The 115343-nt window shown below is 63.3% G+C and carries 95 protein-coding genes (1 of these 95 running past the window's edge); 43 read left to right on the forward strand and 52 right to left on the reverse strand.

Going from position 1 to position 115343, the window contains the following annotated elements:
- On the forward strand, positions 1-1180 hold a 1180-nt coding region (locus CDV44_RS15205; protein WP_141118746.1), incomplete at its 5' end, for a pseudouridine synthase.
- A gap of 95 nt (positions 1181-1275) precedes the next feature.
- Here CDV44_RS15205 and def read toward each other — a convergent pair.
- The 5 genes from def to CDV44_RS15230 all read right to left on the reverse strand — a co-directional run bounded on the left by def (position 1276) and on the right by CDV44_RS15230 (position 10424).
- Positions 1276-1809, reverse strand: a complete 534-nt coding sequence (gene def, locus CDV44_RS15210) for a peptide deformylase (RefSeq protein ID WP_058378984.1) — start codon at positions 1807-1809, stop codon at positions 1276-1278.
- 16 nt (positions 1810-1825) lie between these two features.
- Positions 1826-3949 (reverse strand): NAD-dependent DNA ligase LigA, encoded by a 2124-nt coding sequence (gene ligA, locus CDV44_RS15215; RefSeq protein ID WP_087688796.1) that lies wholly within the window; start codon positions 3947-3949, stop codon positions 1826-1828.
- A gap of 250 nt (positions 3950-4199) precedes the next feature.
- Complete coding sequence (locus CDV44_RS15220) at positions 4200-5726, reverse strand: cell division protein ZipA C-terminal FtsZ-binding domain-containing protein (protein ID WP_087688797.1); 1527 nt, start codon at positions 5724-5726, stop codon at positions 4200-4202.
- Between the two features lie 39 nt (positions 5727-5765).
- On the reverse strand, positions 5766-9281 hold the full coding sequence (gene smc, locus CDV44_RS15225; RefSeq protein WP_087688798.1) for a chromosome segregation protein SMC: 3516 nt from the start codon (positions 9279-9281) through the stop codon (positions 5766-5768).
- Between the two features lie 156 nt (positions 9282-9437).
- A complete protein-coding gene (locus CDV44_RS15230; protein WP_087688799.1) occupies positions 9438-10424 on the reverse strand; it encodes a DMT family transporter in 987 nt (328 codons plus the stop codon).
- 313 nt (positions 10425-10737) lie between these two features.
- Between CDV44_RS15230 and dapC the strand changes: the two genes are divergently transcribed.
- The 7 genes from dapC to CDV44_RS15265 all read left to right on the forward strand — a co-directional run bounded on the left by dapC (position 10738) and on the right by CDV44_RS15265 (position 18933).
- Positions 10738-11952 carry a succinyldiaminopimelate transaminase gene (dapC, locus tag CDV44_RS15235; RefSeq protein WP_087688800.1) on the forward strand — a complete coding sequence of 405 codons (1215 nt, stop codon included), beginning with the start codon at positions 10738-10740 and terminating at the stop codon, positions 11950-11952.
- A 24-nt stretch (positions 11953-11976) separates the two neighbouring features.
- Positions 11977-12804 carry a 2,3,4,5-tetrahydropyridine-2,6-dicarboxylate N-succinyltransferase gene (gene dapD, locus CDV44_RS15240; protein WP_039374306.1) on the forward strand — a complete coding sequence of 276 codons (828 nt, stop codon included), beginning with the start codon at positions 11977-11979 and terminating at the stop codon, positions 12802-12804.
- A gap of 46 nt (positions 12805-12850) precedes the next feature.
- Complete coding sequence (locus tag CDV44_RS15245; protein WP_087688801.1) at positions 12851-13198, forward strand: ArsC family reductase; 348 nt, start codon at positions 12851-12853, stop codon at positions 13196-13198.
- Positions 13199-13202: 4 nt separating this feature from the next.
- Positions 13203-14354, forward strand: coding sequence for a succinyl-diaminopimelate desuccinylase (gene dapE, locus CDV44_RS15250; protein WP_087688802.1), 1152 nt, complete (start codon positions 13203-13205; stop codon positions 14352-14354).
- Between the two features lie 7 nt (positions 14355-14361).
- Positions 14362-15273 (forward strand): 50S ribosomal protein L3 N(5)-glutamine methyltransferase, encoded by a 912-nt coding sequence (prmB, locus tag CDV44_RS15255; RefSeq protein WP_058378992.1) that lies wholly within the window; start codon positions 14362-14364, stop codon positions 15271-15273.
- Positions 15274-15388: 115 nt separating this feature from the next.
- The gene (gene cls, locus CDV44_RS15260) at positions 15389-16816 is read left to right on the forward strand and encodes a cardiolipin synthase (RefSeq protein WP_087688803.1); all 1428 of its coding nucleotides are present in this window, start codon (positions 15389-15391) and stop codon (positions 16814-16816) included.
- A gap of 194 nt (positions 16817-17010) precedes the next feature.
- Positions 17011-18933: an ATP-binding cassette domain-containing protein gene (locus tag CDV44_RS15265; RefSeq protein ID WP_087688804.1), complete on the forward strand. Its 1923-nt coding sequence runs from the start codon at positions 17011-17013 to the stop codon at positions 18931-18933.
- 144 nt (positions 18934-19077) lie between these two features.
- Here CDV44_RS15265 and radA read toward each other — a convergent pair whose 3' ends face one another.
- Together radA and alr are read right to left on the reverse strand one after the other, a co-directional pair.
- On the reverse strand, positions 19078-20454 hold the full coding sequence (gene radA / locus CDV44_RS15270) for a DNA repair protein RadA (protein WP_058380337.1): 1377 nt from the start codon (positions 20452-20454) through the stop codon (positions 19078-19080).
- 8 nt (positions 20455-20462) lie between these two features.
- Positions 20463-21533 carry an alanine racemase gene (gene alr / locus CDV44_RS15275; protein WP_087688805.1) on the reverse strand — a complete coding sequence of 357 codons (1071 nt, stop codon included), beginning with the start codon at positions 21531-21533 and terminating at the stop codon, positions 20463-20465.
- A gap of 492 nt (positions 21534-22025) precedes the next feature.
- Between alr and lplT the strand changes: the two genes are divergently transcribed.
- Both lplT and thiD read left to right on the forward strand, forming a co-directional pair.
- Positions 22026-23318 (forward strand): lysophospholipid transporter LplT, encoded by a 1293-nt coding sequence (gene lplT / locus CDV44_RS15280; protein ID WP_087688806.1) that lies wholly within the window; start codon positions 22026-22028, stop codon positions 23316-23318.
- A gap of 1 nt (position 23319) precedes the next feature.
- Positions 23320-24165 (forward strand): bifunctional hydroxymethylpyrimidine kinase/phosphomethylpyrimidine kinase, encoded by an 846-nt coding sequence (gene thiD, locus CDV44_RS15285; protein ID WP_087688807.1) that lies wholly within the window; start codon positions 23320-23322, stop codon positions 24163-24165.
- Positions 24166-24194: 29 nt separating this feature from the next.
- Here the strand turns inward: thiD and CDV44_RS15290 are convergent, their stop codons facing one another.
- From CDV44_RS15290 to tsaB, 4 genes are read right to left on the reverse strand one after another with little or no spacing between them, the layout of a single operon-like run.
- The gene (locus tag CDV44_RS15290) at positions 24195-25328 is read right to left on the reverse strand and encodes a DUF1853 family protein (protein ID WP_170936001.1); all 1134 of its coding nucleotides are present in this window, start codon (positions 25326-25328) and stop codon (positions 24195-24197) included.
- Positions 25289-26350 (reverse strand): uracil-DNA glycosylase family protein, encoded by a 1062-nt coding sequence (locus tag CDV44_RS15295; RefSeq protein WP_371328772.1) that lies wholly within the window; start codon positions 26348-26350, stop codon positions 25289-25291. Before CDV44_RS15295 ends, CDV44_RS15290 begins: the two co-directional genes overlap by 40 nt.
- Before the next feature lie 37 nt (positions 26351-26387).
- Entirely contained in the window at positions 26388-26867 is a 480-nt protein-coding gene (gene rimI, locus CDV44_RS15300) for a ribosomal protein S18-alanine N-acetyltransferase (RefSeq protein ID WP_087688810.1), read from the reverse strand.
- Positions 26867-27628 (reverse strand): tRNA (adenosine(37)-N6)-threonylcarbamoyltransferase complex dimerization subunit type 1 TsaB, encoded by a 762-nt coding sequence (gene tsaB / locus CDV44_RS15305; RefSeq protein ID WP_087688811.1) that lies wholly within the window; start codon positions 27626-27628, stop codon positions 26867-26869. Before tsaB ends, rimI begins: the two co-directional genes overlap by 1 nt.
- A 531-nt stretch (positions 27629-28159) precedes the next feature.
- Here tsaB and CDV44_RS15310 point away from each other — a divergent pair.
- Positions 28160-29950 carry a DEAD/DEAH box helicase gene (locus CDV44_RS15310; RefSeq protein ID WP_087688910.1) on the forward strand — a complete coding sequence of 597 codons (1791 nt, stop codon included), beginning with the start codon at positions 28160-28162 and terminating at the stop codon, positions 29948-29950.
- 138 nt (positions 29951-30088) lie between these two features.
- On the opposite strand, the gene CDV44_RS15315 is transcribed toward CDV44_RS15310, so the two are convergent.
- The 6 genes from CDV44_RS15315 to CDV44_RS15340 form a co-directional block, all read right to left on the reverse strand.
- A complete protein-coding gene (locus tag CDV44_RS15315) occupies positions 30089-31090 on the reverse strand; it encodes a hypothetical protein (protein WP_087688812.1) in 1002 nt (333 codons plus the stop codon).
- 66 nt (positions 31091-31156) lie between these two features.
- Positions 31157-32116, reverse strand: coding sequence for a hypothetical protein (locus tag CDV44_RS15320; protein WP_087688813.1), 960 nt, complete (start codon positions 32114-32116; stop codon positions 31157-31159).
- Between the two features lie 178 nt (positions 32117-32294).
- Positions 32295-33224, reverse strand: a complete 930-nt coding sequence (gene pip / locus CDV44_RS15325; protein WP_087688911.1) for a prolyl aminopeptidase — start codon at positions 33222-33224, stop codon at positions 32295-32297.
- A gap of 262 nt (positions 33225-33486) precedes the next feature.
- Positions 33487-34830 carry a hypothetical protein gene (locus tag CDV44_RS15330; protein ID WP_087688814.1) on the reverse strand — a complete coding sequence of 448 codons (1344 nt, stop codon included), beginning with the start codon at positions 34828-34830 and terminating at the stop codon, positions 33487-33489.
- A gap of 246 nt (positions 34831-35076) precedes the next feature.
- Positions 35077-36675, reverse strand: a complete 1599-nt coding sequence (aceB, locus tag CDV44_RS15335) for a malate synthase A (RefSeq protein WP_087688815.1) — start codon at positions 36673-36675, stop codon at positions 35077-35079.
- A 100-nt stretch (positions 36676-36775) separates the two neighbouring features.
- Positions 36776-37492 (reverse strand): haloacid dehalogenase type II, encoded by a 717-nt coding sequence (locus tag CDV44_RS15340; RefSeq protein WP_058379004.1) that lies wholly within the window; start codon positions 37490-37492, stop codon positions 36776-36778.
- A gap of 115 nt (positions 37493-37607) precedes the next feature.
- On the opposite strand from CDV44_RS15340, the gene CDV44_RS15345 reads away from it, so the two are divergent.
- Positions 37608-38531 (forward strand): LysR family transcriptional regulator, encoded by a 924-nt coding sequence (locus CDV44_RS15345; RefSeq protein ID WP_087688816.1) that lies wholly within the window; start codon positions 37608-37610, stop codon positions 38529-38531.
- A 274-nt stretch (positions 38532-38805) separates the two neighbouring features.
- Complete coding sequence (locus CDV44_RS15350) at positions 38806-39243, forward strand: universal stress protein (protein ID WP_058379006.1); 438 nt, start codon at positions 38806-38808, stop codon at positions 39241-39243.
- Positions 39244-39336: 93 nt separating this feature from the next.
- Here the strand turns inward: CDV44_RS15350 and CDV44_RS15355 are convergent, their stop codons facing one another.
- Positions 39337-39780 carry a DoxX family protein gene (locus tag CDV44_RS15355; protein WP_087688817.1) on the reverse strand — a complete coding sequence of 148 codons (444 nt, stop codon included), beginning with the start codon at positions 39778-39780 and terminating at the stop codon, positions 39337-39339.
- Positions 39781-39855: 75 nt separating this feature from the next.
- Positions 39856-40728 (reverse strand): pirin family protein, encoded by an 873-nt coding sequence (locus tag CDV44_RS15360; RefSeq protein WP_087688818.1) that lies wholly within the window; start codon positions 40726-40728, stop codon positions 39856-39858.
- Positions 40729-40828: 100 nt separating this feature from the next.
- On the opposite strand from CDV44_RS15360, the gene CDV44_RS15365 reads away from it, so the two are divergent.
- The 5 genes from CDV44_RS15365 to CDV44_RS15385 all read left to right on the forward strand — a co-directional run bounded on the left by CDV44_RS15365 (position 40829) and on the right by CDV44_RS15385 (position 44754).
- The gene (locus CDV44_RS15365) at positions 40829-41737 is read left to right on the forward strand and encodes a LysR family transcriptional regulator (protein ID WP_087688819.1); all 909 of its coding nucleotides are present in this window, start codon (positions 40829-40831) and stop codon (positions 41735-41737) included.
- A 167-nt stretch (positions 41738-41904) separates the two neighbouring features.
- The gene (wrbA, locus tag CDV44_RS15370) at positions 41905-42504 is read left to right on the forward strand and encodes an NAD(P)H:quinone oxidoreductase (RefSeq protein ID WP_087688820.1); all 600 of its coding nucleotides are present in this window, start codon (positions 41905-41907) and stop codon (positions 42502-42504) included.
- Between the two features lie 38 nt (positions 42505-42542).
- A complete protein-coding gene (locus tag CDV44_RS15375; protein WP_087688821.1) occupies positions 42543-42971 on the forward strand; it encodes an ester cyclase in 429 nt (142 codons plus the stop codon).
- A gap of 10 nt (positions 42972-42981) precedes the next feature.
- Positions 42982-43755 carry an SDR family NAD(P)-dependent oxidoreductase gene (locus CDV44_RS15380; protein ID WP_087688822.1) on the forward strand — a complete coding sequence of 258 codons (774 nt, stop codon included), beginning with the start codon at positions 42982-42984 and terminating at the stop codon, positions 43753-43755.
- Positions 43756-43800: 45 nt separating this feature from the next.
- Complete coding sequence (locus tag CDV44_RS15385; RefSeq protein ID WP_087688823.1) at positions 43801-44754, forward strand: quinone oxidoreductase; 954 nt, start codon at positions 43801-43803, stop codon at positions 44752-44754.
- Between the two features lie 50 nt (positions 44755-44804).
- Here CDV44_RS15385 and CDV44_RS15390 read toward each other — a convergent pair whose 3' ends face one another.
- The 3 genes from CDV44_RS15390 to CDV44_RS15400 form a co-directional block, all read right to left on the reverse strand.
- Positions 44805-46091 carry an NAD(P)/FAD-dependent oxidoreductase gene (locus CDV44_RS15390; RefSeq protein WP_087688824.1) on the reverse strand — a complete coding sequence of 429 codons (1287 nt, stop codon included), beginning with the start codon at positions 46089-46091 and terminating at the stop codon, positions 44805-44807.
- A gap of 269 nt (positions 46092-46360) precedes the next feature.
- The gene (aceA, locus tag CDV44_RS15395) at positions 46361-47683 is read right to left on the reverse strand and encodes an isocitrate lyase (protein WP_058379015.1); all 1323 of its coding nucleotides are present in this window, start codon (positions 47681-47683) and stop codon (positions 46361-46363) included.
- A 368-nt stretch (positions 47684-48051) separates the two neighbouring features.
- A complete protein-coding gene (locus tag CDV44_RS15400; protein WP_087688825.1) occupies positions 48052-48963 on the reverse strand; it encodes a DMT family transporter in 912 nt (303 codons plus the stop codon).
- Positions 48964-49147: 184 nt separating this feature from the next.
- Here CDV44_RS15400 and CDV44_RS15405 point away from each other — a divergent pair, with 184 nt between their 5' ends.
- The gene (locus tag CDV44_RS15405; protein WP_087688826.1) at positions 49148-50074 is read left to right on the forward strand and encodes an NADPH-dependent 7-cyano-7-deazaguanine reductase QueF; all 927 of its coding nucleotides are present in this window, start codon (positions 49148-49150) and stop codon (positions 50072-50074) included.
- 32 nt (positions 50075-50106) lie between these two features.
- Positions 50107-50904: a queuosine precursor transporter gene (locus CDV44_RS15410; RefSeq protein WP_170936002.1), complete on the forward strand. Its 798-nt coding sequence runs from the start codon at positions 50107-50109 to the stop codon at positions 50902-50904.
- 44 nt (positions 50905-50948) lie between these two features.
- Here the strand turns inward: CDV44_RS15410 and CDV44_RS15415 are convergent, their stop codons facing one another.
- A complete protein-coding gene (locus tag CDV44_RS15415; protein WP_087688912.1) occupies positions 50949-51368 on the reverse strand; it encodes a gamma-glutamylcyclotransferase in 420 nt (139 codons plus the stop codon).
- A 56-nt stretch (positions 51369-51424) separates the two neighbouring features.
- The gene (gene rraA / locus CDV44_RS15420) at positions 51425-51919 is read right to left on the reverse strand and encodes a ribonuclease E activity regulator RraA (protein WP_087688828.1); all 495 of its coding nucleotides are present in this window, start codon (positions 51917-51919) and stop codon (positions 51425-51427) included.
- A gap of 235 nt (positions 51920-52154) precedes the next feature.
- Between rraA and CDV44_RS15425 the strand changes: the two genes are divergently transcribed.
- Positions 52155-53129: a helix-turn-helix domain-containing protein gene (locus CDV44_RS15425; RefSeq protein ID WP_087688829.1), complete on the forward strand. Its 975-nt coding sequence runs from the start codon at positions 52155-52157 to the stop codon at positions 53127-53129.
- On the opposite strand, the gene CDV44_RS15430 is transcribed toward CDV44_RS15425, so the two are convergent.
- The 4 genes from CDV44_RS15430 to clpB form a co-directional block, all read right to left on the reverse strand.
- Positions 53092-53955: a LytTR family DNA-binding domain-containing protein gene (locus tag CDV44_RS15430; protein WP_087688830.1), complete on the reverse strand. Its 864-nt coding sequence runs from the start codon at positions 53953-53955 to the stop codon at positions 53092-53094. The two genes, CDV44_RS15425 and CDV44_RS15430, sit on opposite strands and share 38 nt — an antisense overlap.
- 28 nt (positions 53956-53983) lie before the next feature.
- Entirely contained in the window at positions 53984-55141 is a 1158-nt protein-coding gene (locus CDV44_RS15435; protein WP_170936003.1) for a sensor histidine kinase, read from the reverse strand.
- A gap of 8 nt (positions 55142-55149) precedes the next feature.
- On the reverse strand, positions 55150-55626 hold the full coding sequence (locus CDV44_RS15440) for a DUF2306 domain-containing protein (protein ID WP_087688832.1): 477 nt from the start codon (positions 55624-55626) through the stop codon (positions 55150-55152).
- Positions 55627-56033: 407 nt separating this feature from the next.
- The gene (gene clpB, locus CDV44_RS15450) at positions 56034-58661 is read right to left on the reverse strand and encodes an ATP-dependent chaperone ClpB (protein WP_087688834.1); all 2628 of its coding nucleotides are present in this window, start codon (positions 58659-58661) and stop codon (positions 56034-56036) included.
- Between the two features lie 219 nt (positions 58662-58880).
- Between clpB and CDV44_RS15455 the strand changes: the two genes are divergently transcribed.
- Positions 58881-59501 (forward strand): group III truncated hemoglobin, encoded by a 621-nt coding sequence (locus CDV44_RS15455; protein WP_249277575.1) that lies wholly within the window; start codon positions 58881-58883, stop codon positions 59499-59501.
- Between the two features lie 54 nt (positions 59502-59555).
- Here the strand turns inward: CDV44_RS15455 and moaE are convergent, their stop codons facing one another.
- The 6 genes from moaE to CDV44_RS15485 all read right to left on the reverse strand — a co-directional run bounded on the left by moaE (position 59556) and on the right by CDV44_RS15485 (position 65854).
- Positions 59556-60047 carry a molybdopterin synthase catalytic subunit MoaE gene (gene moaE / locus CDV44_RS15460; protein ID WP_087688835.1) on the reverse strand — a complete coding sequence of 164 codons (492 nt, stop codon included), beginning with the start codon at positions 60045-60047 and terminating at the stop codon, positions 59556-59558.
- A 53-nt stretch (positions 60048-60100) separates the two neighbouring features.
- Positions 60101-60358, reverse strand: coding sequence for a molybdopterin converting factor subunit 1 (gene moaD, locus CDV44_RS15465; RefSeq protein WP_058379026.1), 258 nt, complete (start codon positions 60356-60358; stop codon positions 60101-60103).
- Positions 60359-60398: 40 nt separating this feature from the next.
- The gene (gene glp, locus CDV44_RS15470) at positions 60399-61634 is read right to left on the reverse strand and encodes a gephyrin-like molybdotransferase Glp (RefSeq protein WP_087688836.1); all 1236 of its coding nucleotides are present in this window, start codon (positions 61632-61634) and stop codon (positions 60399-60401) included.
- Positions 61635-61763: 129 nt separating this feature from the next.
- On the reverse strand, positions 61764-63227 hold the full coding sequence (thrC, locus tag CDV44_RS15475) for a threonine synthase (protein WP_087688837.1): 1464 nt from the start codon (positions 63225-63227) through the stop codon (positions 61764-61766).
- A gap of 52 nt (positions 63228-63279) precedes the next feature.
- Positions 63280-64590: a homoserine dehydrogenase gene (locus CDV44_RS15480; protein ID WP_087688838.1), complete on the reverse strand. Its 1311-nt coding sequence runs from the start codon at positions 64588-64590 to the stop codon at positions 63280-63282.
- A gap of 37 nt (positions 64591-64627) precedes the next feature.
- A complete protein-coding gene (locus CDV44_RS15485; RefSeq protein WP_170936004.1) occupies positions 64628-65854 on the reverse strand; it encodes a pyridoxal phosphate-dependent aminotransferase in 1227 nt (408 codons plus the stop codon).
- 369 nt (positions 65855-66223) lie between these two features.
- On the opposite strand from CDV44_RS15485, the gene CDV44_RS15490 reads away from it, so the two are divergent.
- The 11 genes from CDV44_RS15490 to CDV44_RS15540 all read left to right on the forward strand — a co-directional run bounded on the left by CDV44_RS15490 (position 66224) and on the right by CDV44_RS15540 (position 78112).
- A complete protein-coding gene (locus tag CDV44_RS15490) occupies positions 66224-66610 on the forward strand; it encodes an Mth938-like domain-containing protein (protein ID WP_087688839.1) in 387 nt (128 codons plus the stop codon).
- 32 nt (positions 66611-66642) lie between these two features.
- On the forward strand, positions 66643-68364 hold the full coding sequence (locus tag CDV44_RS15495) for a glycosyltransferase family 39 protein (RefSeq protein WP_371328773.1): 1722 nt from the start codon (positions 66643-66645) through the stop codon (positions 68362-68364).
- 248 nt (positions 68365-68612) lie between these two features.
- Positions 68613-68984, forward strand: a complete 372-nt coding sequence (locus CDV44_RS15500; RefSeq protein ID WP_058379032.1) for an SMR family transporter — start codon at positions 68613-68615, stop codon at positions 68982-68984.
- 36 nt (positions 68985-69020) lie between these two features.
- Positions 69021-70187: a DegT/DnrJ/EryC1/StrS aminotransferase family protein gene (locus CDV44_RS15505; protein ID WP_087688841.1), complete on the forward strand. Its 1167-nt coding sequence runs from the start codon at positions 69021-69023 to the stop codon at positions 70185-70187.
- Positions 70184-71251, forward strand: a complete 1068-nt coding sequence (locus tag CDV44_RS15510; RefSeq protein ID WP_087688842.1) for a glycosyltransferase — start codon at positions 70184-70186, stop codon at positions 71249-71251. The genes CDV44_RS15505 and CDV44_RS15510 overlap by 4 nt, the downstream gene beginning before the upstream one ends.
- A 23-nt stretch (positions 71252-71274) precedes the next feature.
- Positions 71275-72180 (forward strand): formyltransferase, encoded by a 906-nt coding sequence (locus CDV44_RS15515; RefSeq protein ID WP_087688843.1) that lies wholly within the window; start codon positions 71275-71277, stop codon positions 72178-72180.
- Between the two features lie 7 nt (positions 72181-72187).
- Complete coding sequence (locus CDV44_RS15520; protein WP_058379035.1) at positions 72188-73231, forward strand: bifunctional UDP-4-keto-pentose/UDP-xylose synthase; 1044 nt, start codon at positions 72188-72190, stop codon at positions 73229-73231.
- 243 nt (positions 73232-73474) lie between these two features.
- Entirely contained in the window at positions 73475-74380 is a 906-nt protein-coding gene (locus CDV44_RS15525; protein WP_087688844.1) for a polysaccharide deacetylase family protein, read from the forward strand.
- A gap of 68 nt (positions 74381-74448) precedes the next feature.
- On the forward strand, positions 74449-74910 hold the full coding sequence (locus tag CDV44_RS15530) for a peroxiredoxin (RefSeq protein WP_058379037.1): 462 nt from the start codon (positions 74449-74451) through the stop codon (positions 74908-74910).
- Positions 74911-75276: 366 nt separating this feature from the next.
- Complete coding sequence (locus CDV44_RS15535; protein WP_087688845.1) at positions 75277-77016, forward strand: PhoH family protein; 1740 nt, start codon at positions 75277-75279, stop codon at positions 77014-77016.
- A gap of 241 nt (positions 77017-77257) precedes the next feature.
- On the forward strand, positions 77258-78112 hold the full coding sequence (locus CDV44_RS15540) for a C40 family peptidase (RefSeq protein WP_087688846.1): 855 nt from the start codon (positions 77258-77260) through the stop codon (positions 78110-78112).
- A 336-nt stretch (positions 78113-78448) separates the two neighbouring features.
- On the opposite strand, the gene CDV44_RS15545 is transcribed toward CDV44_RS15540, so the two are convergent.
- The 8 genes from CDV44_RS15545 to CDV44_RS15580 form a co-directional block, all read right to left on the reverse strand.
- Positions 78449-79459: an inorganic phosphate transporter gene (locus CDV44_RS15545; protein WP_058379039.1), complete on the reverse strand. Its 1011-nt coding sequence runs from the start codon at positions 79457-79459 to the stop codon at positions 78449-78451.
- 13 nt (positions 79460-79472) lie between these two features.
- Positions 79473-80099 carry a DUF47 domain-containing protein gene (locus CDV44_RS15550; protein WP_058379040.1) on the reverse strand — a complete coding sequence of 209 codons (627 nt, stop codon included), beginning with the start codon at positions 80097-80099 and terminating at the stop codon, positions 79473-79475.
- Between the two features lie 113 nt (positions 80100-80212).
- Positions 80213-81580 carry a replicative DNA helicase gene (locus tag CDV44_RS15555; protein ID WP_058380343.1) on the reverse strand — a complete coding sequence of 456 codons (1368 nt, stop codon included), beginning with the start codon at positions 81578-81580 and terminating at the stop codon, positions 80213-80215.
- A gap of 326 nt (positions 81581-81906) precedes the next feature.
- Positions 81907-82359, reverse strand: coding sequence for a 50S ribosomal protein L9 (rplI, locus tag CDV44_RS15560; RefSeq protein WP_087688847.1), 453 nt, complete (start codon positions 82357-82359; stop codon positions 81907-81909).
- Between the two features lie 27 nt (positions 82360-82386).
- Positions 82387-82668, reverse strand: coding sequence for a 30S ribosomal protein S18 (gene rpsR, locus CDV44_RS15565; RefSeq protein WP_010803800.1), 282 nt, complete (start codon positions 82666-82668; stop codon positions 82387-82389).
- A gap of 2 nt (positions 82669-82670) precedes the next feature.
- On the reverse strand, positions 82671-82973 hold the full coding sequence (priB, locus tag CDV44_RS15570; protein WP_087688848.1) for a primosomal replication protein N: 303 nt from the start codon (positions 82971-82973) through the stop codon (positions 82671-82673).
- 46 nt (positions 82974-83019) lie between these two features.
- Positions 83020-83397: a 30S ribosomal protein S6 gene (gene rpsF / locus CDV44_RS15575; RefSeq protein WP_087688849.1), complete on the reverse strand. Its 378-nt coding sequence runs from the start codon at positions 83395-83397 to the stop codon at positions 83020-83022.
- 185 nt (positions 83398-83582) lie between these two features.
- Positions 83583-88241 carry a hypothetical protein gene (locus CDV44_RS15580; protein ID WP_141118748.1) on the reverse strand — a complete coding sequence of 1553 codons (4659 nt, stop codon included), beginning with the start codon at positions 88239-88241 and terminating at the stop codon, positions 83583-83585.
- A 691-nt stretch (positions 88242-88932) separates the two neighbouring features.
- On the opposite strand from CDV44_RS15580, the gene CDV44_RS15585 reads away from it, so the two are divergent.
- A complete protein-coding gene (locus CDV44_RS15585; RefSeq protein ID WP_087688851.1) occupies positions 88933-93546 on the forward strand; it encodes a hypothetical protein in 4614 nt (1537 codons plus the stop codon).
- A gap of 72 nt (positions 93547-93618) precedes the next feature.
- Here the strand turns inward: CDV44_RS15585 and CDV44_RS15590 are convergent, their stop codons facing one another.
- Positions 93619-94530, reverse strand: coding sequence for a LysR family transcriptional regulator (locus tag CDV44_RS15590; RefSeq protein WP_058379046.1), 912 nt, complete (start codon positions 94528-94530; stop codon positions 93619-93621).
- A gap of 121 nt (positions 94531-94651) precedes the next feature.
- Between CDV44_RS15590 and gcl the strand changes: the two genes are divergently transcribed.
- From gcl to glxR, 3 genes are all read left to right on the forward strand, one after another.
- Positions 94652-96421, forward strand: coding sequence for a glyoxylate carboligase (gene gcl / locus CDV44_RS15595; protein WP_087688852.1), 1770 nt, complete (start codon positions 94652-94654; stop codon positions 96419-96421).
- A gap of 172 nt (positions 96422-96593) precedes the next feature.
- Positions 96594-97385, forward strand: a complete 792-nt coding sequence (gene hyi, locus CDV44_RS15600) for a hydroxypyruvate isomerase (protein ID WP_087688853.1) — start codon at positions 96594-96596, stop codon at positions 97383-97385.
- A gap of 206 nt (positions 97386-97591) precedes the next feature.
- Complete coding sequence (gene glxR, locus CDV44_RS15605; RefSeq protein ID WP_212677120.1) at positions 97592-98494, forward strand: 2-hydroxy-3-oxopropionate reductase; 903 nt, start codon at positions 97592-97594, stop codon at positions 98492-98494.
- A gap of 242 nt (positions 98495-98736) precedes the next feature.
- Here the strand turns inward: glxR and CDV44_RS15610 are convergent, their stop codons facing one another.
- From CDV44_RS15610 to CDV44_RS15635, 6 genes are all read right to left on the reverse strand, one after another.
- Positions 98737-99777 carry an asparaginase gene (locus tag CDV44_RS15610; RefSeq protein ID WP_087688855.1) on the reverse strand — a complete coding sequence of 347 codons (1041 nt, stop codon included), beginning with the start codon at positions 99775-99777 and terminating at the stop codon, positions 98737-98739.
- A gap of 102 nt (positions 99778-99879) precedes the next feature.
- Positions 99880-100818 (reverse strand): CysB family HTH-type transcriptional regulator, encoded by a 939-nt coding sequence (locus CDV44_RS15615; protein WP_058379051.1) that lies wholly within the window; start codon positions 100816-100818, stop codon positions 99880-99882.
- Positions 100819-100944: 126 nt separating this feature from the next.
- On the reverse strand, positions 100945-102021 hold the full coding sequence (locus CDV44_RS15620; protein WP_087688856.1) for a sulfate/molybdate ABC transporter ATP-binding protein: 1077 nt from the start codon (positions 102019-102021) through the stop codon (positions 100945-100947).
- Positions 102022-102121: 100 nt separating this feature from the next.
- A complete protein-coding gene (gene cysW / locus CDV44_RS15625; protein ID WP_087688915.1) occupies positions 102122-103027 on the reverse strand; it encodes a sulfate ABC transporter permease subunit CysW in 906 nt (301 codons plus the stop codon).
- A gap of 20 nt (positions 103028-103047) precedes the next feature.
- Complete coding sequence (gene cysT, locus CDV44_RS15630; protein WP_058379053.1) at positions 103048-103911, reverse strand: sulfate ABC transporter permease subunit CysT; 864 nt, start codon at positions 103909-103911, stop codon at positions 103048-103050.
- Positions 103912-103943: 32 nt separating this feature from the next.
- On the reverse strand, positions 103944-104975 hold the full coding sequence (locus CDV44_RS15635; RefSeq protein ID WP_087688857.1) for a sulfate ABC transporter substrate-binding protein: 1032 nt from the start codon (positions 104973-104975) through the stop codon (positions 103944-103946).
- A 258-nt stretch (positions 104976-105233) separates the two neighbouring features.
- Between CDV44_RS15635 and lexA the strand changes: the two genes are divergently transcribed.
- Both lexA and CDV44_RS15645 read left to right on the forward strand, forming a co-directional pair.
- Positions 105234-105887, forward strand: a complete 654-nt coding sequence (gene lexA, locus CDV44_RS15640; RefSeq protein ID WP_058379055.1) for a transcriptional repressor LexA — start codon at positions 105234-105236, stop codon at positions 105885-105887.
- A 173-nt stretch (positions 105888-106060) separates the two neighbouring features.
- Entirely contained in the window at positions 106061-106477 is a 417-nt protein-coding gene (locus tag CDV44_RS15645) for a hypothetical protein (RefSeq protein WP_087688858.1), read from the forward strand.
- A 32-nt stretch (positions 106478-106509) separates the two neighbouring features.
- On the opposite strand, the gene CDV44_RS15650 is transcribed toward CDV44_RS15645, so the two are convergent.
- Together CDV44_RS15650 and typA are read right to left on the reverse strand one after the other, a co-directional pair.
- Positions 106510-107631 carry an enoyl-CoA hydratase/isomerase family protein gene (locus CDV44_RS15650; RefSeq protein WP_087688859.1) on the reverse strand — a complete coding sequence of 374 codons (1122 nt, stop codon included), beginning with the start codon at positions 107629-107631 and terminating at the stop codon, positions 106510-106512.
- A gap of 189 nt (positions 107632-107820) precedes the next feature.
- Positions 107821-109641, reverse strand: coding sequence for a translational GTPase TypA (typA, locus tag CDV44_RS15655; protein ID WP_087688860.1), 1821 nt, complete (start codon positions 109639-109641; stop codon positions 107821-107823).
- Between the two features lie 274 nt (positions 109642-109915).
- Between typA and CDV44_RS15660 the strand changes: the two genes are divergently transcribed.
- The 4 genes from CDV44_RS15660 to CDV44_RS15675 all read left to right on the forward strand — a co-directional run bounded on the left by CDV44_RS15660 (position 109916) and on the right by CDV44_RS15675 (position 114971).
- A complete protein-coding gene (locus CDV44_RS15660; protein WP_087688861.1) occupies positions 109916-110428 on the forward strand; it encodes a MarR family winged helix-turn-helix transcriptional regulator in 513 nt (170 codons plus the stop codon).
- Between the two features lie 111 nt (positions 110429-110539).
- A complete protein-coding gene (locus CDV44_RS15665; protein ID WP_087688862.1) occupies positions 110540-112060 on the forward strand; it encodes an efflux transporter outer membrane subunit in 1521 nt (506 codons plus the stop codon).
- Between the two features lie 84 nt (positions 112061-112144).
- Positions 112145-113383 carry an HlyD family efflux transporter periplasmic adaptor subunit gene (locus CDV44_RS15670; RefSeq protein WP_087688916.1) on the forward strand — a complete coding sequence of 413 codons (1239 nt, stop codon included), beginning with the start codon at positions 112145-112147 and terminating at the stop codon, positions 113381-113383.
- Positions 113384-113420: 37 nt separating this feature from the next.
- On the forward strand, positions 113421-114971 hold the full coding sequence (locus CDV44_RS15675) for a DHA2 family efflux MFS transporter permease subunit (RefSeq protein WP_087688863.1): 1551 nt from the start codon (positions 113421-113423) through the stop codon (positions 114969-114971).
- 162 nt (positions 114972-115133) lie between these two features.
- Here the strand turns inward: CDV44_RS15675 and CDV44_RS27825 are convergent, their stop codons facing one another.
- Positions 115134-115343 carry the 3' portion of a hypothetical protein gene (locus tag CDV44_RS27825; RefSeq protein WP_141118749.1) on the reverse strand. It continues 723 nt past the right edge of the window, so only the last 210 of its 933 coding nucleotides appear in the window; the start codon falls outside the window, past its right edge — the gene reads right to left on this strand; it ends in the stop codon at positions 115134-115136.

The raw sequence follows: 115343 nt of genomic DNA on the forward strand, positions 1-115343 counted from the left end.
CGAGGACCGTCCGCGTCGCGCACCCGAAGGTGGCGCGCGAGGCGATCAGGCCCGCCCGTTCAATCGTGGCGCCGACGACCGCGCACCCCGTCGCTTCGACGATAACCGCCCGCGTCGTGCCCCTGAGGGTGGCGCTCGCGGCGAACAGGGCCGTCCGTTCAATCGTGGTGCCGACGACCGCGCACCGCGTCGCTTCGACGAAGACCGTCCGCGCCGCGCACCCGAAGGTGGCGCACGTGGCGATCAGGCCCGTCCGTTCAACCGGGGTGCCGACGACCGCGCACCGCGCCGTAGCCCGGAGGGTGCACCGCCGCGTGGCCGGTTTGGCAACGACGAGCGCGGCGCACGTCCGGCCCGCACCACGCGCCCGACGCGTGTCGAGCGCGATGACGACGACGATATCAAGGTGCACAACGACGCCGCGGGTTCGCTGCGTCTGTCCAAGCGCATGTCGGAACTCGGCCTGTGCTCGCGTCGCGAAGCCGATGAATGGATCGCCAAAGGCTGGGTCCGTGTCGACGGCAAGGTCGTGACCGAGCTCGGCACCCGGATTCTGCCCACGCAGGACATCACCGTCGTGCAGGCTGCCCGCAAGGAGCAGGCCAATCGCATGACGATCATCATCCACAAGCCGGTGGGCTATGTGTCGGGTCAGGCGGAAGACGGCTACGAGCCGGCGATCGTGCTGGTCACGCGTGAAAACCACTGGGCGGAAGACGATGCCGGCGTGCGCTTCTCGCCGACGCATCTGCGCAGTCTGGCTCCCGCCGGACGCCTCGACATCGACTCGACCGGCGTGCTGGTGCTTACGCAAGACGGCCGCGTCGCCAAGCAACTGATCGGCGAAGACTCGGACGTCGAAAAGGAATACCTCGTGCGCGTGTCGTACGACGGCCAAGAGCAGAACGTGCAGGCACTGTTCCCGGAAAGCCGTCTGGCGTTGCTGCGCCACGGGCTCGAACTCGACGACCAGCCGCTCAAGCCGGCCCAAGTCGAGTGGCAGAACCCGGAGCAACTGCGTTTCGTGCTGAAGGAAGGCAAGAAGCGCCAGATTCGCCGCATGTGCGAGCTCGTCGGCCTGCATGTGACGGGGCTCAAGCGCGTGCGCATGGGCCGCGTCACGCTTGGCAATCTGCCGGTGGGTGAATGGCGTTACCTGCGCCCCGGCGAAGAGTTCTGATCTCGCTGCACGCTAGATGACGCAAGACGTGAAAAAGCCCGCGAAAGCGGGCTTTTTTTACATCTGGCGATACGAATCAAAGGTGCATCAGCACATCAATCGTCGCTCGCCGGATCGAGTCCGGGGAACAGGATTTCGGTGAAACCGAACTTGCTGAAATCGGTGATGCGCATCGGATACAGCTTGCCGATCAGGTGATCGCACTCATGCTGCACCACGCGGGCGTGAAAGCCTTCGGCAATGCGGTCGATGCTCTTGCCATACTGATCGAAGCCTTCGTAGCGCAGCATCGAATAACGGCTGACCATGCCGCGCAGGCCGGGCACCGACAAGCACCCTTCCCAGCCCTCTTCCATATCCTGCGTGAGCGGCGTGATCACCGGGTTGATCAACACGGTCTCCGGCACCTCGGGCGCATCGGGATAACGGTCGTTATGCTCGAAGCCGAAGATCACCACCTGCAAGTCCACGCCGATCTGCGGCGCGGCGAGCCCCGCCCCATCGGCATGCCGCATGGTGTCGAACATATCGGCCACCAGCTCGTGCAACTCGGGCGTGTCGAAATGCTCGACCGACTTGGCGATGCGCAACAGCCGCGGATCGCCCATTTTCAGAATGTCGCGAATCATCGATTGGGTCCTCACATCAAAGCGCGGCCAACATGGTCCGCATAGCGTCCTCATCGAGCACGGGTACGCCCAGTGCCTCCGCCTTCGCCAGCTTGCTGCCGGCTTCCGCGCCGGCAACCAGATAGTCGGTCTTTGCCGATACCGAGCCTGCCACCTTCGCGCCCTTCTCTTCGAGCATCGCCTTCGCCTCGTCGCGCGAGAGCGTGGGCAAGGTGCCCGTGAGCACGAACGTCTTGCCCGCCAACGGCAGCGGGGCTACCGCCGCCGGTTCGGACTCCGGCCAGGTCACGCCTGCCGCGCGCAATTGTTCGATCACCTCGACATTATGCGGCTCGGCAAAAAAATTGGCGATGGACTGGGCCACAATGGGTCCGACGTCCGGCACGGCCAGCAGTTCCTCGGCCGTCGCCGCCATCACGTTATCCATCGTACCGAAATACCGCGCCAGATCCTTGGCCGTCGCCTCGCCCACGTGGCGAATGCCCAGCGCAAAGATAAAGCGGGCCAGCGTCGTGTGACGCGCCTTCTCAAGCGACGCCACCAGATTGGCCGCCGACTTGTCGGCCATCCGGTCGAGTGCCGCCAGCTTGGCCACGCCGAGCTTGAACAGATCGGCCGGCGTGCGAATGATTTGCTGGTCGACCAATTGCTCGACGAGCTTGTCGCCCAACCCTTCCACGTCAAGCGCGCGACGCTGCGCAAAATGCAGCAACGCCTGCTTGCGCTGCGCAGCGCAAATCAACCCGCCCGTGCAACGCGCGATGACTTCGTCGGGCAGCTTTTCGATGGCCGAGCCGCACACCGGACACTCGGTTGGCATGACAAACGCCCGCGCGTCGGCCGGACGGCGCTCAAGCACCGAACCCACGACTTCGGGAATCACATCGCCTGCACGGCGCACGATCACCGTGTCGCCGATCATCACGTCCTTGCGGCGGATTTCGCCTTCGTTATGCAGGGTGGCGTTGGTGACGGTGGCACCGCCGACGAACACCGGCGCCAGACGCGCCACCGGCGTGATTGCGCCGGTACGCCCGACCTGCACTTCGATGTCGAGCAGCGTCGTGAGGGCTTCCTGAGCCGGGAATTTGTGCGCGAGCGCGAAGCGCGGTGCCCGCGAGACGAAGCCCAGTCGGTCTTGCTCGTCGCGGCGATTGACCTTGTACACCACGCCGTCGATGTCGTACGGCAGCGAGTCGCGCGTCTCGCCGACCGCCTTGTAGAACGCGAGCAGCCCGGCCGCGCCGCGCACCACCTCGCGCCGCTCGTTCACCGGAATGCCGAGTCCGTCGTACCAGTCGAGCAGCGCCGAGTGCGTTTCGGGCATCGGCACGCCCACCAGTTCGCCGACGCCATACGCGAAGAACGACAGCGGACGTTTCGCCGTGATCTTCGAGTCGAGCTGTCGCAGGCTGCCAGCTGCCGCGTTGCGCGGATTGACGAACACCTTCTCGCCAGCCGCTTCCTGCGCGCGATTGAGCTTGTCGAAGTCAGCGCGGAACATCAGCACTTCACCTCGGACTTCCAAGACTTCGGGCGGATGATCGGTGTCCAGACTCAGCGGAATCTTCTTAACCGTGCGGATGTTGGCCGTGACGTCCTCACCGGTCGTGCCATCCCCGCGTGTGGCCGCCTGCACGAGCACGCCGTGTTCGTAGCGCAAGGCGATCGCCAGGCCATCGAACTTCAGTTCGGCGGCGTACTCCACCGGTTCAACGGCATCACCGAAGAGGTCGCCGGACGGTGCAGCGTTAGGGTCACGCAAGCCATCGGACACCCGGCGGTCGAAGGCTTCGATATCTTCATCGCTGAAACCGTTGTTCAGCGAGAGCATCGGCACACGGTGCACCACCGGCGCAAAGCCTTCTACGGCCTTGCCGCCGACGCGTTGCGTCGGCGAGTCGGCGCGCTGCAATTCGGGGAATGCGGCCTCCAGCCCGACAAGCTCGCCAAACAGGCGATCGTATTCGGCATCGGGCACGATCGGTGCATCGTCTTCGTAGTAGGCACGGTTCAGGCGTGCCAGTTCGATGCGCAGCGCAGCGGCACGCTCGGCGGCCTCGGCAGCGTCAGCGACATTCGCAACACTGGCGGCCGTAGGGGCGGTAGCGCTCGGGTCCGGAACGGGTGTTTGGGTCATGCGTGGGAACTCTGGATTCGCGGGATTCGCGGGGTCGCTAAATAAGTCAGAACATTATGCCTTCGACGCGCCCGCGTTGGCGCGCTCGGCGGTCCGACATCACAGGAAACCCGCGGCGGAATAAAAACGCCGCTCACCCGACGGTGAACGGCGTGCATCAAAGACAGTGCCGGACCGATGTTCGCAGGATGCCCGCAAACCCCGTGCCAGCCTGTCACGGCGGGCTGACCTGCCGTGTCTTCCGAATCATTTACTGGCTGAACAAGCGGCGCGTGACCGGTGAGCCCGCCGGCAAACCACGGGCTTCCAGACGCTCATAAAGCTTGAGCAACTGTTTGTCGACGTTTTGCAGTGCGGCATCCGAGAGCGGCCGGCGCTGATCGTCCACGACTCGCCCGCCGATACGCTGACCGATGGAGCGCGCGTAGTCGCACATCAGGCGGAACGGCAGCAGGTCTTCGTCGGCCACCGGCACGTCGAGCAGCATCGTGATCAGATCGCCGCCCTTGTAGGTCAGGTCGTCGCGCAGGAAGTTGGTGTCACCGAATTGCAGCATGAACACCGGGTTCTGGCGCGTGTCGAGCTTCACGAAGCGCATGCCGTCGCGCGACAGCAGCAAGCCGTCTTGCGTGGCGACCGCCTGAACGTAGTTGGCCGACCACGGCGCACCGTCCGAGAGGACGTTCACCGACAGTTGCGCGTCGCACTGGGCGGCAAAGCTGTCCAGTTCACGGCCGCGCGCGACCGTCTCCATCATGTCGGGCAGTTCCGGCAGCGCATCGACAGCATCAGCCAGCGTCTGCACGAGATTCGAGAACTCGGAGAATTCGACTTCGTTAAGCGCCCCCGCACGGTTGGCCAATTGCACGGCCATGCGCAGTTGGTGATAGCGGCCACCGCTGCGAATCGGCTCCCACGGCGAGTCTTCGTCCGCACGGCCTTCGATGTTGACCGGCTTGCCGCCCGCACGGCGCATGCGCACCGTCAGCGGCATCAGGCGCTCGGCGGCAACCACATTGGCCAGCGGCAGTTCGACGATGCAATCGATGCGCTCGTCGATCACCGGCGGCGGACCGCTCGGCACGGCAGGGCGCGTCGCGACCGCGACTTCAGCCGGTGCAGCCGCCACTGGCGGGGCTTCGGCGGCATGGGTCGCATGGGTCGTCGGCGCCACGGCGTCCGGTGCCCCTGCGGCAGCGGCAACCGAGGCAGCCGAAGAGGCGTCTACGGTGTCGTCCGCTGCCAGTTCGGCATCCACGCGTGCCACCATACTTGCCGTAGCCGCCTGTTGCGCGTCTTCGGCTTGCGCCGCTTCGGCAGCGGCCATTTCGGCCATTTCGGCCGTGACTTCCGTCGAGCCTTCGACGCCGGCGGAGGCAGCAGCGCCGCCAAAGCTCGGCTCTACGGGCGCGCCAGCCTGCTGGGCGGCTGCTTCCTGCGCGGCACGCTTACGTGCGGCGGGCGGGGCATCCCAGGCGTCTTCGTTGATGGCAAAGGCGTCCTGCACCGACGTGCTGGCCGCCGTTGCCGGGCCCAGCGTGGGTTCGCGACGCTCGCCCGACTGCGGCATGCGCGGCGGCGAGAGCGTCGGTTCGATGAACGGACGCTCGTCATCGGGATCGGGAATGCCGGCAGTGGCATCGATCCCTGCGCCGTCGACCGGCATGCGACGTGGAATGCGCTGGCGGGCCTTGCTGCCCTGCCATGCGTTATAAGCCACAACCCCCAGTAGTACCACTACCCCTGCGGCAATCAAGCTCAGCTGCAGTTCATTCATGCGCGGCGTTCCTCTCTCTTCTCCATCGTGGGCATGGGGTCAGGCAATTTCGGCCAGATTGATCGCGGATTCCATGTCCACCGCCACAATCCGCGACACCCCTTGTTCCTGCATGGTGACGCCGATGAGCTGATTGGCCATTTCCATCGCGATCTTGTTGTGTGAAATAAAGACGAACTGCGTGCGGTCCGACATGCGCGCAACCATCTTGGCGTAACGCTCGGTGTTGGCGTCGTCCAGCGGCGCGTCCACCTCATCGAGCAAACAGAAGGGTGCCGGGTTGAGCTGGAACATGCCGAACACGAGCGCGATGGCCGTGAGGGCCTTCTCTCCACCAGACAGCAAGTGAATCGTAGAGTTCTTCTTGCCCGGCGGTTGTGCCATCACCTGCACGCCGGCGTCGAGAATTTCGTCGCCGGTCATGATGAGTTTGGCCTGACCGCCACCGAACAGCATCGGGAACAGTTCGCCGAAATGCTTGTTCACTTCGTCGAACGTGCCTTGCAGCAGTACGCGCGTCTCTTCGTCGATCTTGCGGATCGCGCCTTCCAGCGTTTCGATGGCATCGTTCAGGTCGGCCGACTGCGCATCGAGGAAGACCTTGCGCTCGCGCGCCGTCTCCAGCTCTTCCAGCGCGGCCATGTTGACCGGGCCCAGCGAGTTGATCGCATTGTTGATGCGCGTGACTTCGCCTTGCAGGTACGACGCCTTCATGTCCGGCGTGAGCTTGGCCGACAGCGCCTCTTCGTCGACCTCGGCATTCGTGAGTTGCTCCACGAACTGCTCGCGGTTCAGGCGGGCGGCCTGCTCCTTCAACTGCAATTCGGTGATGCGATCGCGCAGCGGCTGCAAGCCACGTTCAGCGGCCAGCCGCTCTTCGTCGCTCTGGCGCAGCTTGTGCGTGAGCGCGTCGAGTTCGATACGGGCGGCGCCCAGAATCTCTTCCTTCTCGGCACGCAGTTCCAGCGCGTCCTGAAGGCCGTTCTCGGCGGTCTGTTCGGTGATCTGCGCCAGTTCGGCCTGCGCCTGTTCGATCGACACCACCAGACGGTCGGCTTGTTCAAGCGAGGTCTGAATGCTGCGGCGATGCTCGTCGATCTTGCTGGCGATGCCCTTCTGACCGAACGAGGCTTCCTGTGCCAGACGCTCCAGCTCGCGGGCGCGATTGCGGGCGTCGGAGAGCTTGCTGTCGAGCGATTCGAATTCGAGCTGACCGTCTTCGAAGGTAGCCTGCAATTCGGCCAGACGTCCGTCGTTCTGTTCGAAATTGGCTTCCGACTCGGCGCGCAGCGCTCGTTGCTCTTCAATCTGCGCCGCAATTTCACGCAGTTCTTCATCGATCTGCGTGCTGCGCGCGTTGAAGCGCTCGTAGGCTTGCGTGAGCTTGAGCACGTCGAGTTGCAAGGCGTGCACGCGCTGCGTCGCGCGCTCGGCACGGCCGCGCACATCCGTCAGCGCCTGCGCCGCCTGGCTGTAGGCGGCTTCCGTACGCACCGCTGCCGACTTGGCTTCGTCGGACAGCAGCACCTGCGCACGTAATTGCTTACCGAGATTCTCAATTTCCTGCTGACGGGCGAGCAGACCCGCCTGCTCCGAGTCGGCCGCGTAGAGCTGAACGCCCACACGCGTGACCTGATGGCCTGCCTTGACGACGAACGAAGCGCCTTCGGGCAACTGCGCACGCAGGGACATCGCCTGCGTGAGATCGTCCGCCACGAAGGTTTGGCCGAGCCATTCCTGCAACACCGCACGCAGGCCCGGATCGTCGATACGGAGCAGCGAAAGGAGCGGGCGCAGCGACGCCGGGGCATCCAGCGGACGCGCAGCCGGCGGCGGCGAATAGAACGCCAGCTTGGCCGGCGGGGCATCGCTCGCAAACGCCTTGACCCAGTCGAGATTACTGATCTCAAGGGCGGCCAGCCGCTCGCGCAACACCGATTCGAGCGCGCTTTCCCAGCCCGGCTCGATGTGCAATTTCTTCCACAGACGCGGCAATTGCGCCAGCTCGTGCTTGTCGAGCCACGGCTGCACCTTGCCTTCGGTCTGCACGCTTTCTTGCAGTTGCTTGAGCGCGACGAGGCGCGCTTCGAGCTGAGCGATCGTCGCAGCCTCGGACTGCACGCGCGCCTGCGCTTCGCTGCGCTCGGCTTCGAGACGCGGCAGACGCTCTTGCGCCTCGGCCAGTTCGGCCTGCGCGTCTTCGAGCATCGCCTGATGTTCGGCCAGATCGCCGCGCTGCATTTCGAGCTCGGCTTCGTCGGGCTTGTCGAGCCCGCGTGCCTCGCCTTGCAAACGCTCCTGACGCTGCTGCAACTGCTGCAAAGCCTGATCGGCGTTGCGCTGATGCGCCGCTTCCAGCTTCAGGCTCTGTTCTACTTGTGCGATTTCGCTGCGCTGCTCGTTGAGCAGGCTCTGCGCATCGCGCCAACCGGTTTCGAGCGCCGGCAGCGCATCGTTCTGATCCGCCGCCTGATCCTGCGCCGTCGCGGCGCGCTCTTCGGCAATGATGAGTTCTTCTTCGGCCAGCGCGAGCGCTTCTTCCGACTGCGAAGAACGGGCCTGCCACTGTTCACGCTGCGAGGTCAGTGCCGCCAGTTGCGCCTGCACGCGATTGCGCGACTCGACGACATAGCGAATCTCGGCCTCAAGCCGGCTCACCTCCGAGTTGGCTTCGTACATCGCGCCTTGCGCGGCTTGTACGGCGTCGGTGGCGGTGTAGTGCGCGGCGCGCAGCGTTTCAAGATCGGATTCCGACCCGCGCAGGCGTGCCATCTGCGCTTCGAGATCGACCTGAGCCGATTCGATGGCGCGCTGCTGGCGCTCTTGCTCGCCCTGCGCTTCGTTCTTGCGCAGCAGCCACAGCAGTTGCTGCTTTTCTTCGCCGTCGCGATGCAAGTCCTTGAAACGATTGGCAACGACCGCCTGCGATTCGAGCTTTTCGAGATTGGCACCGAGTTCGCGCAGAATGTCTTCCACACGCGTCAGATTCTCGCGGGTGTCCTGCAAGCGGTTTTCGGTCTCGCGGCGGCGTTCCTTGTACTTCGACACACCGGCGGCTTCTTCGAGGAACACGCGCAGCTCTTCGGGCTTGGCCTCGATGATGCGCGAGATCATCCCCTGCCCGATGATGGCGTAGGCGCGCGGCCCGAGGCCGGTACCGAGGAAGATGTCCTGAATGTCGCGGCGGCGTGCCGGCAGGTTGTTGATGTAGTAGCTGGAGGTGCCATCGCGCGTGAGCACGCGCTTGACGGCGATTTCCGCGTACTGGCTCCACTGCCCGGCGGCGCGCCCGGCGCTGTTGTCGAACACGAGTTCGACGCTGGCGCGGCTCGCCTGTTTGCGGGCGGTCGATCCGTTGAAGATCACGTCCTGCATCGATTCGCCGCGCAGCTCGGAGGCGCGCGATTCGCCGAGCACCCAGCGCACGGCATCGATGATGTTGGATTTGCCGCACCCGTTCGGGCCGACAATCCCGACCAACTGGCCGGGAACCGCGAAGTTCGTCGGGTCGACGAAGGATTTGAAGCCAGCGAGTTTGAGGGAAGTCAGACGCACGGCAGGTTCGCTTTATCGGTCATTGAATGATGGGAAAGACGCAGACGCGCTTAGCTGGTCCTGTCGGGCCTCGCGCACGCTGGCGTGCGCGGGCCGCTCATACTAGTAATGACATCGGTAACAGCACCGGTCACACCGGTATTACATGGGTACGCATCATACCATCGCATCCCCCGGCGTCGTGGATTTACAACGCTTGGATTCGGGCAAGATTCCGGACAGGATACCGGCCGCCACAATGCACAATCCACCGGCGATTTCGCGGGTTCCGAGCCCTTCGCTGGCCAGCCACCACGACGAGATCGCGGCGACCACGATTTCGAACAGCATGATGAGCGCCGCCTGATTGGCCGGCACCCGTGCCAGCCCGAACTGCACGATCACGTTCGAAAAGGCGATGGTGCAGCCCAAGGCAACCGCCACCACCGCCGTCGCCGGGCTCGACGTCAGCGCCGAGAGCGCTGCCCCGCCCGATTGCAGCCCGCCGTCGAACGGCAGCACCAGCAGGCCGCCGACCAGACAGCCCAGATACAGGGTCCAGCTCCGCATTTCCGGCTTGACGTCGGGTAGTTCGAGGCTCACCCGGCGCAGCAGCACGTTATTCAGCGCGAAAGCGGCACCGGCGATCATCCCGGCCCACTCACCGGGATTGTTCGGCACCGGCCAGCCCATTTCCGGCGACCACAGCATGAGCCCCGCCCCGCCGAGCGCCAGCGCGATCAGGCCCGCCCCGCGCAGCCCGACGCGCTCGCCGAGCAGCCAGTTCGCGAAGAGCGCCGTCCATACCGGGGTCAGATAGAAAAGCAGCAGCACCCGCATGACATGGCCGTGCGTGGTGCCCCAGACGAAGGCGACGTTGGTAATGCCGCCCGCAAAGGCCACGCCCGCCAGCAGCCATGACCAGCGCAGTGTGCCCAGCGAGCGCCGGTAGACCAGCGAGAGCAGCAGCAAGGCGATGGTGGCCGTGCAGGCTTGTGCCGGCACGGCGGCGACGCCCCACTGGGCGAGAACACGGTAAGGGAACCAGGCGAGACCCCACACGGAGGATCCGATGAGAATGGCCAAGGCGGGGGCCGCCCGGGCACGCAGCGTGGCGCCGGACAGGGAGTCCGGGCCTGGCGCGCCGTTGCCGGCTACGGTCATACTTGCTCCTGAAAAACCTGAGATACTCCGCAGACTTGCCCCACTGGCGCCTCGGAGTGTGCTGAATTACGCAGCGGTTCGCGCTTTGTGCGCGCCGTGACGGTATAATTTTCGCTTTACCGATCTTGCCATTCTTGGGCGCGTCCGGGAACCCCTTCGTGTGATGTGCCTTATACACGGCGCGCTACCCAACACCCGGCGCCCCATGTCAACATCCGGTATCCCGGCACGATTCCTGCACCGGAAGCGCCGCATCCTCGCGATAACGCCATAGCGCCTCGCGAGCCCTAGCCCTGAGTCTGTTTGAATTCTCGTGAACCCATTACTCGACAAGCTCCAGCCCTATCCCTTTGAACGCCTGAAAGCGCTCGTGGCCGATGTCACGCCCGCTGCCGCGTACAAGGCCATCAGCTTCGGTATCGGGGAGCCCAAGCACCCCACGCCGCAGTTCATTAAGGAAGCCCTGATCGAAGGGCTGGGCGGTCTCTCGAACTACCCGGCGACGGCCGGCGGCGAGCCGCTGCGCGCCTCAATCGCTGCGTGGCTGGAGCGCCGCTACGCGCTGCCCAACGTGAACCCGGCCACCGAAGTGCTGCCTGTCACTGGCTCGCGCGAAGCGCTGTTCTCGTTCGCCCAGGCAGTGGTCGACGGCAGCAAGCCCGGCGCGCGCGTGCTGTGCCCGAACCCGTTCTATCAAATCTATGAGGGTGCGACGCTGCTCGCCGGCGCCACGCCCTATTACGCGGACAGCGATCCGGCCCGCAACTTCGCCCCCGACTACGACGCCGTGCCGGCGGACGTGTGGCGCGACGTGCAGTTGGTCTTCCTGTGCTCGCCGGGCAATCCGACCGGTGCGGTGCTCAATCTGGCCGACTGGAAGCGTCTGTTCGAACTCTCGGACGAGTACGGTTTCGTGATCGCGTCCGACGAGTGCTATTCCGAGATCTATTTCGACGAAGAACGCGCACCGTTGGGCGGTCTGGCAGCGGCCCACCAGTTGGGTCGCGGTTTCGAGCGTCTGGTGGTGTTTTCCAGTCTGTCGAAGCGCTCGAACGTGCCGGGCATGCGCTCGGGGTTCGTGGCGGGCGATGCGGCTATTCTCAAGAAATTCCTGCTGTACCGCACCTACCACGGCTGCGCCATGAGCCCGGCCGTGCAGGCCGCGAGCATTGCCGCGTGGAACGACGAAGCGCACGTGCGCCTGAATCGCAGCAAGTACCTGAAGAAATTCCAGACCGTCACGCCGATGCTCGCCGAAGTGCTCGACGTGCGCTTGCCCGACGCCGGCTTCTATCTGTGGGCCAAGGTCGACGAAAAGACCGGCCTGTCGGACACGGAATTCACGCGCCAGTTGCTGGCGCAATACAATGTCGCCGTACTGCCCGGGTCGTATCTGGGCCGCGCGGCGCACGGCACCAACCCGGCTGAGAACTACGTGCGCATCGCCCTCGTGGCCGATGTGGACGAATGCACCGAAGGCGCGCAGCGCATCGTGCAGTTCTGCCAGTCGCTGAATCAATCCCGTTAATCTTTTTAGCTTCACATTCTCGCCATGTCGCAACAACTGCAAACCATCATCGACCAAGCTTGGGAAAACCGTGCCGAGATCTCGGCCAAGTCGGCACCTGCCGACGTGCGTGAGGCGGTTGCTCACGTCATCGCCGAGCTTGATAAGGGCGCCCTGCGCGTGGCCCAGAAGCAAGACGGCCAGTGGATCGTGAACCAGTGGATCAAGAAGGCCGTGCTGCTGTCGTTCCGTCTGGAAGACAACGCCGTGATGCCGGCGGGCGGTTTCAGCCAGTTCTACGACAAGGTGCCGAGCAAGTTCGCCAACTACACGGCGGAAGACTTCGCCCGTGGCGGTTTCCGCGTGGTGCCGCCGGCGGTTGCCCGCCGTGGTTCGTTCATCGGCAAGAACGTGGTGCTGATGCCGTCGTACACCAACATCGGTGCATACGTCGATGAAGGCACGATGGTCGACACGTGGGCCACCGTCGGTTCGTGCGCCCAGATCGGCAAGAACGTTCACCTCTCGGGCGGCGTCGGCATTGGCGGCGTGCTCGAGCCGCTGCAAGCCAACCCGGTCATCATCGAAGACAACTGCTTCATCGGCGCGCGCTCGGAAGTGGTCGAAGGCGTGATCGTGGAAGAGAACTCGGTGATTTCGATGGGCGTGTATCTGGGTCAGTCGACCAAGATCTATGACCGCGAAACCGGTGAAGTGCATTACGGCCGCGTGCCGGCCGGCTCGGTCGTCGTGCCGGGCAACCTGCCGTCGAAGGATGGCAAGTACAGCCTGTACTGCGCCGTGATCGTGAAGAAGGTCGACGCGCAAACGCGCGCCAAGACCGCGATCAACGATCTGCTGCGCGGCGAGTAATTTCCCGTCGCCGCCAAGGCGACATCGAACTCAGGAGTTTCAGGCGATGACGGCAGTGCTGTACGGCATTCCCAACTGCGATACCGTGAAGAAGGCGCGCACGTGGCTCGACGAGCATAGCGTGGCGTATGACTTTCACGACTTCAAAAAGGCGGGCGTGTCCGACGCACTGCTGGACACCTGGCTCGCTCAGGTGCCGCTCACCACGTTGCTCAACCGCAAGGGCACAACGTGGCGCAAGCTCACGCCGGAACAACAGGCCGCGGCCGCCGAAGTACCGGCGGCCCGCGTGCTGATGATCGAAAATCCGTCGCTCATCAAGCGTCCCGTGCTGGTGGCCGACGGCAAGGTTTCAGTGGGCTTCACGCCCGACAGTTACGCTTCACGATTCTGATTTCATGACATCCTCCCAAGGCGCCACGCTGGCGCTTACCGAGCAACTGATTGCCCGTCACTCGGTGACGCCCGAAGACCGCGACTGCCAGAGCATTCTGTCGCGCCGCCTTGAGGCGATCGGCTTCGCGTGCGAAACCATTGCATCGAACGGTGTGACGAACCTGTGGGCCGTCAAGCGCGGCACGCGCGGCACCGACGGCAAGCTGCTCGTGTTCGCCGGCCATACCGACGTGGTGCCGACCGGCCCGGTCGAGCAATGGCATTCCGACCCGTTTGCGCCGACGCATCGCGACGGCATGCTCTATGGGCGCGGTGCGGCCGACATGAAGACGTCGCTCGCTGCGTTCGTAGTGGCCTCGGAAGAGTTTGTCGCCCAACACCCGGATCACGCCAACGCCATCGGCTTTTTGCTGACGAGCGACGAGGAAGGCCCGGCGACTGACGGCACCGTCAAGGTCGTCGAAGCCTTGCAAGCCCGTGGCGAGCGCATGGACTACTGCGTGGTCGGCGAGCCGACGTCGAGCCAGAAGCTCGGCGACATGGTCAAGAACGGCCGTCGCGGCTCGATGTCCGGCAAGCTCATCGTCAAGGGTGTGCAGGGCCACATTGCCTATCCGCATCTCGCCAAGAACCCGACGCATCTGTTTGCGCCGGCGCTGGCCGAGTTGACCGAGACGGTATGGGACAACGGCAACGAGTACTTCCCGCCCACGACGTGGCAGATTTCGAACATCCATGCAGGCACCGGCGCCACCAACGTGATCCCGGGCGAACTGATGGTGATGTTCAACTTCCGTTTTTCGACGGCGAGCACGTCCGACGGGCTGCAAAAGCGCGTGCACGAATTGCTCGATCGTCATGGCCTCACGTACACCATCGACTGGTCGATCAGCGGCCAGCCGTTCCTCACGCCGCGCGGCGATCTGTCTGACGCGCTGGCGGGCGCGATTCATGAGGAAACGGGGCTCGACACCGAACTCTCGACCACGGGCGGCACGTCCGATGGCCGGTTCATTGCGCGCATGTGCCCGCAGGTGATCGAATTCGGGCCGTGCAACGCCAGCATTCACAAGATCGATGAACACATTGCCGTGGCCGATATCGAGCCGCTCAAGAACATCTATCGTGGTGTGCTGACCCGTCTGATTGCCTGAATTCGCCATGAGCTCCCAACAAGCTTCACACCCCGCATCGCATCCGTTCAAGACGCTGCGCGACTTGCTGCGTTACGCCGTCTCGCGCTTCACTGAGGCCGAACTGGCCTTCGGTCACGGCACCGCCACGGCTTACGACGAAGCCGCGTATCTGCTGCTGCACACGTTGCACCTGCCGATCGACACGCTCGATCCCTTCCTCGACGCGCGTCTGCTGCCCGAGGAAATCGAGCGCGTGCTGTCGGTCATCAACCGTCGCGCCGGTGAGCGCGTGCCGGCGTCGTACATCACGAACGAAGCGTGGATGCATGGTCACCGCTTCTATGTCGATGAGCGCGTGATCGTTCCGCGCTCGTTCGTCGGCGAACTGCTCGAAGATGCGCTGCAACCGTGGGTCGATCATGCCGAGCTGGTGAACGACGTGCTCGAACTATGCACCGGCTCCGGCTGCCTCGCGATTCTGGCCGCCGAGACGTTCCCGGTGGCGCAGATCGACGCCGTCGACATTTCACCCGACGCCCTCGACGTGGCGAAGATCAACGTGGCCGATTACGCGCTCGAGGATCGCGTTTCGCTGCATCTGGGCGATCTCTACGCGCCGCTGCCCAAGGGCAAGCGTTATGACGTCATCCTCACCAATCCGCCCTACGTCAACGAAGGGACGATGCAGGTGCTGCCCGCCGAATATCTTCACGAGCCGCGTCTCGCGCTGGCCGGTGGCGACGACGGCATGGATGTCGTTCGCCGCATCATCGCGGGTGCACGCGAGCATCTGACCGACGACGGCGTGCTGGTGGTGGAAATCGGCAACGAGCGGAATTTCGTGGAAGCGGCTTTCCCCGACCTGCCGATGACTTGGCTCGCGACGAGCGCAGGCGACGACATGGTGTTCCTCGTGCAGGCCGCCGACCTGCCCTGATCGCACGCACGCGGCGCATTCCGCCAACACCGCTTACTCCCTAAGTTCACGCGTCCCGGGTACACTCGGGGTCCCGGGTCCGCGCGACTCTTGGCATGGAGGAAGGCAGTCGGTCATGACGCTCAACTGGCTCGATGTCGGCTTTGCCGTCGCCTGTCTTCATGTGCTCGGCGTGGTGGCAGCCATACATGCCGTGCTGACGGTACGTACCTCGCAAGGTGCGGTGGCATGGGCGGTCTCGCTCGTGACGATGCCGTACCTCACGCTCATCCCCTATCTGTTTCTCGGCCGCTCCAAGTTCGTCGGCTATGTCGAGGCACGCCGTGCGCGTAACGAAGTCCTGCAATCGCGCATGGGCGAGACCGAGCGCAGCGACGAGCCGCCGGTCGCCGTCGAAGCGCATCCGGAATACAGCGCACTGACGTCGATCACCGGCATGTCGTTCGTCGCCGGCAACCGTGTGCGCTTGCTGGTGAACGGCCGCGCCACGTTCGACGCGATCTTCGCCGCCATCGACCGCGCGCGCGATTACGTGATCGTGCAGTTCTTCATCGTGAAAGACGACGCACTCGGCCGGGCCCTTGCCGCGCGCTTGCTCGCGCGCGCCGCGACCGGCGTGAAGGTGTATTTCCTGTACGACCGCATCGGCAGCCACGACCTGCCCCGCAGCTACTGCGAGAAGCTGCGCAAGGGTGGCGTCGAAGTGCATGAGTTCGCCGCGGCCAAACGCGGCATCGTCGTCAACCGCTTCCAGCTCAACTTCCGCAATCACCGCAAGATCGTCGTGATCGACGGCAACGAGGCGTTTATCGGCGGCCATAACGTCGGCGTGGAATACCTCGGCGAGAAACCGCCACTGGCGCCGTGGCGCGATACGCATATTTCGGTGCGCGGGCCGGCGGTGGTGGGCATTCAGCGGGCGTTTGCCGAAGACTGGCACTGGAGCACCGGCAACGTACCGGTGCTCAACCGGCATCCAGTGGCGTCGGGCGAGGACATGCACTGTCAGGTGGTGCCGAGCGGCCCCGCCGACCGGCTGGAAACGTCGTCGCTGTTCTTCGTGACACTGATTAACGCCGCGCAGCACCGCGTTTGGCTGACCACGCCCTACTTCGTGCCCGACGAGGCGGTGTTTTCAGCGTTGCGTCTGGCGGTACTGCGAGGCGTGGATGTGCGAATTCTGGTCCCGGACCAGGCCGATCACCGCGTGGTGTTCGAGGCGACGACATCGTACGCATTCGAAGCTGTGCGCAGCGGCATTAAGGTGTATCGCTATCACCACGGGTTTCTCCATCAGAAGGTGGTGCTGATCGACGACAGCGCTGCCGCCGTGGGTAGCGCCAACCTCGACAACCGCTCATTCCGCCTGAACTTCGAACTCATGCTGCTGACGGTGGATCGCGGCTTTGCCGACGATGTCGCCTACATGCTCACGCACGACTTCGATCAGGCGACACTGCTCGACAAGGACGAATTCCGGCAGATTCCCCGCTGGCGGCAAATCGTCATGCGTGTGGCACGGTTGTTTGCGCCGATTCTCTGAGTCAGAGTAGTCAGCGCAACGCGCTGGCGGGCCATCCGGGCGCGTAACCCGTCAACAAATCCGGCAACAAATGCCGCGTGTCCTCCACACCCGGTAAAATAGCGACTTTGTCGCACCTGACGCGGCGTCGTGCGCCACGTCCGCCACGCCCGTCACGCTTTCGACGCTTACCCGATTTCGCCTCCCCTTTCGCTGTGATCCGATTCGAACACCTTTCCCTCGCGCGCGGCACCAAGCAGCTTTTCGAAGACATTTCCGTCACGCTCAATCCGGGCGAGCGCGTCGGCCTCGTCGGGGCCAACGGTGCAGGTAAGTCGACCTTGTTCGCTCTGCTGCGCGGCCAGTTGCATGCCGACGGCGGCGACGTCTTCATTCCCGGCGCGTGGCGCATCGCCCATGTGATGCAGGAAACGCCCGCCGTCGACCGCACCGCGCTCGATTACGTGCTCGACGGCGACACGCGCCTGCGCGATATCGAAGCCCGTATCGCACAAGCCGAAGCCGCCCACGACGGCCACGCCCAAGGCGAAGCCCACACGGCCTTTGCCGACGCCGACGGCTACACCGCTCCGGCACGCGGCGAGGCGCTGCTGCTGGGTCTGGGCTTCACGCTCGCGCAAACGGCCATGCCCGTCGCGAGCTTCTCCGGCGGCTGGCGCATGCGCCTGAACCTCGCGCAGGCACTGATGTGCCCGTCAGAACTGCTGCTGCTCGACGAACCGACGAACCACTTGGACCTCGACGCCATCGTCTGGCTCGAAGACTGGCTCAAGCGTTACCCGGGCACGCTCGTCGTCATCTCGCACGATCGCGAATTCCTCGACGAAGTCTGTAACGTCACGCTGCACATCGAGAATCAGCAGATCAAGCGCTACGGCGGCAACTACAGCCAGTTCGAAATCACTCGCGGGCAGCAACTGGCCCTGCAACAGAACGCCTTCGACAAGCAGCAGAAAACGATTGCTCACCTCGAATCGTTCATCACGCGCTTCAAGGCCAAGGCGACGAAAGCCCGTCAGGCCCAGAGCCGGATGAAGGCGCTCGAAAAGATGGAGCGGATCGCGCCCGCACACGTGGCGTCGCCGTTCACGTTCGAATTCCGCTCAGCCGACAGTGCGCCGAACCCGATGCTGGTGCTCGAAGGCGTTCGCTGCGGCTATCACTTGGAAGACGGCAGCGAGAAGGTAATCCTGCCGCACGTGACGATGTCGGTGCAGAACGAACAGCGCATCGGCTTGCTCGGCGCAAACGGTCAGGGCAAGTCGACGCTGATCAAGACGCTGGCAGGCACGCTCGATGCCCTCTCCGGCAACGTGAAGACCGGCAAGGGGTTGCAGATCGGTTACTTCGCGCAGCATCAGGTTGAAACGCTGCGTCATGACGACTCGCCGATTCAGCATTTGCAACGCCTCGCGCCCGACACCCGCGAACAGGAACTGCGCGACTTTCTCGGTGGCTTCAACTTCCGGGGAGAGATGGCAACGTCGTCCATCGCACCGTTCTCCGGTGGCGAGAAGGCACGCCTCGCGCTCGCCCTCATCATCTGGCAAAAGCCGAACCTGCTGCTGCTCGACGAACCGACGAACCACTTGGATCTCGAAACGCGTCATGCCCTCACGATGGCGCTGGCACAGTTCGACGGCACGCTGATTCTCGTCTCGCACGACCGGCATCTGTTGCGCGCGACGACCGATCAGTTTCTGCTCGTGGCCGGTGGCGAGGTCAAGCCGTTCGATGGCGATCTGGACGACTACCGCGACTGGCTGCTGCAACACGCCGCCGATCAACGGGCCGCCGCGCGCGACAGCGCCGACACCGATGACAACGGCGTGAACCGCAAGGACCAGAAGCGCGCTGAAGCGCAGGAGCGTCAGCGCCTGTCGCAACTGCGCAAGCCGTTGCAGCGCAAGATCGAAAAGCTCGAACAGTCGATGGCCAAGCTCTCCGACGAGAAAGCCCGGCTCGACGCCATTCTCGCCGATAGCAGTACGTACGAAGACGGGAAGAAAGCGCTGCTGACCGACAGCCTCAAGCAGCAAGCCGAGGTCACGGCGAAGCTCGCGGATATCGAAGCCGAATGGCTCGAAGCGCAGGAAGCGATGGAACAGATCGTCTGAGCATTCGCCGTAACGAACAGGCAAAAAGACGAAAAGACAAAAGGCCCGGTCAGCGAACACTGATCGGGCCTTTTTCATGCTTGGCGTTGATGTCTGTACGACGGGAAAACTCACCCCATCGCCGACTCGCTGCGCATCACCGCATCACAAACCTGCCACCACCGAAATCGCTTGCTCCAGACGGTCGACGGCGTGCACTTCCAATCCGTCGATCGGCTGCTTCGGCGCGTTGGCCTTCGGAATGATCGCGATCGAGAAGCCGAGCTTCGCCGCTTCCTTCAGACGATCCTGCCCGCGCGGACTCGGGCGGATTTCGCCCGCCAGCCCCACTTCGCCAAAGGCCACGATCCCACGCGGCAACGGCTTGTTGCGCAGCGACGAGTGAATCGCGAGCAACACGGCCAAGTCGGCCGCCGGCTCGGTAATCTTGACGCCGCCAACGGCATTCAGGAACACGTCCTGATCGAAGCACGCGATGCCTGCGTGGCGGTGCATCACCGCCAGCAACATCGCCAGACGGTTCTGCTCCAACCCCACCGCCAGACGCCTCGGATTGGGCACCTGCGCGGTATCGACCAGCGCCTGCACTTCGACCAGCAACGGCCGCGTGCCTTCCTGCGTCACCAGCACGCAAGAGCCCGCTACCATCTGCTCGTGCTGCGACAGGAACAACGCCGACGGATTCGCCACGCCGCGCAATCCCTTTTCCGTCATCGCGAACACACCGAGTTCGTTCACGGCACCAAAGCGGTTTTTGAAGGCACGCACCAGCCGATACGACGAATGGGTGTCGCCTTCGAAATACAGCACCGTATCGACAATGTGCTCAAGCACGCGCGGCCCCGCGAGGCTGCCCTCCTTGGTCACGTGCCCGACCAGAATCACGGTCACGCCGCTCTGCTTGGCGCAACGCGTCAGTTGCGCCGCACACTCACGCACCTGCGCCACCGAACCGGGCGCCGAGCTGAGGGCTTCGGAATAAACGGTCTGGATCGAGTCGATCACCACCACGTCGGGCTTCTCGGACTCGATGGCGCCGAGAATCTTCTCAAGCTGAATCTCGGCCAGCAGATCGAGATCGCCGCCACCGCCCTCGCCCGCTGCGCCCAAACCGAGACGCTGCGCACGCAGTGCGATCTGTGCGCCCGACTCTTCACCACTGACGTAAAGCGCGCGACGCTCGCGCGACAGATGCGCGAGAGATTGCAGCAACAGCGTCGACTTGCCGATGCCGGGATCGCCGCCGATCAGCACCACGCCGCCCGCGACGAGACCGCCGCCGAGCACGCGATCGAACTCACTCACACCACTGGAGAAGCGCGGCACATCGGAGGCTTCGATCTCCGCGAGCTTGCGGATCGGCGTGCTCTTGGCGAGCGATTGATAACGGTGGCCGGTCGACGTTTCCGGCACGGATTCGACGAGCGTATTCCAGCCGTTGCAATGCGGGCACTGGCCAGCCCACTTGGGGCTCTGGCCACCGCACTCGGTACAGATATAGACAGTCTTGGCTTTGGCCATGCGCGCGCTCAGTGCGCGTGCACGGGCACGCGACGCGCCACGGCACACATCAACTCGTAGCCGAGCGTGCCGGCCGAGGCCGCCACTTCATCAATAGAGAGGCCACGGCCCCACAGCGTCACCGACGTCCCGACGCGGGCCTGCGGCACCGGCGTCAGATCGACCGCCAGCATGTCCATCGACACCCGCCCGACGATCTGCGTACGCACGCCATCCACCAGCACCGGCGTGCCCGACGGGGCCACGCGCGGATACCCGTCGGCATAACCGCAAGCCACCGTCCCGACACGCATCGGCGCTTCGGCCGTGAAGAGGCTGCCGTAGCCGACGGTGCCGCCGGCCGGGACTTCCTGAATGCCGATCAGTTCCGATTCCAGCGTCATGGCCGGTTGCAGACCGAGGTCGGCGGCAGGGACTTCGAGCCCCTTCGGCGACGAGCCGTACAGCATGATGCCCGGGCGTACCCATGCGCCATGCGTCTCCGGATGGAAAAGCGTCGCGGCCGAGTTGGCAAGGCTGCGCTCGCCCGGCACATCGCGGGCGCCACGCTCGAAAGCGGCCACCTGATGCTCGATGCCACGGGGGCCATCGGCGTCCGAGAAGTGCGTCATCAGCACGATCTGGCTGACCCCGGGGATGGCACGGGCACGTTCCCACGCGGCGCGATAGCGCTCGGGAGCGAAGCCCAGGCGATTCATGCCCGAGTTCATCTTCAGTTGCACGTTGAGCGGCTTGGTCAGGCGCGTGGTCTCGAGCATGCGCAGCTGGTCGTCGCTATGCACGGTCGTGGTGAGACCGTACTTGTCGACGATGGCGAGATCGGACGGCGTGAAGAACCCTTCGAGCAACAGGATCGGGCCGGCCCAGCCGAGTTCGCGCACGCGCACGGCCTCGTCGAGATCGAGCAGGCCGAAGCCGTCGGCATCGCGCAAGCCGGGATAGGCATTTTCAATGCCGTGCCCATACGCATTGGCCTTCACCACCGCCCAGACCTTGGCGTTGGGGGCGTGGCGACGGGCGACATCGAGATTGTGAGCAAGCGCTGCGGTATGAATCGAAACTTTGATCGGACGAGGCATGGCAGGATTGAGGACAGAAGAGAGGCGCCACCGGAACACGGCTTCAAAAACACGGCCAAAGGACTGGCTGAAGCACTGACTGAAGCAGCGGTTCAAATACACTGCATTGACATGCCCCGCGCGAATTGGTGCGATTTTGTGCGAAGGGAAATGACGCAGGGTGGACCACAGCGTTTCAGGCATGCCTGAAGGTGCCGGCGGCATAACGCATCGGCATATTTTCGTGTTATAAAGCCGTGCGCACAACTTGTTTTGCCGAAATCTTTATCCCGACAACAATATCGGTCAAAGACCGAGGGCGACCGGGCGCCCGACACGGGGGCTACAAGGCCGAATATACGGCCCATTAGCGACACATGCATGCTTGATGAGCGCAGATACCCCTGTGTTTAAGCCCGGTTTCATCCCGTTTGGGTGCCCGACGCGGGCACCGCGGATTCCGACAACCGAGACACGCAAGTTTTACGCCGCACGGGATCGACTCAAGTACCGATGAAGAAAGGCTTTTACACCATCATGGCCGCGCAGTTTTTTTCGTCGCTGGCCGACAATGCATTGCTTATTGCAGCAATCGCACTTCTGAAAGATCTGCATTCCCCGCAGTGGATGACTCCGCTGCTCAAACTCTTCTTCGTTCTCTCGTACGTCATTCTGGCTGCCTATGTCGGCGCCTTTGCGGATTCCATGCCCAAAGGCCGCGTCATGTTCATCAGCAATTCGATCAAAGTGGTCGGCTGCATGATGATGCTGTTCGGCTCGCACCCATTGATCGCGTACGGGGTGGTCGGCTTCGGCGCGGCGGCGTACTCGCCCGCGAAGTACGGCATTCTCACTGAGCTGTTACCGGCAGAAAGACTGGTCGCGGCCAACGGGTGGATCGAGGGGCTCACCGTCAGTTCGATCATTCTCGGCACAGTATTGGGCGGCGCGCTGATCAGCCCCCACGTCTCCGAATGGATTCTGCTGCGCACGCCCGAAGTCATCAGTTCGCCGGCCATGGCTGCGATGGTGATCATCATGGGCATCTATGTAATCGCAGCCCTGTTCAATCTGCGCATTCCCGACACCGGCGCCCGCTACGCGCGCCAGGAACGCAACCCGATCAAGCTGGTTTCCGACTTCGCCGACTGCTTCGTCACCCTGTGGCGCGACAAGCTGGGTCAGATCTCGCTGGCGGTCACCACGCTCTTCTGGGGTGCTGGCGCGACGCTGCAATTCATCGTGCTGCGCTGGGCGGAAAAAGCCCTCGGCATGACCCTGTCGGAAGGTGCGATTCTGCAAGCCGTGTCGGCCGTGGGCGTGGCCATTGGCGCCATCGTCGCGGCCTCGCGCATCCCGCTCAAGCGCTCACTCTCCGTCCTGCCCGTGGGCATCGCCATGGGCGTTGCCGTGATGGCCATGGCCTTCTTCTCGAAGGATCTGCTGCCGTTCGGTCAGCACTGGAAGGTGCCGCTGTATCTGATCATTGCGTATATCTTCCTGATCATCGTGGGCGCGCTCGCCGGCTTCTTTGTCGTGCCGATGAACGCCCTGCTGCAACACCGCGGCCACGTGCTGCTGTCTGCCGGCCACTCGATCGCCGTGCAGAACTTCAATGAGAACCTGTCGGTGCTGATCATGCTGTGCCTGTATGCGCTGCTGATCTGGTTCAACGTGCCGGTCGGGATCGTCATTGTTCTCTTCGGTTTGTTCGTGTCGGGCACGATGTGGCTCGTCATGAGGCGCCATCAGGCCAATCAGCGCGAATTCGATTCGCTCTCGCTCATTGGCGAAGTCAAGCATTGATATGAATTCGCAATCGTCGTCCGCGTCGCAAACCTCCACAGGCATTCCCATTGCGCTGACCATCGCCGGCTCGGATTCGAGCGGCGGTGCCGGCATTCAGGCCGATCTCAAGGCGTTCTCGGCGCTCGGCGCGTACGGGGCGAGCGTGATTACCGCCCTGACCGCGCAGAACACGCGCGGCGTGACCGACATTCACACGCCGCCCGCGAGCTTCGTCACGGCACAGATGGATGCCGTGTTTCAGGACCTCGATGTGGATGCCGTCAAGCTCGGCATGCTGGCCAACGCCGAGGTGGTGCGGGCGGTCGCCGCCGGCCTGCGCAAGTACCGGCCGCGCTTCGTGATTCTCGACACGGTCATGATCTCGAAGAGCGGTCATGCCCTGCTGCAACCGGATGCCGTCGCCGCGTTGCGCGACGAACTGCTGCCGCTGGCTGACTTGATTACGCCGAACCTGCCCGAAGCCGCCGCGTTGCTCGGCGTTGCCCCGGCCACCAACGAAGACGAGATGGAACAGCAGGCGCAGGCATTGCGCGCGCTGGGCGCTCGCAACGTGCTGGTCAAGGGCGGTCATTTGGGCGGCGATCTGAGCCCGGACTGGCTCGTGAGTGCCGAGGGCGTGGAGCGCTTCAACGCACCGCGCATCGCCGCGCACAACACCCACGGCACCGGCTGCACGTTGTCGGCGGCGTTGGCCGCATTGCGCCCGCGCCGCAGCGACTGGTCGAGCACCGTGCGTGACGCGAAGGCTTACCTCAACGGTGCGCTCGCCGCCAGCGATGAGCTTCACATCGGACACGGCATCGGCCCCGTGCATCACTTCCACGCGATCTGGCCGAAGGCATAAGCCCTGCCCGGCCCACTGGCTTAACCGGTCTAAAGCGACGGCGCGCCATCGTCGGCACTCGCTGCCAACGCACGACGGGCCGCCGCATCGGCCCGCTCCGCCAATTCTTCGATACGATGCCGCGCACGCGGCGCCCAGTAGTCGGGCACGATAAAACCGCGTTCGCGCTCGATCCAATCGCCCTGCGTCGGTGCACCCCCTGCCACCGGCGCCGCCCGCGTCAACGACACGATCAACAACGGCTCGGCCACCCCTCGCTCACGCCAGTGGGTCTCGATGCGCTCGCGCATGGCCTCGAGCGAGAACACCGCATGTTCGGCCACGCGCGCGGGCGCCAGCCAACGCACCCGCGGCAGAATGGCCCACGCCTCGTCGGCCTGCACATCACCGGCCGACACCGCCTGCTGCGCGTGCACCCACCACTCGTCAAGCGTCGCCCACCAGCCGCGCCCATGCGTCTCGGCGGCCACTTGAGGCAAGACGGAAGGCTGAGTGAGCGGATGGAACAACCACCCTTTGAGATAGACCTGCGGCAACCACGGGCCGGCGGCGGGCAACGCGCTGCGCACGGCGTCGAAGGTAGTCAACCGCAATTGATGGCCGAGCAGCCGCGCCACCTTGTCGGCGAGACTGTCGGCGAGATTCGGACCCAGCCAGTGGAATTGCAGCGAGCGTTCGTCGAGCGGCGGCACCTGCGCGACCGGCCCGGCCGGGGGGACGAACAAATAGAGTTTGACGGCCAGTTCCCAGTGCAACAACCGCCGGTCGGCGCGTCGCTCCAGCAGGAAGTCGCACTCGCCCAGCGTCATGTTGCCGCGCCGGACGTCGCGCACTTGCAGCCCCGCCGCCAGCAGCTCAAGCGACGGGCTGTGCAGCAGTGCGAAATGCAGCAACTGCTCGGCATAACGGCCGAGACGGTTACTTTGCCCCTGCTGCACGATGAATTCGCGCAGCGGCTCGACGTCGGCATCGCAGGCGAGCAACCAGTCGTGCAATGCCGCCGTGGCGCCCGGCCCGTCGTCGAGGTGCGCCACCGCCGCCGGAAACCGCGCAGCACTGAGCAGATCGTCGGACAACAGCAGCCACGCGAGGTCCCGTACCGGCGGCTCGCGCAGCGTTGCGATCAGTTCGCGATAGGCTTGTTGGCCGGAGTCGATTCGCACACCGCCTCGTAGGTGGCCCGCGCCAGGCACCAATCCGTCCAGGCTTTGGCCTTGTCGGGCAGACTGCGTAACAGATATGCCGGATGGTACGTCACGATCACCGGCACGCCTTCATACTCGTGCACACGTCCACGCAGGCTGGCAATGCTTGCCTGCGTACGCAAGATACTCTGCGCGGCAAAGCGCCCCATCACGACGATCACGCGCGGCTTGAGCAGCGCGACCTGACGCTTGAGATACGGCTCGCAGCTTGCCACCTCGTCCGCCTCGGGATCGCGGTTGCCGGGCGGGCGGCACTTGAGCACGTTGGCGATATACACGTTCTCACCACGCTTGAGCGCCGACGCCCGCAGCATGTTGTCGAGCAGCTTGCCTGCCTGCCCCACGAACGGTTCGCCCTGCAAATCTTCCTGCTGGCCCGGCGCTTCGCCGACGAGCAACCAGTCAGCTTCGCGGTCGCCGACGCCAAAGACGGTTTGCGTACGCTTCTCGCACAATCCGCACAACTGGCAGTTGGCCACACGCTCGGTAAGCGCTTCCCAATCCAGTGTTTCTACCGCCGGCAATGCCGGACGCTTCTCAGCGTCTGCGGCACCGCCATCGCGCACGATCGACCACAGCGCGGCATCGGCCGCCGCATCGCCGTCGCCATTGCCCTCGCTGTCGAGCCACATCGGGACATCGTCGGGCGGCATATCGCTCGCCCTGCCGGCATTGCCCGAAGGGTTCGACGCCACCGGACGCGGGTTGGCGGCGCGCGCCGCCGGTGCGGCAGGCGGCTCGCGATATGCCGGCACAGGCGTCGCCCGTTCAGACGGCGAATCCGATGGGGCAGTATCGAATGCGTTGGCTCGGGCCACTGGGCGCGCCACCACCGGCGGCGTGACGTCCCAAGGCGGCAGATCGTCGGTGCCGAGCTCGGCAGTGGCCACCGGCGCAGCCACTTCCAGCGTCGCGATGTCCCCTTCTTGTGCGGCATTGGCAGCATCAGCGGCGGCCGCAGCCACCGCATCGTGCGACATCCATACTGGCCAAAGGCCGAACTCTTCCAGAATTGCTTTAGGCCACGGCACGATCGGTCTCCCACGACAGGCGCATCACGATGGCGTCTTCGCGACGCCCGCTGGCCGGATAGTATCCTTTGCGCCGGCCGATCTGTTCGAAGCCAAAACGCTCGTAAATGCGCAGCGCGCGCATGTTGGACGGCCGCACTTCCAGCAGCACGCCACCCATGCCTTGCTCTCGCGAGGTGCGCACGATCTCTTCGAGCAGCGCCACCCCCAAACCGTTGCCCTGCATCTCGGGCACGACACAAACGTTGAGCAGATGCGACTCGTCCACCACCGGCATCAACAGAAAATAGCCGAGCAGCGAGCCGTCCACCGCACGCAGACACACGCCCTGATGCCCGGCATCGAGCGAATCGGCGAAGTTCTGCCGCGTCCACGGAAACGGGTACGCGCGCACTTCCACGGCGATGACTTCGTCGAGGTCGGCCAGCGTCATCGGCGAGAAGTGATTCGGGCCGGTCTGACGCATCAGGACGCCCCCTTGCCGTCAGCCTGGGCTGCCGCCTGCTTGATGGCTTCGCGTTCGGCCGTTGTCTGGGCGACCTTGTTACGGATATAGACGGGCATGGCCTGATCGGCAGCAATCGCTTCGCCCCGGGCGAACGCGCGCGCCGCCAGCGTCGCCACGTAGCGGGCACGCGGCATGGCGTCGGCCAGCACGGCCTGCGCCTGCTGGGCGGCAATCAGGCGATCGCCGAACGCGACGGCGGCATTCCCGGCGACCACGAACGCCGCATCGGGGGCACGCACCAACTCTGCCGCATCGAGTGAAGGCGCTTGCGCTTCACGCCAGTCGCCGGCAGCAGCATCCCAGACGTAATCGGCCCAGTAGGCCTCGTTCATACGGGCGTCGAGCGCGACGAGCACACGCTGTGTGTCGACGTGCGTCGCACGGGCCGCTTCGGCGCAGGCCAGCAGCGTGCCGACCGGCACGACCGGCAGACCGGCACCGAAGGCCAGCCCTTGCGCGACGCCGCACGCCGTGCGAAGGCCGGTAAACGACCCCGGTCCGGCGCCAAAGGCAATGGCGTCGCAATCGGCGAGCGCAAGACCGGCCTCGCGGAGCACGTCGCGCGCGGCAGGCAGAATATGGGTACTGGAGACGGGACCGGTGTCGAGGTGACGCTCGACGACGAGCGCCGGTGCGTCGCTGGCAGGATCATGGCGATACACGGCAACCGAACAAAACTCGGTCGACGTATCGAGGGCAAGAAGCGTAATCGAAGACATGGCGCTATTGTAATCGGGCACACGGCGAGCAACCTAGCGGATCGACGCAGGAAAACGAGAGATCGCAAGCGTCCACTGGCAAGCGGGCATCCGCCAACACCGCCGGACCGCCGCTCTCTCCGCTCGCCGACTTCACCGGCGCACCCCGCCCTGAACGCCCGCGTGAGTGGAGAGACCGGCACCCGGACTGGACTTTTTCACCCCGTGTAAATGCCAACGTGCATTTCCTAAAAAAATCAGGTATAATTCGCGCTTCGCTTTTCGGGGCACCATGTTGTACCCCATCAGGCGACGAAAACTGCGTTTTGCCCCAATCCTGTGATAAGCCTTTGTAGTAGTTCTTGCCGGTACTGGCGTTCCTAACCGAACGACCCGCCACCGTCCCCTGGCTTACGATACGGATTTCGATCCGCTTTCTGCCCCATCCGCGATTTGCTTCCTGCTTGCGACGAATTGGGTTTGCCGATTGGCGCCAACGCCCCAACGTAACCCTATCAATCCGCAAGAGGATTCATGGAACAGACATCCAAGATGTCTGCGCTCGCGCAGACCTATTTCCCTTCGTCCGAAGAAAACGCAATCGACGCAGCCGCTCCGCAAGTTGCAGCCGTTGCCGCCGTTGCTGAAGGCCCCACGTTCGCCGAACTCGGCCTGAACGAAGCCATTCTTTCGGCACTCACCACCGCCGGTTACACCAACCCGACCCCCGTGCAGCAGCGTGCGATTCCCGCCGCGCTCGCCGGTCGCGACCTGCTGGTCTCGAGCCCGACGGGCTCGGGCAAGACCGCCGCTTTCATGTTGCCCGCGATTCACCGCTTTGCCGAAATGCAAGCCAGCGGCGATCTCGGCAACCGTGCCCCGGCTGCTCACCCGCGCAACCAACCGGCTGCCCCGGGCGAAAAGCCGCGCAAGGGCCAACGCATTCGCCGCGTCGCCGCGCAACCGCTGCTGCTCGTGCTCACGCCGACGCGTGAACTGGCTCAGCAGGTGTCGACGGCCGCCGACACGTACGGCAAGCAACTGCGCCGTCTGCGCACCGTCAGCATTCTGGGCGGCATGCCCTACCCGCGTCAGCTGGAAATGCTGGCCAAGCAGCCCGAAATCATCGTGGCAACGCCGGGCCGTCTGCTCGACCACATCTCCAGCGGCAAGATCGATCTGTCGCAACTGATGATGCTCGTGCTGGACGAAGCCGACCGCATGCTGGACATGGGCTTCATCGACGACATTCAAACGATTGTCGACGCGACGCCGGCAACGCGTCAGACGCTGCTGTTCTCGGCAACGATCGACGGCCGCCTGAGCGAAATCACGCGTCGTCTGCTGCGCGATCCGGAAACCATCGAGATCACGCGTAGCAACGACCAGCGCACCAACGAAAACATCGAACAGATGCTGCACTATGTGGACGACCGCTCGCACAAGGATCGCCTGCTGACGCACCTGCTCGGTAACGACTCGCTCGACCAGGCCATCGTGTTCACGTCGACCAAGCGCGACGCCGACCTGCTGGCCGATCAACTCGAACAAGCCGGCTTTGACAGCGCCGCACTGCACGGCGACATGCCGCAAGGTGTGCGTAACCGTACGCTGCGCGCCCTGCGCGAGCGCAAGGTGCGCGTGCTGGTGGCGACCGACGTCGCGGCCCGCGGTATCGACGTGCCGGGCATCACGCACGTGTTCAACTACGATCTGCCGAAGTTCGCCGAAGACTACGTGCACCGCATTGGCCGTACGGGCCGTGCCGGCCGCCGTGGCGTCGCCGTGAGCCTCGCCGCACACGCCGAAGTCGGTGCCGTGCGCCGTATCGAACGCTACACGCGTCAACCCCTGCCGGTGAACGTTGTGGTCGGCTTCGAGCCGCGCCGCTCGGCCCCCAAGGCAGGTGCTGGCACCGGCGGCAAGCGTCCGGGCCAAGGCCGTGGCGGTCCGCGTCAGGGTGCAGGTGCGGGTGCAGGCCGTTGGAGCAATAACGGTCCGCGTCAAGGCGGCAACGGTGGCGGCGGTTATCAAGGCGGCCAACGCTTTGGTGGCGCTGGCAAGCCGGCGGGCGGCACTTTCGAGCGTCGTGAGAGCACCGGTTACCAAGGTGGCTATGCGGGCGGCGAAGGTGGTAATGGCGGCAATGCCGGCAACACCAGCGGCTTCTCGAACGGCAGCGGCACCGACCGTTTCGAGCGTCGCGCATCGCGTCCGTTCGAAGGCAACCGTCAAGGTCAGGACCGTGGCACGGGCGGTGGTTATCGCCAGGATCGCGGCGGCTACGGCGGCGGCAATCGTAACGGCGGCAGCGGCGGCGGCTTCAAGCGTCGCGGCGACTAAGTCCGTGCAGCGCCGGTCACTTCGACTGGCGCTACCGGCGACATAGTCAAACTCGCCCGCAGTCAACGCATTAAACGACACCCCGGCAGGTGGGACATCAGTCCCGCCTCCGGGGTGTTGTCATGTGGGGCGGTGAAATCACCCTACGCTGCCGCGCCGATATTGCCGCTCACGCGGCATCCCCATGGGCGCCGCGCACCGCACCGCTCCCCGTCCTTCGACGTCGATAGCGAATTCACCGATCTTCTGACGTAACTCTTTCGCCCGGAGCCCCTGACCGAGTCCCTCGCACCGCTCGGCGAATGCCATGCAGGCGCTCAGCACTTCCGAGAAACCACCCACCGCGATAAATGTGTCTCTGGAACTCGCAAGGCAGCGAATCACTGCCGCTTGCTTGTCGGCGCTCGCGAAATTCGAAATCGCTCCCGTGTATAGGTCCGCCGCGATATCGAACCGCCCCCCAGCGGCATAAGCGCTGGCATCGCGTTCGTGCTCGCGTGCCAGCCGCTCAACGGCGTCCGGCGATAGCGCCCGACGCACCAACAGCAATCGCTCACGAATGGAGTTCGCTTCGCCCGCCGAGGAATTCAGCAGGCTTGCGCGCTCCATTTCGGTAATCGCACCGTCGCCGCCGCCGAAACACGCCGGCATGAGCGGGATACGCAGGCCGATGCCGGGAATCTGCACGGTAATCAGCCCGCACGGAAAGACTTGCGGCCCCGCATCGACGGGGCTTCCTGTCGAAGGAAACAGCATGACGGACCTGGCGTCCGCGTTCAGCTTTTGAAACAGAAACCGGCTACTCTCGCCCGTCTTGAGCGGAAACTCCCCCAATTCGCGCAAGTGCTGCCTTCCCGCAGGCGTTGACGCGATATGGCAGCGCACCAACGCATCGAGGATGTTTCGCTTCTGACCATCATTGGTAAATACGTCGGCGACCCAGTCAAGCAGCCCCATCTGGGCGATGCCGTGCCGAAAGTGGTGAAAGGCCGCAGACAGACGAGATCCGTTGTCAGCGAAATTCTTGATGACGATATCAAGCGCGTCGATATGTTTGCGAACCCTCTCTGCGCGCAATTCGCTGAGCTCACCACCGGGGTATCCCTGCACGGGCAGGCTTCTGGTCACTGTCGATAGCATTGCGATACCTCAATTCTGCCGGGCGCGGCAACATCGCCGCCCAGCGTGTGGATGTGCACCGGAATGTCAGTCGAGCGCAACGATCGTCCCGTTAAACATGTTCATGACGCGCTCGAACTCAGCGACCTCGCGACGAACCCGCTGCGCATCGTGATGCCGTCCGGCAATCTCGCGGTCTTCGGCGTACCAACGACACACCTTGATGACGGCCGCCGCGTCGCCCGTGATCGGAAAAATCTCCTGCGCATGCCCAAGGCAACGGATCAGGTGATCAGGTGTCGGTAGTCGCACGAACGCCTCGATAGCACTCTGAAGCAACCGGCTGGCGACTTTGAACTGACGGTCCCGCTGATAAATCTGCGCATCCGTCTCGCAAGCGAGTCCCAGCGTTTCGTACTCGGCGAGCGACAGCCGCTCATGCCGGTCGGAAAGGATCTGGCTTATCGATCTCCCCCCCATAAACGCCTGATGCATCAGCCACTGGTGCTCATACGGCGTGATTGCGCCGTCACCGTCGCCAAAACAATCTGCCATGAGTGGCAGGCGAAGATCCACGGCAGGTACCCGTAGATGTATCGGCGGTCCGGATTCGGCCAGTGTCAGCCGTTCGCAGGACAAGTTATCAGGCGTCGGCATCAACATGCGCGAGCGGGCATCGGGCGTCAGATGCCGCAACAGATACAGGCTGCTCTCACCCGCCTTCAGCGGATACTCCCCCACCTCGGACAAGTATTGCCGTCCTTGCATGTATGACCCGATATGGCATCGGGCCAGCGCCTCCAGAATCGATCGCTTTCGTGCACCGTTCGTAAAAACATCCTTGATGCGATCCCACGGTCCCATCTGCGTCACGCTGCGGCGGAATCGCTCAAATGCCACGCGTGAGGCAACCGCGTTGTCGGCCTCGTCGGAAAGTGTGTCCTCGAGGGCCCGAACGCTGTCGTGGATCGCGTCAGCACGTGCCTCGCTGAGTTGCCGGGAGGGATACCCTTGCAGCGGAAGAGATAGGGAGTGAGCAGGTAGCATCGCGGTGCCTCTGACGTGTCGGACGCAACCGTGCGCCGGCGCCAGCCACCGGGCATGGGGATCACGCAGGTGCCGTCGCTCCCTGACTATCGCGTCACGCGGCGCCCGGATATTTCAGGAATCGCCGAACGCGCACAAGCGGGTTCCCAAACGCGGCCGCCATCGACACGTCACACCACTACGCAAACCGGTCCGTCGCCTCGATCAACCAATGCAAAATCGTCGGTTCGTTGAACGCGTGACCGGCGTCTGCCGCCCAGAAGAAGTCGGCTTCCGGCCAAGCCTTGTGCAATTCCCACGCCGTGCGCGCGGGCGTCGCCACATCGTAACGGCCCTGCACGATCACACCGGGAATGCCACGCAGACGCCACGCATCCGCGATCAGTTGATCGGGCTTGAGAAAGCCGTCGTGCACGAAATAGTGGTTTTCGATGCGCGCAAACGCAATCGCGTAGTGCGGATCGCCGAACGCTTCGGTCAGCGCCGCGTCGTGCAGCAACGTGATCGTGCTGCCCTCCCACATGCTCCATGCGCGAGCGGCTTGGATCTTCGCAGTCTCATCGGCCCCCGTCAGGCGCTTGCGATAAGCGCGCATCAGGTCGCCCCGTTCTTCCAGCGGAATCGGCGCAAGAAACGCATCCCATCGATCGGGGAACAGCCACGACGCCCCTTCTTGGTAATACCAATGCAATTCCTCACGGCGCACCGTGAAGATGCCGCGAACGATCAATTCGCTCACGCGTGTGGGATGCGTCTGCGCGTAGGCCAGCGCCAGCGTGCTGCCCCATGAACCGCCCAGCACGAGCCACCGGTCGTAGCCGAACTTTTCGCGCAGGCGCTCGATGTCGCGCACGAGATCCCACGTCGTGTTGTGGTCCAGACTCGCGTGCGGCAACGAGCGGCCGCAGCCGCGCTGATCGAACAGGGTGATGCAGTACTTTGCGGGATCGAACAGCCGTCGCTGCTCGGGAGAACACCCGCCACCGGGGCCACCGTGCAGGAACACGGCGGGTTTGCCGTGCGGGTTGCCGCACTGCTCCCAGTAGATCTGATGGCCGTCGCCTACGTCGAGCATGCCGCTCGCGAACGGGGCAATCGGCGGATACATCTGGCGCAGGCGCTCGGGACGCGCTTCCACGACATTGCCGGCGGCGCGCGCGCCAGGTTGCGACGGCGGCGTCACGGCATGCGCATCACGAAGCCCATCGTAGGGGGTGTCATCGGGAAAGTCGGCTGGCATCGGCATCCTCGCGTCCATCGTTCATGGTCAGAGTGGCGAGGTTCAGTGTAGCGCGGCAACTTCAACAAGACAAAGCAGCGCCTGCGCGTCGGCCCGTGGCGACGGTAACCGTACCGGCGAGCGGCGACGCTCAGGACATCGGCCGGGGGTCCGCGTCCACCAGCAGATCCAGCGCCGCAGCACCCCGCAGGATATCGCTGTGGTGCAGTGCCTCGCGCGTCAGCGGATGCGTGCCGATCGATTCCAGTTGCTTCGCCGTCTCCACGGTGATCAGGTCGTAGGTTCGTTTGCCCTGATGCTCCCCGCGTAGCAGCAGACACCAGCGCTCGCCCTCCCCCGCGTCGAATGCCATGGCGGAAATCGGGTCACACATGTCGTCCATGAAGACCGTCGTCGAGCCCGAATCGAAACCCGACGATGCCAGCGCATCGCGATGACGCCGGATCGCCTTGTCGATCGCAACGGCGATCGCGTCTTCGTTGCGGGCATCCGCCTCACACAGATCTGCCCAGCGAAAACACTCGTCCGCCCGTGCGCGAAATTTCGCGGCCGTGGCCGCGTCGTCAGCCTGTACGCAGATGTCAGCAACGGCCGCGTAGAAAACGCCGGAAATGGCGTATTGCGTGTTGAGACTGCACAACTGTGCGGCGTCGACGATCGCGTCGATGATTTGCCCGGACGCCTCGTTTGCCGGATGGCATGCGCGTGCCCGGGCCAGACACCGCAAGGCATCGTCATATTGACGGCCCCTTGCGAAGTGCTGCATTGCCTTGAAGAACTCCGTCGCCGCATTTTCGTGACATCCGCCGAGCGAGAACGCTGCCGCCAACAGTTCCTCCTGCCTCGCCGCCAACGCGCACTCAGGCTCCGACAGTGCTTCGTCCCGGCTCGCGATGGTTTCCCCGACCGTCATCCATGCTTCAGTCCGCAAGCCCATCAGCAGACCGGCCTCATGTTCGCTCAAGGCGCCGTCCGCACAGGAGAAGCACGCCGGCAGCAGCGGCATGCGCAACGGCGTGCCGGGGATCGTGACCACGATGATCGAGAGCGCCGACACCGACGGCAGCCTTGCAGCATGCGAAGTCAGCAGCGAGGTGCGCGCCCCGGGCAAGAGCCGTTGCAGCAGATACAGGCTCTGGTCACCGGTCTTGAGCGGGTAATGACCTTTGGAAAACAAGTACCGTCTCCCCTGCGCGTAGCTGGCAACGTGGCACCGTGCCGCCGCCTTCAGGATCTCGCGCTTGTGCGACCCGCTCTGGAACGCGTCCATCAGACGGTCCCAGACACCCATGCGGGTGACATCGCCGATGAATCGTTCGCAATGCGTCTCGATGTCGGCATCGCTCATGACCCAAAGCAGGTTGTCATCGAGCGTTGCGACACAGTCGGTAATCAGTTGTGCGCGGTTGGCGCTGAGTTGCAGACCGGGATAGCCCTGTAGCGGCAATGCGGTGGCGTTGATGGAAGTGCTCATGGGCGATCGGTCGTGGTGTTCTGAAGCAAAGTCATTCGGGCAGCGTGCCCAATACGACCGCTAGTGTCACAGCAATGACAACCGTTGCATTTCAGGTTTAGCCCAAGCGGCCATGCCTCGAAACCCCATGCACCGCCCCGAAAAGCAAAGCGGGGCGATATCGCTATCGCCCCGCCTTTTACCGAGGTATCACCGATGCCTCACCGATGTCTCACTGACGACGTTCCGCTATCGCCAGCCTGCCGGTCAGACCGCTTCGTAAAGCGGCAGCGTCAGAAAATCGACAAAGTCGTCGCTCGTGCTCATCTGCTCGAAAATCACGGCCGCACGATCATACGAAGGCGCGACCTGACCAACCAGTTCCTTCACGTTGGCGAGTTCCTGCGGAATCAATTCGCGCACCAGCTCGGCCGTGACCTTGCGGCCATCTTCGAGCTTGCCCTTCGGCGAGCGAATCCACTGCCACACCTGCGAGCGCGAGATCTCGGCGGTCGCCGCATCTTCCATCAGGTTGTGAATCGGCACGCAGCCGTTGCCATCGAGCCACGCCCCCAGATAGTGGATGCCGACGTTGATGTTGTAGCGCAGCCCGGCTTCGGTAATCGGCGCTTCCGGCTTGAATTCGAGCAGGTCGCGCCCCTTCACCTTCACGTCGTCGCGTTGCTTGTCGATCTGGTTCGGACGAACGCCCAACACCTTCACAAACTCTTCCATGGCCACCGGCACGAGGCCCGGGTGCGCCACCCAGCCGCCGTCGTAGCCGTCGGTGGCATCGCGTGCCTTGTCGCCACGGATGCCGGCCATCGCTTTCTCGTTGGCTTCCGGATCGTTCTTGATCGGAATCAGTGCGCTCATGCCGCCAATCGCGGGCGCATTGCGATGGTGGCAGGTCTTGAGCAGCAACAGCGCATAGGCGCGCATGAACGGCACCGTCATGTTGATGCGGCTGCGATCGGCCAGACAGAAATCGGCGTCGACCTTGAACTTCTTGATGCACGAGAAGATGTAATCCCAGCGGCCGGCATTCAAGCCCGAGCTATGCTCACGCAGCTCATAGAGAATTTCGTCCATCTCGAACGCCGCGAGAATGGTCTCGACCAGCACGGTCGCCTTGATGGTGCCTTGCGCCACGCCCAGTTCGTTCTGCGCGAGTACGAACACGTCGTTCCACAGGCGTGCTTCGAGATGGCTTTCCAGCTTCGGCAGGTAATAGTACGGCCCAAAACCGCGCGCCAGCGACACCTTCGCGTTGTGGAAGAAATGCAGGCCGAAGTCGAACAGGCTGCCCGACATGCGCACGCCGTCCACCGACACGTGCTTCTCGTCCAGATGCCAGCCGCGCGGGCGCACGATCAGCGTCGCCACCTTGTCGTTGAGCTTGTACTGCTTGCCGTTCTGCTCAAGGCTGATTTCGCCGCGCACGGCGTCGCGCACGTTGATCTGACCTTGCAACTGGTTGTGCCAGTTCGGCGTGTTCGAGTCCTCGAAGTCGGTCATGTAGCTGTCCGCCCCCGAGTTCAGCGCATTGATGATCATCTTGCGCTCGACCGGACCGGTGATTTCCACACGGCGGCATTGCAGGGCGTCGGGCAGCGGCGCAATGCGCCAGTCGGCGTCGCGAATCGCTTGGGTTTCAGGCAGGAAATCGGGCACTTCACCGGCATCGAGGCGGGCAGCGCGCTCGACCCGCGCCGCCAGCAATTGTTGCCGGCGCGGTTCAAACGCACGGTGCAGTTTGGCGATGAACGCGAGCGCCTCGGGGGTCAGGATCGCTTCGTATTCAGGACGAACATCGGTGTTCGCATCGACATGCAGTTGCATGCCGGGGGGCAGCGTCAGGGACATCAGGGATCTCCAGCTTTCTTGATTTATATAAGGGAGTGCGCCGCAAGAAGGAACATCAGGGGCTTTGCACAAGAGGCGTCGCGCCATGCCGTTTTTACGGCTATGAACGTGAAGCGCGCGCTCCCGTCAGAGACTCGACAAAGCGCTGCAAGTCGCGCATATCGCGCCCCATCCCTTGCGGCGTCACGCCGAGTTGTTCGACCGGCAGCCCGGCACGGTTGACCCAAAACGTCGGGTAGCCGAACCAGGTGGCACCGGCCGCGTCCCAGCCGTTGCTGGAGACGAAAACGATGGACTCGACCGGCAGGCCGAACGCGGCCGGGCCCAGTCGATAGGCCTCGGGGGCCGTTTTGTATTTGCGCACGGCATCGACCGACAACACGTGATCGAACAGATCTTTGATGCCCGCGCTCTTCAGGCCGACGTCGAGCATTTGCGGGTTGCCGTTCGAGAGCACACCAAGACCCAGTCCCATGGCGCGCAAGGCACGCAGCACCGGCGGGTTCTCGGGGAACACGGACAAGCAGGTGTACTCGTCCATCAGACGCTTCTCCGCCACGGGCGAGAGCGTGAGGTTCAGGCGCGCGGCGGCGTAGCGCAGTGCATCGGCAGTGATGTCCCAGAACGGGCGGTAGCGTTCTCCGTTGGGGCCAGAGAGTGTGCGCAGTTGCGTGTACTCGATCTGCTTGGTGCGCCACAACTCTGCGAGCGCCGCCCCGTGACCGGGGAACTGCTGCTCGGCGGCGGCTGCGACGGAATACACGTCGAACAGCGTGCCGTACGCGTCGAAGATCACTGCCTGAATGCGAGAAGCCATAGCTTGGGGGTCGGTTGACACTTGTCGTTGCAGGTCGATTGTATTACCTATGTAGAACGTCATAAAATAGCCAAAACATCACTTTATCTTTGACTTTTTAGTACATAATCGCCGCGTGGATCGCTTCAAACAACTCGAAACTTTCGTCGCCGTGGCCGCCAAAGGCAGCCTGTCGGCGGCCGCCGCGCTCGAAGGCGTGGCCCCCGCAGTGATCGGGCGGCGCATCGACGCGCTCGAAACCCGGCTGGGCGTGAAGCTGCTCGTGCGCACCACGCGACGTGTGACGCTCACCTTCGAGGGCTCGGCCTTTCTCGAGGACTGCCAGCGCATCCTGAACGAGATGCACAACGCGGAGAGCGCGGTGTCGGCGGGCGGCGTCAAGGCCAGCGGGCATTTGCGCCTGTCGGCCCCCGCCGGCTTCGGGCGCCGTCACGTGGCGCCGCTGCTGCCCGTGTTCATCGAGTCGCATCCCGACGTTACCGTCACGCTCGATCTGTCCGACCGGCTCGTCGATCTGGTCAACGAGGGTTTCGACTGTGCCATCCGGTTGGGCGAGTTGCCCGATTCGAGTCTAGTTTCCTTGCGGCTTGGCGAAAACCGGCGCGTCTGTGTGGCGGCGCCCGCCTATCTGGCCAAACGCGGCACGCCCGAATCACTCGATGCGCTCGCACGTCACAACTGCCTCGCGTTCGGCTCGACGGCCAATCAGCAGCGCGGCTGGACCTTCGCGCAGGACGGCAAGGTCGTCACCATTCGCGTGAACGGGACGATGGAATGCACCGACGGCGCGGTGCTGCACGACTGGTGTCTCGACGGCTACGGCCTCGCGTGGCGCTCGTGGTGGGAAGTGGGCGACGATATTCGGGCCGGCCGGCTCGTGACCGTGCTGGATGCGTTCGCTGCGCCCCCGATCGGCATTCACGCCGTGTTTCCGCAACGCCGTCACCTGCCGCTGCGCGTTCGGCTCTTCATCGACCATCTCAAGCATCACTACAGCAGTCCGACGTATTGGCAGGACGAGGGGCCAGCGAGCGCATGAACCGATGGCCCTGCCGAACGCCGTGCGTCGATTCGACACACGCGTCATGTGGAACGTTTGTTACGCGGAGCCCGTCCGATACATAGAGGATGTCGTGCATTACCGGGTTTGCCCCCGTTGTTGCATCGCGCCAAAGCCATAGAATCGAAGCGAAGGGTCTGTCATGGCGTCGGCAGCACGAACCGAACGCACTGACCGACTGGGTTGTGCAAGACCGTCATACCTGCGCGAGCCTGTGAACGCGTGTTCAGCAACGCCAACTGCGGGAGGTCATATGTTATTTACCCATATCCTCATTCCGACCGACGGCTCGGAGCTATCCGAAAAAGCCGTCACCGGCGGACTCGAACTAGCACGCGCCCTTGGCGCGAGAGTGACCGGCTATTGTTGCCTCGCCGAATATCCCTACTCCCCCTTCAGCGAATACGTCCTCGAAGCGCCCGCGACTTTCAGTGAGCGCATCGCCGAGGAGGCTTGCTCGCACCTCGACAAACTGGCCGAATCGGCCGCCGCGGCCAGCGTGCCGTTCCATCGCGACACCTCCACCTTCCCTGCCCCATACCTCGGCATCATCGACGCCGCCGAGCGCCATGGCTGCGACGTCATCCTGATGGCCTCGCACGGGCGGCGCGGACTCACCAGCCTGCTGCTCGGCAGCGAAACCCAGCGCGTGCTCGTGCACTCGAAGATTCCGGTCATCATCTATCGCTGAGCCGACAGGCAGGTCGAGTCGGGGCGAGTCGAGGCGCATCCAAAGAAAAAACGGCTGCAAAGCATCGCAGCCGTTTTTTCTTGAGCCGTCCGCTCAGCGAGCAGGACTGACGACGCTATCGATCTTCATTTGCCGCCGGTCGAGGCTGTAAGCGCCGCCGCCGAAGGCCGCCACTTGCAGCAAACCACCCGCCACAGCCAAGTTCTTCATGAAGTGGAACAGCTGATTCTGATCGCCTAGCGCGTTGTGAAAGATCAACGCCGAGACCACCGAAAACAGCGCCAGGATGGCCGCCACCAGCCGGGTGCGATAACCGAGTGCGAGCAGCGCGCCGCCGATCGATTCGGTCGCCAGCGCTGCCGCAAAGGCCAGCACGGGTACTGGGAGACCCACCGAGGCGATGAAGCCGATCGTGCCGGCGGGCGCTGCCAGTTTGCCGAAAGCGCTGATGAGAAAAAGACTGGCGATCAGCAAACGGCCGATCAGGGACAGTGCCGAGACCTGCGTATGAGTGGCGGTAGTGAACGTATTGGACATGGTGAAGTTCGTTAAGGAATGTCGAGAATCAAGGGGTTGAGAGGTCCATCCGTGCATTCAGTGGATTCAGCGCGTTCAGCGCACTCGGCCACGGGCGCGGAGTTGCGAGCCGATCCGGCTAATTTCTTGTTCACCGCGCACAAGCGCAGCGTCGCTGGTGTGCACGGAGTAGTGCCCGAGCACCAACGGGTGCGGATGCCGGACAGCGGTGCCGATAACGAACTCCGTGGCGCCTTCGGCGACCACGTCGATCTCGGCGCCACTCTCGTTGAGCACCGCGAGTTCGTCCGCCACACGCGTGCCGGCGACGTGCAGTGCCCCTGCGCTGACATGGAGCCAGCCAACGTCGTGGCCCGCTTCCGGCGTCAGTTGCCAGCGTTCGCCATCACTTAGCCGGACATGCAGAAACAGCAGGTTTTCGGGGGCAAGTGCCTGACTTTGGACTCCCGCATAGCGGCCAAGAATGACGCGTGCCGGTCCCGATTGCGGAACCGCTTCGGGCGGCAGGTACTGACTCTGCGCGGGGGCAAGTTCCATCGCAGCCGGCAGGGCAACCCACAGCTGGTAGCCGCGAAAGCGCCCGGCACCGGCCGGAGAACCGTCGTGCCAGACGCCGTGACCGGCGCGCATCCATTCAACGCTGCCCGCCGCAAGCACGCCCGAAGCCCCCGTCGTATCTTCGTAGCGCAGGGCGCCGGAGAGCAGCACCGTCGTCGTGGCGATCCCCGAATGCGGATGCATCGGAAACATGGCGCCGCCGGTTGCCTGAAAATCGAAGTAATCCAGAAACACAAACGGCTTGACCTGATGCCCGATGTCGCCGGGACTGAATATCCGTGTCACCGGGCCATGACGGTGGCCGGTGGCGCGCTGAACCACGTGGCGTTGCGCGCTCTGCGGTGCGGTCACTGGCCGCTTGGAATGCAGTGATGCGGTGAGGTTGTCCATCGAAGTTGTTCCATCTGAAGAGATATGTGCAACTTTAGGAACTGGACATGTAGCTGAGAAGCCTATATTTTTCGATGGAATCCATCCGCAGGAGCGATAGATGCTCGACGGCGTATCGTTGGACCAGCTACGAACCTTCATCGCGGCCGCAGAGGAAGGCAGTTTTTCTGCGGCAGGACGCAAGCTGCGCCGCGCCCAGTCTGTGATCAGTCAAACCATGGCCAATCTCGAAGCGCAGTTGCGTGTGACCCTGTTCGACCGCAGCGCACGCTACCCGGTGCTGACCGACGAGGGCAAGGCACTGCTGGGTGAAGCCAAGCTCGTGGTAAATGGCATGGATGCGTTCAAGGCACGCGCCCGCACCTTGTCCGAGGGGCTGGAGCCCGAGCTCTCGGTAGCCGTCGACGTGATGTACCCAATGGCGTCGCTGACCGACGCCGTCGGCGCCTTTCGCGAGGCCTTTCCCACGACACCGCTGCGTATGTATGTCGAGGCGCTGGGTGCCGTGGTCCAGCCGGTGCTGGACGGCATGTGCCGTATCGGTGTGATTGGCTCGATGCCGGTAATACCCGAAGGGCTCAACGCCGAAAGGCTGCCGGAAGTGCCCATGGTCACCGTGGTTGCTCCCAATCATCCGCTGGCCGAAAGCCAAGGCATCCTGCCCAGCAAAGTGCTCGAAAGCCATGTGCAACTGGTGCTGACCGATCGCACTACATTGACTGCCGGCACCAATTTCGGTGTGTTCTCGCCGCTGATCTGGCGGCTTGCCGATCTTGGCGCGAAGCATGCCTTTCTCAAGGCTGGTTTTGGCTGGGGACATATGCCGCTGGCGATGGTGGCGCCGGATCTGGAGGCCGGCCGACTGGTCCGCATTCGTCTGGAAATGCACCAGCCGGCCATACCGGTCATCGCCATGTACGCTGTCTACCGCACGGACGAACCGCCCGGACCTGCCGGGCGCTGGTTCATTGACCGGCTGCAACAGTTCACGACCGACGCGCCGGCGTAGCGCTTTCTCGCTCCCCCTTCCGACCCAATCGCTCCTGCGCAACGCAGGCTGTAGCATCGTTTTTTCCGATGGACTCCATCGAAACAAACAGGCTACCGCGATAGGTCGGCGGCTCCTACGCTTGGGACATGACAACTCACCGTGTTGTCCAACCCAAGGAGCCTCAAATGACCAAAGTTCTCGTTCTCTACTACTCGTCCTACGGCCACATCGAGCAAATGGCCGAGGCCATCGCCGACGGCGCCCGTAGCGCCGGTGCCCAAGTCGACATCAAGCGTGTCCCCGAAACGGTGCCGGCAGAAGTAGCGAAGAACGCGCACTTCAAGCTCGACCAAGCAGCCCCGGTCGCGACTGTCGCCGACCTGGAGCACTACGACGCCATCGTTGTCGGCACTGGCACGCGCTTCGGCCGCATGTCTTCCCAAATGGCCGCCTTCCTCGATCAGGCAGGCGGGCTGTGGGCACGCGGCGCGCTCAACGGCAAGGTCGGCGCGGCCTTCAGTTCTTCGGCCACCCAGCATGGCGGTCAGGAGACCACGCTGTTCTCGATCATCACCAATCTGCTGCACTTCGGCATGACCATCGTCGGCTTGCCGTACAGCCACCAAGGCCAGATGAGCGTGGCCGAGATCGTGGGCGGCGCCCCCTACGGCGCGACCACCATCGCGGGCGGCGACGGCTCGCGTCAGCCCTCGGAAATCGATCTGGCCGGCGCGCGCCACCAAGGCGAGTTGGTCGCCAAGACGGCTGCCAAGCTGTTCGGTTAAGGCGTTCACTTCCTCACCGACTTTGCAAGGAGCATGTCATGTCTGAACTCAATGTCAGCGACGCCGCCAAGGCCGTGATCCGCCGCAACACCGATGAGGTGCAAGGCGGCGGCGACTGGGCGCTCTTCGACGAACTGTTCGCCGATGATTTTGTCGACCACACGCCGCAGCCCAACAGCGGTGCCAACAAGGCCGGCGTGCTCGGCCTCTACCGCAAGCTACGCGAAGCCTTTCCGGATTTCCGCGCCGTCATCCACTGGCAGCGCGCCGATGGCGACGTGGTAACCACGTACAAGACCTACTACGGCACGCATCAAGGCGACTTCCTCGGGCTGGCCCCCACGGGCAAGGCGATTCACTTCGAGACCGTGGATGCCATGCGCGTGCAGAACGGCAAGATCACCGAGCACTGGGGCGTCGCCAATCTGTACTCGGCACTCCAGCAACTCAACGCACTGCCGCGCTAAGGCCCCCGTCATGAACACCAATATCCTGCAAGACAAGGTCGTCGTCGTCACCGGCGCGGCCAGCGGCATCGGTCGTGCGATCGCTATCAATGCCGCCCGGCACGGCGCGAAGGCAGTCATCGTGTCCGACATCAGCGAGACCCCGCGCGAAGGCGGCACGGCCACCACCCATGAGATCGAAGCGTTGGGCGTACCGGTTCGTTTCCATGCGGCCGATGTCAGCCAGCGCGAGCAGGTCGATGCGCTGGTCGAGGCCGCAGCGGCGTTCGGTGGCGTCGACGTGATGGTGGCGAATGCGGGCATCACCCTGCGCCACGACGGCGTGGACGTGTCCGAGGACGACTTCCATCGCCTGATGGCGGTCAATCTCGACGGCACACTGTTTAGCGCCCAAGCCGCCGCGCGCCAGATGAAGGCACGGGGTGAAGGCGGCAGCATCGTGCTGATGGCCAGCATGGGCGGCCTGTCGGGTGCCGGCATGACGGTCGCCTATTCCACCAGCAAGGGCGGCGTCGTGCTAATGGCCAAGGCCATGGCCGACGCGCTGGGCCCTGACGGTATCCGCGTCAATGCGGTCGCCCCCGGCACCATCGACACGCATCTGCTGCGCACCAGCCCCGGCATCGCCGAAGCAGCCGAGGGCTTTCGCCAGCGCACGCCACTGCGCCGTCTGGGCCGACCGGAAGAAATTGGTGACGCCGTGGCGTGGCTGGGCTCCGACCTTTCCAGTTATGTAACCGGCACTGCTCTGCTGGTCGACGGCGGCCTGCTGTCCGTCATCTGACGCTCCCGATTCTTTCAATCTTTCAAACTTTCAAGGCAACGCATCATGAACACCACCCTCCGTTTCCATCAGTACGGCGATCCCTCAGTCCTTCAGATCGAGGACGACGCCATCGGCACGCCCAGCGCCGGCGAAGTGCGCCTGCGCCATGAGGCTATCGGCGTCAATTTCATCGACACCGCGTTCCGGCAAGGCATCTTCCCCGTGCCCCTGCCCTCGGTGCCGGGCGTCGAAGGCGTGGGCATTGTCGAGGCGACAGGCGCGGGCGTAACCGGCATCGAGGTGGGCCAGCGCATGGCCTACTTCCTTGCACCGGGAAGTTACACGCAGCAGCGCCTGATCGCGGCCGAGCATCTGGTGCCGGTGCCGGACGACTTGTCTGCCGAAATCGTGGCCGCCTTGCTGACCAAGGGGCTGACCGCCTGGGCCGGAATGAACGGCTACTACCCGTTGCAGGCCGGGCAGACCGTGCTGATTCAGGGCGCCTCCAGCAGCGTAGGCAATCTGCTGGCTCGCTGGGCCAAGGCGCGCGGCGCGATCGTGATCGGCACGGCCGGGTCACCGGAAAAACTCGCCGCACTCGCCTCGGCGATCGATCACGCGCTGCCTTCGGGGGCCCCTGATCTGGCAGCGCAAGTCAAACGCGTTGCACCGCACGGCGTCGATGTCGTCTACGAGTTCGTCGGCAAGGCGACGTTCGCAGCCACCGTTGCTGCGGTACGCGACGGCGGGACCATCGTCACGATCGGCGCCGCCTCCGGTGCCCCCGAGTTCGACAAGGCTGAGCTTGCCCGTCGCCGGATCCACATGGTCGGCGGCCCGATGGCGAACCACCTGCAAGGGCGCGTCGGCGAGGCCACGCAAGCCGTATTCGATGCCTACCGGCGTGGTGTGTTCGGTGCCGTCACAGCGACCCGTTATGCGCTTAAGGACGCGGCTCAGGCGCACACCGACATCGCGCGACGTCAAAAGGCAGGATCGCTGGTGCTGATTCCTTGAGGCGAACGAGGTGCGACGCCATCCGGATGCCCTCGCTCGGATGGCTCGCTTCAGTGCGATTGCATGATTTGCAGGAAGGCCTCGGCCGAGTCCTTCGAGAACATGGCCTCGAAGGTCGCAAAACCTTCCGGCGCCGCCTCGTTCGCCCGGTGCTTCATGGCGGCTGCCGCTTGTGCCACTTGTACGGTCCAGTCGCCATCCAGCGTAAGTGCCGTGGCAAGTTCGGCGGCATCCAGCATCGCGAGATTCACGCCGAAACCAACCGGGGGCAGCAGATGCGCGGCATCGCCGAGCAACGTCAGCCCCGCCACCTGTCGCCAGCCGAAGTCACCCGGCAGCGTGTAGATCGGCCGTGTCACGATGACATCGAGACACGACGAAATCAGTGCCAGCAGTTGCGGCGACCAGCCCGCGAAACCTTGCAGCAACGCGGCGCGCATCTGTGCGGGGTCTTGCGTATTCACACCGAGCGCGTCGGCCCAGTTTTCCGGGCGGCGGAACGCCGCGTACACCCGCACGTGCCCGCCGCCGTTACGTTGGGCAATCAGCCCCATGTTGTCGTGCAGCGAGAACATCGTGCCGCGCCCCACCAGCGCCGCGATCTCGGGATGGCGCGTATCCACCTCGTCGAGCCAGCATTCGACGAAGGTCACGCCGGTGTACACCGGCACCACGTCCGAGAGCTTCGCGCGAATCTTCGACCACGCACCATCGGCCCCGATGACCAGATCGAAGGTCTCCTCTTTGCCGTTGGCAAAGCGCAGCACGTGCTGGCCGATGGGCGCGTTGCGCTCGCCCTCGGCCGCCCCCGCCGTCGCGACCGGTTCGACCGCTTCGACCGCTTCGACCGCTTCGACCGCTTCGACAGCAACCAGCTTGTGCCCCCATCGCACGGTATCGGGCAACAGGGAGGCCAGTAGCAGGTCACGCAGCGTACGCCGGTCGATTTCCGGGCGATCGCCGGTGCCGGACGGCGGTGAATCCTCAAACAAGGGCTGCGCGCTCGCATAGTCGAGCATGCGGGTGCCCTGATCGTCATAGCGCGCGTGACTGACGAACGTGTCGTGCAGTCCGGCAAGTTCGAGGGCTTTTTGCCCGGTGTCGACGTGCAGGTCGAGCGTGCCCCCTTGGTCGCGGGCAGACGTCGATGCCTCGGCTTCAAATACGACGGGGTGGAACCCGCGCAATTGCAGAATGCGGGCGGCAACCAGCCCCGCAGGGCCGGCGCCGACGATGGCGATTCGCGGGGCACTTTGCGGGGCACTGCGAGGGGAATGGCGAAGGGAATGGCTCGTGGAAGTGTCCGGGGAATTCTGCCGGGAAGACGTCGGGAACATGCTGCCTCAGTTTGCGTAGGTGTCTGCGCAATTTAGCAAAGAATCGACGTCGTCCCCATGAAAAAAGGCCCGTGAGCGGGATAAGCTCACGGGCCTCTTCTCGTCCGGCGTGCACTGCAACCCTGACGACGACGGGACACGCCGTCAGGGCCGCCCCGGCCGGATAGACCGGGATGCGCGGTCGAAGCGCGGCGGCAGTCCGCTCACGATGATGTGCCCCCACGACGCATCACCGTTGGCGGGCACCGCTGCGCCCTCCCTCAGCCTGGTCAGGCTGCCTTGACCTGCGCCTTCTTTTCGTCGAAGAACTGTTCGTCCTCCGTCGAACCCTTCAGGGCCGTGGTCGATGCGTCGCGCTCGATGGTCTGCGTGACGGCGTCGAAGTAGCCCGTACCCACTTCACGCTGATGCTTGACCGCCGTGAAGCCCTTGTCGGCGGCGGCGAATTCGGCTTCCTGCAACTCGACGAAGGCGCTCATCTGACGGCGGGCGTAGCCGTGGGCCAGATTGAACATCGAGTAGTTCAGGCTGTGGAAGCCGGCCAGCGTGATGAACTGGAACTTGTAACCCATCGCACCGAGTTCCTTCTGGAACTTGGCGATGGTCGCGTCGTCGAGGTTCTTCTTCCAGTTGAACGACGGCGAGCAGTTGTACGAAAGCATCTTGCCCGGGAAGTGCTTGTGAATACCTTCGGCAAACTGCTTGGCGAACTCGAGATCCGGCTTGCCGGTTTCGCACCACACCAGATCGACATACGGGGCATACGCCAGACCGCGCGAGATGGCTTGATCGAGACCGTTACGCGTGCGGTAGAAGCCCTCGACCGTGCGCTCGCCCGTGCAGAACGGTTGATCGATCGGGTCGACGTCGGCGGTGATCAGGTCGGCCGCTTCGGCATCGGTACGGGCGATGAGCACCGTCGGCACGCCCAGCACGTCGGCCGCCAGACGCGCCGCCACCAGCTTGGCAACGGCTTCACGCGTCGGCACGAGCACCTTGCCGCCCATGTGGCCGCACTTCTTGACCGAGGCGAGCTGATCTTCGAAGTGAACGCCGGCCGCGCCGGCTTCGACCATGGCCTTCATCAGTTCGAACGCGTTGAGCACGCCGCCGAAACCGGCTTCGGCATCGGCCACGATCGGGGCGAAGTAGTCGATGTAGCCTTCGTCGCCCGGGTTCTTGCCTTCCGACCATTGGATCTGGTCGGCACGCGTGAACGTGTTGTTGATGCGGCGCACGACTTGCGGCACCGAGTTGGCCGGGTACAGCGACTGGTCAGGATACATTTCACCGGCGAGGTTGGCGTCGCCGGCGACTTGCCAGCCCGACAGGTAGATCGCCTGGAGGCCGGCCTTGACCTGCTGCATGGCCTGATTGCCGGTGAGCGCGCCAAGCGCGTTCACGAACGGCTGCTCGTTGATCTGATTCCACAGACGCTCGGCACCGCGACGGGCCAGCGTTTGTTCCGGCTGGATCGAACCACGCAGACGCACCACGTCTTCCGCCGAGTAGCCACGCTTGATGCCAGCCCAGCGCGGATTGTTCGCCCAGTCCTGCTCGAGTTGCTTCACTTGTTCTTGACGCGTCGTCATGGTGATCTCTCCTGGTTTCTCAATACAAATAAAAGAGGGGTATCTCTTTGCCGCCCTGATTCCGTCCGGTCGCTGCCCTTGGCAGTTGACCGCTTTTTGTGTCTCCGAATCGGCAGGTCTTGTATAAGAGTTTAGGGATTCTTCACGCATCGCAACAGAACGAATGTCGTGCCTATCGCATATTTTTTATTTATAAAAATCAAATAGATAACAAAATATTTTTGCGATGTGAAACGATGTTTCCCTTCCTGAAATCATGATGTTGTGCCAAGCAGCGCAAATTTTTACGCACCGCAACCCCATTCCACATCATGAAAAAAGACCGGTAACGCGAGTTACCGGCCTGCTTGCTTCCCTCGGGTACCGCGTCAGGAGGTGACGCGACTCGCGACCGGGGCGGCCTTCGGCGGCTTGCAGACGAGCCACACGGCCATGGCGATGAAGCAGCCGCCGACAAGGTGAGCGAAGGTGACCGCTTCGTTCAGGAACAAGGCGCCCCACAACACGCCGAACGGCGGAATGAGGAACGTGACGGTGAGCGAGCGCAGCGGACCGAGATCGGCGATCAGGCGGAAGAACAACATATAGGCCAGCGCGCTGCATACGAAGCCGAGCGCCGCCATGGCCGCCCATACGCCGCCCGTGGCAGGGCCCGGCATGCCGGTCGTGGTCGATACGTAAGCGAAGAACGGCAGCAGCACGAGCGCCGCCCCCAGCTGGCTGCCGAAAGCCACGAGCTTGGCGTCGAGACCGCCGCGGTCGCTAATCCAGCGCTTGGTGAGATATCCCGCAAGGCCGTAGCAAGACGTCGCCACGAGACACGCGAGCGCCCCCATCACGACGGGCCCTGACATCGCCACGGGGCCGGTGCGGGTCAGCACCGCCACACCGATCAGCCCCAGCAGCACACCGAGGCCCTTGGCACCGGTCAGACGCTCACGGAAGAACACCACGCCGATCAGCACCCCCATCAGCGGCGTGGTGGCGTTGAGGATGGACGAGTAGCCGGCGGGCAACACACGCGCGGCCAGACAGTACATGACGAAGGGAATGCCGGAATTGATCACGCCGAGCACCATCGACGCGCCCAGCAACCCTTTGAACTGCCAACGGACGCGCAGCACGAGCAGGATGACGGCTAGCCCCAGTGCGCCGAGTGCGACGCGGAAGAAGGCCGTCGGCAACGGCCCCAGTGCGGGCACGATGATACGCATGAAGAGGAAACTCGCGCCCCAGATGGCGGAGAGCGTCAGCAAACGGGCAATGTCGGACGATCGCATAGTGTGGGAGACGGCGCAAAGGCCGCATATGTCTACCGGAATGCGTGCATGCTCCCACAACCGCCCGCGTTGCGCTGGTCATAATCGGACATGGCGGCGTCGGCACATTTCAGATTCGACGCATTGAACGCACCGGACACGCGCGTTAAGTTCGACGGTCAAACTTTCGGAGGAACCTCAGCCTATGTCACGCAACGATTCCGGTGCCGCCAGCGCGGTCAACGTGCATGCCACGCATGGGGGCGAGCATGTGAGCCCAGATGCCCCGGCGACGGTGTTTCCTCGTCCGCTGCCGCGTGCCCGCCTGCGCGGGGCGCCTGACGCTGCCGCTCGTGGGATCGGCATGCGCGGCTACGATCTCTGGAACGACTACGAGGTCGCCTGGCTCGACATGCATGAGCGCCCGCAAATTGCGGTGCTGGAAATTGTCATTCCCTGCGATTCGCCGTTCACGCTGGAAATGTCGGACGCGAGGCGGTACCTTTCGACGCTTCGTGAACTTCGGTTCGAATCGGCACAAGCGCTCGAAGCCCACGTCGCGGGGGCGCTCACCCATTGCCTGAAGTCTTATGTGCTTGTGCGCGCGACGCCGGTCCGGCAGGCGGTTCGTGCCACTTGCGGTGGCGAGCCTGACGCTGTGAGTCTTGATACCGAGCCCGGCGGCGTCGTGCGCGGTGGCGTACAGGCCAGCCTGCTCCGAATCGTTCATGACGCTGGAGGCGCTGGAATTGCTGGAATTGCTGGAAACGGCGGCAACGCGGGAAACGCTGATCCGGGGCTGGCGACGCTGTTTCACGAACGCCTCAGCTCGGACCTGCTCAGTTCACGCTGTCCGCTGACCGGTGGCATCGACCTCGGTACCCTATGGATCGACTACACCGGCGCACGCATTTGTCGGCAAACCTTGCTCGCCTATGTACTCTCGTTCAGAGACAGCGAGATGTTTCACGAACAATGCGTGGAAACCGTCTTTATCGACTTGCTCGCCCAATGTGCGCCCACGCGCCTGACGGTCGGCGCACGCTTTACGCGGCGTCACGGCCTCGATATCAATCCGGTGCGCTCGACGCACGCCATCTCCATTCGCAACGTCCGCACCGTACGCCAATGACTGCCTCGTCTTCACATTCCGAATCGTCTACGGTGAACCCGCCGTCTCCAGCTTCTCCGGCATCCCCGGCATCGACGTGCCCGCCTGCCCACCACAAGCAAGCCACACGCATTACCCCGGCCGTCATCTGCCTCGCCATTGCATTCGTGAGCTTTCTGCTGATATCGAATGCGCTCGGGGCGCGTGTATGCGAGATCGTGCTGCCGTGGCCGTTCTTCGGTGAGCCGCTGCGGCTGACGTTTTCGGCGGCGATCATCAGCTTTCCGTTCGCCTATCTGTTCGCGTCGGTGCTGACCGAGGTGTACGGCTACCGCATCAGCCGCGTGGTGATCTGGAGCGGGCTCGCCGCCAACCTCATCCTCATCGGCTTTCTCTGGCTGATGGCGTTGCTACCCACGCAGCCGGCGTGGGCCGCGCAAACCGGTTTCACCGATGACGTGCAGCGTCACTGGTTCGAAGCCATCACACATATGTTTGTGGCGTCGGTATCGGCGTGCTTTGTCGGAGAGTTCGCCAATGCGGCAACGCTCGCGCGCATGAAGGTGGCCATGCACGGCCGTTGGGCGGGCTTGCGCATCATGGCGGGCAGCGCGTTGGCGGCTCTGCTCGATACGCTCGTGTTTGTCGTGATTGCGTTTGCCTACGTGCTCGATGCCGATGCGATGGCACGCATGATCGGACTCGAATTCGTCTTCAAGTGTGCGTTGCAGTGGCTGGTGCTGCCGCTCACTGTCGGACTCGCTCGTCTGCTCAAGCGGCTGGACGGCATCGATCATTACGATGTCGGCACGTCGCTCAACCCGTTTGCGTTTCGAGGGCGCGGCGAGTGACACGATGCGCCGCGTCACATCGCAGCGCATCGTGTCGCGCCATGTCACACCGCGCTGACTTCCCGCGTCTTCCGGTAGTCGACCCAATCGCCGCTGGCGATGTGCGGCAGACCGGCCACGGCCGCTTCATTGACCGGGTAGACGATGCACGTGTAGGTCGCGCCGTCGTGGGCTACGTCGTGCAACTCGCGCACGAACAACCCCGCTTCGCCCGGATAGACGGCTTCGATCTCGTCGAGCACGGCTACCAGCGCCGCCGGAATGCGATAGATGTCGCCGACCGTGCGCTCATTGGCTTGCGTTGATAACACCATGCCCGGGTAACGGCCAAAGTCGTAAAGGCGACCGCCCAAGGTCGACGTTCCCACATACGTGGGCGCGGGCAGATGATGACGCGCCGCCGCACGCATCATGTCGTTGATCTCGCCCGCGCGCAGCGTGCCGTAGACGAAGACGTGAACCACCGCGTCTTCCCCGTTGCCAGTCGCTGCGCCGGTTGCCGCACTGATGACTTGATTTGTCATACCAACGGCTCCGTCGAAACGAGAATGCCGTCGATGTCGCTGTAGATCCATTCGCCCGGACGCACCAGCTCCCCGGCGATATCCACAATCAGATCGGTCTGCCCGGCGCCGAGCTTCACGCTCTTGCGCGGGTTCGTGGCGAGCGCCCGAATGCCGATCTCGCACACTTCCAGTTCCTCGGTGTCGCGCACCGCTCCATTCACCACGATGCCCGCCCAGCCGTTCTTCTCGCCGAGTTGCGCGAGGTTGCCGCCCACCAGTGCACAGCGCACTGACCCGCCACCATCCACGACCAGCACCCGGCCCTCGCCCGGCGTCTCAAGTGCAGTACGTACCCGCGAGTTGTCTTCAAAGACTTTGAGCGTCGCCGCCGGGCCGGCAAAACGACGGGCCTGTCCGAGCAACAGAAAGCCGGGTTGCAACACACGCAGGCGACCGTCGGCCAGTGCGTCTTCATGGGCATCACACAAATCACAGGTGGCGAATTTCATGGCAAGGTTCCGATTCGAATTGGCTTGTTGATGCAGCAGTATCCGGTGCCGCGTCATGCATTCTGGAGGGATGAGGCCGCACGCTGACATCGATCATAGCGCCTCGCCCTGCGGGAAAGCCAATGCGTCGGGTCCGCACGCGCTGCGCACTCGTGGTTAACCTCGACATTGCGCCAGCCGACACGCGGACACGGCTGAATTACACTTATGGGACACGAATTGTCGCGCTTACGCCATGCCTAGCTCCTTGCGCTTCCCGTCCGGACTTTCTGATCTGCCTGCCCCGCCCGATGCTGCGTCGTCAACGACCGCCGCCGAACCGGCAGCGGTGAACGCGCGCGCAACTCCGGCGGAAGGTGCCGATATCCCTGTCGAACCAGCGGCGCCCACGCCCCCGGCAAAGCACGTCGTCCCCCCGGAGTTCTCTCCGACGCCTGAACGGCCCGTGCGGTTACGGGCGCGGCCGATTCTCGACACGATTCGTGTACCCGACCACCGGCACGCGTGGGCACAGGTGGCGTACACGCCGCGCGGCGTGATCCAGATTGCGGTGTCCGATGCCGCATGGATTGTGCCGCCCTCGCGCGCGATCTGGATTCCGCCCGATGTCGAGCACAGCTTGCAGGTCAATGAGCCGTCGTACTTGCGCACGCTCTACGTGCATCGTGACTTCATCCCGTCCGGGCTGGATCACTGCCGGGTCGTGGAAGTCTCACCGCTGCTGCGCGAGCTGATCGCCGCCATCGACGTACCGGAAGACGAACTGGATGCGCCACGCGAGCAACTGCTCGGCGGCTTGATTCTGGATGAACTGCGCCGCGCGTCGCCGCTGCCGCTGGAAGTGCCCCTGCCTCGCGACAAACGCCTGCTGACGTTATGCAACGCCATGCTGGCCGACCCTGCCCGGGCGTGGACGCTCGACCAATGGGCGCGCTACGCAGGCGCGAGCCCGCGCACGATCGGACGCCTGTTCCGGCAGGAGCTGAACATGAGTTTCGTGCAGTGGCGGCAGCAGGTGATCCTTGCGCAAGCCATTCCGCTGGCCTCGAAGGGTTACCCGCTCGCTCGCATCGCTCGCGAGTTGGGCTATCGCAGTCAGAGCGCGTTCTCGGCGATGTTCAAGCGCACGTTCGGGCGCACGCCGAGCGAGTTCTTCGCCACCACCCCGGAGGCTACATCTGCCGGAACAAGTGCGCGTACTGACGACTGACGGCGACGCGGTCTTTGCGGCGCTTGAGCTTCAACGTCAGGCGCCCAAGCGGCGTGTGCTGTGCGCTCACCACTTCGGCCACATTGACGACGGTGCTGCGATGCACCTGCCAGAAGCGCGACGGGTCGAGTTGCGGCAGTAACTCGCGCAGGCTCGTGCGAATCAGCAGATCGCCATCGACAGTGGCGACCACGACGTACTTGTCGGCGGCTTCGAAGAAGCACACTTCCTCCACCGGCACGATGCGGATCTCGTCGCCCACCGATGCCCGCACGAACCGCAGATATTCACCCGCCGCCGGGGCTGAGGCCGCCGTCACGCTTTTCGAACCGCTTGCCCCATTTGCCCCATGTGCCCCGTTCGTGCCATTCACCGCACCGCCCGGGGCCGCTTCATCTTCCAGATGCGTGCGCAGCGTCGCGAGCAACTGCGAGAGCGTGTCGTGCTTCGGCGCGGCCAGCCGTTCGCGCAGCCGTGCGACGGTGCGCGCGAGGCGATCGGGCTCCACGGGTTTGAGCAGATAGTCGATGGCCGCCGCGTCGAAAGCGTCGAGGGCGAACCGGTCGAACGCCGTGACGAACACGATCTGCGGCGCGCGCGTCAGCCGGGCACAGGCACGCGCCACGTCGAGCCCGGTCGCGCCGGGCATCGCGATGTCGAGAAACACCACGTCCGGCTGCTCTTGCGCGATGGCCGCAATCGCCGCCGTGCCGTCAGGCGCCACCGGCAACACGTGCAGATCGGGCCATGCCTGCGCGAGCATGGCACGCAGGGCATCGGCGAGTAACGGTTCGTCTTCGGCAATCAGGGCGACGGGGGATGTCATGCACTCCACTCTCTGCGGAACTAGAAACCTATGCCGCTGCCGTCTGCCCGGGCGTATCCACGGGCAAGCGCAACGTTGCGACCACACCTTGCGGCACACCCTCGGCAAGGGTGAGACGCGCGGCGTCGCCGTAGAGCACGCGCAGGCGCTCTCGAATATTCGTCAGACCGATGCCGTGACCCGGCGCATCGTGTGGCATTGAAGGGGCCGGTGTCGTGGAAAAACCCGCGCCGTCATCGCTTACCTGCAACACGACAAACGGTGTCCCTGTTTCATCGACTTCACCATACGCACTCACCCGTACCGTGCCGCCGCGGCTCTGGCGCTCGATACCGTGCTTGATCGCATTCTCGACGAGCGGCTGCACCAGCATCGGCGGCACCCGTCGCGCCCGGCAATCGTCCGGCAGATCGAGCGTGTAGTGCAGGCGCTCGCCAAAGCGCACTTGCTGGATCGCCAGCAACGCGTCGAGCAACGCAAACTCGTCGGCCAGCGAGATGGTCTCGGCGCGTGTGGCTGCCAGCGATGCGCGCAAGAAGCGGTTCATATGACCCAGCAATACACGGGCACGCGCGGGATCGCTGGCGATCAACGAGTCGAGATTCGCGAGCACGTTGAACAGAAAGTGCGGTTCAAGCTGTGCCTGCAAGGTCTGCAACTGGGCGCGCACCAACTGCTTTTCAGCGGCCGATTCTCGCAAGGCCTGCTGCGCTGCCGCCGCCTTCAACTGCGCCATCCGCGCCCGCGACCAACCGTGATACGTCCCCACGCCCGTGGCCAGCAACGCAATCAGCAGCACGATCGGCGTGGTGTGGCCATTGAGCGGACGCCACAACGTGAGCGGCAGCCCGAGCAGTACCGTGCCCAGCGTGATCCCGCCGACAAGGCCCGCCGAACAACCGAACGCCACCAACAACAGAAACGGGATGATGGGCGGCGCGCCATTGCGCCAGATCGCCCGGCGTCCGCCATCGATCAGCACGGTGATGGTGATGCCGATGCACTGGCTGAAAACGAAGTTCTGCCACAACGTGCCGCCGAAACCGATCAGCTTGAGTATCAGGGCGATCGCCGTGTTGAAGAGCAGCACACCCACGAGTTCGCGAAAAAACGTCGGCCAGAGACCGCGCGTCGGTTTGACGGGGGCCGGCTGCGGGGTCTCGACGGGTTGCGGTTGTCTCATCATCGTTGTCATTATCGTGTGCCCTCCCCGCCTGCCATGCCCGTCGCCGATGCCGTCGATACCGTCGATACCGTCGATACGCTCGTCGACACCGTCGCGGCCGTCATGACCTCGTGCCCCCACCGGGCGAGCGTCTCGTTGAGCATCCGGCCCGGCACCGCCACCGCCGCAACACCCGCGACGATCAACCCGGTGTATAGCCCAAGCATGCTGCGCCGATGCGTCACCACGTTGCCGCGCCGGATCGCGGCAATGGCCAGTACCAGACTCACCAGTACCCATGCCGCCAGCGCGTGCAGCCACGAGAAATGCCCCGGGTTTAACTCCCGGATGCCAAAGCTAGACAGCGCCGCGACCGCCATCGTCATCGCCCACGTCCTGCCCAGCCAGCGATGACGCGGAGTGCCCCGCCGCGCCATCAGAATCGTGATGCCCAGCATGACCGCCGCAACGGCCGCCGCCAGGTGAATTGCCACAATCGTTGTCATCGCTTCCTCTCGTCGTGATAGCTCATGACCCGACGATAGGAATTTGTTGCCGGTGGCGCACCCGCCATGCGACGAAGGACTCGCCCAGTGTCGCGAACGGTGATCCGTCAGCGCGAATCTCACGCGCCTTCGCTGACTGGCTGACTGGATGCAGGCCCGCAGGCGCCACCTCGATGCCGGCCAAGTCGCGCGGTGTCAGCGCATCGACCTGCGTGCCGCCTGCCCGGTCGCGCATTCTCGCCGACGATTGTGACACGACGATGCCACGCGCGAGCGTTCCCCGTGCCGAGGCGCTCCGGCTGGCCTTTCGGCGTGTTACGGCGTCGAAAGACGAAAAAAAAGCGCGGCCGAAGCCGCGCTCTGCTACCTGCCGGGGAGGCCGTAACCTCCCCGCGAAGACCCGCAGCTTACTCCGCCGCGGCTTCCGTTTCCTTGCTCACTTGCGCGGCCGTGTCGCCGTCGAAGGTGAACCGGCCATTGCGCCAGTCGACCGGGATGGTGTCCTTCGGACCGAACTTGCCGGCCAGCACCAGCTTGGCGACCGGATTCTCGATCTCCTGCTGGATCGCCCGCTTGAGCGGACGTGCCCCGAACACCGGGTCGAAGCCCTCGCGCGCCACGTGCATCAACGCGGCCTTGCTGACTTCGAGTGCCATGTCGAGCTTGGCCAGACGCTTGCGCAGGATCTCGATCTGAATCGTCGCAATCGACTCGATGTGCTTCTGATCCAGACCATGGAACACCACGACTTCGTCGATCCGGTTCAGGAACTCGGGACGGAAGTGCTCCTTGATCTCCAGCCACACCGCGTCCTTGATACGCTCCTGCGGCTCGCCGACCATCGACTGAATCATCGACGACCCAAGGTTCGACGTCATCACGATCACGGTGTTCTTGAAGTCCACCGTGCGGCCCTGACCGTCGGTCATGCGACCGTCGTCCAGCACTTGCAGCAGCACGTTGAAGACGTCCGGGTGCGCCTTCTCGACTTCGTCGAGCAGGATCACGCTGTACGGCTTGCGACGCACGGCTTCGGTCAGATAACCGCCTTCCTCATAACCCACGTAGCCCGGCGGCGCGCCGATCAGGCGGGCGACGCTGTGCTTCTCCATGAACTCGCTCATGTCGATGCGGATCAGGTGATCTTCCGAGTCGAACAGGAACATCGCCAGCGCCTTGCAAAGCTCGGTCTTGCCCACGCCCGTCGGGCCGAGGAACAGGAACGACCCGTACGGACGATCCGGATCCGACAACCCCGCACGCGAACGGCGGATGGCGTCGGCCACGGCGGTAATCGCCTCGTCCTGCCCCACCACGCGCTCGTGCAACTTGCCTTCCATGTTGAGCAGCTTCTCGCGCTCGCCCTGCATCATCTTCGAGACCGGAATGCCGGTGGCTCGCGAAATGACTTCAGCGATTTCTTCCGTGCCCACCTGCGTACGCAACAGACGCGGGTGCGCTTGCTGGCCAGCCGCTTCGGCGGCAGCCGCATCCTTCAGCTGCGCTTCGAGTTGCGGCAGCTTGCCGTATTGCAGTTCGGCCACCTTGTCGAGCTTGCCTTCGCGTTGCAGCTTGGCCAGCTCGGCACGCACGCGGTCGATCTCTTCCTTGACCTGCGCGCTGCCCTGCACGGCCGCTTTCTCGGCGGTCCAGATTTCTTCGAGGTCGGCGTACTCACGCTCCAGACGCGAGATCTCTTCCTCGATGAGCGCCAGACGCTTCTGCGACGCTTCGTCGGTTTCCTTCTTGATGGCTTCGCGCTCGATCTTCAACTGGATCAGACGACGGTCGAGCTTGTCCATCACTTCCGGCTTCGAGTCGATTTCCATCTTGATCTTCGACGCGGCCTCATCGATCAGGTCGATGGCCTTGTCCGGCAGGAACCGGTCGGTGATGTAGCGCTGGCTCAGTTCAGCCGCCGCCACAATCGCCGGGTCGGTGATCTCCACACCGTGGTGCAGTTCGTACTTTTCCTGCAAGCCACGCAGGATGGCGATGGTCGCCTCGACGCTCGGCTCTTCGACGAGCACCTTCTGGAAGCGGCGCTCCAGCGCAGCGTCCTTCTCGATGTACTTGCGGTATTCGTCGAGCGTGGTCGCGCCGATGCAATGCAGCTCACCACGCGCGAGCGCCGGCTTGAGCATGTTGCCCGCATCCATCGCCCCTTCGGCCTTGCCGGCCCCGACCATCGTATGAATCTCGTCGATGAACAGGATCGTACGGCCCTCGTCCTTGGCGATGTCGTTGAGCACGCTCTTCAGACGCTCTTCGAATTCGCCACGGAATTTCGCACCGGCGAGCAGCCCCGCCATGTCGAGTGCGAGCACGCGCTTGTTCTTGAGCGACTCCGGCACTTCGCCGTTGACGATACGCTGCGCAAGGCCTTCCACAATGGCGGTCTTGCCCACGCCCGGTTCGCCGATCAGCACCGGGTTGTTCTTCGTGCGGCGTTGCAGAATCTGAATCGTGCGACGGATTTCGTCGTCACGGCCGATCACGGGATCGAGCTTGCCGAGCGCGGCGCGTTCGGTCAGATCGAGCGTGTATTTCTTGAGGGCTTCGCGTTGGCTCTCGGCGTCCTGACTGTTGACGGACTCGCCGCCGCGCACGCCGACGATGGCGGCTTCCAGCGCTTTACGCGTGAGGCCACGGGCGCGAGCCAGCTTGCCCGTATCGCCCTTGTCGTCGGCCAGTGCCAGCAGGAACATTTCGCTGGCGATATAGCTGTCGCCGTGCTTTTGCGCTTCTTTGTCGGCCTGATTCAGCAGGCCCGCGAGTTCGCGGCTGACCTGCACGTTGCCATCGGTGCCTTGCACCTGTGGCAGCTTCGACAGGGCCGTCTCGATGTCGTGAGCCAGCGGTTGAACCTGCACGCTCGCGCGTTGCAGCAGCGAACGTGCTGCGCCTTCGGGTTGTGCGATGAGCGCGGCAAGCAGATGCAGCGGCTCGATATATTGCTGGTCGCGACCGACTGCCATGCTTTGGGCATCAGCCAGCGCTTCCAGGAACTGCGTGGTGAATTTGTCTTGTCGCATCGGGTGCTCCGGTAAGAAAACTTTCTGGATCGGATGTGCGGACAATCCCCTAAGGTTTCAAGGGCATTAGCGCCAAATGGTTGACATTTCGCGCAGGGCCTGTGGGTGGCCCGGTGAAGCCGTGGAATGCGGCAGTCGAACGACGCAGATCGTGGGGACACGCCCCCGCGACACGCCTGACTTTGAGGCTCATAATAGCTATTTTTAGCACGCCGCACCATGAGTCAACACGACCGCCAAGGCACTGGATCTACCCACAAGCACCCGGCCGGACATCGCGCCGAAACGGGGGATAAATCTGCGTCCGGGCTGGCGGCAGAAGCGGCCCTCGAAGGCGGTACTTTCACCGCGACGCCGCCCGTGACACGCCTCGGTGCGTGGCTCGATGCGTTGCCCCCCAAGCGGCTCGGGCAGGTCGACGAAGCGGCCGTGCAGTTGCTTGTTCACACGTTCTACGGACGCATTCGCGACGACGACCTGCTGGGCCCCGTCTTCCGGCAGGCGCTCGAAGGGCGCTGGGACATGCATCTGGAAAAAATGGTCGCGTTCTGGAGCAGCATCGTGCTCGGTGCGAAACGTTACCGCGGCAATGTGACGCAGGCGCATCAGCCGTTCGCTCACCTCACCGGCGAGCACTTCAGCCGCTGGCTCGTGCTCTTCTTCGACACGTTAGACGCGCTATTCGAACCGGAAGCCGCCTTCGTCTTTGCCGAGCCGGCGATCCGTATCGCAGAGAGCCTGCAATTGAATCTGTTCGGATGGGAATACGCGCTGCCACCGGCGCAGCGCGCGTTGCTCGACAGCGTGAAGGCCGCGCGGCCCGCACGGCCTCATGAATGAAAAATCGGCGAAATTGTTCGAATTTCGCCGATTTTTATTGATGATTTTTGATTTTTAGTCGGATTTGACCGAAGAATCCGGGACGCCACCCTGCCCCACCGCCCAGCGCTCACGTGCCGCCGTATCGGTATCACGGGCATCGACCCAGCGCTCGCCTTGCGGCGTCGATTCCTTCTTCCAGAACGGGGCTTCGGTCTTCAGATAATCCATGATGAATTCGCACGCGGCGAACGCATCGCCGCGATGCGCCGACGTCACGGCCACCAGCACGATCTGATCGCCCGGGCCCAAGTCGCCGTACCGGTGGATCACCAGCGCGTCGAACAGCCGCCAGCGCTCGCTGGCCTGCGCCACGATCTGCTCAAGCGCCTTCTCCGTCATGCCCGGATAGTGCTCGAGCGTCATGCGCGAGACGTCCTTGCCGTCGTTCAGGTCGCGCACCGTCCCCACGAAACTCGCCACCGCGCCCACGCGCAGGTCGCCCGCGCGCAGTTGGCGAATTTCGGTCGACAGGTCGAAGTCTTCGGTCTGTACGCGGATCGGCATGATCGGGTCTCGGTTCGTCTGCGTTGAGGTCAGCTTGGCGGTTGGCGCTGGACTCAGCCGCCCGTCACTGGCGGGAAGAAGGCCACTTCGCAGCCGTCGGTGAGGCGCGTGGACGCCGGCACCATCGTGTGATTCAGCGCCATGCGCAGGAATCGCTGCTCACCCAGCGTCTCGGCCCACAGCGGCCCGCGCAGGCACAACCATTGGCGCACGTCTCCCACGGTGGTAATGCCGTTGGGCACTTCCACATGTTCTTCGGCCACTTTGAGGGCCTCGCGTACGCTGGCAAAAAAGCGAAGATCGATCTGCATAGGTTGGGCCATGCCGCGTCAGGCGCGACATGCCTGTCTCTCAATATAGAAGGTCGGAAAACGGCAGGAACGCCACCGTCTGCCCCGCTTCGATGCGGTGGCCCGGCGGGTTATCGATGAGGCCGTCGCCCCATACCGTCGACGTCAGCACCGCCGAACTCTGATTCGGGAACGCGCCCAATCCGCCATTGGCGTTCAGGCGGGCACGTACGAACTCGTTGCGGCGATCGGCCTTGGCCTGCGTGAAGTCGGCGCGCATGGCGATACGGCGCGGCGTCACGTCCTGCACGCCTTGCAGGCGAAGGATGAACGGACGCACGAACAGCAGGAACGTCACGAAACTCGACACCGGGTTGCCCGGCAATCCGATGAAATGCGCCGTCTGGGTGGCCTCCGCTGCCGCCGCGCTCGCGCCGGTGCGGTTGACCTCGCCGTAAGCGAGCGGTTTGCCCGGCTTGAGCGCGATCTGCCAAAGATTCAGACGGCCCTCGGCTTCCACCGCGGGTTTGACGTGATCCTCTTCGCCGACGGACACTCCGCCCGACGTGATGATCAGGTCGTTGCCGCGTGCCGCGTCGCGCAGAATGGCGCGTGTGGCCGACAGGTTGTCCGGCACGATGCCGTAGTCGGTCATCTGGCAGCCAAGGTTTTCCAGCAGGCTGCGCAGCACAAAACGATTCGAGTTGTAGATGCTGCCGGCACGCAACGTCTCGCCGGGCATCGTCAGTTCGTCGCCGGTGAAAAACACCGCTACCCGCAGGCGGCGCGCGACCTGAAGCTTCGCGATACCGACCGATGCCGCCAAGCCGAGCGCCGGGGCCCGCAGGCGGGTGCCCGCCGCCAGCACCACGCTGTCGCGGCGGATGTCGGCCCCCTGCCGGTTGACGAACTCGCCATCAGCCGGGGCATGACGAATCACCACCGAACCGTCGTCGCGCGCTTCACACTGTTCCTGCATCACGACGGCGTCCGCGCCTGCGGGCACCGGAGCGCCCGTGAAGATGCGCGCCGCCGTGCCTGCTGCCAGCGGCTCGGGGGCGTGGCCCGCCGGAATGCGTTGCGAGACCGGCAACACCGTCTCTGCGCCCGTCAGATCCGCCCGGCGCACGGCATAGCCGTCCATCGCGCTGGTGTCCATCGGCGGCACGTCGAGCGTAGCCACGACATCGGCCGCCAGCACGCGCCCGTTGGCCGCGAGCGTGTCGACGGTTTCCGTCTGCCCGAGCGGACGGGCAGCGGCCAGAACAGCGTCAAGCGCTTCTTGTGTACTCAGCATGACAGGCGTCGCGGGCCCGACAGGGCCCGGGAAGAAAAAGAGAGAGGGCGTCCCGATGCGTTCACGTGATGTGACACCGGGACGCCGCGGCGTCCATCGGCCAACGCATCGGCCAACGCATTAGCCAACTTACAGGCCGGTATGTTCCGCAATATAGGCCTTCACGCGGGCGACGTCGTTCTGCACCGTCTCGACGCGTTGCGGCAGCGATTCGAGTTGCTCGAAGCCCGCCGGACGCGGCGGCTCACGATGCAGCGCTTCACGAATCGTTTCGGCAAACTTGGCCGGCTGGGCCGTTTCGAGCACCACCATCGGCACGCCCGGTTCCAGTGCTTCGCGCGCAACCTTCACGCCGTCGGCCGTGTGGGTGTCGATGACCACGTCGTAGCGCTTCGCCACGTCCTGAATCGTCGCCACACGGTCGGCGTGCGTGCTGCGGCCCGACACAAAGCCGAACTGCGCCACGCGTGCAAACGCATCGGTGCCCGACAGGTCGAAACCGCCCTGCTCCACCTTGGCGAGCAGCGCCGCCGTGGCCTGCGCGTCGCGGTCCAGCAGATCGAACAGAAAACGCTCGAAATTCGACGCCTTCGAGATATCCATGCTCGGGCTGCTGGTGTGGAAGGTCTCGGCCGACTTGCGCACGCGATAGTTGCCGGTGCGGAAGAACTCGTCGAGCACGTCGTTCTCGTTGGTCGCCACGACGAGCTTGTGGATCGGCAGGCCCATCATGCGCGCGATGTGACCTGCGCAGACGTTGCCGAAGTTGCCCGACGGCACGGTGAACGACACTTTGCCGTCCTGGCCCGACTTGCCGCCCGTGGCAGCAAAGTAGCCCTTGAAGTAGTAGACGACCTGCGCGACCACACGGGCCCAGTTGATCGAGTTGACCGTGCCGATCTTGTAACGCGCCTTGTAGGCGTGATCGTTCGAGACGGCCTTGACGATGTCCTGACAGTCGTCGAACACGCCTTCGACCGCGAGGTTGAAGATGTTCGGGTCTTGCAGGCTGTACATCTGCGCGGTCTGGAACGCGCTCATCTTGCCGGCCGGCGAGAGCATGAAGACACGAATGCCTTCCTTGCCGCGCATGGCGTATTCCGCTGCGCTGCCCGTATCGCCGGACGTCGCGCCCAGAATGTTCAGGGCGTCGCCGTGCTGAGCCAGTGCGTACTCGAACAGGTTGCCAAGCAATTGCATGGCCATGTCCTTGAACGCGAGCGTCGGGCCGTTCGAGAGCGCCAGCAACGACAGTTGCGTGCCGTTCTCGACGCCCAGCGGCAGCAGCGGCGTGATCTCGGTGGCGTCTTCGCCCGGACGCACATTGCGATACACCTCGGCGGTGTACGTGCGGCGCGTCAGGTCGGCCAGCACTTCCACCGGAACATCGCCGGCGAACTTGGCCAGCACTTTCGCGGCCAGATCGGCGTACGACAACTGGCGCCAGGCGCGCAGCTCGTCGGCCGAGACTTGCGGGTATTCCGTGGGCAGATAGAGGCCGCCATCCGGCGCCAGCCCGCCCAGCAGGATGCTGGAAAACGATTGCGGCTCGCCCGAAGTCAGGCCCGCGCCGCGCGTGGAGATGTATTTCATGTCAGTCGTTGTCCTGTCCGTGGTCCAGTGGTGTCGAGTCGCTGCCAAGCGTTCAGCTCAGCGACTCCATACGGATACGCGTGACCTTCGAGAGTACGGTGCCCATCGCTTCGATCTTCGCGATGGCGGCATTGATGTGCTTCTCTTGCGTCACATGCGTCAGGAGGATGATGTCGGTCTGATGCTCGCCTTCGCGCGACTCTTTTTGCAGCAACGCGTCGATCGAGATATCCAGATCCGCCAGAATGCGCGTGAGTTCTGCCATCACGCCAGCCCGGTCGACCACGCGCAGGCGCAGGTAGTAGCTGGTGGTGACTTCGTCCATCGACAGCACCGGGGTGTTCGATAGCGCGTCGTGCTGGAACGCCAGATGCGGCACGCGATGTTCCGGATCGGCCGTTTGCAGGCGCGTCACATCAACGATGTCGGCCACGATCGCCGAGGCGGTCGGCTCGGCACCGGCGCCCTTGCCGTAGTACAGCGTGGCGCCGACGGCGTCGCCTTGCACCAGCACCGCGTTCATCGCACCTTCCACGTTGGCGATCAGGCGCTTGGTCGGAATCAGCGTCGGATGCACGCGCAGTTCGATCCCCGCTTCCGTGCGGCGCGTGATGCCCAGCAGCTTGATGCGATAGCCGAGTTCTTCGGCGTATTTGATGTCGATGGCGGCCAGCTTGGTGATGCCTTCCACATAGGCGCGGTCGAATTGCACCGGCACGCCGAACGCGATGGCGCTCATCAGCGTGAGCTTGTGAGCGGCGTCCACGCCTTCGATGTCGAACGTCGGGTCGGCTTCTGCGTAGCCCAGACGCTGCGCGTCGGCGAGGGCCACGTCGAAGTCGATGCCCTTGTCGCGCATCTCCGAGAGGATGAAGTTCGTGGTGCCGTTGATGATGCCGGCGATCCACTGAATACGGTTGGCCGTCAGGCCTTCGCGCAGGGCCTTGATGATCGGAATACCGCCGGCGACGGCAGCTTCGAACGAGACCATCACATTGGCCTTGCGGGCAGCGGCAAAAATCTCGTTGCCGTACACCGCCAGCAGCGCCTTGTTGGCCGTGACCACGTGCTTGCCGTTCTCGATCGCCTTGAGGACGAGCTCTTTGGTGAGGTCGTACCCGCCGATGGTCTCGACCACCACGTCGATGGCCGGATCGTTGACCACTTCGAACGGATCGCCCGTCACTTCGGCGGCGTTGCCTACTAGGCCCTTGGCGCGTTCGACGTTGCGCACGGCGACCTTGGTAATCTCGATGCCCCGGCCAGCGCGACGTTGGATTTCTTCCTGGTTGCGTGCGAGCACTTGAAAGGTGCCGTAGCCTACCGTGCCAAGGCCGAGCAGGCCCAATTTGATCGGTTTCATGCAGTTTTACTCAAAAGTCGAAATCGGTTGGTGCGCATCACTTGCCGTGGCGACGGCGATAACCGTCAAGGAAGCGGGCAATGCGGCTGATGGCATCTTCCAGGTCGCCCTCGTGAGGCAGGAACACTACGCGGAAATGGTCGGGGTGCATCCAGTTGAAGCCGCTGCCCTGCACCAGCAGGACCTTTTCTTCGAGCAACAACTGGAGGATGAACTCCTGATCGTTGGCGATGGGGTACACCGCCGGATCGAGACGCGGGAAGAGATACAGCGCCGCCTTGGGCTTCACGCACGTCACGCCGGGGATGGCGGTAAGCATGCGGTGCGCGATCTCACGCTGCTCGTACAGGCGTCCGCCCGGCACGATCAGGTCCTTGATGCTTTGATAGCCGCCCAGTGCGGTCTGAATCGCGTACTGGCCGGGCACGTTCGGGCACAGGCGCATCGACGCGAGGATGTTGAGCCCCTCGATATAGTCGCGCGCCGGGCGCTTGTCGCCGGATACGATCATCCAGCCCGCGCGGTAGCCGCACGCGCGATAGCTCTTCGACAGGCCGTTGAACGTGATGGTGAGCACGTCTTCGGAGAGCGAGGCCAGCGAGGTGTGGGTCGCGCCGTCGTAGATGATCTTGTCGTAGATCTCGTCGGCGTAGATGATCAGCTTGTGCTCGCGCGCCAGGGAGACGATTTCCTTGAGGACTTCGTCGGTGTAGAGCGCGCCGGTGGGGTTGTTCGGGTTGATGACGACGATCGCGCGCGTGTTCGGCGTGATCTTCTTGCGAATGTCGGCCAGATCCGGCTGCCAGTCGGCTTGCTCGTCGCACACATAGTGCACGGGCGTGCCGCCCGAGAGACTCACGGCAGCCGTCCACAGCGGGTAGTCGGGCGCGGGCACCAGCACTTCGTCGCCGTCGTTGAGCAGCGCCTGCATGGCCATCACGATCAGCTCGGACGCCCCGTTGCCGAGGTAGATGTCGTCGAGCTGCACGTCCTTGATGGCCTTCTGCTGGGCGTAATGCATGATCGCCTTGCGCGCCGCGAACACGCCTCGCGAATCGGAGTAACCGGCCGAGTTCGGCAGGTTGCGGATCATGTCCTGCACGATCTCGTCGGGCGGCTCGAAACCGAACGGCGCCAGATTGCCGATGTTCAGCTTGATGATGCGATGACCCTCGTCTTCCATGCGCTTGGCATGTTCAAGCACGGGCCCACGAATGTCGTAGCAGACATTCTGCAATTTCTGCGATTTGAGGATCGGTTTCACGGCGGTCGTTATTCTTGACTGGCTTGACTGGCTTGACGGGCGGCTGGCATGCCGACCTCTGGCGCAACGCTTGGACCGCAGGCGGGATTTGAGCGGACCGGCTATCCTCAGGCAAAATGCCCGATGTCCCCGGTTCCGGTGTCGCAAATGCCGCACTGCAACGGTTTGCCGTGCTGCGTACGGCAAAAAGCTATAATTTAGCCAATTATGACAGAGTTCGGCAATGCATCATTGACGGTTTCCGCCACGCGAGGCAAGATGCCCGACCGCGCCGAGCGTATAAATCCGTTCCGTTCATCAAGCGATCTGCTGCCACTCCGTCTCTATCCCTTATCCATTCCGTCCGCATCCGGTAGGGAATCTCCGAAAGTGAAACTGCACCAAGACCCCTCGCAAGCCTTGAACACGGTCACCGGCTACGGACCGGGTTATATCGAGATCAACAAGACGCGTCACAACCACAGTGTGATCGTCGCGCCCGAGGGCGAGATTCAAGCCTGGCCGGTATCGGCGTTCGATGCGCTCGAGCCGGCCCATTTCGAAGCCTTACGTGCCCTCGACCCGGAAGTCGTGATTTTCGGCAGCGGCGAGCGGCTGCGCTTCGCCCACCCGCGTCTCACCGCCTCGTTGACCAGCACGCGCATCGGCGTCGACTCGATGGATACGCAAGCGGCCTGCCGCACCTACAACATCCTGATGAGTGAAGGCCGCCGCGTCGTACTGGTCGTGCTCGTCGACAACGGAATGCCTGAGTGACCCGCGCCCCCGCCAAGACCGGGAACTCAGGGCTGCCTGCCGCTCACGCGCCGCTGCCCCCTGACCTCTCTCCTGCTGCACCGTACCCGCTCTCGCCCGCCGCGTTCTGGACGCTGCTCATCGGCTTTGCCCTCGTATGGTTCGGCATGCTGGATTATCGGCATCTGATCGCCAGCGACGAAGGCCGCTACGCCGAAATGGCGCGCGAGATGTGGACGACGGGCGACTGGATTACGCCGCGCTACAACGGCTACAAGTATTTCGAGAAGCCGCCGCTGCAAACCTGGATGAATGCGCTCACGTTCGCGGCGTTCGGTCTGGGCGAATGGCAGGCGCGACTCTGGACGGCTCTGACCGGCTTCGCCGGCGTGCTGATGGTGGGCTACACCGGCCGGCGCGTGTTCAACGCGCGTGTGGGCCTGTTTGCCGCCGCCGCGCTGGCAAGCGCCCCGCTGTGGGCGCTGCTCGGGCACTTCAACGTGCTCGACATGGGGCTGTCGTTCTTCATGGGGCTGTCGCTGTGTGCCCTGCTGCTCGCGCAACGCCCCGGACTGCCCCGCCCGTCGGTGCGCGGCTGGATGTGGCTGTGCTGGGCCGCCATGGCGCTTGCCGTGTTGAGCAAGGGGCTTGTGGGCATCGTGCTGCCCGGCGCCGTGCTCGTGCTCTACACGCTCGTCGCCCGCGACTGGGCGCTGTGGAAGCGCCTGTACCTCGGCAGCGGCCTGATCGTGTTCTTCCTGATCGCAGCGCCGTGGTTCGTGCTCGTGCAGATGCGCAACCCCGAGTTCTTTGATTTCTTCTTCATCAACGAGCACTTCCGCCGCTTCGCCGAGGAAGGTCATAACCGCGACGGCGCGCTCTGGTACTTCGTACCGGTGTTCCTCGTGGGTTTCCTGCCCTGGCTGTCGATACTGCCCGGCACCGTGCGCGCCACGTGGCGCATGCCCCATCAGCCCAACGGCTTCGCGCCGACCGTGCTGATGTGGACGTGGTCGATCTTCATCTTTGTCTTTTTCAGCGTCTCGCACTCGAAGCTGATCTCGTACCTGCTGCCGATCGCGCCGGCCATGGCCCTGCTGTTCGGCCTGTATCTGGCGCAGATGCGCCGTGACCAGTTGCGTGTGCATCTGGCCGGGTATGCCGTGTTTCTGATCGCAGCGCTCGTCATGGTGGCGATCTTCGTCGGCCGTTCGGGCAGCGTGCGTAACCCCAACGAGTTGTACAAGGCGTTCCAGATCTGGCTGTATTTCGCGTTGGGTGCCGGTTTGGTAGGCACGCTGGTCGCCTGGCGGCTCGCGCGCCATAGCGCCCGCCGGGCCGTCATCATGTTCGCCACGGCCATGTTGCTGCTCACGACCATCGGCGGCATGGGCCACGAGGTCTTCGGGCGGCAAAGCTCGGGCGTGCTGCTGGTGCCGGCCATCAAGGCGGAGATGCAGCGACTCGGACCCGGCACGCCGTTCTATTCAGTCAATGTGCTCGATCACACCATGCCGTTCTATCTCGGCACGGACATGATCATGGTGCAGCACCCGGACGAACTCGAATTCGGCGTAAAGCAGGAGCCACAGAAATGGGTACCGACGCTGGCCGACTTTTACACGCGCTGGCGCGCCGATCCGAAGGCGCTCGCGCTGGTCGATCCGGACACGTTCGGCAAGCTTGAAGCCGAGCACTTGCCCATGCGTGTCATCGCGCGCGACGCCCGGCGCGTTGTTATTAGCAAACCACTTCCGCAAGACAACGTAAAATAGCGCGTTTATAGTGCGTTTCAAGCGCCGGTTCGACTACCGGCCGCGGCATTCGTCTCAACATCCGAAATTATCAGGCACGGGGTTCGCGGGGAGCCCCTGCCTTCGGAAAAGTGTCGGTGCGTGCGCAGGACTATTGAAATCGACAGGGGTGTGACCCGGGCCGTTCGGGCCGTGCGCCAGCGGGCGCGGCCTAAGGATCAGCCAAGGAACGCCATCCATAATTATTCACAAACGTTCACAAACGTTCCATGAATCTCGCTACGTTTTCCCTTATTCTCACGGGCGTGCTGCTCAACGCGTGCGCCCAGCTGTTGCTCAAGGCAGGCGCCAATTCCATCGGCGCGCTCGAATTCACGCGCGCCAACATCGTGCCCATCGGCATCAAGCTCGCCACGCAGGTGCCGATCATGGGCGGCCTGGTGTGCTATGCCATCAGCGTCGTCGTGTGGATTCTGGCGCTCTCGCGCGTTGAAGTCTCGATTGCTTACCCGATGCTCTCGCTCGGCTACGTGGTGAACGCGTTTGCCGCGTGGTACCTGTTCGGCGAGACCCTGTCGATGCAACGTGTCATCGCCATCGGCATCATTCTGGTCGGTGTTTATATTCTTGCGCGCAGCTAAGCTCTGCGCCGCTTACCTGAGGCCTTGTCTACTACCATGAGCGAATCGGCGACCCCCACTGCCAATCAACCGTTCCTGCCGTTCACGCGGCCCAGCATCGACGACGCGACCATTGCAGGCGTCACCGAAGTGCTGCGTTCGGGCTGGATCACCTCGGGCCCGCAAGTAAAGGCCTTCGAACAAGCGTTGTCCGAATTTTTCGGCGGGCGCCCTGTGCGCACGTTCAATTCGGGCACGGCCACGCTGGAAATCGGCCTGCGCATTGCCGGCGTGCAAAGCGGTGACGAAGTCATCACCACGCCGCTGTCGTGGGTGGCTACCGCGAACGTCATTCTCGAAGTGGGCGCCACGCCCGTGTTCGTCGATGTCGATCCGGCCACGCGCAACATCGATCTCGATCTGCTCGAAAAGGCGATCACCCCGAAGACGCGCGCCATCATCCCCGTCTATCTCGCCGGGCTGCCGGTCGATATGGATCGTCTGTACGACATCGCGCGCCGCCACAACCTGCGCGTGATCGAAGACGCGGCTCAGGCCATGGGCTCGACCTGGAAGGGCAAGCGCATCGGCGCGTTCGGCGATCTGATCTCGTTCAGCTTCCATCCGAACAAGAACCTGACGTCGATCGAAGGCGGCGCCCTCGTGTTCAACAACGAGGACGAAGCGCGTCTGGCCGAGAAGTACCGTCTGCAAGGCGTGACGCGTATCGGCATGGACGGCATGGATGTCGACGTGCTCGGCGGCAAGTACAACCTGACCGACGTGGCCGCCCGTGTCGGTGTGGGCCAGATGCCGCACCTCGCCGAATTCAACCGCCGCCGCACCGAACTCGCCCAGTTGTATTTCAAGGGACTCTCGAACGGTGCGGCCGCCGCGCTGGGCCTCGGCCTGCCGCCCGCCGACTTCGAGAACTCGAACTGGCATATGTTCCAGGTCGAACTGCCGCTGGATCGCCTGACGATCAGCCGCGCCGACTTCATGGAAAAGCTCAAGGCGGCCGGCATCGGCAGCGGCGTACACTATCCCGCCATTCACCTGTTTACAATGTATCGGGCACTTGGACATCACGAAGGGCAGTTCCCGCAGACCGAGCGTCTGGGTCGCTCGCTCCTCACGCTGCCCCTGTTCCCTGCCATGACGAACGACGACGTCACGCGCGTTTGCGACGCCGTCAACGCCATTAGCGCCAATCATCAAAAATGACTCATCCACAACTCTCCGTCGTCATCCCGGTTTATAACGAAGAGGCTGGCCTCGCCGCCCTCTTCACCCGGCTATACCCGGCGCTCGACCAACTGGGGCTGACCTACGAAGTGGTGTTCGTCAATGACGGCAGCCGCGACCGCTCGGCCGCCATTCTTGCCGAACAGTACCGCCTGCGCCCGGACGTGACGCGCGTCGTGCTGTTCAACGGCAACTATGGCCAGCACATGGCCATTCTGGCGGGCTTCGAACACACGCGTGGCGAATGGGTCATCACGCTCGACGCCGACCTCCAGAACCCGCCGGAAGAAATCGGCAAGCTGGTCGATCAACTGGCCGCCGGTCACGACTATGTGGGCACGATCCGCATGAACCGTCAGGACACGTGGTTCCGCCGGAATGCCTCGCGCCTCATGAATCGTCTGCGCGAGCGCATCACGCGCATCCGCATGACCGATCAGGGCTGCATGCTGCGCGGCTACAGCCGCCATATCGTGGACACCGTCAATCAGTGCCGCGAGATCAACACGTTCATCCCGGCGCTGGCTTACACCTTTGCGCAGAATCCGACCGAAGTGCACGTCGCGCACGAAGAACGCTTTGCCGGCGAGTCGAAATACTCGCTCTATAGCCTGATTCGCCTGAACTTCGATCTGGTGACCGGTTTCTCGGTCGTGCCGCTCCAATGGCTCTCGGGCGTGGGCATTACGTTGTCCGCCGCGTCGGGCGTGCTGTTCGTCGTGCTGATGGCACGCCGTTTCCTGTTCGGCTCGGAAGTCCAGGGCGTATTCACCCTGTTTGCTGTTACGTTCTGCCTGCTCGGCGTGATTCTGTTCGGCATGGGCTTGCTCGGCGAGTACATCGGCCGTATCTATCAGCAGGTGCGTCAGCGTCCGCGCTATCTGGTGCAAGCCGTGCTGCAAGAGCAGTCGGGCCGCAGTGCCGCCACGGCAGCCCTGTCGAATAGTTCGAACAGCTCGGCCGCCGGCGCGACGGAACTGGGTGCGGACGCCGCGCAGGATGCCGCATCGGACAGCCCCGCCCATCGCACGGGCGCACGTTGACAGGCCCGGAAATTACACACGTCATGAGTTCCAAAGCTGTCGTATTCGCTTATCACAACGTCGGCGTGCGCTGCCTGCAAGTGCTGCTCGCACGCGGCGTCGATGTCGCGCTCGTGGTGACCCATCAGGACAACCCGAACGAGAACATCTGGTTCGGCAGCGTGGCCTCGGTCGCCGCCGAGCACGGCATTCCGGTCATCACGCCCGACGATCCGGCCGATCCCGCGCTGGCGGCCCAGATCGCCGCCGTCGCACCGGATTTCATCTTCTCGTTCTATTACCGCCACATGATCCCGGTGCCGGTGCTGGCGATCGCCCCGAAGGGGGCGTTCAACATGCACGGCTCGCTGCTGCCGAAGTATCGCGGCCGCGTGCCGGTAAACTGGGCGGTTTTGAAGGGTGAAACGGAAACGGGTGCCACGCTGCACGAGATGGCCCTCAAGCCGGACGCGGGCGCCATCATCGACCAGACGTCGGTGCCCATCCTGCCGGACGACACGGCGGGCGAGGTGTTCGAGAAAGTCACGGTGGCCGCCGAGCAGACGCTCTGGCGTTGCCTGCCGGCACTGCTGGCGGGCACGGCGCCCCGCCACGCCAACAATTTGGCCGAAGGCAGCTATTTTGGCGGCCGCAAGCCGGAAGACGGCCGTATCGACTGGACGAAGCCTGCCGTCGAGGTCTATAACCTGATTCGTGCGGTCGCCCCGCCGTATCCGGGCGCGTTTACCGATGTCGGCGAGCGCCGCTGGGTGGTCACGCGGGCCCGCCTGTCACGGGCGCCCGCCCCCGCCGGTTTGCCCTGCGGCGTGCAAGTAGTGGATAATGCGCTCCTTGGCGTTTGCGGCGACGGAAATGCCCTCGTCATTCATGAACTAACGCTGGACGGCAAGGTTGTCACGCCGACACAGTTTTCCCAGCTCAATCACTGACCGTAATATGAAAAAAGTCCTGATTCTCGGTGTCAACGGGTTCATCGGCCACCATCTGTCGAAACGCATCCTGGAGACGACCGACTGGGAAGTTTATGGCATGGACATGCTCACGGACCGCCTTGGCGATCTGATCAACCACGAGCGCATGCACTTCTTCGAAGGCGACATCACGATCAACAAGGAATGGGTCGAGTACCACATTCGCAAGTGCGACGTGATTCTCCCGCTGGTGGCCATTGCAACGCCGGCAACCTACGTGAAGGCGCCGCTGCGCGTGTTCGAACTCGACTTCGAGGCGAACCTGCCGATCGTTCGCTCGGCCGTGAAGTACGGCAAGCATCTGGTGTTCCCGTCGACCTCCGAGGTCTACGGCATGTGCACCGACGGTGAATTCGACCCGGAAAACTCGCCGCTGATCTACGGCCCGATCAACAAGCCGCGCTGGATTTACGCCTGCTCGAAGCAGCTCATGGATCGTGTGATCTGGGGCTACGGCATGCAGGAAGGCCTGAACTTCTCGCTGTTCCGCCCGTTCAACTGGATTGGCGCCGGCCTGGACTCGATCTACACGCCGAAGGAAGGTTCGTCGCGCGTGGTCACGCAGTTCCTGGGTCACATCGCCCGTGGCGAGAACATCAGCCTGGTCGACGGCGGCAGCCAGAAGCGCGCGTTCACGGACATCGATGACGGTATCGACGCGCTCGTGCGCATCATCGACAACAAGAACAACGTTGCCAGCGGCAAGATCTACAACATCGGCAACCCGAAGAACAACTTCTCGGTGCGCGAACTGGCCAACATGATGCTGAAGCTGGCCGGCGAATTCCCCGAGTACGCCGAGACGGCCAAGAAGGTTCAGATCGTCGAAACGTCGTCGGACGCCTACTACGGCACCGGCTACCAGGACGTGCAGAACCGTGTGCCGAAGATCGAAAACACGATGCAGGAACTGGGCTGGGCACCGACCACGACGATGGATGACGCCCTGCGCAAGATCTTCGAAGCATATCGCGGCCACGTCGCCGAAGCTCGCCGACTGGTCGAGTAAGCATCAGACCCGCTCCCCCATGGTGGCGGGTCTCGTTGCATGAATCGCACTGCACGCCCGGTGCGCCCCTGGCGCATCGGGCGTTTTTGACTCGGTATTTCCTACGTAATGTCTACGTAATGCCTGCGCATTTCCCGCGAATGGCTCGTGAATCGCCCGGGCATCGCGTGCGCAGCTAATGTTTTCGCGGCATCCGCAACATCGGGCACCCGGCGTGCCACGATGCCCCACACGAGGACGGCTATGGCCAAGATTGTCCTGAAGATTGACGTCGACACCCTGCGCGGTACTCGCGAAGGCGTGCCCAACCTGCTCGCCGCATTGGCGGAGCATCAGGCGCAGGCCACCTTCCTGTTCAGCCTGGGGCCGGACCATACCGGTTGGGCGCTCAAGCGCGTCTTCCGTCCCGGCTTTCTGAAAAAGGTTTCGCGCACGTCGGTGGTTGAGCATTACGGCTTCAAGACGCTGATGTACGGCACGCTGCTGCCCGGGCCCGATATCGGCCTGCGTGCGGCCGACGTCATGCGCACCGTGCAGACCGCCGGCCACGAGACCGGCATCCACACGTGGGACCACACGTACTGGCAGGACAATGTGCGCGGACGTGACGCCGATTGGACGCAACGCCAGATGTCACAGGCCTACGCCCGCTTCGGCCAGATCTTCGGTGCACCGCCGGTGACGCACGGCGCGGCCGGCTGGCAGATGAACAACCACGCGTTTCGCCAGATCGACGCCTGGGGCATGAAGTATTCGTCCGACGGGCGCGGCCACGCCCCGCATTACCCGATCGTCGACGGCGTGCGCCTGAATCACGTGCAGATGCCCACGACGCTGCCGACGGTCGACGAACTGCTCGGCGTCGATGACCGCGACGCGAATGCCGTGGCCGAACACCTGCTTGCCCTGACTCGCGATCCGGCGCAAGATCACGTGTTCACGCTGCACGCGGAACTTGAAGGTCAGAAGCTTGCCCCACTGTTCCGCCAGGTGCTGGCCGGATGGCGTCGCCAGGGGCATGATCTGGTGACCATGGGTCAGTACTACGAGACGCTCGATCTTGCCAGCCTGCCGGCACGTCCGGTGATGTGGGGCGAAGTCCAGGGCCGCTCGGGCGACTTGATTCTCGAGGGCCAGGCAGCCGCCTGAACCCGCTTTCCCGCGATCCCCCCAGATTCCCTTTTCCGGCCTTGAACGGCCACCCCAAGGAGACCAACGTGACGGTAGCCATCGACACTCTCGTGCCTGACTTCACCGCACCGGCCACTGGCGGCGACTTCTCGCTCAAGGCCCATCGTGGCCAGAAGGTAGTGATCTATTTTTATCCGAAAGACAACACGCCCGGCTGCACCACCGAGGGCATGAACTTTCGCGATAGCTACGCCGAGTTTCAGGCGGCCGGCGCGCAGATCGTCGGCGTGTCGCGCGACAGTCTGCGCTCGCACGAGAATTTCCAGCGCAAGCTCGAACTGCCCTTCCCGCTGATCTCCGATGGCGACGAAGCGGTGTGCAAGTTGTTCGGTGTCATCAAGCTGAAAAAACTGTATGGCAAAGAACATATGGGGATCGAACGCAGTACGTTCGTGATCGACGAAAAGGGTGTGCTGCGTCTGGAATGGCGTGGCGTGCGCGTGCCGGACCACGTCAGCGATGTGCTCGCTGCCGTCAAGGCACTCTGAAGGTGAAAATGGCGCATCGGCGTAGCGATGATGCAGCGCTGATGCAGCGTTGACCCAACGGTGCCGGGCAATGTCCGGCCGACCTGAGCGTCAGCGTCCGAGCGCTATTCGCGAACGTGTTGCCAAAGCGTCGACGACGCCGCCAGTCAGGTGATTCGACGCTATACAAGCACCGTCAGAGACGTTATAGTCGGTCGTAATGATCAAGCGCATTGAACGAGACTATTGCAGGCGTCGCCACGGCGGCGCCTTCAGCCAAGCCGCCTCTCCGGTGCGTCCGGGCAGGCGGCTTTTTTGTTGCCGGGATGTGATGTATTGCGGTCTGTCCCGGCCGAGTAGTGTTGTGTTTTCTTGAACGGGAAATCTATGCCATTGCCATCGGCGCCGACCAAACCGGGCACGCTGCTTGCCCCGGAACAATTCCCCACTCGCCTCAAACCTTCGCGCACGGAGGCCAAGAAACCGATCCCCTCGTCTGAACAACATGCACTGGGCGAATCGTCTGGTGCGGCTGGTACGGCCGAATTGAAGGTCGTCCCCACGACATCACCCGTGGCGCAGACTGCACCTCAGTCGCCACCCGCTGTTGCACGCTCGCCGCGTTCGGCACCTGTAGCCGACCCGTCAGGCGCGAATACGCCGCTCAAGGCGGTGAAGGCGCCCGCACCGGCCAACGGCGCGAAACGCGCGCGCGTGAAAGACCTGGAACCGGCCAAGCTCTTCGTGCTCGACACGAATGTGCTCATGCACGACCCGAGCAGCCTGTTCCGCTTTGAAGAGCACGACGTCTATCTGCCGATGATGACGTTGGAAGAGCTCGACAATCACAAGAAGGGCATGTCGGAAGTGGCGCGCAATGCGCGTCAGGTGAGCCGTACGCTCGACGGGCTGGTCGCCGAAAGCGGCACGAAGTCGATGTCCGAGGGCATTCCGCTCTCGCGCCTTGGCAACAAGGACGCCACGGGCCGCCTGTACTTCCAGACCGACCTGCCCGAACCGCCGCCGCTCGAAGGGCTGCCGCAGGGCAAGGCCGACAATCAGATTCTGAGCGTCGTGCGTGCCTTGCAGGACAAGTTCCGCGATCGTCAGGTCGTGCTGGTGTCGAAGGACATCAACATGCGCGTCAAGGCGCATGCGCTCGGCCTGCCGGCGGAAGACTACTTCAACGACAAGGTGCTCGAGGACAGCGATCTGCTCTACTCGGGCGTGATGTCCCTGCCGCCGGACTTCTGGACGAAGCACGGCAAGGGCATGGAAAGCTGGCAGGACAACCGCACCGGCACCACGTTCTACCGCATCACCGGGCCGTCGTGCACCAGCTTCCTCATCAACCAGTTCGTGTATCTCGAGACGAATAACGGCGAAGCGCCGTTCTACGCTCAGGTGCGCGAGATCAACGGCAAGACGGCGTTGTTGCAGACGCTGCGCGACTACGGTCACCACAAGAACAACGTGTGGGGTATCACGGCGCGCAACCGCGAGCAGAACTTTGCGCTGAACCTGCTGATGAATCCGGAAATCGACTTCATCACGCTGCTGGGTCAGGCAGGCACCGGCAAAACGCTGCTGGCGCTGGCGGCCGGTCTGGCGCAGACGCTCGACGAGAAGCGCTACAACGAGATCATCATCACGCGCGCAACCGTGCCCGTCGGTGAAGATATCGGCTTCCTGCCGGGTACCGAGGAAGAGAAGATGCAACCGTGGATGGGCGCATTCGACGACAACCTCGAAGTGCTGCAAAAGACCGACGACTCCGCCGGTGAATGGGGCCGCGCAGCCACGCAGGAACTGATTCGCTCGCGACTCAAGGTCAAGAGCATGAACTTCATGCGCGGCCGCACGTTCGTGAACAAGTTCGTCATCATCGATGAGGCGCAGAATCTGACGCCGAAGCAGATGAAGACGCTTGTGACGCGCGCCGGTCCTGGCACCAAGCTGATCTGCCTGGGCAACATCGCGCAGATCGACACGCCGTATCTGACCGAAGGCAGCTCGGGTCTGACCTACGTCGTGGATCGCTTCAAGGGCTGGGGTCACAGCGGTCACGTGACGCTCGCACGTGGTGAGCGTTCGCGTCTGGCCGATTACGCAGCAGAAATCCTGTAACGCTGGCGAAGCTTCACTCGCAGCGATGACGGCGCCTTCGGGCGCCGTTTTTTATGCCTGTTGAAAAGTTGTCGAACGGTCAGTCATCTCCACCGACCTCGCAGTCCAAACGCAGCATTGATGGCGCGGCGCTGACAAAATCACCCGGGAACTGCCTGTTTTGTGACCTCGACGCCACAAAAAGTCCGGATTTCGGCACTTATGCGATGCATTCGCCCGGTAAGCGTCGTAAACTCGGCGCATGCGAATCCAGCGCCCCTTCCGCATTCATCGCTCCACCGCCGCCCACCCGGCATCGCCGCGTGCGCATGCGCTGCCGTCACTGTCGTGGTTGTCGGGACGTTGCGTCGCCGCGCTGGCCGTCACCATACTGGTCGCGGCTTGCTCCTCCGGCCCCAGCGTCCGCCAAGGCAGCAACGCCAATTTCGGCAACCGCACGATGGGCCCCGAGCGTAGCGCCGGGCAGGAGGAAATCACGATCGAGGCGATGAGTCTCGTCGGCATTCCTTACCGTTACGGCGGCAATACGCCGGATTCCGGTTTCGATTGCAGCGGTCTGGTTCGTTATGTGGTGGCGCGCGCCGCTGGCGTGAATCTGCCGCGCACGACCGCCGACATGAGCAGCATCGGTACGCCGCTCGAACGCGACGACCTCGCCTCCGGCGACCTCATCTTCTTCAATACGACGGGACGCGCCCACTCGCACGTGGGTATCTATGTCGGTCAGGGGAAATTCGTGCACGCGCCGAATACGGGCGGGACAGTACGGCTGGAAAGCCTGTACATCCCGTACTGGGCACGCCGCATCGATGGCGTCCGGCGCGTGGCGGCCAACAAGGCGCCGGCAGGCAATACGACTTACGTGAACCGTTCCGCACCGGATACGGTGGCGGCACAGACGCCGGCAACGGCACCACTGCCAGTCGTGCCGATGAACACCGCACCGAACCGTCCGTTGACGTCAGCGACGCCCTCGCCGCTCGAAACACCACAAGTGGCACCGCAAGCGGCACCACCGAATCGCACGGCCAATCTGGCCCCGTCGCCCGCTCAGGACGACGACCCCATCGCACGATTCGCCAACAGTTCGATGTAACGACTTCTGGCCGACGAGGTATTGCACCCCGTTCGGCCTTGTCTTGCCGGATCAGTGCAAATGCGCAAGCAAGGTTGCGGCACCACCAACATTAATGGCGACGCCCATCAGGGTAGCCAGCGGGCGAATACGCAGCGAACGTTGGATCATCGTGGTCATGTTGGGCTCCTTTGCCATGCAATTAAACGCTATGGACAAATGATAATCAATTGCAATTAGCTATTGAAATTGATTGTCGCGATGACACCGATAGATCATCGCAATGCTCACCACGTCACGCACGACGGGCAACAAAAAAGCGGCCGAAGCCGCTTTTTTGTTTTGCCGGAACTGACCTTACAGGATCTGCTTGCCGACCCACCAGGCGATGGCGGCAATGAACGCCGACGCCGGAATGGTGAGCACCCAGGCCCAGACGATGTTACCTGCCACTCCCCAGCGCACGGCCGAGAGTTTGCGCGTGGCGCCGACACCGACGATGGCGCCGGTAATCGTGTGCGTCGTCGAGACCGGCACGCCGAGCCACGAGGCGAAGAACAGCGTGAACGCCCCGCCCGTCTCAGCGCAGAAGCCGCCGACCGGTTTGAGCTTCGTGATCTTCTGACCCATCGTGCGCACGATGCGCCAGCCGCCGAACATCGTTCCCAGACCGATGGCCAGATAGCAGCCGACGATCACCCACAGGGGCGGTTCAGCCGCTTCTTGCGGCCACATGCCCGCAGCGATCAGCAGCATCCAGATGATACCGATGGTCTTCTGCGCATCGTTACCGCCGTGCCCGAGGCTATACATCCCGGCCGAAACCAGTTGCAGACGACGGAACCAGCGGTCGACCCGTGCCGGTGGCGTTCGGAAGAACAGCCACGACACCAGCAGCATGAAGAACGAGCCAAGCACGAAGCCGAGCAGCGGCGACACGAAAATAAACGCGACCGTTTGCAGCAGACCGCTCGCGACGAGCGACCCGGTGCCCGCCTTGGCCACTGCCGCACCGACCAGACCACCGATCAGGGCGTGCGAGGAGCTCGACGGAATGCCGTAGTACCAGGTGATGATGTTCCAGGCGATCGCCCCGACCAGTGCACCGAAGATCACATAGTGATCGACGATCTCCGGGTGGACGGTGCCCTTGCCCACCGTCGCCGCGACTTTCAGGTGAAAGACGAACAGCGCGATGATGTTGAACATGGCGGCGAAAGCCACCGCCTGATGCGGCTTCAGCACGCCCGTCGAGACCACCGTAGCGATCGAGTTGGCGGCGTCGTGGAAGCCGTTCATGAAGTCGAACAGAAGCGCCAGCGCGACCAATAGTCCGACCAGCCAGAGGCTGATGTGAAGCGTTGCCATCAATCGTCTCCGCTCAGGCGTTTTCCAACACAATGCCTTCGATGATGTTGGCAACGTCTTCGCACTTGTCGGTCACCGACTCGAGCAATTCCGACACAGCCTTCTGCTTGATCAGCTCTTTCACATCGGCTTCTTCGCGGAACAGCTTCGAGAGCGAACCGCGCAGCAGGCGGTCGGCTTCCGATTCGAGACCGTCGATTTCTTCGCACAACTTCAGGATGTCGCGGGCACGATCCATGTCGTTGAGCAGCGCCACGGCGCTTTGCACGCGCTCGCAGCACTTCACGCAGATCTCGCCGAGCTGACGTGCCTCGGTGGGCACGCTCTTGATGTCATACATCCAGACAGCCGTCGCCACGTCTTCCATCAGATCCAGGATGTCGTCCATGGTACTGATCAGCTTATGGATCTCATCGCGATCAAACGGCGTGATGAACGTCTTGTGCATCAGGTCGATTGTCTCGTGCGTGATGCGATCCGCCTTCTTTTCGCTGTTCTGCACGGCGACGGTACGGGACTCTGCGTTCGGCAGGTCGTTGAGCATGGCGGCAAGCTCTCGGCTGCCGGCAATCATGCACTCCGCGTGCTGGTTGAACAGGTCAAAGAACTTGCCCTCGGTGGGCATGAAGCGACCGAACATTATTGGGAAACTCCGGGTATTGAGTGGGGACTGGTCGACACAAAAACGTCACATTCTACCCTGTTGCGGGCGTGCGTCACCGCACGCCTTCTCAAACAGGCAGTAATTTCGCGTCAGTATTGGGGGCCGGCCAGATTGTCGAACTTGGTGTACGCACCGATGAACGCCAGGCGAACCGCACCGATAGGACCATTACGCTGCTTGGCGATGATGATCTCGGCGGTGCCCTTGTCGGGCGTATCGGGGTTATACACTTCGTCGCGATAGATGAACAGGATGATGTCGGCATCCTGTTCGATGGCGCCCGATTCACGCAGGTCGGACATGACCGGGCGCTTGTTCGGGCGTTGTTCGAGGCTTCGGTTGAGCTGCGAGAGCGCAATCACGGGGACGTTCAGTTCTTTGGCGAGCCCCTTGAGCGAACGCGAAATTTCGGAAATTTCAGTCGCACGGTTCTCACCGTTGCCCGAACCGCTCATCAGCTGCAAGTAATCGATGATGATCAACCCAAGCTTGCCGCACTGACGTGCCAGACGACGCGCACGGGCTCGCAATTCCATCGGGTTGAGTGCAGGCGTCTCGTCGACGAAAAGCTGCGTCTCGTTCATCTTCTGCATCGCGTGCGTGAGCTTCGGCCAGTCTTCATCGACCAGCTTGCCGGTACGCAAGCGATGCTGATCGAGACGCCCGACCGAACCCAACATACGCATGGCCAGCTGCGTCCCCGGCATTTCCATCGAGAACACGGCGACAGGCAGCCCTTCTTCCACGGCGATATGTTCGCCGATGTTCATCGAGAAGGTCGTCTTACCCATCGACGGACGGCCGGCCACGATGATCAGATCGCCACCGTTGAAGCCCGAGGTCATGCGATCGAGATCGACGAAGCCGGTCGGAATGCCGGTGATGTCACTACCGCCTTCGCGGTGGTACAGCTCGTCGATGCGCTCCACCACTTGCGTGAGCAGCGGTTGCAGTTCGAGAAAACCGGTGGCACTGCGCGAGCCTTCTTCGGCGATGGCGAACACTTTCGCCTCGGCCGCGTCGAGCATCTGCCGCACTTCCTTGCCCTGCGGATTGAAAGCGTCGGACGCGATCTCGTCGGCAACCGTCACCAGTTTGCGAAGCACCGCGCGGTCGCGCACGATTTCCGCGTAACGGCGAATGTTCGCCGCACTCGGCGTGTTCTGTGCGAGGGCATTCAGGTAAGCCAGACCACCGACATCTTCGCCTTTGCCTGCACTCGTCAGCGATTCAAAGACGGTGATGACGTCGGCCGGACGGTCGCTCGCGATGAGCCGGCCGATATGCTGATAAATCAGCCGGTGGTCAAAGCGGTAGAAGTCCCATTCGGAAAGAAAGTCGCCGATACGATCCCAGGCGCCGTTATCGAGCAGCAACCCACCGAGCACGGATTGTTCCGCTTCGATGGAGTGCGGCGGCACCTTCAGGGAGTCGAGCTGGGGATCGGGCGCGTTCATGCCGGGCATTATACCGTGCTCGTGCGATCCGCCATTGTCGCGATCCTGACCGGAAAATTCTCGCTTGCGCGACGATTTTCCCGAACGAGATTTGTCCAGCAGTTTCCCGGGAGGCAGCATAAGTCGGAGCTATCGAACGTAACGAACGTGGAACGGAACGCGCAACCGGAAGGCGGTCGGCGGGAGCGAGATCAGACGGGCAATCACGGCAGTGATCTTTGTGCAGCAACGAAAACTGCACGGACAGAACAGACGGACATAAAAAAACGGAAGCCGGCGGACCGGCTTCCGTCTTTTCAACGCGTCGGGAAGCTGACGCGTAATACTTAGGCGTGCTCGCCCAGGACCGAGACGGTCACATCGACGACGACGTCGGTGTGCAGCGCGACCTGAACCGGGAAATCACCCACGGTCTTCAGCGGGCCATTCGGCAGACGCACTTGCATCTTCTCGATCTTGAAGCCTTGACCAGCCAGCGCTTCAGCGATGTCGTGGTTGGTGACCGAACCGAACAGACGGCCGTCAACACCCGACTTCTGCGAGATTTGCACGGTCAGACCCGACAGCTTTTCGCCTTCGGCTTGTGCACCGGCCAGCTTCTCAGCAGCAGCCTTTTCCAGTTCGGCGCGGCGAACTTCGAATTCGGCGATCGCGTCCTTCGTGGCACGGCGAGCCTTCTTGTTCGGGATCAGGAAGTTACGTGCGAAACCATCCTTGACCTTCACGATGTCGCCCAGGTTACCCAGGTTGACGACTTTTTCCAGCAGAATCACTTGCATTATCTATTCTCCTTCGTCGACTGGCGATTAAGCACCGTGCAGATCGGTGTACGGCAGCAGCGCCAGGAAACGCGCGCGCTTGATAGCCGTATCGAGTTGGCGCTGGTAGTGCGCCTTGGTGCCCGTCAGGCGAGCCGGGGTGATCTTGCCGTTGTCGCCGATGAAGTCCTTCAGCGTTTCGACATCCTTGTAATCGATCTGCTCGACACCGGCAACGGTGAAGCGGCAGAACTTCTTGCGCTTGAACAGCGGGTTTTGCTGTTGGCGGCGACGATCAAACTTCTTGTTTTTACCGTTAGGACGCGGCATGTTCAACAATCCTTTTCAAACTCTTGCAATGCTGTGATGTGAAACACCAGGGTTCGGCTATTGCGATGCTTCTTGGCGAGGAACCCAGCCCACTGAGCGGGTTTCTCGAGTCCCAATGCCATCACTTTGGCACTGATGGGACCGATCGCAACTGCCGGAATCGAGAACTCGACCTGACGGGCAATGCCCGCTTCTTCGGTCGCTCCCGCATGGGCCAGTGTCACGTCGATCACGGGAAGCCCGGCTGGGGTATAGCGCAGCGTGCCGATTTCGACGATGCTGGCTTCTAGCCGTAAGCGATTCACGCGGTCGATGGTTCCAATGGCGCCCTGATGCGTTCCGGTGCGCTAATTACGAAGCGGCAGCTTCCGTGACGGGCGTCGCGGCAGCCTTCTTGGCTTCTTCGCGGGCCACTTCCTTCATCATCGGCGACGGTGCGGTCTCGGCCTTCTTCATGCGAACCACGAGGTGGCGCAGAACGGCGTCGTTGAACTTGAATGCATGTTCCAGTTCGTCCAGGGTTTCCTGGTCGCACTCGATGTTCATGCAAACGTAGTGAGCCTTGGCCAGCTTCTCGATCATGTAAGCCAGTTGACGACGGCCCCAGTCTTCGACGCGATGGATCTGACCAGCCTTGGCCGTCACCATGCCGCGATAGCGTTCGATCATCGCAGGCACTTGCTCGCTTTGATCGGGGTGAACAATAAATACGACTTCGTAGTGACGCATATGTAGCTCCTTTTGGAAATAGCCGCCTGAGCGTCAGATCAGTGCAGCAAGGTTGCAGAACTCGCGATTATAGCCACTTTCGCGTGACTGTTCAAGAACGGGCGGTAAACGAGCCGCAAACCGCCGCGTTCCCATCATGCCGCGCTCCCGCTAGCCGGACATGACTGGAATGTCACCGCGAGGCGTCAGTCGGGCACGGCCTGACGATTCCACGGGGTGTGCCCCGGCGTGTAGCGTTGATACGTGCCGGCGCCGCCGAGAAACTCGTTGATGCGCACGCGTTGCCCGGCCCGGCGCGTGTAGGCCAATATGCCGATGAGGTGCTCAAGCGAGGCAGCATGCCCCAAAACCCGTTGGACCGCGCCATGTCCATTTTGCCCGAGCAACGCACTGACTTCCGGCACCAGCCCGTCGTAGACGATGCGGTCCCGCGCAAGTAACTGATACCGGGGGGTATTGGTGTTGCGCATGAGGTCGTCCCACGAGTGCTCACCTTGCGCAACCATTTCGCTCATCCCCTCGACTTGCTCAATCGCTCGATGTGCCGGCAAGGCCGGCTTGAATTCAGGGTAGAGGCTCGATCCGCCAATCACCCGCGAATCCCTCGTTCGCAATATGGCGTGGCTCAATTCATGCAGCAACGTCGACGCCAGTACCTCGGTCGAGTATCCAATGATGGACGAGGTATCGAAAACGATGACCGGACGCCCCAGGTGGGGTATCAGATCAAGATGCTCAAGTACCCCGCTCAACGTCTCGGCCATTGAGCCGTCGGTATGTTCGATCACGCCGATCACGTCCAGACGTGCCGCCGACACCGCCTGCAACCCAGCGTCCAGCCGCCCCAGGTCGATACGCAGCGCTTCGGCGAGTTCCTGCGCCTGATCGGGCACAAAACGCTTAAGGACACAACGCGCATCATCGGACAGGCTCGGACTCAATGCGGCACGCGCATCGCTGAGTATCTCGCCCGCTCGCGCGAACATGTCGTCGACACGGGTCCTGAGCGCAGGCGTTTCGATATCACGCAGACTCTTCAACATGGGATTCCCATTGATTTCGCGCGCGTTCAGCGTGCCGTCCGACATGCGTTGTGTCAGCCCAAACCGAGTGACGTCGGGTGGCGTCATCGGCTTCAAGACAATGTTGAACGCCTTGTCGTTGTGCTGCGCGATGACGAACCGGTACGCTCGGTCGCGGGTCATGACAACGCCGAATCTTCGGTCTGACGCATCGACACCCTCCGCGTAGGGGAGCGCCATCTGGATCTCGACGGACTCCTCCTTAAACCACGGACGATTCGGTTTGTCGCGATTCTCCAGCATCTTCTCACTGAGCAGCGCACGTCGGTTTGCGTGTTCCGCGTCACGAATTTCATCCAGCTCAACGTAAAAGCTGACCCGGACATATCCGCTGTCCGGGTAGGCCGTCCCCAACGGCTCAAGGTCATGGCTCAGGGTGCCGACCTTGCGCTGAATCAGCTCCCCATCGAGCATCGTGCGCCACATGATGTCGTCACCGTCCAGCCAATAATCGTCATGCGTGCTTCCGTCAGGCCAGTCGACGCGCTTCACACGCACGGCGACGTCAGTAAGATCGACGGGTTGCCAAAGGCCGTTGAGATCGCGTCTGCGATACATGAGCGGCGCAGAGGCTTGCGGAATTCGCATCTGCAAGCGCGACGGACCCCGCAACACGTCGCATGCGCTTGACGCGGGTGAACGCCTTACCCGCACGCTACATGCTGCGGATTGACGACGAATATCCGTGTGCCCGGCTTCACGTACGGTATTTGCCGGCCCGACCTCTCGCCCACCTAACGTCAGCCGCCCTGCGTCATCCATGCCAAGCCACGGGCCATACATCTTCCCCGTATGGGGATTGACGAGCCGTACGCCCTCCGAGGCACGCCGGACCACAACGTGCTCCCGCCCGCCCAGACGGGCCAGCTCAAGCGCCTCACCGGCGGCCTCAAGTGTCTCGCCATTGGCACGCAGCTCGGCCGCAAGCGTAGACGGCACATACCAAACCCCGTCGCGATGGAGAAAGACGGCGCCGGTATGGGCCTCATGCGCCCAACGCTCGGCCACGCGCGAAAGCAGCGGCAGACTGCCGATACGCGTCAGCCAACGGCGCCCGAATCCCGGCAGACGAAGCATGCCCCGAACACCGAGTTCCACACCGGGATCGACAAAGCGCGCAAGGGCCACGCCGGTGTGCTTGAACTGCGCGTTGGCGACGTCAATCGCGGCGGACACCGCCGGGTCGGACAACACGCGCGTAAAGCCACCCGTCAGACCGGCGCGGCGCACGACGTTCTGCGAGACGTCGTCGAGCACGGCACCGACCAGCGTCCGGCTGACCTGCAACACCGCCTTCTCCGCCATCACCGCCGCGTGGACCAGTGGAATGGCGTTGGCAACATCGATACCGCAGTCGAGCATCGCAATGCGATAACTCCCCGACGTCACATCCTCGACGCAGTTGTAGAACGGGATAAATCCGAGCAACGCGCGCCGGACGGCCTCCCGATGGACTTCGGTCGGCGTCTTGCCATAGGCCCCCTCCCTGAATGCCATCAGCCGGTCACCGAACGCCTGCGCCACGGCGCGCGTCGGTGACTCGTGCGGCTTGCCTGCCGCAGGCGCAATCATGCGGTACGCAGCGACATCGCTTTGCGTGCGCTTCGGCACCCCCTCCCCCGGACCGAAGAGCGTTTCAGGCGAAGCGCGCAACCACGCTTCGGTGCGTCCGTCATAGGCCGTGATCTTCAGCGCAGACAGCGTCACCGCGAAGTGCCGTGTTGTCCCGCCCATCGTGGCATCGATGAAAACAACGTTCGTCGCCTCTTTTTCGATGATTTCCGTCCGGGGCTCGCCAACAAAATGCCGACGCGACTGCGAACTCGCCGCAGCCAACGGCACCAACAGCTTCACGCTCGGCACACGAATTTTCCACTCGCCGCAGGTCCAGTGCCGGAAGTCGTAAGGGGCAAGCGCCCTCACAAGCCCCTCGAGTGCGGGCAGCAATATAGTGTCCCGGATATGCTTCACGCCGGCGGCAAACTCGGTGTCGAAGCGCGCCGCAAGCCCCTCGGAGTCCAGCCCTGCGTCATGGAGCCGTTCGCCCAACGCTGGGTCGATCCGGTCGATATCCGCCATGCAGCCATCGAGAATCAGGTCTTCCATGGCAATGAGGTCGCCGGGATTGACGCAGTCGCCACGCACCGCCCGGAGCAACTTCGCGCCCGCCTTTGCCAACAGCCACGAACCGCTGTTCTGAATACTCGGCGGCCCTACGTCGATGGAAAAGTACAACGCGTCGTCGTCTGGCAACTGCCTGACGAGCTCGCGAGTCAGCACCGCCGTACGCGTTGGCAACTCACCGCGCAAGGCTTCAATGCCATTCGCGGCCGGTGCACCGAAAGCCCGATGCATGCGCTCGTCAAACGCATCGATGGCGGTTTTCATCGCCGTCGCGGCGTGCAAATCTTCGTCACGTAAATCGATCAGTCCCTGCGCGTGGGCGTGAAGCAAAATCGGTTCCGCGTTGATGTAGAAAAACACGTCGATCGCCGTGCCGTTGTCGTTGGCACTCTCGATCGCGCTCTCATAAGCCGTCGCGGCCAGTGCCGTCAGCTCCGGCGGCGACATCTGCCAGGCATCCGGTCCGGCCATCGTCATACCGATGCGGGTGAGCGCCCACGGCAAATCCCCTACCCGCATCCCCCCCATGCTGTCGGGCAAGCCAAGTGCCGGGTCGATCAATGCGCCCGCCAGCCGGTACACCCAAGAACGCGCATCGCCAAGTTCCCAGCGCTCGCTGCCAAACACCAGGTCACCCAAGCGGGCGCGTAGCAGGTCAGCATCGGGCACGCCCACGGCAAGCGTACGTTCGCCATACCGGGCATCTCGCTCGGTCTCGCACGTTTGCTGCTGATGACCGGGATGCAGCCAAGTCAACCACTGCGTGCGCAACGACGGCGGAATCGTCGCTGGATCGTCGCCCCGTGCCGGCCAGATCATGGCCGTCATCACGCGAACGAAGGTCGCCTGAACAAACGTGGGATCGTCTTGCAGCGACGTCGCATGCGCGCCATATCCCAGCGAAATACCTGCGCGGGTGACCAACGCGTCGAAGGCGGTCGTAATGAAGTTCGCCGAGTCCCATGGCGAACGATGGGTTGCCTTGGCGGGGCGCAGGCAACCGTGTAGCGCGAGCAACGCAGACTCGCGCGTTTTCAGCCGTTCAGCCCCTTCGCCCGGCAATGCCTCGCCGCAGAACTCCGTCAGAAACGCAGCAAATGGCGGACCATCGAAAAAGCCGGTCAGATTGCCGCTGCCAAGCCAGTCTTCACTCAGCAGCGATGCCGCCCCCGTCGTCAAGACAGTGTCGTTGGCGTCTGCCGTACGAGGTGTCCGCAGCGCGCGGACGCTACGGGTCACGTTAGTCGAGTTAGCCACGTTATCCACGTCGGCGACATTAACCGCTTGCGACGCCTGAGGCGCTCGGGCGAGCGTCGTCGCATCGCTGAATCTCTCGTCCAGCACGCTTGCATCGGACGCTGACGGCGCGGTGGGCGGCACGTAGCGCTGGCGTACGTTCATATCGAGATCGCTGTTGACGGACGCCCCGTCGCGCGATCGGGCATTGCCGCTGTGACTAGGCAGGCTGCGTGCCACCACGACCGGGCACGCAACGCTCACGAGCGCCGCCCCCATCAGCAATGTCTTCCATACCCCGGAGCCAGCAACATCGGCGGTGGCCGGCGCGTGCGTCGAAAGCGATGGGGGTGCGGACGATGCCAGTGTCGCGGGCACGCGCCCGGTGCGGGCGGGCTTCACCCATCGCAAACTCGCCGTCCAGGTCTGGCCCTCGCGGTGTTGCCCGGCACGGCAAAGCGCCTCGGCCGTGCCGCTCGCGTGAGTGCGTCTCGGTGGGCGCGTATGACTTCGTGCGTAAAACGACGGCTTTTGCATGATGACTCTCGGTTGACGGTGCCCGCCGGTCCATCCGGCCGACACTCAGCGCGGCATCATGCGTGGCATCGGCGAGCGGCATTTCTTGGATCGGACAAGGCGCTGCGGGCCTTGACGCGTCGACCGGCCAAATCCCAGCGCGCCACCGCCGTTTGCCTAACCGCCGGGATAACAAAGTTCACATGATGACCTTGTGGGCGCTGGCCGGATCCGCCGACCCCGCGCGCCATTCATCAAGCGAGGTCATATGTCCAAGTCATCTTCTTGTGCCACGCGCCCGACGGGGCGTGCGGCCAGTTCGGGCGCACCCCGGCGCCCGCACGCACAGCGCTCGCGACCGCCGTCAGGCAGCGAAAACATGCAGTGCGTGGCGCATTCCCGCCACACTCAGCGATGGCGTGGCGACTTCCGGTGCGCGCGGGGTATTGCCGACACCGGGAGCGTGCGGGTCAAGGCTCGCGGGCTATCCGGCGTGGTATCGCCACACACGTCACCGCACACACTGTCAGACATTTCGCTGGACGGACCGGGGGAGGTGTCATGGAAAGCGTTGTTGATGGGCGCTGCCCTGCTGATGGCCGCGTGCCCGCCGGGTGTGGCCGCGCGCGCCCGTCACCCACGCGGCGCGTCTCCCATGGCGCGCTCCACGGGTGCAACGGGTGTGACGAATGCGACCGGCGCGACCGATGCGGCCGATGCGGCCGATGCGACCGATGCACTAACCGGCGTGCACAACGAGGTCGTGACGACAGCCACACCCCGTACGGCGGGCGCTTCCCCCTCACTCGTGAGGTCGACGTCACGCGTCGCAATGTGGCAGGGAATCGACGATGTCACGGCGATACCAACAGGGCCAGCCTCCGCGCCTCCCGCGTCCCCGGCGGCATCGTCAGCCCCCGCACTTGACGGCGACTGGCTTGCCGGGAGTGATCTGAGTACGTTCCTGGACGGCCCGTCGTTCACCGATTTCGTCGCGATGTTCGGCAACGGCACGCCGCCCGGCGAGACCCGGGCATCGTTTCTGAATGCGCTCTATCAGGCACTAGATCCGCAGGATCTCCCGGGCGTTTCACCGTGGGATGCCTCGAATTTCAAGCGCACAGCCACCGACGCGTTCGGCAACGAAGTCAGGGCCATCGACGCGCTGCTGCAACGCATCGGCTTATCGTTGGGTTACGGCACGGCACCCGCCGCGTATGCAGACCCTACCTTTGCGCAGGGCATGCTGGCCCGGTTGCTCCGCACCATGATCTTTCCCGGCATGAACGATGCGAACGATCAAATTCCGGCATCGCTTCGCACCCAGTGGCTAACGTGGCTCCGCCCCGATGCGTTCAATGCGACGTGCGCGGGCGAGGACACCGGGCACTTCGAACGGGCCGGCAATGCGGATCGGTGGCTCGCCCGCCTGGGCGATACGGTCTTCGCAGACGAAGGCGCCGATCTCGCGCAGGCAAAGTCGTGGGCATACCGGCTGTTGGGCGCCCTGTTCGATCCGATATTGGCCGTCGATGCAAACGCCGCCCCTGTGCGCGTGGGCAGCCTGCCGTGGGCGTTGCAGCGAATCGGCATGCGTGTGACCGGTTTGAGTGCGTGGCAATCGAGCGCCCCGGAATGGGTCACGACAGCCGCAACGGCTTACCTGACGGCGCTCGAACTCGGACCGGAAGCGGTCACCGCGTTTTTTCACTCGAACGCCGACATCGTGCTGCTGTTTGCGCATGCCTCGGGGACCGTGGATTTGCGCGACGACAAGGCACTGGCCGCGGCAGCATTGCAAGATGCGATGGACTTGTTCCACGTTCAGATGGCCGAATCGTTCTCGAACGATCACGCCGAATGGATCGACGCCTTGCGTGGTGAGCTGCCGAGCCGCGCAGCGATTCTGACGCGGGCGCTCTCCGACCGGCTCCCGGAGGTCGAGTCGGTGTACTTCACTGTGGCACCGGTGCCAAAGTATTTCGAGACGACCCATTTTGGAAGACTGATCACGGTTGCCTTGGCGTTTTACAAGACACTGCGCGGTGACTGCATTAGGCAAGACGAGTTTTCCGCCATGGAGGACCTGATTCTCGACGGCTGCATGGATGACATACATCGCATCGCGCCGGCACTCGGCGCCCGGCTGCGCGACGCGGGACTCGATACCCAAGGGGTCAATCAACGCTTCGACGCCGAGTTCACTGCGAGCGTGGCGCATATTCGCGACGTGATCTTGCAACCAGCGCTGGAGGCACTCGTCAGCGGACTCGCATCGGAAGCGTTTCGATACTGGACATGCGGTACGTGGCAGATGCGCGTGCCCACCGTGAGGCTGCTGGTGCCGGACGAATCGTCAAACGCCCACACGTGTGCGTCTTGTGCGGGAGGTTTTTCCGAGGGCCAATTCGCCGACACCGAAGCGACGCATACCGTTTTCATCGATACCACACTGGACGGTGCGGCAAACCACTTTGTGGTCACGCTTGCGCCGCTCAGGATCGAGAGATTCGACGGTGACGCCGACGCCTGGATGCATGCCTTTGCCCGCAAGCTGGTCGGCACGCAGGGTGACGAACCGCCGCTGCGCGCACGCAATGACGTCGCAAGCTATCGAATGATCAAGCCTGCCGCGGGCAATCTGCATGAGTCGCCGACGCGCGCACTCGCCGCCGAATTCAGTGCCCGGCTGGAGGCGTTCCGGACCGCCGCGTATGACAAGACACCGATCGAGTTGCATCGAGAATCCGTCCATCGGTTACTGCTCGGGTTCGTGCCGTTCCACGACTGCGCCGACGACGTGCAAACCGGCAGCTATCGGCGGGCATTGGTCGACTGCGGTATCGATGTTGTCGGCGCCATCCCGTTGGCTTATGCCGCCATGACGGCGCAAAAGGCTACGTGGCAGGCCTCGCGCTTGCTGTTGCAGGCCGCCATCGACGATCTGTCGCACGGCGTCGCGCGCCGCGCCGGCTTGCGCGGCGCGGCGCGTCTCGTCCCACACCTGCTTGCAGAGCCTGCGGTGCTTGCCGCCGTCGATCTCACCAATTTTCGCCTCTCCCAGACCGGGTTAGCGGCAGTGCGCTTCGTTGACCCGGGATTTGAGTTGGCAACGCGCGCAACACTGCACTTGCCGGACTTCGCGCGACGTCTTCGAGACAAGCTTCGCGCCGTGAAGGTCGCCCCGAGCACCGTCAACGCGTGGACACGTGAAGCCGATGCCGCCGTGACTTATGTGCACCACGCAGGGGTATGGCAAGTGCCACACGGACAGACCGGCGCCTTCCCCGCCGCCCGCCCGATAGTGGCGGCCGATGGCGGGCAACTCGATCTGGTTGACTGGGATGCGCACACCGGCGCCGTTATGAAACGCGATGGGGCATGGCTGCGTCTGGCGAATCCGCACTCTGGAAAAACGTACGGGCCGGCATTTTTGACGAATGCGCACAGTAAGATCATTGCGCCGACTCCCGTCACACTGCGCACGCGCCATGCGCCTCGAGCACCCGCACCGGAATCGAGCGACCTCTTGCCGGCGGGCGCACCCGACGCATGCCCTGCACCTGAAACGTTCGGAGAATTACGCAAACGCCGCGCCGTAACGCGCGGCACGATACCGTGCGCCATACTCTCCCGGCAACAAGGCGCGAAATCGGCGGTCATCACGCCGTTGTTCCAGCAGCCGCCCCCGTTGCGGCACTTCGACACGAAAACCGAGCAGTGGCGCGATGTCGACGCCAACGATGTCGCGGCCCGCATCGGCGAAGTAGCGTGGCCGATCCCCGATACGTTCGATGAATACTATCTGAAGGGCAACCGCGTATTCTGGTGCCCTACCACACGAGGGGCGAAGCAAAACTACCTGCTCGCCGGCGTACTCCATCTGCCACCGGTACTCACTGGCGTGGTGTATCCCGAGCATGGCTATGTGCGCATCGACGTCAGCATCGATCTCGATACGCTGGCGGAGCCGTTGCACTTTGAACGGCGGCGTGCGCTGTACGCCTCACGCGCGATGGGACAAGGCAATCGCGCCGCTGAACCGGGGCCGGGGACCAGCCGCGGACGAACGAAATCGCCGGAAGGGGCGTTCACCATGAAAGTGGCGTTGCCCTACGCCGAGACGGTGGCGCAGGGCAACGAGCAGCCTGCGGTGGTGTTGCTCGGCGCAGACGCCTACGGCTTTCTCATGCATCGAACGAGAGGGCGGACGCAGCGCCCCTATCCCGTGTCATTTGCACCGCTCACCCCCGATGCGCAGCAAAATTTCCACACGTTCCAGGCGGCGTTGCACAGCGACTTGAACGCGCGCTGGGTCGGCGAGACCCAAATGCTGGGCAGTCTGCGCGACCTAGATTCCCCGGGTCTGGAGGCACAATTTGATCGCATTTTTGGCCGCGCCGAGAGCCTGCTGGTGGAGGCACGCACGGCGCTGGGTGGCCAGCTCGCGCCCATGGTGATCTGTCTGCTCGATCGCTTCGTGCCAGGCAGGGCCCATGAGTTGGCGGCTGCGCTCTCCCCGGTTCTCGCGAAAATGCATGAAGGGTTGCAAGTGGCCCGGCGCGAGCGGGACACGGTCATGGGCGTCATGGAAAATATCTCCGGTGCCGTCGCAGAGACGCTCTACGGCACGTTAGGACACCCGGAGTATGCGTCCAACTTGCAGCGGCCCGTGATCGGCTTTGATACCTCGGCACTGGCATCGATGCCCGACGAAATGCTGGCGGCGGTGCTGCTGCATGAAATCTCCCATGCCACCGTCGCCAGCAGCGACGCACTCTCCGATGGCCGCGACATTTACGCGGGTGTGGTACCGGCGCCTCGTACGCAGCGAGAGTTGCCGACGATGGTTCCGGCCCCTTCCGGCGAGGGGGATGATAATCGCTTTCCGCCCGACATCATGGATCGCTCCGACACCCCCCGCTACCACTTGATCGTGCGCGACTATCTGGTGAACGACGGCTTGCGTGTCGACATTGGCCAGATGCTGAACCAGCAAGGGGATAACGCCATCCGCGACATCGTGCAACATGCCGACTCGCTGGAACACCTGATTCTCACGATCGCCTACGCGCACGACCCCGCCCAGCACGGTCGGATCGGAGGGCTTCTGCGCCGCGAGACATCGGTCTATCAGCGCTACACACCAACCCATACCCCGTGGGCACACCGGACGTCGCCCGGCACGTAAGGAATCGGGGCAAAAATCCGGCGGGTGAGTTTTCCTGCCGGAGAGACGGCCCATCCCTTGGCAGCAAGCCCCCTACTCCTGCTCCAGCCAGTAATTGGGCCGGGCAAAGACCTGCCGCAAATGATCGATGAACAATCGCACGCGAGCGGGCTGGAAACGTTGTTGGGGGTAGACGGCGAGGATGTCGTAATCCGGCAGGGCATACTCGTCGAGTACGGTTTCGAGTTCGCCCGAAAGCAACTCGCGCTGAATTTCCCACGTCGAGCGCCAGCCGAGCCCGAGCCCTTCCAACGCCCAGCGGTGCAGCAGCTCGCCGTCGTTGCAGTCGAGATTTCCGTTCACGCGCGTAGTGACCAGCTTGCCCTGCCGTTTGAAGTACCAGCCGCGCTGCTGCCCGCCTTGCAGGTTGAACGCCAGACAATTGTGTTTCGCCAGATCCTCCAGCGTCTTGGGCCGCCCGTGCCGCGCGAAGTACGCGGGCGTGCCGCACACCACCCGCCGGTTCTGCGCCAGCTTCACCGCCACGAAGTTGGGGTCGACCGAGCCGCCGATACGAATCCCCATGTCGTAGCCTTCGCGCACGATGTCCACCACGCGATCGGTCAGGTTGAATGAAATCTGCACTTCCGGATGCTGGCGCAGAAACGTGGGCGCATGCGGCGCCACGTGCTTGCGCCCGAACGCCGCCGGGGCCGAGACGATCAGGTGGCCCGACACCGCGTGCCGCCCGGCACTGATCTCGTTCTCCGCCATGTCCCAGTCGCCCAGCAACTGCTTGCAGCGCTCCAGAAAAGCGCCGCCCTCTTCCGACAGCGCCAGCCGCCGCGTCGACCGGTACATGAGTTTGATGCCCAGCCGCTTTTCGAGCGCGTCGATGCGCCGCCCGAGAATCACCGGCGAGACGCCCTCCTTGAGCGCCGCCGCCGCCAGACTGCCCGCTTCGGCCACCTGTACGAAGGTCTCGATCTGCTTGTAACGGTCCATCCCGCCTCCATTCGATACTTTTTGTTATTAAAAAAACGATCTTTTGTGATCTTATCAAACAAATCGTACCGGCTTAAAGTGGCTTCCAAGATCATTACCGATTACACATTGGAGGAGTCACATGGCCAAGATGACCGCCGTAGAGGCCGCCGTTCGGGTGCTGGAGAAGGAAGGCATCACCACCGCGTTCGGCGTGCCGGGCGCAGCAATCAACCCGTTCTATTCGGCACTGCGCAAGGCCGGCAGCGTCGAGCACGTGCTCGCGCGCCACGTCGAAGGTGCGTCGCACATGGCCGAAGGCTATACCCGTGCAGAAGCCGGCAACATCGGCGTGTGTATCGGTACCTCGGGCCCCGCCGGCACCGACATGATCACGGGTCTGTACTCGGCACAAGCCGACTCGATCCCCATTCTGTGCATTACGGGTCAGGCACCGCGCGCCCGTCTGTACAAGGAAGATTTCCAGGCCGTCGATATCGAATCGATCGCCAAGCCGGTGACCAAGTGGGCCGTGACCGTGCGCGAGCCGGCACTCGTGCCGCGCGTGTTCCAGCAGGCATTCCACCTGATGCGCTCGGGCCGTCCGGGTCCGGTGCTGATCGACCTGCCGTTCGACGTGCAGGTCGCCGAGATCGAATTCGATCCCGACACCTACGAGCCGCTGCCGGTCTACAAGCCCGCTGCCACGCGCGCGCAGGCTGAAAAGGCGATCCAGATGCTGCTCGCCTCGGAGCGTCCGCTGATCGTGTCGGGTGGCGGTGTGATCAACGCCGACGCCGCCGACCTGCTCGTCGAATTCGCCGAGACCGTCAACGTGCCGGTCGTCCCCACGCTCATGGGCTGGGGCACCATCGCCGACGATCACCCGCTGATGGCCGGCATGGTCGGTCTGCAAACGTCGCACCGCTTCGGCAACGCGACGATGCTCGCCTCGGACTTCGTGATGGGCATCGGCAACCGCTGGGCCAACCGCCACACCGGTAGCGTCGACGTCTTCACCAAGGGCCGCAAGTTCGTGCACGTCGACATCGAGCCGACGCAAATCGGCCGCGTGTTCGGCCCGGACTACGGCATCGTCTCCGATGCGAAGGCTGCGCTCACGCTGTTCGTCGAAGTGGCCAAGGAACTGAAGGCCGCCGGTCGTCTGCCGGACCGCTCGCAGTGGGTCGCCGACTGCCAGAAGCGCAAGCGCACGATGCTGCGCCGCTCCGACTTCGATCAGGTGCCGATCAAGCCGCAACGCGTGTATCAGGAAATGAACGCCTTCTTCGGCCGCGACGTGCGTTACGTCTCGACCATCGGCCTGTCGCAAATTGCGGCCGCACAGTTCCTGCACGTGAACAAGCCGCGCCACTGGGTCAACTGCGGTCAGGCCGGCCCGCTGGGCTGGACCGTGCCGGCAGCGATCGGTGTGAAGGTGGCGTCGCCGTCGTCGGACGTGGTGGCCATCTCGGGTGACTACGACTTCCAGTTCATGATCGAAGAGCTGGCCGTGGCAGCGCAGTTCAAGGTGCCGTACATCCACGTCGTGGTGAACAACTCGTATCTGGGTCTGATCCGTCAGGCACAGCGCAACTTCGACATGGATTACTGCGTGCAGCTCGCGTTCGAAAACGTGAACTCGCCGGAATTGAACGGCTACGGCGTCGATCACGTGAAGGTTGCCGAAGGTCTGGGCGTGAAGGCCATCCGCGTGCATCAGCCGAACGACATCCAGCCCGCTTTCGAACAGGCCCGCAAGCTGATGGCCGAGTTCTCGGTGCCGGTGATCGTGGAAGTGATTCTCGAGCGCGTGACCAACATTGCGATGGGCACCGAAATCAACAACGTCAATGAGTTCGAAGAAATCATCGACGTCGTGGAAGAAGACAACAGCGCAGTGACGGCGTAAGCCGCCCGCCTGTGACCGTTTGCGGGGCGTGTGCGTCCCCTCCGATAAGACCTAGACCCCCTTATCGGCCCAGCACGCGCCCTGCAATCCCTGCAATACCCCGTACCACCCGAAACACCCTGAATCGAATCGTCGAAACCAACCCCCTATAAGAAAGAGAGGAGTCAGCGCAATGACGAAATTTGCCGCCAATCTGACCATGCTGTTCAACGAGGTGCCGTTCCTCGACCGCTTCAAGGCGGCCGCCGCAGCGGGTTTTCGTGGCGTGGAGTTCCTGTTTCCGTATGCGTTCCATCGCGACCAGATCGCCGACAAACTGAACCAGTACCAGCTCGATCTGGTGCTGCACAACCTGCCGGCCGGTAACTGGGAAGCGGGTGAGCGCGGTATCGCGATCTTCCCCGAGCGCATCGCCGAGTTCCGCGACGGCGTGGGCGAAGCCATCACCTACGCCAAGGCGCTGGGCGTGAAGCAACTGAATTGCCTCGTGGGCAAGCAAGGTGCCGATCTGTCGACCGACGCCGCCCGTGAAACGCTCGTCGGCAACCTGCGCTTTGCCGCCGACGCACTCAAGGCTGAAGGCATCCGCCTGCTGGTCGAGCCGATCAACACGTACGACATTCCGGGCTTCTTCGTGAACCGCACGAAGCAGGCGCTGGAGATCTTCGACGACGTGGGCTCGGACAACCTGTTCTTGCAGTACGACATCTATCACATGCAACGCATGGAAGGTGAGCTCGCCAAGACCATCGAGACGAATCTGGCGCGCATCGCCCACGTGCAGTTGGCCGACAACCCGGGCCGCAACGAACCGGGCACGGGCGAAATCAACTACGCCTACCTGTTCGCCCTGCTCGATCGCATCGGCTACACCGGCTGGATCGGCTGCGAGTACAAGCCCGCCACCACCACGACCGACGGTCTGGGTTGGTTCAAGGCGGCGGGTCTGCGCGAAGCGGCATAAGTCCGACGCCACAACACGCACGTACGCGCAAGCACAAGACAAGCACGACACAAGCAAGGCTGCTGACGGCGTTTCGACGAGGAAGGGCCCCGCCGGCCGCATGCAGGGGGCATGCGGCCGGAGCACGGGGACACGGGCAATGACGGCCCGCCTCGCTGACCGGTAACCGCAGCGGCAGCCTCAGCAGCAGCGACAACATTCAAACTTTGGCAACAAGGAGTCTCGAAATGGCACAACTCGGTTTTATTGGTCTGGGCATCATGGGCGCGCCGATGGCGAAGCATCTGCAAAACGCCGGTCACAAGCTGTTCCTGTACGAGCGCCGCACGCCCCCGCAAGACCTGATCGACGGTCAGGCTACGTGCTGCACGTCGGCCAAGGAAGTCGCCAAGCGTGCCGACATCATCTTCGTGATGGTGCCGGACACCCCCGACGTCGGTAACGTGCTGTTCGGTGAAGACGGTCTGGCCGAAGGCCTGACGGCCGGCAAGATCGTGGTCGACATGAGCTCGATCTCGCCGATCGAAACGAAGGAATACGCCAAGAAGATCAAGGCGCTGGGTTGCGAATACCTCGACGCGCCGGTCTCGGGCGGCGAAGTCGGCGCGAAGGCTGCCTCGCTGTCGATCATGGTCGGTGGCTCGCAAGCCGCGTTTGACGACGTGAAGCCGTTCTTCGAGCTGATGGGCAAGAACATCACGCTGGTGGGCGAAAGCGGTGCCGGTCAGACCTGCAAGGTCGCCAACCAGATCGTCGTCGCACTCACCATCGAAGCCGTGGGCGAAGCCCTGCTGTTCGCATCGAAGGCCGGTGCCGACCCCGCCAAGGTGCGTGAGGCACTGATGGGTGGCTTCGCCTCGTCGCGCATTCTGGAAGTGCACGGCGAGCGCATGGTCAAGCGCAACTTCGAGCCGGGCTTCCGCATCTCGCTGCACCAGAAAGACTTGAATCTGGCGCTGCAAAGTGCGAAGGCACTCGGCGTGTCGCTGCCCAACACGGCCACGTGCCAAGAGCTGTTCAACGCCTGCGCCGCCAACGGTGGTTCGAGCTGGGATCACTCGGGTATGGTGCGCGCGCTGGAACTGCTCTCCAACCACACGGTTGCCTGAGCGCAGTCAGCGAATCTCACGCCCCGCCCTCACGCGGGGCGTGAATCATCGGGTAGTTCGCGAGAAGATGAAGAAGCGGCCGCCACAGGCCGCCAGCATGACCAGTAAGGGGAGGTGAATGCGTCACACCACGCGAGTGGCGCATCGCTGAAACGGTAACGGCGCGAGTCGCATGACTGGCGCCGTATTTTTTTGCCTGCGTTCGTCGTGACGATCACGTCTCGATCACGCCCCCACCGCGATCAATACTCGTCGAACAGACTCTGCAAGCGATCGCGCGGCACGCCAGCCTGCAACGCCAGCATCAGCAGCACACGCGCCTTGTACGGATGCAGATTGCCTGCACTCACAAAACCGTACTGATCGTCGGGCGCCGCACCGTTGTGCATCACGTGGCCACTGCCGACACGCGCAGCGCGCACCACCGCCACGCCACGCTGCACGGCCTCGGCAAGCGACTGTTGCAGCAGCGAATGCAGCGAGCCGTTGCCCGTGCCTGCCACCACGATGCCCTGCACGCCCGCCTCGACCAGTGCGTCGACGGCAATGCGCGAAACCCCCGCATAGCTCGACACGACTTCTACCGCCGGCAATTCGCCCGACAGACCGACGAACTCGCTTTCGACCGTGTGGTATTGCAGCGCGGCACGCTGGAACGCGACACGCTCGTCCTGCACCCAGCCAAGCACGCCGATTTCCGGCGACAGGAAGGCATCTACCGCATACGTGCTTGTCTTGATGACGTCGCGCGCGCAGTGAATTTGATTGTTGATGGCGACCAGCACACCGCGCCCCGCCGAAATCGGATCGGTCGCGACACGCACGGCATTGAGCAAATTGAGCGGACCATCGGCAGACAATGCCGTCGCCGGACGCATGGCGGCCGTAATCACGACCGGCTTGCGGCTATTGACCGTCAGATGCAGGTAGTAAGCGGTCTCTTCGAGTGTATCGGTGCCGTGGGTAATCACCGCCCCGGCGACGTCGGGCTGCGAGAGCAAGGCGTTCAGGCGTGCGGCAAGCTTCTGCCACAGCGAACAGCTCATGTCCTTGCTGTCGATTTGCGCGACTTGCTCGGCATGGATATGCGCAATGCTGCCCAGCGCCGGCACGGCCGCGAGCAGATCCTGTACACCGAGCGCACCCGCCTGATAACCGGCCGTACGCGTCGCGTCAGCGGCGCTGCCTGCGATCGTGCCGCCCGTGGCGAGCAGCACAATGCGCGGCAATTCGCCGGTGGGCACGGTGTAATGCGGGGTCGGATTAAAAGAGGTCAAGGTCATGCCAGCGATTGTATCGAATCCTGCCCCGGTTCCCAATCGCGGAAAACCCAACGGGCGGCGTGCCCCGGCGCACGGGGCACGCGAGCCGGGGGAATTTTGATCTCAGGCCGCAAACTCCAGCGCTTCGCGCAGTTGCGTCGAGATTTCCTGCTCCTTGAGCGCCGGTGCCAGCATCTCGATGAAGCGGTAAGCATACGAGCGCAGGAACGCGCCGCGACGCAGGCCGATACGCGTGGTGCTCGGCTCGAACGCGTTGTCGAGTTCGAGCACGGCCAGATCCTGATCCTTGCGCGGGTCGACCGCCATCGCCGCGACGATGCCGATGCCCAGCCCGATCTCGACGTACGTCTTGATGACGTCCGTGTCCAACGCGGTCAGCACGATGTCCGGCACCAGTCCTTGGTCGGCAAACGCCTTGTCCACGTGCGAGCGGCCGGTGAAATCGCCGTCGTACGTGATGATCGGATATTCGGCAATGTCGGCCAGCGTGACGCTCTCACGGCCCACCAGCGGGTGATCCTTCGGCACCACGGCGACGTGATGCCACGAATAGCACGGGAACGTCACGATATCGGGGAAGCGATCGAGTGCTTCGGTCGTGATGCCGATATCGGCTTCACCGTCAATGACCATCTGCGCGATCTGGCGCGGGCTGCCCTGACGCAGGGCCAGATGCACCTTCGGATACACGCTAGTGAACTGCTTGATGACCTGCGGCAATGCGTAGCGTGCCTGCGTGTGGGTGGTGGCCACCACCAGATGCCCACTGTCCTGATCGGCAAACTGACGCGCTACGCGGCGCAGGTTTTCCGCGTCGAGCAACATGCGCTCGATCAGTTGCAACACAGCCTTGCCCGGCTCGGTGAGGCCCGTGAGACGCTTGCCGCGACGCACGAACACGTCGACGCCGAGCTCATCCTCAAGGTCCTTGATCTGCTTGCTCACGCCCGACTGCGAGGTGTAAAGCGCACTCGCGGCTTCGGTCAGGTTCAGGTTTTGCCGTACGGCTTCGCGCACGTAGCGCAATTGCTGGAAATTCATGGTGTGACTCCGCCCTATCGCTTGTCTGTTACATCTACCTAGTACGTCTTGTCTTTAACTGCTTATCGATTTTCTGTCTGCTGTCCCAGGTGCTGCTGACCGCCCCGTTGCCGGGAGCGCTCATGTTCAGGCCTGCGCCGAGAACACGCGCAACTGACGCGGCACGGCGCGCAGCGGTTCGCCCGCCGTCGCACCCAATGCCTGCCAGCCCGAGCGCGTGAGTTCGGCTTCCCAAACCGCATCGCCCGGTGCCGCCAGTTCCACACGCACGGTGCCGCCCAGCGGGATCGCACGGCGCACCGACACGTCGATGCCCGGGCCGCCATCGTGCGCCGGCAGCAACGCGAGTTCATGCGGGCGCACGTAGGCAATGGCACGGCCGTCCTGCGGCAGTGCCGGCAGATCGTCCTTGGCAACCGTCACGCGATACGCGCCCGCATCCGCGATGAAGTCATGCGTCTGCAATTGCCCCGACAGGCGGTTGGCCGCGCCGAGGAATTCGTAGACGAAGGCGCTTTCGGGCGTGTCGTACACGTCTTGCGGCGCACCGATCTGTTCGACCTTGCCGCGGTTCATCAACACGATGCGGTCCGCCACTTCCAGTGCTTCTTCCTGATCGTGCGTCACGAAGATCGTCGTGATGTGAAGCTCGTCGTGCAGGCGGCGCAACCAGCTGCGCAGTTCCTTGCGCACCTTGGCGTCGAGCGCGCCGAACGGCTCGTCGAGCAGCAGCACCTTCGGTTCGACCGCCAGTGCACGGGCCAGCGCAATACGCTGACGCTGCCCGCCGGAGAGTTCTGCCGGGTAGTGATCGGCCAGCCAGTCGAGTTGCACAAGGCTCAGCAGCTCATGCACCTTGGTGCGAATCTGCGCGTCCGAGGGGCGATCGCGGCGCGACTTCACGCGCAGGCCGAACGCCACGTTCTCGAACACCGTCATGTGACGGAACAGCGCGTAATGCTGGAACACGAAACCGACCTGACGCTCGCGGGTGCCCACGCTCGCCACGTCTTCGCCGTTGAGCACGACGCGCCCGGCATCGGCAAACTCAAGGCCGGCCACGATGCGCAGCAGCGTGGTCTTGCCGCAACCGGACGGCCCGAGCAACGCCACCAGCTCGCCCGTGGGAAATTCGAGACTCACGTCGTCGAGCGCCGCGAAATCGCCGAAACGCTTCGAAACCTGTTGTACCTGGATGCTCATCTGCCTTGCTCCTCGATGCGATGGCCGCGTTGGCGGCGTTCGCGTCTGCCTTCGTGTTCGTTGGTGTGCTTTTGGTATGCGTATGCGTTTGCTTGCGGCTTCAGGTGGCGGTCGCGTCGATGCGGCGTGCGGCCTTGTCCTGTGCCAGCTTGCGTTCGGCCCACAGCTTCAGGCCCAGCGTCGCCAGCGCCAGCAGCGCGAGAATCGATGCCGCCGCGAACGCACCCACCGTGTGGTAATCGTTGTATTCGATCTCCACATGCAGCGGCAGCGTGTTCGTTTCGCCGCGAATGTGGCCGGACACCACCGATACCGCGCCAAACTCGCCCATCGCCCGCGCGTTACACAGAATCACGCCGTACAGCAGGCCCCATTTGATCTTCGGCAACGTCACCCGCGTGAACACCTGCCAGCCGCTGGCGCCCAACACGCGCGCCGCTTCTTCCTCTTCGCTGCCCTGCGCCTGCATCAGCGGAATCAGCTCGCGGGCGACAAACGGGAACGTCACGAAGATGGTGGCCAGTACCAGCCCCGGCAGCGCGAATACGATGCGCAGGTTGTTGGCGTCGAGCCAGTCCCACAGCGGGCCCTGACGGCCGAAGATCAGCAGGAACGTGAGCCCCGCGATCACCGGTGACACCGAGAACGGCAGGTCGATGAGCGTGGTCAGCACGCTCTTGCCCTTGAAGTCGAAGCGCGCAATCGCCCACGACGCCGCCACACCGAACACCACGTTCACCGGCACGGCGATCACGGCAATCAACAACGTGAGGCGGATGGCCGAGAGCGCATCGTCGTTGGTCATGCCGTCCCAATAGGCGCCAATACCTTTGCCCAGTGCAGTGACGAACACCGACGCGAGCGGCAACACCAGAAACAAGGCGAAAAACAGCAGCGCCAGACCGATCAACACGACCTTGACGAGCCTGGGCTCGTCGGTCGGATCGGTGCTGCGCACTTTCGGCACGTGCGCAGCGGCGGCCGGGAGAGTAAGCGAATCGGACATGATCGAATCTTTCTCTGGAATCACGCGCCGCTGGCGCGTCGGCCCGAATGACGGCGTTGCAGCCACCATTGCAGGGTATTGATGAGGAGCAGCAGCACGAACGAGATCACGAGCATGACGACGGCCAATGCCGCAGCGCCTGCGTAGTCGAACTGTTCGAGCTTGGTCACGATCAGCAGCGAGGTGATTTCCGAGACCATCGGAATGTTGCCCGCGATAAAGATGACCGAACCGTACTCACCGACCGCGCGGGCAAATGCCAGTGCGAAGCCGGTCAGCAGCGCCGGCAACACCGCCGGCAGGATCACGTGACGCACGGTCTGCCAGCGCGAAGCGCCCAGACAAGCCGCCGCTTCTTCCTGCTCGCGCTCGAACTCTTCGAGCACCGGTTGCAGCGTGCGCACCACGAACGGCAGACCGATGAACGTGAGCGCAACGAAAATACCCAGCGGCGTGAAGGCGATCTTGATGCCCAGCGGCTCGAACCAGCGGCCGATCCAGCCATTCGGCGCGTAGATAGCGGCAAGCACGATGCCCGCCACCGACGTGGGCAACGCGAACGGCAGATCGACCAGCGCATCGACGATGCGCTTGCCGGGGAACGTGTAGCGCACCAGCACCCACGCCAGAATGAAACCGAACACAGCGTTCAGGAGCGCTGCCGCCAGCGAGATGCCGAACGTGAGGCGATACGACGCCAGCACGCGCGGCGAACTCACGGCGGTGACAAAACTCGCCCAATCGAGCGAGCTAGCCTTGATGAAGACCATCAGCAACGGCACCAGCACGACCAGACTCAGGTACGCCACGGTGTAGCCCATCGTCAGGCCGAAGCCCGGCAATGCACTCGGCTTACGCCAGATTGGAAACAGTGCGGTACTCATGCGATGGTCCCCTTCGTTCCTTTTTTTCTGAATTACTTCTTGGTGTAGATCTGATCGAAGATGCCGCCGTCAGCGAAGTGCTTGGCCTGCGTCTTGGTCCAGCCGCCGAGATCGGCATCCACCGTGTACAACTTGAGCTTCGGATACTGCGACGCGTACTTCTTGGCGATTTCCGGCGAACGCGGACGATAGAAGTGCTTCGCGGCAATCTCCTGCCCTTGCGGCGAGTACAGCCATTGGAGGTAGGCTTCGGCCACCTTGCGCGTGCCATGCTTGTCGACGTTCTTGTCAACCACGGCCACCGGCGGCTCCGTCAGAATCGACGACGACGGCACCACGATGTCGAACTTGTCCGGACCGAGATCCTTCACCGACAGCAGCGCTTCGTTTTCCCAGGCGATCAGCACGTCGCCGATGCCGCGCTCGACGAACGTCGTCGTCGCGCCGCGTGCGCCCGAGTCCAGCACGCCCACGTTCTTGTAGATCGCCTTGACGAAGTCCTGCGCCTTCTGTTCATTACCGCCCGGTGCCTTGAGCGCGAACAGCCATGCGGCGAGGTAGTTCCAGCGGGCGCCGGCCGACGTCTTCGGGTTCGGCGTCACGACGCTGATGCCCGGCTTGGCCAGATCGTCCCAGTCCTTGATGTTCTTGGGGTTGCCCTTGCGCACGAGCAGCACGATGGTCGACGTGTACGGCGTGGCGTTGTCCGGCAGGCGCTTCTGCCAGTCCTTGTTCACCAGACCGGCTTGCGCGAGTTCGTCGATGTCGGCAGAAATACCGAGCGTGACCACATCGGCCGGTGCGCCATCGAGCACCGTGCGGGCTTGCTTGCCCGAACCGCCGTGCGAGGCCTTCAGCGTGACGGTGTCACCCGTGGTCTGTTTGTAATGGGCTTCGAAAGCCTTGTTGTAATCGGCATAAAGCTCACGCGTCGGGTCGTACGACACGTTGAGCAGCGAAAAGCTTGCCGCTTGTGCCTGTACCGTCATGCCGACGGACAGTGCGATAGCGCCCAGTGCGGTCGCCAGTTTCTTAGCTTTCGAACCCCGTGCTGCAATGCTCATGACTTTCGCTCCTTTTTTGCTTTCGTGTGGTAGGAGGCCAGTCTAGGGGGGCGGCTAAATAATTAAAAATAATATTTTGGCTTTTGTTTATACCGGAATAAGGATTAGAGATTTTGTGCTGAGGGATGAGAGGCACCGGTTTGCGGCAGAAATCGGGGTATTTGACCGCGAAGCTCATGAAGTACTTGAAGTTTTCGCTTGCGCTTTTGGAAACACTGTATAAAAATACAGCCACCTGTGCTTCCATACAGTGATGCCATGATCAAACTTACCGCACGTCAACAGCAGGTCTACGAACTGGTTCGCCAGGCCATTGAGCGCACCGGCTTCCCGCCGACACGCGCAGAGATTGCCGCCGAGCTGGGCTTCTCTTCGGCCAATGCGGCCGAGGAACATCTGCGGGCGCTGGCGCGCAAGGGTGTGATCGAGCTTTCCGCCGGGCAATCGCGCGGCATCCGGCTCAAACGTCTCGATGAGGCGGGCGGCGTGCATCAGTTCACGCTGCCGCATATGGGGCTGATGCAACTCTCGCTGCCGCTCGTCGGGCGCGTGGCCGCAGGCAGCCCGATTCTGGCGCAGGAGCATATCGAACGCAATTTCCAGTGCGATCCGAACATGTTTGCCCGTCAGCCCGATTACCTGCTGAAAGTGCGCGGGATGTCGATGCGCGATGCCGGCATTCTCGACGGTGATCTGCTGGCCGTGCAGAAAGCCGCAGATGCGCGCGAAGGACAAATCGTCGTGGCGCGTATCGGCGACGACGTCACGGTCAAGCGCTTCCACCGCGTGAAGGGCGGCGTGGAGCTGATTGCCGAGAACCCTGACTTCGAGAACATCAACGTCAACGAAGGCAGTGGTGATTTTGCGCTGGAAGGGATCGCGGTCGGCCTGATTCGCAATAACGATCTCTAGGCGCAAGCCAAAGGCGCGCAACGACTTCACGTCGCGCGCCATTCCCTGACGATCAAGTAACGCTGATTTGCGCCGGGCTGGGTCCGGCGCCCGTGCCCTGCTGCGCCTGCGATTTGTGAAGCGATGCGACAGGACACCTCTCTCCAACCGCTATTGGAAGAAGGAAACGCATCATGGCTCGACTCTTTGGTTTGCTGCGCACGTCCCTCGGTCAACCTCGCATTCGCACGGCCACCGCCTCAGCGCAGGCGCGTCTGTCTGCGGTGTATGGCCTGTCGGCCTTGTCCGGACCGTTCGCGGCCGCACCGGCCATCGCACGTTCTTACACGGTCCCGGCGCGTACCCGCACCACCGCCCTGCCCCGCGCTATCGCTTCCGTTGTCAGTTCGGCTGCGCGTCGCGCCTGCCCCGCTGCGCAAGCGGTCAAGGCATCGCGAAATGTGCGTGAATTGCAGACACGCCGCGACGCGCATGACGATGTGCGCGTCTATCGTGACGTCTCGCACATCGTGATGGTCGGCAGCATCGCCGACATCTGTCGCAAACTCGATCAGGCCGTTGGCGAGCAGTTTTGTCAGGCAGCGGTGTAGGCGCGTGTATTCGCGCGTAGGCGCGGCGTCTTTTACTCGCCCAGCGTTGCCAACGGGTGATCGGCACCACCACGCTCGCCATCGAAGAACCGGGCAACGTCTGCCGGTTTGACGTCTTCGATGCGAGCGTGTTGCCAACGCGGTGTGTGGTCTTTATCGACCACGAGGGCGCGAATGCCCTCAACACCTTCGGCACCCGTGCGCCCATCCAGATTGAAAACGCAGCGCATCATCAGCCATTCTTCCCGCAGGTCTTCCGCCAGCGACAATTTGCGAGCACGCCGCACTTGCTCCAGCGTGACGCACACCATCAGCGGTGAGCGCTTGTTACGCAGCAGGTCCTCGGTTTCCTGCGCCCAGCCGGCATATTCGCAACGCGCTTCACGCGCCAGCGAATGCAGAATTGCCGTGGCGTCAGCATGACTGAAGTGCGTGTCGATGACGTCACGCAGTGCCGCGAGCTTGCCCTGAACCAGCCCAACCGGCGGCAGACTTTCGCGCGCGAAATTGCGGGCTGCATTCAGCACGGCATCGCTATCTTGCCAGTCCCCCGTTGCCAGTTGCTCGCATAGCGCCGACAGCGACGCACGCGGCATCACCACGTCGGCCAGACCGATCTCGCAGGCGTCAACGGCGCCGAACACCGCGCCCGTCATGCCGAGATATTCACCGAGGTGCCCCGCGAGATTCGCGAGGAAGAACCCGCCGCCAACATCGGGAAACAGGCCGATGGCTGTCTCCGGCATCGCCATGCGTGTGGCTTCGGTCACGATGCGCAACGCTGCGCCTTGCGAGATCCCCATGCCACCGCCCATCACCACACCATCCATCAACGCGATGTACGGCTTCGGATATGTGGCGATGGTGTAGTTCAGCGTGTATTCGTCGGTGAAGAAGTCCATGATGCCCGCCGTCGCTTCGCCACCCCGGCTGACGACTTCATGGAAATAGCGAATGTCACCGCCTGCGCACAAGCCCTTCTCGCCTTCTCCCTGCAACACGACGCCCAGCACTTGGGGATCGTCTCGCCAGACGTGCAAAGCGCTGGCGATCGCACGAATCATGTCGTGCGAGAGTGCGTTAAGCGCCTTCGGGCGTGCGAGCGTGATGAAACCGATACGGCCACGAATCTCAGTGCGAACAAACTCAGTCATGTCGAATAGCTAGATCGAGGGGGTTGATGTGAAGTGGGAACGTACAAAGTGACTCGGCCGGGTCGAAAACGCACGGGCGCGTCAAATAAAAAAGCCGGCGCTGAGCACCGGCTTTCTTTCCAACAGACTGGCATCGGCAACCGGACGGGAGACTCCCATTGGCTGCCGAGCCTATCGCCGGCGACGACCTTACGACGCGTCGCGCGAAGCGCGCTTGCGCTCGTGTTCCTTGAGGTAACGCTTGCGCAGACGAATCGTCTTCGGCGTGACTTCAACCAGTTCGTCGTCGTCGATGAATTCCACCGCGTATTCGAGGTTCATCGCGATCGGCGGCACCAGACGCACGGCTTCGTCGGTACCCGACGCACGCACGTTCGTGAGCTGCTTGCCCTTGATCGGGTTGACCACGAGGTCGTTATCACGGCTGTGAATACCGATGATCATGCCTTCGTACAGCGCATCGCCCGGCGACACGAACATGCGGCCGCGATCTTGCAGCTTCCACAGTGCGTAGGCCACGGCAGCGCCGTCGTCTTGCGAGATCAGCACGCCGTTGCGACGCTCACCCAGCGAACCATCCTTGAGCGGTGCGTAAGCATCGAAGATGTGGCTCATCAGGCCCGTACCACGGGTCATCGACAGGAAGTCGCCCTGGAAGCCGATCAGGCCACGGGCCGGAATGCGGTATTCCAGACGCGTACGGCCACGGCCGTCCGAGACCATGTCCAGCATTTCGCCCTTGCGGCGGCCGATTTCTTCCATGACCGCGCCCTGGTGATCGTCTTCCAGGTCGATGGTCAGCATTTCGTACGGCTCGTGCTTCACACCGTCGATTTCCTTGAGCACCACGCGCGGACGCGACACGGCCAGTTCATAGCCTTCGCGACGCATGTTCTCGATGAGAATCGTCAGGTGGAGTTCGCCACGGCCCGACACTTCGAAGACCGAGTCTTCGGCCGTGTCTTTCACGCGCAGCGCCACGTTGTGGTTCAGTTCCTTGTGCAGACGGTCGCGAATCTGGCGGCTCGTCACGAACTTGCCTTCACGGCCAGCCAGCGGCGACGTGTTCACGCAGAAGTTCATGGTCAGCGTGGGCTCGTCCACCGTCAGCAGCGGCAGCGCTTCCGGCGTATCGATGTCGCACAGCGTCGCGCCGATACCCACGTCTTCGATACCGTTGATCAGCACGATGTCGCCGGCTTGCGCGCCGTCCGACATCACGCGCTCCAGGCCTTGGAACGTCAGCACTTGGTTGATCTTGCGCTTGAGCACTTCGCCTTCCGGACCGAAGCGCATGGCCACTTGCTGGCCCGGCTTGATGCTGCCGCGCGTAATACGGCCAATACCGATACGGCCGACGAACGTCGAGTAGTCGAGCGAGCTGATTTGCAGTTGCAGCGGCGCGTCGACGTCGGCTTCACGCACGGGCACGTTCTTGAGAATCGCGTCGAACAGCGGGCGCATATCGCCTTCACGCACGTCCGAGTCGAGGCTCGCGAAACCATTCAGTGCCGAGGCGTAGACAACCGGGAAATCCAGTTGCTCGTCGGTAGCACCGAGCTTGTCCATCAGATCGAACGTCTGGTTGATCACCCAGTCCGGACGTGCGCCCGGACGGTCGATCTTGTTGACCACGACGATCGGCTTCAGACCGAGGCCCAGGGCCTTGCGGGTCACGAAGCGGGTTTGCGGCATCGGACCTTCGACGGCATCGACCAGCAGCAACACGCTGTCGACCATCGAGAGCACGCGCTCGACTTCACCACCGAAGTCAGCGTGACCCGGGGTGTCAACGATGTTGATGTGGGTGCCTTCGTATTCGACGGCGCAGTTTTTGGCGAGGATCGTGATGCCGCGCTCTTTTTCAATGTCGTTCGAGTCCATCACGCGTTCAGCGACGTGCTGATTTTCGCGGAAGGTGCCCGACTGGCGCAGCAATTGGTCAACCAGCGTGGTTTTGCCGTGGTCGACGTGCGCGATGATAGCGATGTTACGGAGAGCGCGGGTCATGAAAAGGTGCTCGAAAAAAGCCTTTGGAGAATCCGCGATTCTACCACTTGCGCATGTCCCACGTCATGGCATTTCTGCAATGCAACAACGGCTTACCGCATTGACACCGCGCCGTCACGAATTTCCCTCGCACGCCAACCTCCCGCCACGCACCAATTAGAGGCTTCTTTCTAGTGCGACGTAAAATATATGCCTAGTCAACTATTGCATCGCCTTGCTTTTTATTAAGTGCCCGCTATAATCGTGACAAGTCAATTATTGCATCATCACGAAAATGGCCGAACCACCCGCCACGCTCAACGATTCAGCGCCGACGCCGCCCAGCGATGCGGCGCCCGCCGTCGACCCGCCCCGTAACGGTTACAACATCGACGATTCCCTTGGCTATCTGGTGGCCCGGGTGCGTCAGCTGATCATGGCCGAACTGACGAAGGAAACCTCGCAGTACGGGCTGACCAGCACGCAAGCCACCATGCTCTATAAGGTAGCTACGGGCAAAAGCAAGACGGCAGCCGATCTGGCGCGCGACTACTGTATAGATGCGAGCGCCGTAACCCGGCTGCTCGACCGTCTCGAAGCGCACGGTCTGCTGGTGCGCGAGCGCAGCAAGACCGACCGCCGCACGGTCGATCTGAGTGCGACCGAGGCGGGCAACGCGATGGCCGACCGCATGCCGGATATCTTCGTGCGTGCCGCCGATCACCTGATGCGTGGCTTCTCCGTCGAAGAAATGGGCTTTCTGAAGAGCCTCCTGCGGCGCGTCATTGCCAACGGAGAGAGCGGATAACCGCCGGATTCCCCTCGAATAAAGCTTGCCATGTCCACTATTGCACGGACTCGCAAGTGCCCGATTCCCCGATTATTGTCAGTAGAAGACTTCACTCGTAAAGGTTTTGCGATGAAAGCGGCCTCACCGTTCCTCCCGCGTCTGCGGGCCCGCTCAGCGATTTCCGCCCTTTGTCTGGCGGCAGTAACGCTGGGATTTGCCGGTTGTGCGAATTTCGCCGGCATCCATAGCGACAAGCAGATCTCCACGCCCGACCAGTATCAGACCCAGCGCAGCCTGCCCGCCGAGGGCGGTCAATGGCCGGGCACTGACTGGGCCCAGCGTTTTGGCGATCCGCAACTCGTCTCGTTGATCAACGAAGCGCTCGCGACCAACCCCGATCTGGCCTCGGCAGCCGCGCGTCTGAAGGCCGCACAGGCCCAGACGGAAGGTGCCGCTGCGGCGCTGCTGCCGTCCGTCGGTTTCCAGGCCGACGTGTATCGCGAGAAATTCACGGAAAACACCATTTATCCGCCGGGTTACGGCGGCACTTGGTTCACTCAGGGCGACCTGAATGCCTCGCTGTCGTGGGAACTCGACCTGTGGGGCAAGAATCGCTCGGCACGTGCGCAGGCGACCAACGCCGAGCGCGCCGAAGAAGCCGAAGATCAGGAAGTGCGCCTCGCACTCTCCACCGCAGTGGCTCGCTCGTACAACCAGCTCGCGCAGCAATACGCCCTGCATGACGTGCTGGAGCGCATCGGCAAGCAGCGCCAGAACCTGGGCAAGCTGACGAACGACCGTGTGCGCGCCGGACTCGACACGCAAGTCGAACAGAAACAGGCCGAAAGCAATACCGCCGATATCGAGACGCAACTCGCGCAACTCGACGGCCAGATCCTGCTCACGCGCCACCAACTGGGCGTGCTGCTCGGCAAGGGCCCGGACCGCGGCCTTGAAATCGAGCGTCCGAAGCTTGCACAACTGCCGACGCCGGCGCTGCCCGACAACCTGCCGCTCGCCCTGCTCGGCCGCCGTCCCGATGTGGTCTCGGCCCGCTGGGGCGTGGAAGCTCAACTCAAGGGTGTGGACGTTGCCAAGGCACGCTTCTACCCGGACGTGAACCTCAACGCCGCTTTCGGCTTCTCGACCTTCGGGCTGGGCAAGCTGATCGATCCGAGCAGCCAGAACATTCAGGCCGGCCCGGTGATTTCGCTGCCGATCTTCGACGGCGGGCGCCTGCGCGCCAACCTCAAGGGTCAGTACGCCGCGTATGAAAGCGCCGTGGCGAACTATGACTCGACGCTGAACAAGGCACTCGGCGATATCGCCGACCGCATGTCATCGATTCGTTCCGCCGACCGGCAGATGGTGTCGCAGCGCGTGGCGCAAAACGCTGCGCAGCGTGCCTACGATCTGGCCATCGACCGTTACAAGGCAGGCCTCACGCCGCAAGTGACAGTGCTCACAGCCGAGTCGTCGCTGCTGCTGCAAGAACAGACACGCGTGAATATCGAAGGCGCACGCCGCGACCAGCAGATCGGACTGATCAAGGCGCTGGGCGGTGGCTTCGACGCGCAGGCAGCCGGTCTGGTCGTCGGGCAGGAACGCCCGGCCACGGCCGACGGCGATGCGGCGACGCAAACGCACTGACCTGCCCTGAACCGCACAGCAGCACATAAGACACACAAGACACAACGTCAAAAAGCACATTGAGAGATTAGTACGGAGCGAATGATGAGCGACAACCAACAACAAGCGCCTGCTACGCCGGCCCCGAACAACGGCAAGCGACGCCGCATGATGCTGACGCTGACGGCCGTGATCGTGATTGCAGCGATTGGCTACGGCGCCTACTACGCGCTTTATGCGCGTTATTACGAAGACACGGACGATGCGTACGTGGCGGGCAACGTGGTGCAGATCACGCCGCAAGTCTCCGGCACCGTCACGGGCGTGAAGGTCGACGATACGCAGATGGTCAAGGCTGGCCAGCCGCTGGTCACGCTCGACCAGACCGATGCCCGCGTGGCCCTGCTGAAGTCGGAAGCGAATCTGGCGCAGACCGTGCGTCAGGTGCGTACGTATTTCGTGAACAACGACGCCTACGCGGCGACGGTCTCGATGCGCGAGTCGGATCTGGCCAAGGCACAGGCCGACGTGAAGCGCCGCGAGATGGCGATTGCCTCGGGCGCCGTGTCGCGCGAAGAACTGGCTCACGCTCAGGATGCTGTGAAGTCGGCACAAGCCGCGCTTGAGCAGGCCCGTGCGCAGTTGGTGTCGAACAAGGCGCTGACCGACAAGACGTCGGTCACCACGCATCCGAACGTGCAGCAGGCGGCCGCGCAAGTGCGTGCCGCGTATCTCGACTACGCCCGCACGTCGATTCCGGCGCCCGTGGACGGCTATGTCGCCAAGCGTTCGGTGCAGGTCGGCCAGCGTGTCGCGACGGGTGCACCGCTGATGGCGCTGGTGCCGCTCAACGAAGTCTGGGTGGATGCCAACTTCAAGGAAGTGCAGATTGCGCACATGCGCGTGGGTCAGCCGGTGACGCTCACGGCCGACGTCTACGGCTCGGCGGTCGAGTACAAGGGCACGGTGGCGGGCTTCTCGGCAGGTACGGGCAGCGCGTTCTCGCTGCTGCCGGCACAGAACGCCACGGGTAACTGGATCAAGGTGGTGCAACGTCTGCCGGTGCGTATTGCGCTGGACGCGAAGCAACTGCAACAGCATCCGCTGCGCGTGGGCCTGTCGATGCAGGTGAAGGTGAACGTGCGCAACACCGACGGCAAGGAGCTGGGTGAAGCGCCGACGCTGCCGGTGTATTCGACCGACGTGTACGACAAGGTCGGGCACGACGCCGACGACATCGTGGCGAAGATCATCACTGAAAACGCTGGCGCGGCTGCTGGTTCGGGCGCTTCGGGCGCCGCCAACGACACGCGCAACCAGCCCGCTCGCGCGCGTCCCCTGTAAAGCGGAGGGGGGTGCCCCCCACCCCCTTTGACAACTCATGGCAACTCAAAACGCTCCTGGCCCGCTTTCGGGCGGCCAGTTGGTACTCGGCACGATCGCGTTGTCGCTCGCCACGTTCATGAACGTGCTCGACACGTCGATTGCCAACGTGTCCATCCCTGCCATTTCCGGTGACCTCGGTGTCTCGTCGAGTCAGGGCACGTGGGTGATTACGTCGTTCGCCGTCGCCAACGCCATTTCTGTACCGTTGACGGGCTGGCTCACCGAGCGCTTCGGCGCGGTGCGTCTGTTCATCACGTCGATTCTGTTGTTTGTGCTGGCTTCGTGGCTGTGCGGCATGGCGCCCACGCTCGAAATTCTGCTCGCTGCGCGTGTGTTGCAGGGTGCCGTGGCCGGCCCGATGATTCCGCTGTCGCAGTCGCTGCTGCTCTCAAGTTATCCGCCGGCCAAGAGTTCGATGGCCCTGGCACTCTGGGGCATGACGACACTCGTCGCCCCGGTGATGGGGCCGATTCTGGGTGGCTGGATTTCCGATAACTACCATTGGCCGTGGATCTTCTACATCAACATTCCGGTGGGTATTGCCGCTGCGTATGTGACGTGGATGATTTACAAGAAACGCGAAACGCCCACGCAGCGAAAGCCGATCGACAAGATCGGGCTCTCCTTGCTGGTAATCTGGGTCGGCTCGTTGCAGGTGATGCTCGACAAGGGCAAGGAACTCGACTGGTTCAACTCGGCAACGATTGTCGCGTTGGCGCTGGTCGCACTCGTGGCGTTCTGTTTCTTCGTGATCTGGGAGATCACCGAGAAGCACCCGGTGGTGGACCTGACGCTGTTCAAGCGGGTCAACTTCACGGGCGGCGTGGTGGCGATTTCGGTCGGTTACGGGCTGTTCTTCGGGAATCTGGTGATTCTGCCGCAGTGGTTGCAGATCTATCTCGGCTACACGGCAACCGAAGCCGGGCTGGTGATGGCACCGGTCGGGTTATTCGCCATCATCTTGTCGCCGATTATCGGCAAGACGCTGCCAAAGCTCGATGCACGCTGGGTGGTGACGGTGTCGTTCCTGCTGTTCGCGCTGGTCTTCGTGATGCGTTCGCACTTCAACACGCTGGTCGATACGCGCACGCTGATGATTCCGACGTTCTTGCAGGGCGTGCCGATGTCGATGTTCTTCATCCCGCTCACGGCCATCATTCTGTCGGGCTTGCCGGCGCACCGCATTCCCGCAGCGGCAGGTCTGTCGAACTTCGTGCGGATTACGTGCGGCGCGGTAGGCACGTCGATTGCGACCACGGTGTGGGATAACCGCATCACGCTGCATCACGCGCAGTTGACCGAGCATCTGACACCGTACGATGCGACGTTCAACGACTCGGTGCAGACGCTCAATCAGTTGGGCATGTCGACACCGCAGGCGCATGGCTACATCGATCGCATCGTCACGCAGCAGTCGGCGATGCTGGGCGCAAACGACATCTTCTGGATCTCGGCGCTGTTGTTCGTGCTGATGATCGCGATGGTGTGGATTACGCGGCCGATACGTGGCGGTGGCGGCGGCGACGCTGCGGCGGGGGCTCACTAAGCAGCACCCTCGCGACACCCCCGGGAACCTTCTTCCCCCCGAGTGCCCGGCCCTGCTCTGTACTACCGGGCACTTCTTGAACCCCGCTGACGTTAGCGGGGTTTTTTTCGTTTGGCGGCGTGCCCCAATGGCGGGCACCGCACACACATGTACCTCGTCCGTTCACTCCCGCACGTCGGGATCACGCGCCTCGACATGCACGCTTTCCAATGGGTACGCCGGTGCATCGGGCGCATAGTACTTATCGACCAGCGTGTCCGACGTTGACGCGGCGGCTTTCGTCGCCCCTGCCACGCCCTCGATCCATCGATAAAGCGCAATCAAACCATCGGGCACCGTCGACACATCGCTGCTGAACGGCAAACGCGCCAC

Origin of the sequence: Pandoraea sp. PE-S2R-1 (assembly GCF_002179865.1) — a bacterium.
Lineage (GTDB): Bacteria > Pseudomonadota > Gammaproteobacteria > Burkholderiales > Burkholderiaceae > Pandoraea.

What these genes read in the sequence shown, in the direction of transcription:
- def (WP_058378984.1), bottom strand. Translation starts at nt 1,809, where the DNA reads ATGATTCGCGACATTCTGAAAATGGGCGATCCGCGGCTGTTGCGCATC.
- ligA (WP_087688796.1), bottom strand. Translation starts at nt 3,949, where the DNA reads ATGACCCAAACACCCGTTCCGGACCCGAGCGCTACCGCCCCTACGGCC.
- CDV44_RS15220 (WP_087688797.1), bottom strand. Translation starts at nt 5,726, where the DNA reads ATGAATGAACTGCAGCTGAGCTTGATTGCCGCAGGGGTAGTGGTACTA.
- CDV44_RS15230 (WP_087688799.1), bottom strand. Translation starts at nt 10,424, where the DNA reads ATGACCGTAGCCGGCAACGGCGCGCCAGGCCCGGACTCCCTGTCCGGC.
- dapD (WP_039374306.1), top strand. Translation starts at nt 11,977, where the DNA reads ATGTCGCAACAACTGCAAACCATCATCGACCAAGCTTGGGAAAACCGT.
- CDV44_RS15245 (WP_087688801.1), top strand. Translation starts at nt 12,851, where the DNA reads ATGACGGCAGTGCTGTACGGCATTCCCAACTGCGATACCGTGAAGAAG.
- dapE (WP_087688802.1), top strand. Translation starts at nt 13,203, where the DNA reads ATGACATCCTCCCAAGGCGCCACGCTGGCGCTTACCGAGCAACTGATT.
- prmB (WP_058378992.1), top strand. Translation starts at nt 14,362, where the DNA reads ATGAGCTCCCAACAAGCTTCACACCCCGCATCGCATCCGTTCAAGACG.
- cls (WP_087688803.1), top strand. Translation starts at nt 15,389, where the DNA reads ATGACGCTCAACTGGCTCGATGTCGGCTTTGCCGTCGCCTGTCTTCAT.
- radA (WP_058380337.1), bottom strand. Translation starts at nt 20,454, where the DNA reads ATGGCCAAAGCCAAGACTGTCTATATCTGTACCGAGTGCGGTGGCCAG.
- alr (WP_087688805.1), bottom strand. Translation starts at nt 21,533, where the DNA reads ATGCCTCGTCCGATCAAAGTTTCGATTCATACCGCAGCGCTTGCTCAC.
- lplT (WP_087688806.1), top strand. Translation starts at nt 22,026, where the DNA reads ATGAAGAAAGGCTTTTACACCATCATGGCCGCGCAGTTTTTTTCGTCG.
- thiD (WP_087688807.1), top strand. Translation starts at nt 23,320, where the DNA reads ATGAATTCGCAATCGTCGTCCGCGTCGCAAACCTCCACAGGCATTCCC.
- CDV44_RS15295 (WP_371328772.1), bottom strand. Translation starts at nt 26,350, where the DNA reads ATGTCGCACGATGCGGTGGCTGCGGCCGCCGCTGATGCTGCCAATGCC.
- rimI (WP_087688810.1), bottom strand. Translation starts at nt 26,867, where the DNA reads ATGCGTCAGACCGGCCCGAATCACTTCTCGCCGATGACGCTGGCCGAC.
- tsaB (WP_087688811.1), bottom strand. Translation starts at nt 27,628, where the DNA reads ATGTCTTCGATTACGCTTCTTGCCCTCGATACGTCGACCGAGTTTTGT.
- CDV44_RS15310 (WP_087688910.1), top strand. Translation starts at nt 28,160, where the DNA reads ATGTCTGCGCTCGCGCAGACCTATTTCCCTTCGTCCGAAGAAAACGCA.
- CDV44_RS15315 (WP_087688812.1), bottom strand. Translation starts at nt 31,090, where the DNA reads ATGCTATCGACAGTGACCAGAAGCCTGCCCGTGCAGGGATACCCCGGT.
- CDV44_RS15320 (WP_087688813.1), bottom strand. Translation starts at nt 32,116, where the DNA reads ATGCTACCTGCTCACTCCCTATCTCTTCCGCTGCAAGGGTATCCCTCC.
- pip (WP_087688911.1), bottom strand. Translation starts at nt 33,224, where the DNA reads ATGTATCCGCCGATTGCCCCGTTCGCGAGCGGCATGCTCGACGTAGGC.
- CDV44_RS15330 (WP_087688814.1), bottom strand. Translation starts at nt 34,830, where the DNA reads ATGAGCACTTCCATCAACGCCACCGCATTGCCGCTACAGGGCTATCCC.
- aceB (WP_087688815.1), bottom strand. Translation starts at nt 36,675, where the DNA reads ATGTCCCTGACGCTGCCCCCCGGCATGCAACTGCATGTCGATGCGAAC.
- CDV44_RS15340 (WP_058379004.1), bottom strand. Translation starts at nt 37,492, where the DNA reads ATGGCTTCTCGCATTCAGGCAGTGATCTTCGACGCGTACGGCACGCTG.
- CDV44_RS15350 (WP_058379006.1), top strand. Translation starts at nt 38,806, where the DNA reads ATGTTATTTACCCATATCCTCATTCCGACCGACGGCTCGGAGCTATCC.
- CDV44_RS15355 (WP_087688817.1), bottom strand. Translation starts at nt 39,780, where the DNA reads ATGTCCAATACGTTCACTACCGCCACTCATACGCAGGTCTCGGCACTG.
- CDV44_RS15360 (WP_087688818.1), bottom strand. Translation starts at nt 40,728, where the DNA reads ATGGACAACCTCACCGCATCACTGCATTCCAAGCGGCCAGTGACCGCA.
- CDV44_RS15365 (WP_087688819.1), top strand. Translation starts at nt 40,829, where the DNA reads ATGCTCGACGGCGTATCGTTGGACCAGCTACGAACCTTCATCGCGGCC.
- wrbA (WP_087688820.1), top strand. Translation starts at nt 41,905, where the DNA reads ATGACCAAAGTTCTCGTTCTCTACTACTCGTCCTACGGCCACATCGAG.
- CDV44_RS15375 (WP_087688821.1), top strand. Translation starts at nt 42,543, where the DNA reads ATGTCTGAACTCAATGTCAGCGACGCCGCCAAGGCCGTGATCCGCCGC.
- CDV44_RS15380 (WP_087688822.1), top strand. Translation starts at nt 42,982, where the DNA reads ATGAACACCAATATCCTGCAAGACAAGGTCGTCGTCGTCACCGGCGCG.
- CDV44_RS15385 (WP_087688823.1), top strand. Translation starts at nt 43,801, where the DNA reads ATGAACACCACCCTCCGTTTCCATCAGTACGGCGATCCCTCAGTCCTT.
- CDV44_RS15390 (WP_087688824.1), bottom strand. Translation starts at nt 46,091, where the DNA reads ATGTTCCCGACGTCTTCCCGGCAGAATTCCCCGGACACTTCCACGAGC.
- aceA (WP_058379015.1), bottom strand. Translation starts at nt 47,683, where the DNA reads ATGACGACGCGTCAAGAACAAGTGAAGCAACTCGAGCAGGACTGGGCG.
- CDV44_RS15400 (WP_087688825.1), bottom strand. Translation starts at nt 48,963, where the DNA reads ATGCGATCGTCCGACATTGCCCGTTTGCTGACGCTCTCCGCCATCTGG.
- CDV44_RS15405 (WP_087688826.1), top strand. Translation starts at nt 49,148, where the DNA reads ATGTCACGCAACGATTCCGGTGCCGCCAGCGCGGTCAACGTGCATGCC.
- rraA (WP_087688828.1), bottom strand. Translation starts at nt 51,919, where the DNA reads ATGAAATTCGCCACCTGTGATTTGTGTGATGCCCATGAAGACGCACTG.
- CDV44_RS15425 (WP_087688829.1), top strand. Translation starts at nt 52,155, where the DNA reads ATGCCTAGCTCCTTGCGCTTCCCGTCCGGACTTTCTGATCTGCCTGCC.
- CDV44_RS15430 (WP_087688830.1), bottom strand. Translation starts at nt 53,955, where the DNA reads ATGACATCCCCCGTCGCCCTGATTGCCGAAGACGAACCGTTACTCGCC.
- CDV44_RS15435 (WP_170936003.1), bottom strand. Translation starts at nt 55,141, where the DNA reads ATGATGAGACAACCGCAACCCGTCGAGACCCCGCAGCCGGCCCCCGTC.
- CDV44_RS15440 (WP_087688832.1), bottom strand. Translation starts at nt 55,626, where the DNA reads ATGACAACGATTGTGGCAATTCACCTGGCGGCGGCCGTTGCGGCGGTC.
- clpB (WP_087688834.1), bottom strand. Translation starts at nt 58,661, where the DNA reads ATGCGACAAGACAAATTCACCACGCAGTTCCTGGAAGCGCTGGCTGAT.
- CDV44_RS15455 (WP_249277575.1), top strand. Translation starts at nt 58,881, where the DNA reads ATGAGTCAACACGACCGCCAAGGCACTGGATCTACCCACAAGCACCCG.
- moaE (WP_087688835.1), bottom strand. Translation starts at nt 60,047, where the DNA reads ATGCCGATCCGCGTACAGACCGAAGACTTCGACCTGTCGACCGAAATT.
- moaD (WP_058379026.1), bottom strand. Translation starts at nt 60,358, where the DNA reads ATGCAGATCGATCTTCGCTTTTTTGCCAGCGTACGCGAGGCCCTCAAA.
- glp (WP_087688836.1), bottom strand. Translation starts at nt 61,634, where the DNA reads ATGCTGAGTACACAAGAAGCGCTTGACGCTGTTCTGGCCGCTGCCCGT.
- thrC (WP_087688837.1), bottom strand. Translation starts at nt 63,227, where the DNA reads ATGAAATACATCTCCACGCGCGGCGCGGGCCTGACTTCGGGCGAGCCG.
- CDV44_RS15480 (WP_087688838.1), bottom strand. Translation starts at nt 64,590, where the DNA reads ATGAAACCGATCAAATTGGGCCTGCTCGGCCTTGGCACGGTAGGCTAC.
- CDV44_RS15500 (WP_058379032.1), top strand. Translation starts at nt 68,613, where the DNA reads ATGAATCTCGCTACGTTTTCCCTTATTCTCACGGGCGTGCTGCTCAAC.
- CDV44_RS15505 (WP_087688841.1), top strand. Translation starts at nt 69,021, where the DNA reads ATGAGCGAATCGGCGACCCCCACTGCCAATCAACCGTTCCTGCCGTTC.
- CDV44_RS15510 (WP_087688842.1), top strand. Translation starts at nt 70,184, where the DNA reads ATGACTCATCCACAACTCTCCGTCGTCATCCCGGTTTATAACGAAGAG.
- CDV44_RS15515 (WP_087688843.1), top strand. Translation starts at nt 71,275, where the DNA reads ATGAGTTCCAAAGCTGTCGTATTCGCTTATCACAACGTCGGCGTGCGC.
- CDV44_RS15520 (WP_058379035.1), top strand. Translation starts at nt 72,188, where the DNA reads ATGAAAAAAGTCCTGATTCTCGGTGTCAACGGGTTCATCGGCCACCAT.
- CDV44_RS15525 (WP_087688844.1), top strand. Translation starts at nt 73,475, where the DNA reads ATGGCCAAGATTGTCCTGAAGATTGACGTCGACACCCTGCGCGGTACT.
- CDV44_RS15535 (WP_087688845.1), top strand. Translation starts at nt 75,277, where the DNA reads ATGCCATTGCCATCGGCGCCGACCAAACCGGGCACGCTGCTTGCCCCG.
- CDV44_RS15540 (WP_087688846.1), top strand. Translation starts at nt 77,258, where the DNA reads ATGCGAATCCAGCGCCCCTTCCGCATTCATCGCTCCACCGCCGCCCAC.
- CDV44_RS15545 (WP_058379039.1), bottom strand. Translation starts at nt 79,459, where the DNA reads ATGGCAACGCTTCACATCAGCCTCTGGCTGGTCGGACTATTGGTCGCG.
- CDV44_RS15550 (WP_058379040.1), bottom strand. Translation starts at nt 80,099, where the DNA reads ATGTTCGGTCGCTTCATGCCCACCGAGGGCAAGTTCTTTGACCTGTTC.
- CDV44_RS15555 (WP_058380343.1), bottom strand. Translation starts at nt 81,580, where the DNA reads ATGAACGCGCCCGATCCCCAGCTCGACTCCCTGAAGGTGCCGCCGCAC.
- rplI (WP_087688847.1), bottom strand. Translation starts at nt 82,359, where the DNA reads ATGCAAGTGATTCTGCTGGAAAAAGTCGTCAACCTGGGTAACCTGGGC.
- rpsR (WP_010803800.1), bottom strand. Translation starts at nt 82,668, where the DNA reads ATGCCGCGTCCTAACGGTAAAAACAAGAAGTTTGATCGTCGCCGCCAA.
- rpsF (WP_087688849.1), bottom strand. Translation starts at nt 83,397, where the DNA reads ATGCGTCACTACGAAGTCGTATTTATTGTTCACCCCGATCAAAGCGAG.
- CDV44_RS15585 (WP_087688851.1), top strand. Translation starts at nt 88,933, where the DNA reads ATGGGCGCTGCCCTGCTGATGGCCGCGTGCCCGCCGGGTGTGGCCGCG.
- CDV44_RS15590 (WP_058379046.1), bottom strand. Translation starts at nt 94,530, where the DNA reads ATGGACCGTTACAAGCAGATCGAGACCTTCGTACAGGTGGCCGAAGCG.
- gcl (WP_087688852.1), top strand. Translation starts at nt 94,652, where the DNA reads ATGGCCAAGATGACCGCCGTAGAGGCCGCCGTTCGGGTGCTGGAGAAG.
- hyi (WP_087688853.1), top strand. Translation starts at nt 96,594, where the DNA reads ATGACGAAATTTGCCGCCAATCTGACCATGCTGTTCAACGAGGTGCCG.
- CDV44_RS15610 (WP_087688855.1), bottom strand. Translation starts at nt 99,777, where the DNA reads ATGACCTTGACCTCTTTTAATCCGACCCCGCATTACACCGTGCCCACC.
- CDV44_RS15615 (WP_058379051.1), bottom strand. Translation starts at nt 100,818, where the DNA reads ATGAATTTCCAGCAATTGCGCTACGTGCGCGAAGCCGTACGGCAAAAC.
- CDV44_RS15620 (WP_087688856.1), bottom strand. Translation starts at nt 102,021, where the DNA reads ATGAGCATCCAGGTACAACAGGTTTCGAAGCGTTTCGGCGATTTCGCG.
- cysW (WP_087688915.1), bottom strand. Translation starts at nt 103,027, where the DNA reads ATGTCCGATTCGCTTACTCTCCCGGCCGCCGCTGCGCACGTGCCGAAA.
- cysT (WP_058379053.1), bottom strand. Translation starts at nt 103,911, where the DNA reads ATGAGTACCGCACTGTTTCCAATCTGGCGTAAGCCGAGTGCATTGCCG.
- CDV44_RS15635 (WP_087688857.1), bottom strand. Translation starts at nt 104,975, where the DNA reads ATGAGCATTGCAGCACGGGGTTCGAAAGCTAAGAAACTGGCGACCGCA.
- lexA (WP_058379055.1), top strand. Translation starts at nt 105,234, where the DNA reads ATGATCAAACTTACCGCACGTCAACAGCAGGTCTACGAACTGGTTCGC.
- CDV44_RS15645 (WP_087688858.1), top strand. Translation starts at nt 106,061, where the DNA reads ATGGCTCGACTCTTTGGTTTGCTGCGCACGTCCCTCGGTCAACCTCGC.
- CDV44_RS15650 (WP_087688859.1), bottom strand. Translation starts at nt 107,631, where the DNA reads ATGACTGAGTTTGTTCGCACTGAGATTCGTGGCCGTATCGGTTTCATC.
- typA (WP_087688860.1), bottom strand. Translation starts at nt 109,641, where the DNA reads ATGACCCGCGCTCTCCGTAACATCGCTATCATCGCGCACGTCGACCAC.
- CDV44_RS15660 (WP_087688861.1), top strand. Translation starts at nt 109,916, where the DNA reads ATGGCCGAACCACCCGCCACGCTCAACGATTCAGCGCCGACGCCGCCC.
- CDV44_RS15665 (WP_087688862.1), top strand. Translation starts at nt 110,540, where the DNA reads ATGAAAGCGGCCTCACCGTTCCTCCCGCGTCTGCGGGCCCGCTCAGCG.
- CDV44_RS15670 (WP_087688916.1), top strand. Translation starts at nt 112,145, where the DNA reads ATGAGCGACAACCAACAACAAGCGCCTGCTACGCCGGCCCCGAACAAC.
- CDV44_RS15675 (WP_087688863.1), top strand. Translation starts at nt 113,421, where the DNA reads ATGGCAACTCAAAACGCTCCTGGCCCGCTTTCGGGCGGCCAGTTGGTA.